At 62.4% G+C, this 100,937-nt stretch carries 95 protein-coding genes, 1 tRNA gene and 1 pseudogene (1 of these 97 only partly in view); 56 read left to right on the plus strand and 41 right to left on the minus strand.

The window, feature by feature from the left end:
- The 9 genes from ABX74_RS01535 to ABX74_RS01575 form a co-directional block, all read left to right on the plus strand.
- On the plus strand, nucleotides 1–45 hold the final stretch of the coding sequence (locus ABX74_RS01535; protein WP_020968218.1) for a hypothetical protein. Its footprint begins 369 nt before the window's first position; 45 of the gene's 414 nt are visible here — the last part of the coding sequence; the start codon falls outside the window, past its left edge; its stop codon occupies nucleotides 43–45.
- A complete protein-coding gene (locus ABX74_RS01540) occupies nucleotides 42–1,223 on the plus strand; it encodes a lipid-transfer protein (protein ID WP_047888076.1) in 1,182 nt (393 codons plus the stop codon). Before ABX74_RS01535 ends, ABX74_RS01540 begins: the two co-directional genes overlap by 4 nt.
- 32 nt (nucleotides 1,224–1,255) lie before the next feature.
- Nucleotides 1,256–2,464 carry a DegT/DnrJ/EryC1/StrS family aminotransferase gene (locus tag ABX74_RS01545; RefSeq protein ID WP_003943793.1) on the plus strand — a complete coding sequence of 403 codons (1,209 nt, stop codon included), beginning with the start codon at nucleotides 1,256–1,258 and terminating at the stop codon, nucleotides 2,462–2,464.
- A gap of 1 nt (nucleotide 2,465) precedes the next feature.
- The gene (locus ABX74_RS01550; protein WP_047888077.1) at nucleotides 2,466–3,320 is read left to right on the plus strand and encodes an SDR family NAD(P)-dependent oxidoreductase; all 855 of its coding nucleotides are present in this window, start codon (nucleotides 2,466–2,468) and stop codon (nucleotides 3,318–3,320) included.
- Complete coding sequence (locus ABX74_RS01555; protein WP_047888078.1) at nucleotides 3,317–4,447, plus strand: steroid 3-ketoacyl-CoA thiolase; 1,131 nt, start codon at nucleotides 3,317–3,319, stop codon at nucleotides 4,445–4,447. The genes ABX74_RS01550 and ABX74_RS01555 overlap by 4 nt, the downstream gene beginning before the upstream one ends.
- Nucleotides 4,448–4,474: 27 nt before the next feature.
- Entirely contained in the window at nucleotides 4,475–6,685 is a 2,211-nt protein-coding gene (locus ABX74_RS01560; protein ID WP_047888079.1) for an acyl-CoA dehydrogenase, read from the plus strand.
- A gap of 17 nt (nucleotides 6,686–6,702) precedes the next feature.
- The gene (locus ABX74_RS01565; protein ID WP_020905915.1) at nucleotides 6,703–7,908 is read left to right on the plus strand and encodes an acyl-CoA dehydrogenase family protein; all 1,206 of its coding nucleotides are present in this window, start codon (nucleotides 6,703–6,705) and stop codon (nucleotides 7,906–7,908) included.
- 1 nt (nucleotide 7,909) lies between these two features.
- Nucleotides 7,910–9,037: an acyl-CoA dehydrogenase family protein gene (locus tag ABX74_RS01570; protein WP_047888080.1), complete on the plus strand. Its 1,128-nt coding sequence runs from the start codon at nucleotides 7,910–7,912 to the stop codon at nucleotides 9,035–9,037.
- Nucleotides 9,038–9,103: 66 nt separating this feature from the next.
- Nucleotides 9,104–10,267, plus strand: a complete 1,164-nt coding sequence (locus ABX74_RS01575) for a low temperature requirement protein A (protein ID WP_020905917.1) — start codon at nucleotides 9,104–9,106, stop codon at nucleotides 10,265–10,267.
- A 6-nt stretch (nucleotides 10,268–10,273) separates the two neighbouring features.
- Here ABX74_RS01575 and ABX74_RS01580 read toward each other — a convergent pair whose 3' ends face one another.
- From ABX74_RS01580 to ABX74_RS01590, 3 genes are read right to left on the minus strand one after another with little or no spacing between them, the layout of a single operon-like run.
- Nucleotides 10,274–10,987 carry a type 1 glutamine amidotransferase gene (locus tag ABX74_RS01580; protein WP_020968224.1) on the minus strand — a complete coding sequence of 238 codons (714 nt, stop codon included), beginning with the start codon at nucleotides 10,985–10,987 and terminating at the stop codon, nucleotides 10,274–10,276.
- Complete coding sequence (locus tag ABX74_RS01585) at nucleotides 10,980–12,233, minus strand: Mur ligase family protein (protein WP_021332917.1); 1,254 nt, start codon at nucleotides 12,231–12,233, stop codon at nucleotides 10,980–10,982. Before ABX74_RS01585 ends, ABX74_RS01580 begins: the two co-directional genes overlap by 8 nt.
- Nucleotides 12,234–12,258: 25 nt before the next feature.
- Nucleotides 12,259–13,200, minus strand: coding sequence for an EamA family transporter (locus ABX74_RS01590; RefSeq protein WP_047888081.1), 942 nt, complete (start codon nucleotides 13,198–13,200; stop codon nucleotides 12,259–12,261).
- A gap of 90 nt (nucleotides 13,201–13,290) precedes the next feature.
- Between ABX74_RS01590 and ABX74_RS01595 the strand changes: the two genes are divergently transcribed.
- Nucleotides 13,291–14,184, plus strand: a complete 894-nt coding sequence (locus tag ABX74_RS01595) for a LysR family transcriptional regulator (RefSeq protein ID WP_047888082.1) — start codon at nucleotides 13,291–13,293, stop codon at nucleotides 14,182–14,184.
- A gap of 113 nt (nucleotides 14,185–14,297) precedes the next feature.
- On the opposite strand, the gene ABX74_RS01600 is transcribed toward ABX74_RS01595, so the two are convergent.
- Both ABX74_RS01600 and leuA read right to left on the minus strand, forming a co-directional pair.
- On the minus strand, nucleotides 14,298–14,675 hold the full coding sequence (locus tag ABX74_RS01600; RefSeq protein WP_020968226.1) for an SHOCT domain-containing protein: 378 nt from the start codon (nucleotides 14,673–14,675) through the stop codon (nucleotides 14,298–14,300).
- A 248-nt stretch (nucleotides 14,676–14,923) separates the two neighbouring features.
- Nucleotides 14,924–16,732, minus strand: coding sequence for a 2-isopropylmalate synthase (gene leuA, locus ABX74_RS01605; protein ID WP_019746565.1), 1,809 nt, complete (start codon nucleotides 16,730–16,732; stop codon nucleotides 14,924–14,926).
- Between the two features lie 270 nt (nucleotides 16,733–17,002).
- On the opposite strand from leuA, the gene ABX74_RS01610 reads away from it, so the two are divergent.
- The 4 genes from ABX74_RS01610 to ABX74_RS01625 are packed head-to-tail and all read left to right on the plus strand — an operon-like array spanning nucleotide 17,003 to nucleotide 20,677.
- Nucleotides 17,003–17,368 carry a hypothetical protein gene (locus tag ABX74_RS01610; RefSeq protein WP_003943492.1) on the plus strand — a complete coding sequence of 122 codons (366 nt, stop codon included), beginning with the start codon at nucleotides 17,003–17,005 and terminating at the stop codon, nucleotides 17,366–17,368.
- Nucleotides 17,368–18,321, plus strand: a complete 954-nt coding sequence (locus ABX74_RS01615; protein ID WP_047888083.1) for a hypothetical protein — start codon at nucleotides 17,368–17,370, stop codon at nucleotides 18,319–18,321. Before ABX74_RS01610 ends, ABX74_RS01615 begins: the two co-directional genes overlap by 1 nt.
- A 49-nt stretch (nucleotides 18,322–18,370) precedes the next feature.
- Nucleotides 18,371–19,636, plus strand: coding sequence for an aspartate kinase (locus ABX74_RS01620; protein ID WP_019746567.1), 1,266 nt, complete (start codon nucleotides 18,371–18,373; stop codon nucleotides 19,634–19,636).
- Between the two features lie 6 nt (nucleotides 19,637–19,642).
- Nucleotides 19,643–20,677: an aspartate-semialdehyde dehydrogenase gene (locus ABX74_RS01625; protein ID WP_047888084.1), complete on the plus strand. Its 1,035-nt coding sequence runs from the start codon at nucleotides 19,643–19,645 to the stop codon at nucleotides 20,675–20,677.
- A 62-nt stretch (nucleotides 20,678–20,739) separates the two neighbouring features.
- Here ABX74_RS01625 and ABX74_RS01630 read toward each other — a convergent pair whose 3' ends face one another.
- Both ABX74_RS01630 and ABX74_RS01635 read right to left on the minus strand, forming a co-directional pair.
- Nucleotides 20,740–21,081, minus strand: a complete 342-nt coding sequence (locus ABX74_RS01630; RefSeq protein WP_047888085.1) for an Imm51 family immunity protein — start codon at nucleotides 21,079–21,081, stop codon at nucleotides 20,740–20,742.
- Nucleotides 21,082–21,124: 43 nt separating this feature from the next.
- Entirely contained in the window at nucleotides 21,125–21,766 is a 642-nt protein-coding gene (locus ABX74_RS01635; protein ID WP_047888107.1) for a TetR/AcrR family transcriptional regulator, read from the minus strand.
- A gap of 158 nt (nucleotides 21,767–21,924) precedes the next feature.
- Here ABX74_RS01635 and ABX74_RS01640 point away from each other — a divergent pair, with 158 nt between their 5' ends.
- Both ABX74_RS01640 and ABX74_RS01645 read left to right on the plus strand, forming a co-directional pair.
- A complete protein-coding gene (locus ABX74_RS01640; RefSeq protein ID WP_047888086.1) occupies nucleotides 21,925–23,706 on the plus strand; it encodes an acyl-CoA dehydrogenase in 1,782 nt (593 codons plus the stop codon).
- Nucleotide 23,707: 1 nt separating this feature from the next.
- Entirely contained in the window at nucleotides 23,708–24,640 is a 933-nt protein-coding gene (locus tag ABX74_RS01645) for an oxygenase MpaB family protein (RefSeq protein WP_080910579.1), read from the plus strand.
- Between the two features lie 84 nt (nucleotides 24,641–24,724).
- On the opposite strand, the gene ABX74_RS01650 is transcribed toward ABX74_RS01645, so the two are convergent.
- Nucleotides 24,725–26,029: an HNH endonuclease signature motif containing protein gene (locus ABX74_RS01650; protein WP_047888087.1), complete on the minus strand. Its 1,305-nt coding sequence runs from the start codon at nucleotides 26,027–26,029 to the stop codon at nucleotides 24,725–24,727.
- A 49-nt stretch (nucleotides 26,030–26,078) separates the two neighbouring features.
- Nucleotides 26,079–26,855 carry a TetR/AcrR family transcriptional regulator gene (locus tag ABX74_RS01655; protein WP_047888088.1) on the minus strand — a complete coding sequence of 259 codons (777 nt, stop codon included), beginning with the start codon at nucleotides 26,853–26,855 and terminating at the stop codon, nucleotides 26,079–26,081.
- 65 nt (nucleotides 26,856–26,920) lie between these two features.
- On the opposite strand from ABX74_RS01655, the gene ABX74_RS01660 reads away from it, so the two are divergent.
- The 4 genes from ABX74_RS01660 to ABX74_RS01675 are packed head-to-tail and all read left to right on the plus strand — an operon-like array spanning nucleotide 26,921 to nucleotide 31,747.
- Nucleotides 26,921–27,760, plus strand: coding sequence for an alpha/beta fold hydrolase (locus ABX74_RS01660; RefSeq protein WP_020968234.1), 840 nt, complete (start codon nucleotides 26,921–26,923; stop codon nucleotides 27,758–27,760).
- A 56-nt stretch (nucleotides 27,761–27,816) separates the two neighbouring features.
- Nucleotides 27,817–29,583 carry a multicopper oxidase family protein gene (locus ABX74_RS01665; RefSeq protein WP_020905930.1) on the plus strand — a complete coding sequence of 589 codons (1,767 nt, stop codon included), beginning with the start codon at nucleotides 27,817–27,819 and terminating at the stop codon, nucleotides 29,581–29,583.
- Nucleotides 29,584–29,619: 36 nt separating this feature from the next.
- Nucleotides 29,620–30,834, plus strand: coding sequence for a CaiB/BaiF CoA transferase family protein (locus ABX74_RS01670; protein WP_019746577.1), 1,215 nt, complete (start codon nucleotides 29,620–29,622; stop codon nucleotides 30,832–30,834).
- A gap of 1 nt (nucleotide 30,835) precedes the next feature.
- Nucleotides 30,836–31,747, plus strand: a complete 912-nt coding sequence (locus ABX74_RS01675) for a hydroxymethylglutaryl-CoA lyase (protein WP_047888089.1) — start codon at nucleotides 30,836–30,838, stop codon at nucleotides 31,745–31,747.
- A 6-nt stretch (nucleotides 31,748–31,753) separates the two neighbouring features.
- Here ABX74_RS01675 and ABX74_RS01680 read toward each other — a convergent pair whose 3' ends face one another.
- The 5 genes from ABX74_RS01680 to ABX74_RS01695 all read right to left on the minus strand — a co-directional run bounded on the left by ABX74_RS01680 (nucleotide 31,754) and on the right by ABX74_RS01695 (nucleotide 35,537).
- Nucleotides 31,754–32,059 carry a hypothetical protein gene (locus ABX74_RS01680; RefSeq protein WP_019746579.1) on the minus strand — a complete coding sequence of 102 codons (306 nt, stop codon included), beginning with the start codon at nucleotides 32,057–32,059 and terminating at the stop codon, nucleotides 31,754–31,756.
- Between the two features lie 47 nt (nucleotides 32,060–32,106).
- Nucleotides 32,107–33,204 (minus strand): hypothetical protein, encoded by a 1,098-nt coding sequence (locus ABX74_RS01685; RefSeq protein WP_047888090.1) that lies wholly within the window; start codon nucleotides 33,202–33,204, stop codon nucleotides 32,107–32,109.
- Nucleotides 33,201–34,457, minus strand: a complete 1,257-nt coding sequence (locus tag ABX74_RS01690) for a sensor histidine kinase (RefSeq protein WP_223257798.1) — start codon at nucleotides 34,455–34,457, stop codon at nucleotides 33,201–33,203. Before ABX74_RS01690 ends, ABX74_RS01685 begins: the two co-directional genes overlap by 4 nt.
- Nucleotides 34,400–34,666 (minus strand): response regulator transcription factor, encoded by a 267-nt coding sequence (locus ABX74_RS29775; protein WP_020905934.1) that lies wholly within the window; start codon nucleotides 34,664–34,666, stop codon nucleotides 34,400–34,402. The genes ABX74_RS01690 and ABX74_RS29775 overlap by 58 nt, the downstream gene beginning before the upstream one ends.
- A 166-nt stretch (nucleotides 34,667–34,832) precedes the next feature.
- Entirely contained in the window at nucleotides 34,833–35,537 is a 705-nt protein-coding gene (locus ABX74_RS01695; RefSeq protein WP_047888091.1) for a LuxR C-terminal-related transcriptional regulator, read from the minus strand.
- A 183-nt stretch (nucleotides 35,538–35,720) separates the two neighbouring features.
- On the opposite strand from ABX74_RS01695, the gene ABX74_RS01700 reads away from it, so the two are divergent.
- The 8 genes from ABX74_RS01700 to ABX74_RS29780 all read left to right on the plus strand — a co-directional run bounded on the left by ABX74_RS01700 (nucleotide 35,721) and on the right by ABX74_RS29780 (nucleotide 44,346).
- The gene (locus tag ABX74_RS01700; RefSeq protein WP_020968240.1) at nucleotides 35,721–36,245 is read left to right on the plus strand and encodes a TetR/AcrR family transcriptional regulator; all 525 of its coding nucleotides are present in this window, start codon (nucleotides 35,721–35,723) and stop codon (nucleotides 36,243–36,245) included.
- Nucleotides 36,242–37,726 carry a flavin-containing monooxygenase gene (locus ABX74_RS01705; RefSeq protein WP_047888092.1) on the plus strand — a complete coding sequence of 495 codons (1,485 nt, stop codon included), beginning with the start codon at nucleotides 36,242–36,244 and terminating at the stop codon, nucleotides 37,724–37,726. The genes ABX74_RS01700 and ABX74_RS01705 overlap by 4 nt, the downstream gene beginning before the upstream one ends.
- Nucleotides 37,723–39,438 (plus strand): GMC oxidoreductase, encoded by a 1,716-nt coding sequence (locus ABX74_RS01710; RefSeq protein ID WP_047888093.1) that lies wholly within the window; start codon nucleotides 37,723–37,725, stop codon nucleotides 39,436–39,438. The genes ABX74_RS01705 and ABX74_RS01710 overlap by 4 nt, the downstream gene beginning before the upstream one ends.
- Nucleotides 39,422–40,069, plus strand: a complete 648-nt coding sequence (locus ABX74_RS01715) for a hypothetical protein (RefSeq protein WP_047888094.1) — start codon at nucleotides 39,422–39,424, stop codon at nucleotides 40,067–40,069. Before ABX74_RS01710 ends, ABX74_RS01715 begins: the two co-directional genes overlap by 17 nt.
- A 287-nt stretch (nucleotides 40,070–40,356) precedes the next feature.
- Nucleotides 40,357–40,911, plus strand: a complete 555-nt coding sequence (locus ABX74_RS01720) for a Fur family transcriptional regulator (RefSeq protein WP_019746588.1) — start codon at nucleotides 40,357–40,359, stop codon at nucleotides 40,909–40,911.
- A gap of 31 nt (nucleotides 40,912–40,942) precedes the next feature.
- Complete coding sequence (locus ABX74_RS01725) at nucleotides 40,943–42,394, plus strand: catalase (RefSeq protein ID WP_019746589.1); 1,452 nt, start codon at nucleotides 40,943–40,945, stop codon at nucleotides 42,392–42,394.
- A gap of 269 nt (nucleotides 42,395–42,663) precedes the next feature.
- Nucleotides 42,664–43,350 carry an HAD family hydrolase gene (locus ABX74_RS01730; protein WP_030535692.1) on the plus strand — a complete coding sequence of 229 codons (687 nt, stop codon included), beginning with the start codon at nucleotides 42,664–42,666 and terminating at the stop codon, nucleotides 43,348–43,350.
- Between the two features lie 6 nt (nucleotides 43,351–43,356).
- Nucleotides 43,357–44,346 carry an LLM class F420-dependent oxidoreductase gene (locus tag ABX74_RS29780; protein WP_082148441.1) on the plus strand — a complete coding sequence of 330 codons (990 nt, stop codon included), beginning with the start codon at nucleotides 43,357–43,359 and terminating at the stop codon, nucleotides 44,344–44,346.
- A gap of 10 nt (nucleotides 44,347–44,356) precedes the next feature.
- Here ABX74_RS29780 and ABX74_RS01735 read toward each other — a convergent pair.
- Together ABX74_RS01735 and ABX74_RS01740 are read right to left on the minus strand one after the other, a co-directional pair.
- Nucleotides 44,357–45,622: pseudogene (locus tag ABX74_RS01735) on the minus strand (sensor histidine kinase); the annotation flags it as partial.
- A complete protein-coding gene (locus ABX74_RS01740) occupies nucleotides 45,619–46,323 on the minus strand; it encodes a response regulator transcription factor (protein WP_003943475.1) in 705 nt (234 codons plus the stop codon). The gene ABX74_RS01740 and the pseudogene ABX74_RS01735, both read right to left, overlap by 4 nt.
- A gap of 167 nt (nucleotides 46,324–46,490) precedes the next feature.
- Here ABX74_RS01740 and ABX74_RS01745 point away from each other — a divergent pair, with 167 nt between their 5' ends.
- The 3 genes from ABX74_RS01745 (at nucleotide 46,491) to ABX74_RS01755 (ending at nucleotide 49,842) form a co-directional block, all read left to right on the plus strand.
- Complete coding sequence (locus ABX74_RS01745; RefSeq protein ID WP_047888096.1) at nucleotides 46,491–46,955, plus strand: hypothetical protein; 465 nt, start codon at nucleotides 46,491–46,493, stop codon at nucleotides 46,953–46,955.
- Nucleotides 46,956–47,175: 220 nt separating this feature from the next.
- On the plus strand, nucleotides 47,176–47,979 hold the full coding sequence (locus ABX74_RS01750; RefSeq protein WP_007732353.1) for a metal-dependent hydrolase: 804 nt from the start codon (nucleotides 47,176–47,178) through the stop codon (nucleotides 47,977–47,979).
- A 96-nt stretch (nucleotides 47,980–48,075) separates the two neighbouring features.
- Nucleotides 48,076–49,842 (plus strand): cholesterol oxidase substrate-binding domain-containing protein, encoded by a 1,767-nt coding sequence (locus ABX74_RS01755; protein ID WP_047888097.1) that lies wholly within the window; start codon nucleotides 48,076–48,078, stop codon nucleotides 49,840–49,842.
- A gap of 5 nt (nucleotides 49,843–49,847) precedes the next feature.
- On the opposite strand, the gene ABX74_RS01760 is transcribed toward ABX74_RS01755, so the two are convergent.
- Nucleotides 49,848–50,516, minus strand: coding sequence for a DUF6891 domain-containing protein (locus ABX74_RS01760; protein ID WP_047888098.1), 669 nt, complete (start codon nucleotides 50,514–50,516; stop codon nucleotides 49,848–49,850).
- A gap of 92 nt (nucleotides 50,517–50,608) precedes the next feature.
- The gene (locus tag ABX74_RS01765) at nucleotides 50,609–52,222 is read right to left on the minus strand and encodes a DHA2 family efflux MFS transporter permease subunit (protein ID WP_030535688.1); all 1,614 of its coding nucleotides are present in this window, start codon (nucleotides 52,220–52,222) and stop codon (nucleotides 50,609–50,611) included.
- Nucleotides 52,223–52,341: 119 nt separating this feature from the next.
- Between ABX74_RS01765 and ABX74_RS01770 the strand changes: the two genes are divergently transcribed.
- A complete protein-coding gene (locus tag ABX74_RS01770; RefSeq protein ID WP_020905958.1) occupies nucleotides 52,342–52,818 on the plus strand; it encodes a MarR family winged helix-turn-helix transcriptional regulator in 477 nt (158 codons plus the stop codon).
- Between the two features lie 56 nt (nucleotides 52,819–52,874).
- On the opposite strand, the gene ABX74_RS01775 is transcribed toward ABX74_RS01770, so the two are convergent.
- Nucleotides 52,875–53,906, minus strand: coding sequence for an ABC transporter substrate-binding protein (locus ABX74_RS01775; RefSeq protein ID WP_030535687.1), 1,032 nt, complete (start codon nucleotides 53,904–53,906; stop codon nucleotides 52,875–52,877).
- A gap of 189 nt (nucleotides 53,907–54,095) precedes the next feature.
- Here ABX74_RS01775 and ABX74_RS01780 point away from each other — a divergent pair, with 189 nt between their 5' ends.
- On the plus strand, nucleotides 54,096–55,652 hold the full coding sequence (locus ABX74_RS01780; RefSeq protein WP_030535686.1) for an acyl-CoA synthetase: 1,557 nt from the start codon (nucleotides 54,096–54,098) through the stop codon (nucleotides 55,650–55,652).
- 45 nt (nucleotides 55,653–55,697) lie between these two features.
- On the plus strand, nucleotides 55,698–57,290 hold the full coding sequence (locus ABX74_RS01785) for an SIR2 family protein (protein WP_133728587.1): 1,593 nt from the start codon (nucleotides 55,698–55,700) through the stop codon (nucleotides 57,288–57,290).
- A gap of 33 nt (nucleotides 57,291–57,323) precedes the next feature.
- Here the strand turns inward: ABX74_RS01785 and ABX74_RS01790 are convergent, their stop codons facing one another.
- The 3 genes from ABX74_RS01790 to ABX74_RS01800 all read right to left on the minus strand — a co-directional run bounded on the left by ABX74_RS01790 (nucleotide 57,324) and on the right by ABX74_RS01800 (nucleotide 58,818).
- On the minus strand, nucleotides 57,324–57,647 hold the full coding sequence (locus ABX74_RS01790) for a hypothetical protein (RefSeq protein WP_020968253.1): 324 nt from the start codon (nucleotides 57,645–57,647) through the stop codon (nucleotides 57,324–57,326).
- A 74-nt stretch (nucleotides 57,648–57,721) separates the two neighbouring features.
- A tRNA-Pro gene (locus tag ABX74_RS01795) sits at nucleotides 57,722–57,795 on the minus strand.
- A gap of 54 nt (nucleotides 57,796–57,849) precedes the next feature.
- Nucleotides 57,850–58,818: a metallophosphoesterase gene (locus ABX74_RS01800; RefSeq protein WP_003943461.1), complete on the minus strand. Its 969-nt coding sequence runs from the start codon at nucleotides 58,816–58,818 to the stop codon at nucleotides 57,850–57,852.
- 132 nt (nucleotides 58,819–58,950) lie between these two features.
- Between ABX74_RS01800 and ABX74_RS01805 the strand changes: the two genes are divergently transcribed.
- On the plus strand, nucleotides 58,951–59,427 hold the full coding sequence (locus ABX74_RS01805) for a GatB/YqeY domain-containing protein (RefSeq protein ID WP_003943491.1): 477 nt from the start codon (nucleotides 58,951–58,953) through the stop codon (nucleotides 59,425–59,427).
- A gap of 94 nt (nucleotides 59,428–59,521) precedes the next feature.
- On the opposite strand, the gene ABX74_RS01810 is transcribed toward ABX74_RS01805, so the two are convergent.
- Complete coding sequence (locus ABX74_RS01810) at nucleotides 59,522–61,888, minus strand: penicillin-binding protein (RefSeq protein ID WP_047888099.1); 2,367 nt, start codon at nucleotides 61,886–61,888, stop codon at nucleotides 59,522–59,524.
- A 293-nt stretch (nucleotides 61,889–62,181) separates the two neighbouring features.
- Between ABX74_RS01810 and ABX74_RS01815 the strand changes: the two genes are divergently transcribed.
- A complete protein-coding gene (locus ABX74_RS01815) occupies nucleotides 62,182–62,505 on the plus strand; it encodes a WhiB family transcriptional regulator (RefSeq protein WP_019746605.1) in 324 nt (107 codons plus the stop codon).
- Between the two features lie 19 nt (nucleotides 62,506–62,524).
- On the opposite strand, the gene ABX74_RS01820 is transcribed toward ABX74_RS01815, so the two are convergent.
- Both ABX74_RS01820 and ABX74_RS01825 read right to left on the minus strand, forming a co-directional pair.
- Nucleotides 62,525–63,703: an ArsA family ATPase gene (locus ABX74_RS01820; protein WP_029254327.1), complete on the minus strand. Its 1,179-nt coding sequence runs from the start codon at nucleotides 63,701–63,703 to the stop codon at nucleotides 62,525–62,527.
- A complete protein-coding gene (locus ABX74_RS01825; protein ID WP_019746607.1) occupies nucleotides 63,703–64,716 on the minus strand; it encodes an ArsA family ATPase in 1,014 nt (337 codons plus the stop codon). Before ABX74_RS01825 ends, ABX74_RS01820 begins: the two co-directional genes overlap by 1 nt.
- A gap of 53 nt (nucleotides 64,717–64,769) precedes the next feature.
- Here ABX74_RS01825 and ABX74_RS30285 point away from each other — a divergent pair, with 53 nt between their 5' ends.
- The 9 genes from ABX74_RS30285 (at nucleotide 64,770) to ABX74_RS01865 (ending at nucleotide 72,122) form a co-directional block, all read left to right on the plus strand.
- The gene (locus tag ABX74_RS30285) at nucleotides 64,770–64,934 is read left to right on the plus strand and encodes a hypothetical protein (protein ID WP_003943454.1); all 165 of its coding nucleotides are present in this window, start codon (nucleotides 64,770–64,772) and stop codon (nucleotides 64,932–64,934) included.
- A 5-nt stretch (nucleotides 64,935–64,939) separates the two neighbouring features.
- Complete coding sequence (locus ABX74_RS01830; RefSeq protein ID WP_003943508.1) at nucleotides 64,940–65,410, plus strand: RidA family protein; 471 nt, start codon at nucleotides 64,940–64,942, stop codon at nucleotides 65,408–65,410.
- On the plus strand, nucleotides 65,410–66,195 hold the full coding sequence (locus tag ABX74_RS01835; protein ID WP_029254328.1) for an MBL fold metallo-hydrolase: 786 nt from the start codon (nucleotides 65,410–65,412) through the stop codon (nucleotides 66,193–66,195). Before ABX74_RS01830 ends, ABX74_RS01835 begins: the two co-directional genes overlap by 1 nt.
- Nucleotides 66,196–66,321: 126 nt before the next feature.
- Complete coding sequence (locus ABX74_RS01840) at nucleotides 66,322–67,797, plus strand: 2-hydroxymuconic semialdehyde dehydrogenase (RefSeq protein WP_047888100.1); 1,476 nt, start codon at nucleotides 66,322–66,324, stop codon at nucleotides 67,795–67,797.
- A 42-nt stretch (nucleotides 67,798–67,839) separates the two neighbouring features.
- Entirely contained in the window at nucleotides 67,840–68,613 is a 774-nt protein-coding gene (locus ABX74_RS01845) for a 2-keto-4-pentenoate hydratase (RefSeq protein WP_042950503.1), read from the plus strand.
- Entirely contained in the window at nucleotides 68,610–69,062 is a 453-nt protein-coding gene (locus tag ABX74_RS01850; protein ID WP_019746612.1) for a RidA family protein, read from the plus strand. Before ABX74_RS01845 ends, ABX74_RS01850 begins: the two co-directional genes overlap by 4 nt.
- Complete coding sequence (locus ABX74_RS01855) at nucleotides 69,059–69,580, plus strand: 3-hydroxyanthranilate 3,4-dioxygenase (RefSeq protein WP_003943511.1); 522 nt, start codon at nucleotides 69,059–69,061, stop codon at nucleotides 69,578–69,580. Before ABX74_RS01850 ends, ABX74_RS01855 begins: the two co-directional genes overlap by 4 nt.
- 3 nt (nucleotides 69,581–69,583) lie before the next feature.
- Nucleotides 69,584–70,579, plus strand: coding sequence for an amidohydrolase family protein (locus ABX74_RS01860; protein ID WP_021342675.1), 996 nt, complete (start codon nucleotides 69,584–69,586; stop codon nucleotides 70,577–70,579).
- 184 nt (nucleotides 70,580–70,763) lie between these two features.
- The gene (locus tag ABX74_RS01865; protein ID WP_047888101.1) at nucleotides 70,764–72,122 is read left to right on the plus strand and encodes an MFS transporter; all 1,359 of its coding nucleotides are present in this window, start codon (nucleotides 70,764–70,766) and stop codon (nucleotides 72,120–72,122) included.
- A 61-nt stretch (nucleotides 72,123–72,183) separates the two neighbouring features.
- Here the strand turns inward: ABX74_RS01865 and ABX74_RS01870 are convergent, their stop codons facing one another.
- The 6 genes from ABX74_RS01870 to ABX74_RS01895 all read right to left on the minus strand — a co-directional run bounded on the left by ABX74_RS01870 (nucleotide 72,184) and on the right by ABX74_RS01895 (nucleotide 76,918).
- Nucleotides 72,184–73,110: a LysR substrate-binding domain-containing protein gene (locus ABX74_RS01870; RefSeq protein ID WP_019746616.1), complete on the minus strand. Its 927-nt coding sequence runs from the start codon at nucleotides 73,108–73,110 to the stop codon at nucleotides 72,184–72,186.
- Nucleotides 73,111–73,160: 50 nt separating this feature from the next.
- A complete protein-coding gene (locus ABX74_RS01875) occupies nucleotides 73,161–74,453 on the minus strand; it encodes a carboxylesterase family protein (RefSeq protein ID WP_047888102.1) in 1,293 nt (430 codons plus the stop codon).
- An 85-nt stretch (nucleotides 74,454–74,538) separates the two neighbouring features.
- Nucleotides 74,539–75,099, minus strand: a complete 561-nt coding sequence (locus ABX74_RS01880) for a TetR/AcrR family transcriptional regulator (RefSeq protein ID WP_020905969.1) — start codon at nucleotides 75,097–75,099, stop codon at nucleotides 74,539–74,541.
- 15 nt (nucleotides 75,100–75,114) lie between these two features.
- Nucleotides 75,115–75,585: a DUF1348 family protein gene (locus tag ABX74_RS01885; protein WP_019746619.1), complete on the minus strand. Its 471-nt coding sequence runs from the start codon at nucleotides 75,583–75,585 to the stop codon at nucleotides 75,115–75,117.
- A 130-nt stretch (nucleotides 75,586–75,715) separates the two neighbouring features.
- Nucleotides 75,716–76,390 carry a Crp/Fnr family transcriptional regulator gene (locus ABX74_RS01890; protein WP_003943506.1) on the minus strand — a complete coding sequence of 225 codons (675 nt, stop codon included), beginning with the start codon at nucleotides 76,388–76,390 and terminating at the stop codon, nucleotides 75,716–75,718.
- Between the two features lie 255 nt (nucleotides 76,391–76,645).
- Nucleotides 76,646–76,918, minus strand: coding sequence for a hypothetical protein (locus ABX74_RS01895; RefSeq protein ID WP_019746620.1), 273 nt, complete (start codon nucleotides 76,916–76,918; stop codon nucleotides 76,646–76,648).
- Nucleotides 76,919–76,998: 80 nt separating this feature from the next.
- Here ABX74_RS01895 and nth point away from each other — a divergent pair, with 80 nt between their 5' ends.
- From nth to ABX74_RS01915, 4 genes are read left to right on the plus strand one after another with little or no spacing between them, the layout of a single operon-like run.
- On the plus strand, nucleotides 76,999–77,784 hold the full coding sequence (nth, locus tag ABX74_RS01900; RefSeq protein WP_003943471.1) for an endonuclease III: 786 nt from the start codon (nucleotides 76,999–77,001) through the stop codon (nucleotides 77,782–77,784).
- 6 nt (nucleotides 77,785–77,790) lie between these two features.
- Complete coding sequence (locus tag ABX74_RS01905) at nucleotides 77,791–78,444, plus strand: TlpA family protein disulfide reductase (RefSeq protein WP_020905971.1); 654 nt, start codon at nucleotides 77,791–77,793, stop codon at nucleotides 78,442–78,444.
- The gene (locus ABX74_RS01910; RefSeq protein ID WP_019746622.1) at nucleotides 78,441–79,160 is read left to right on the plus strand and encodes an NUDIX hydrolase; all 720 of its coding nucleotides are present in this window, start codon (nucleotides 78,441–78,443) and stop codon (nucleotides 79,158–79,160) included. The genes ABX74_RS01905 and ABX74_RS01910 overlap by 4 nt, the downstream gene beginning before the upstream one ends.
- Nucleotides 79,157–80,347, plus strand: coding sequence for a MarP family serine protease (locus ABX74_RS01915; RefSeq protein WP_019746623.1), 1,191 nt, complete (start codon nucleotides 79,157–79,159; stop codon nucleotides 80,345–80,347). The genes ABX74_RS01910 and ABX74_RS01915 overlap by 4 nt, the downstream gene beginning before the upstream one ends.
- A gap of 3 nt (nucleotides 80,348–80,350) precedes the next feature.
- On the opposite strand, the gene ABX74_RS01920 is transcribed toward ABX74_RS01915, so the two are convergent.
- From ABX74_RS01920 to nhaA, 3 genes are read right to left on the minus strand one after another with little or no spacing between them, the layout of a single operon-like run.
- Nucleotides 80,351–81,286 carry an alpha/beta fold hydrolase gene (locus tag ABX74_RS01920; protein ID WP_019746624.1) on the minus strand — a complete coding sequence of 312 codons (936 nt, stop codon included), beginning with the start codon at nucleotides 81,284–81,286 and terminating at the stop codon, nucleotides 80,351–80,353.
- Between the two features lie 15 nt (nucleotides 81,287–81,301).
- Entirely contained in the window at nucleotides 81,302–81,811 is a 510-nt protein-coding gene (locus ABX74_RS01925) for a phage holin family protein (RefSeq protein ID WP_019746625.1), read from the minus strand.
- Nucleotides 81,808–83,142 carry a Na+/H+ antiporter NhaA gene (gene nhaA, locus ABX74_RS01930; RefSeq protein ID WP_411269020.1) on the minus strand — a complete coding sequence of 445 codons (1,335 nt, stop codon included), beginning with the start codon at nucleotides 83,140–83,142 and terminating at the stop codon, nucleotides 81,808–81,810. Before nhaA ends, ABX74_RS01925 begins: the two co-directional genes overlap by 4 nt.
- A gap of 173 nt (nucleotides 83,143–83,315) precedes the next feature.
- Here nhaA and ABX74_RS01935 point away from each other — a divergent pair, with 173 nt between their 5' ends.
- Nucleotides 83,316–84,707 (plus strand): MFS transporter, encoded by a 1,392-nt coding sequence (locus ABX74_RS01935; RefSeq protein ID WP_020968263.1) that lies wholly within the window; start codon nucleotides 83,316–83,318, stop codon nucleotides 84,705–84,707.
- 55 nt (nucleotides 84,708–84,762) lie between these two features.
- Here the strand turns inward: ABX74_RS01935 and ABX74_RS01940 are convergent, their stop codons facing one another.
- The 5 genes from ABX74_RS01940 to ABX74_RS01960 all read right to left on the minus strand — a co-directional run bounded on the left by ABX74_RS01940 (nucleotide 84,763) and on the right by ABX74_RS01960 (nucleotide 90,524).
- Nucleotides 84,763–86,448 (minus strand): purine-cytosine permease family protein, encoded by a 1,686-nt coding sequence (locus tag ABX74_RS01940; RefSeq protein ID WP_019746628.1) that lies wholly within the window; start codon nucleotides 86,446–86,448, stop codon nucleotides 84,763–84,765.
- A gap of 135 nt (nucleotides 86,449–86,583) precedes the next feature.
- Nucleotides 86,584–87,639 carry an AAA family ATPase gene (locus ABX74_RS01945; protein ID WP_047888104.1) on the minus strand — a complete coding sequence of 352 codons (1,056 nt, stop codon included), beginning with the start codon at nucleotides 87,637–87,639 and terminating at the stop codon, nucleotides 86,584–86,586.
- A gap of 10 nt (nucleotides 87,640–87,649) precedes the next feature.
- Nucleotides 87,650–88,687: an aliphatic amidase gene (locus ABX74_RS01950; RefSeq protein WP_019746630.1), complete on the minus strand. Its 1,038-nt coding sequence runs from the start codon at nucleotides 88,685–88,687 to the stop codon at nucleotides 87,650–87,652.
- A 26-nt stretch (nucleotides 88,688–88,713) separates the two neighbouring features.
- Complete coding sequence (locus ABX74_RS01955) at nucleotides 88,714–89,334, minus strand: AmiS/UreI family transporter (RefSeq protein WP_019746631.1); 621 nt, start codon at nucleotides 89,332–89,334, stop codon at nucleotides 88,714–88,716.
- Nucleotides 89,335–89,444: 110 nt separating this feature from the next.
- Nucleotides 89,445–90,524: a substrate-binding domain-containing protein gene (locus ABX74_RS01960; protein ID WP_047888105.1), complete on the minus strand. Its 1,080-nt coding sequence runs from the start codon at nucleotides 90,522–90,524 to the stop codon at nucleotides 89,445–89,447.
- Nucleotides 90,525–90,631: 107 nt separating this feature from the next.
- On the opposite strand from ABX74_RS01960, the gene ABX74_RS01965 reads away from it, so the two are divergent.
- Nucleotides 90,632–91,057 carry a MarR family transcriptional regulator gene (locus ABX74_RS01965; RefSeq protein WP_041815521.1) on the plus strand — a complete coding sequence of 142 codons (426 nt, stop codon included), beginning with the start codon at nucleotides 90,632–90,634 and terminating at the stop codon, nucleotides 91,055–91,057.
- A 37-nt stretch (nucleotides 91,058–91,094) separates the two neighbouring features.
- Here ABX74_RS01965 and acs read toward each other — a convergent pair whose 3' ends face one another.
- A complete protein-coding gene (gene acs, locus ABX74_RS01970; protein WP_029254340.1) occupies nucleotides 91,095–93,026 on the minus strand; it encodes an acetate--CoA ligase in 1,932 nt (643 codons plus the stop codon).
- 364 nt (nucleotides 93,027–93,390) lie between these two features.
- Between acs and ABX74_RS01975 the strand changes: the two genes are divergently transcribed.
- The 5 genes from ABX74_RS01975 (at nucleotide 93,391) to ABX74_RS01995 (ending at nucleotide 99,544) form a co-directional block, all read left to right on the plus strand.
- The gene (locus ABX74_RS01975) at nucleotides 93,391–95,007 is read left to right on the plus strand and encodes an ABC transporter substrate-binding protein (protein WP_020968269.1); all 1,617 of its coding nucleotides are present in this window, start codon (nucleotides 93,391–93,393) and stop codon (nucleotides 95,005–95,007) included.
- Nucleotides 95,008–95,132: 125 nt separating this feature from the next.
- The gene (locus tag ABX74_RS01980) at nucleotides 95,133–96,059 is read left to right on the plus strand and encodes an ABC transporter permease (protein ID WP_019746637.1); all 927 of its coding nucleotides are present in this window, start codon (nucleotides 95,133–95,135) and stop codon (nucleotides 96,057–96,059) included.
- Nucleotides 96,052–97,008, plus strand: coding sequence for an ABC transporter permease (locus tag ABX74_RS01985; RefSeq protein WP_003946092.1), 957 nt, complete (start codon nucleotides 96,052–96,054; stop codon nucleotides 97,006–97,008). The genes ABX74_RS01980 and ABX74_RS01985 overlap by 8 nt, the downstream gene beginning before the upstream one ends.
- Before the next feature lie 5 nt (nucleotides 97,009–97,013).
- Entirely contained in the window at nucleotides 97,014–98,738 is a 1,725-nt protein-coding gene (locus ABX74_RS01990) for a dipeptide ABC transporter ATP-binding protein (RefSeq protein WP_020968270.1), read from the plus strand.
- 56 nt (nucleotides 98,739–98,794) lie between these two features.
- The gene (locus tag ABX74_RS01995; protein ID WP_020905979.1) at nucleotides 98,795–99,544 is read left to right on the plus strand and encodes a hypothetical protein; all 750 of its coding nucleotides are present in this window, start codon (nucleotides 98,795–98,797) and stop codon (nucleotides 99,542–99,544) included.
- 390 nt (nucleotides 99,545–99,934) lie between these two features.
- On the opposite strand, the gene ABX74_RS02000 is transcribed toward ABX74_RS01995, so the two are convergent.
- Complete coding sequence (locus ABX74_RS02000) at nucleotides 99,935–100,753, minus strand: HAD-IB family hydrolase (protein ID WP_019746641.1); 819 nt, start codon at nucleotides 100,751–100,753, stop codon at nucleotides 99,935–99,937.
- Nucleotides 100,754–100,937: the final 184 nt, after the last annotated feature.

A 100,937-nucleotide genomic window follows, 5' to 3' on the forward strand; every position in this document is an offset into this window, starting at 1 on the left:
ACAGCCGACGTGACCCTCGAACCGGCGGAAAGGGTAATCGCATGACACGAGGATTTTCGAGGCAAGCCGCCATCGCCGGGATCGGCGCCACCGAGTTCTCCAAGAACTCCGGCCGCAGTGAATGGCAGTTGGCGTGCGAATCCGTGATCGCCGCGCTCGACGACGCTCACATCGAGGCAGAAGAGGTGAACGGATTTGCGCTGTTCACCATGGAGAACAATCCCGAGATTGCGGTCGCACGCGCTCTCGGGATCCCGGAACTGACGTTCTTCAGTCGTATTCCACACGGCGGCGGCGGCGCCTGCGCACCGGTTCAACAAGCCGCGCTTGCCGTCTCCAGTGGTGTCGCCGACGTCGTGGTCGTCTACCGTGCCTTCAACGAAAGATCAGGCCACCGATTCGGCGCCGGGCCACCGCCCTTTGCGTACAACGCGTCGACGGACCAGGAGTATCGGAACTGGATCAACCCGTACGGGCTTCTGACGCCGGCGCAGCAGGAAGCCTTCCTCGCCAAGCTCTACATGCACAAGTACGGGGCAACCAGCGCCGACTTCGGTCAGATCTCGGTTCTCTCACGCAAGCATGCCGCGAACAACCCGAAGGCCTGGTTCTACGAACGCCCGATCACCATCGAGGATCATCAGAACTCGCGCATGATCGCCGACCCCATCCGCCTGCTCGACTGCTGTCAGGAAAGTGACGGCGGACAGGCGCTGGTCATCGTCAGCGCGGAGCGCGCCCGCGACCTGCCGCACAAACCAGCGATCATCAGCGGTGCTGCGCAAGGTGTAGGTCCACAACAGATTTCGATGAGCAGCTACTACCGCGAAGACATCGACAGCATGCCGGAAGTCGAACTCGTGGCGCGCCAACTGTGGGACCAGGCCGGTATCGGCCCGGACGACATCGATGCCGCAATTCTCTACGACGCCTTCACCCCGATGGTTCTGCTTCAACTCGAGGAGTACGGATTCTGCGGTCGAGGCGAGGCAAAAGACTTCATCGCCGACGGCAATCTCGAGCTGGACGGTCGCCTGCCGATCAACACCCACGGCGGTCAACTCGGTGAGGGATACATCCACGGCGTCAACGGTATTGCCGAAGGTGTACGCCTGATCCGCGGCACTTCCACCAATCAACCCACCAAAACTCTGGACAACGTGCTCGTGACCGGCGGCTCTCCCGTCCCGCACAGTGCGCTCGTCCTCTCGGCAGATCGCTGAATCTGCCGCCAATTCGAGAAAGCAGGAACCAGATGAGTGAGCGGATCACCTACGCCAGGGCTACACACGGCGAGGAAGAAATACAGGCGGTTGTCGACGTCTTGCGCAGCGGGCATCAAGGATTGCGCATCGGCAAGAACGTCTTCGAGATGGAAGAACGTATCGCGGCCTTGGCAGGCAAGAAGTTCGGCGTCATGTGCAACTCGGGATCCTCGGGTTTGTACTTGGCAGTCGAGCTGCTCGGACTGCCTGCGGGAAGCGAGATCATCACGTCGCCGTTGACGTTCTCCACCGACATCGCACCGATCGTGCGTGCCGGTCTGGTGCCGGTGTTCGTGGACGTGGAACCCAACACGTTCAACGTCGACGTCACCAAGATCGAGGCAATGGTCACCGAAAAAACCGGTGCCATCCTCATGCCGAACCTCGCCGGCAACTGCCCGGACTGGGACGTCATTCGTGATATCGCAGATCGTCACGGACTCAAGGTGATCGAGGATTCGTGTGACGCGATCGGTGCCACGCTCCGCGGCACTCCCACCGGCTCCCGGGCGGACATCGTCGTCACCAGTTTCTCGATGGCACACATCATCACGTGCGCGGGAACCGGTGGAATGGTGTGCGTCGACGACGAAGCCAGCCGCGACAAGGCGCTCCTGCTTCGCCGCTGGGGTCGTCGCAGTGAGCCGAATCTGTTCGGTAGTACCAAGTCCGGCCGAGTCTTCCGTGAAGAACTCGACGGCGTCGACTACGACAACGACTTCATCTTCGAGCTCATGTCATGGAACTTCGAGCCCTCCGAACTCGGCGCAGCCTACGGCGTCGTGCAGCTCGACAAGCTGGAAGAGAACTACAAGACGCGTAAGGCAACGTTTGCGGCCTTCACGGCGGCATACGGCGCCCATCCTGAATTCTTCACGACGCCGGTAGAACTCGACGGTCTCGACACGGCGTGGCTGTGTTACCCGGTGATGATCAACGAGAACGCCCCCTTCACGCGCAGCGACCTGCAGGAAGCCATCGAGGCCGACGGTATCGACACACGAACTGTGTGGAGCGGCAACGTCACTCGTCACCCGATGATGAACAACATCGAGTTCCGTCAGCCGGCCGAAGGATTGCCGGAAGCCGACGCGGTTTTCGCCCGAGGAATGACACTCGGCATGAGTCACGGCCTGCGTGAAGACGAAGTTGCACGGATCGCAGAGAGCATCAATCGCTTCGCCTCGAAGTTCAAATAGCATGACGAGGCGCTTTGACGGCCGCCGAGCGCTTGTCACCGGTTCCAGTCGCGGAATCGGTGCGGGCGTCGCAGAGCGACTGGCAGCCGAGGGTGCCGACGTCGCCCTCGTGGCTCGGACGCTCGGCACGCATGCAACCCTGCCGGGCAGTCTCGAAGAGACTGCGGCTCGAATTGCCAAGTACGGAACCAAAGTCGAGATAGTTGTCGCAGATCTGACGGACGAGCAGCAGCGCGACACGGTGGTGCCGCTGGCGATCGAGAAGCTTGGCGGGACGATCGACATCCTGGTGAACAACGCGGCAGCGGCGATCTATCAGCCGCTGTCGGATTACCCACTGCGGCGGCGACGTTTGATGTTCGAGGCAAATGTCCATGCACCGCTCGATCTGATGCAAGCCGTGGTGCCGGGGATGGTGGCAAACGGATACGGCTGGATCGTGAACGTGTCCAGTGGCACCGTCAAACCGTGGCATGGCCCGCCGTTCACGTGGGTCGAACCGGGAACTGCCATGACCGTGTACGGCGCGTCCAAAGCAGCGCTCAACAGGATGAGCAACGGCATGGGCGTGGAACTTTACGGCCAGGGGGTTCGCGTCAACACGGTTCAACCGCGGGCAGCGGTGCTCAGTGAGGGCGCCAAAGTCCTGGTCGGTGAGACTATCCGGCCGGATCAGGTCGAATCTATGGAAGAAATGGTGGAAGCGGTCACAGCGCTGTGTGATTGCGACACCGAGTTCACCGCGCGCTCGAGCGTCAGCTTGGACCTGATCGACGAGTGGTCCCTGACCGTACGCGGTCTGGACGGCGCAGCATTACCGGAGAACCCGGCACTACGAACCGAGGAGTTGGCATGAAGCCCGTCATCGTGGACGCAGCACGAACGCCGTTCGGCAAGCGTGAGGGTTGGCTGTCCGGAGTCCACGCGGCGGAACTGTTGGGTTATGCGCAGAAAGGTGTGCTGGATCGGGTTGGCGTGGATCCTGACGCGGTCGACCAGGTCATCGGCGGCTGTGTGACGCCTCTCGGTGAGCAGTTCGGAAACATCGTGCGTACGTCCTGGATGCATGCGGGCCTTCCGTTGAAAGCGGGCTGCACCACGATCGACGCGCAGTGCGGAACTGCACAGCAGTCGGTCCAGTTGATTGCCGGCCAAATTGCGATCGGTGCAGTCGACGTGGGTGTGGCGTGCGGTGTCGAGTTGATGTCCCGAGCTCCGTTGACGTACAAGGTGGGTACCGGCCTGGGAACACCACGTCCGGAGTCGTGGTCACTCGATACCGTCGACCAGTACACCGCGGCCGATCGGATTGCTGTCAAGCGCGGTTTCAGCCGCGAAGATCTCGACGCCTTCGGGCTGCGCTCGCAGCAGCGAGCCGCAGCAGCCTGGGAGGCAGGACGCTTCGACTCGCACATCATCGATGTGGTCGCTCCGGGCTCTGACGTTCCGGTTCACCGTGATCAGGGTCTGCGCGAATCGACTCTCGAAGGGCTCGCGAAGCTGCGCACCGTTCAAGAGGACGGATTGCACACCGCTGGAACGTCTTCGCAGGTCTCGGACGGTGCGAGTGCAGCTCTGCTGATGTCCGAGGATCGAGCCAAGGCCCTCGGCGTGCGGCCGCGCGCAAAGATACTGGCGCAGTGCGTCATCGGCGGTGACACCGAGTTCATGCTCGACGGTCCCGTCGACGCGGCAAACATCGTGCTCGGACGCACTGGTCTGACGATCGACGACATCGATCTGTTCGAGGTCAACGAGGCATTTGCTTCGGTACCGATGTCGTTCGCGCAGGTTCACGGCGTCGATCCCGAATTGCTGAACGTAAACGGCGGCGCAATCGCACTGGGCCACCCGGCCGGTGCAACCGGAATCAGACTGTTGGCCAATGTCATCGACGAATTGGAGCGCCGGAACAAGTCCATCGCACTGATCGCGATCTGCGCGTCCGCCGCAACCACCTGCCTGATTCTCGAACGCATCTGACAAGAACCGAAGATTGAGGAACCTGCCATGGCACTACCCCTGCTCGAAGATCACCGTGACCTGGCGGAAGCGGTAGCCGCATTCGCGAACCGCTTCGGTGGAATCGCCGATACGCGGAGCAACGTCAAGCGGTACGCCGCCGGTGATCGGCCGGACTCGTGGGATGGGTTGGTCCGTCAGGGCCTGCACGCAGTGCACCTGCCGGAGCAGTACGGCGGTGACGGGGCGGGTCTTGCCGAACTTGCAGTGGTAGTCGAGCAATTGGGTGATGCGCTCTATCCGGGACCGTACGTTCCGACGGTCATCGCCAGTGGGATTCTCGCAACAGTTGCGGGCCCGGCTGCGGAAACAATGCTGACCGAATTGGCCACCGGTGCAACCGGAGCAGTCTGTACCGGAACGAGATTGCGCGCGGCTCGCAGCGATGCTGGGTGGACAGTGAGCGGTTCTGCCGACCCAGCTCTAGGTCTGCCTGGAGCTGATGTCGTTCTCGTGCGGGCGAACAGCGAAGACGGCGAGTTGTGGTTCCGGCTCGAACCGTCGACTTCCGCTGCGGTGGTGATCGAAGACGGGGTGGATCTGACACGGTCGATCGGAACACTGACGTTGACCGATCACCAGGTCGAGGCTGGGCTGATCGTCGACGGCCTCCAGGCGCACCGAACCGAACTGATCGTCAACACGGTGTTGGCTGCGGAGGCGAGCGGTATCGCCGGGTGGGCGCTACGGACCGCAGTCGACTATGTGAAGTCCCGGCAGCAGTTCGGCCGTCCGGTCGGAAGCTTCCAGGCAGTTCAGCACAAGGCGGCCATGATGCTGGTCCGCTCCGAGATTGCCTGTGCCGCAGCGTGGGACGCCGCTCGATCCGAAGACCACGACGAGGATCAGCAGAAACTTGTCTCGGCTCAAGCTGCGTTGGCCGCTTTGCCCGTCGGCATCGAGAACGCCCTCGAATGTGTAACTTTGCTCGGCGGAATCGGATTCACTTGGGAGCATGACGCGCATCTGTACTGGCGCCGGGCGATCAGTATCGCGGCAGTGGCGGGTTCCGAGGTGAAGTGGGCACACACATTGGGAGACCGGTCTGCCGATTCGGAACGGGATTTCTCCTTTGTCGACCCGGAAATGCTGCCGGAGTTACGAGAGCAGGTTCGGAGGGTTCTGGACGAGGTTGCGCTGCTGCCCGACGACGGAACCACCAGCGCCAGTTGGGCGCCGGCCAAGGGGAGCGCTCGACGCGCCCGATTTGCCGACGCCAAACTGGTTGCCCCGCACTATCGGGCGCCGTATGGGCTGGGAGCGGGACCGAGGGAACAGGCCGTCATCGCACATGAATTCGCGATGCGAGGTTTGGCTCAACCGTCCACGGTGATCGGGGAATGGGTGCTGCCCACGATTCTCGAACACGGCAACGCCGAGCAGCAGGACAGGTTCGTCGAGCCTTCGCTGCGTGCCGACATCATCTGGTGCCAGCTGTTCAGTGAGCCGGGCGCGGGATCAGACCTGGCCGGTCTGAGCACGAAAGCGCGCAAGGTCGACGGTGGTTGGGTCCTGTCAGGTCAGAAAGTGTGGAACTCGGGTGCGCACGAGGCAGATTGGGGAGTATGCCTGGCGCGTTCCGACGCGGACGCTCCGAAACATCTTGGGCTGTCGTACTTTCTGGTCGACATGACCTCGAAGGGCGTCGACGTACGCCCGCTGAAGCAAGCCACCGGCAAGTCGGAATTCAACGAGGTATTCCTCGACGAGGTCTTCGTCCCGGACGACTGCCTGGTGGCCGAACCTGGGCAAGGGTGGAAACTGGCTGCGACAACGCTGTCCAACGAACGCTTGAGCATGGGCAGCACGCTGCACCACGGTTCGAGTCGACTGTTCCGTCAGGTGATTGCCGACGCGAGCCACGACTGCCCCCGCGAAGATGCAGTGGAAGGCCTCGGCCGCAGTATCTCTCGTGAGTTGGCACTGTCCGCGATGAATCTGCGCGGAGTGTCGGCGCGACTGGCGGGTCAGGAACCGGGCGCCGAGATCAGCGTGTCGAAGGTGTACAACGCCCTGGCGCAGCGCGAGGGCTCGCGGGACCTGTTGCGACTGCTCGGGCCGCGCGCCGCAGTTGTCGACCCGTCGGCGAATTACGCGATAGACCACATCGGACTTCCCTCGATTCTGTTCGGCGGCGGAACCGTCGAAATTCAACTCAACGTCATCGCGCAGCGCGTACTCGGCCTGCCGCGTTCGTAGATCTTAGGAGCTTCACCATGTACTTGGATTTGTCGGAGGAGTCGAAGACTCTGCGCAAGGAATTGCGCGCATACTTCGCAGAGATCATCAACGACGAAGACCGCCGTGCTCTCGTGGATCAGACCGAAGGCGGCCCCGTCTTCGATCGCATCCTGCGCCGGATGGGTAAAGACGGTTGGCTGGGCTTGGGGTGGCCGGAGGAATTCGGCGGTCGGGGTGAGAACCCTGAAGCTCTGTATGTGTTCTACGACGAGGTGATTCGCGCGAATGCGCCGCTGTCACTGGTCACGCTGAACACCGTCGGACCCGCTCTGATCAAGCACGGGACGCAAGCTCAGAAGGACTTCTTCCTGCGTCCGATCCTGGCGGGTGAATTGATCTTTGCCATCGGCTACACCGAACCCAATGCGGGCACCGATCTCGCGGCACTCGAAACACGCGCCCGCATCGAGGGCGACGAGCTTGTCATCAACGGCAACAAGATCTTCACCAGCGCCGGTGTGTTTGCCGACTGGGTCTGGCTTGCCGTTCGCACCGATCCTGACGCGCCGACGCATCAGGGCATTTCCGTGGTCCTGGTACCGACCAATTCGCCGGGGTTCTCGGTCACCGAAATTCACACCGTGGGCGGAATCAGCACTTCGGCAACCTATTACGAAGATGTTCGGGTGCCGATCAGCAATGTCGTCGGTGAGCTCAATCAGGGGTGGAAGCTCATCACCAACCAGCTCAACCACGAACGTGTTGCCCTGGCAGCACGCGGTGGCATCGCCAACGAGCTCTTCGCCGAGGTGGTCGAGTGGGCAAAGACAGAACCCGCCGGTGACGGCCACGTCTACGACATCGGCTGGGTACGTGAGAAATTGGCGGAAGTCTACGCGCTGCTCAGCGCCGCCGACCTGATGAACCTGCGACTGGTGGCGGACGTCGCCGCCAACACCTTGGGCGGCGGGGATTCGGCCGCGGCCAAGATCTTCGGTACCGAAGCCGTCGTCAGTGCGTACGGCATGCTGCAGGAAGTGCTGGGTGCCAAGGGCTTACTGCGCCCCGGTACACCCGGAGCGGTACTGGAAGGGCGGGTCGAGAACCTGGGTCGGCGCGCCCAGAACAACACCTTCGGTGGTGGTACCAACGAAGTGATGCGTGAAATTGTCGCCGCAAAATGCCTGGGCATGGCGCTTGCTGCGCGTCGCCGGCCCGCTGCACAGAACGAAAAGAGCTGACATGGAATTCGAATTCGACGACAACTTGTCCGCCGTGCGGGATCTGAGTGAATCGATCTTCTCGGCGAAGTCCGGAGTGGACCGACTGCGGGAAGTGGAGAGCACCAGCGGTTTCGACGCCGAACTGTGGAAGCTCCTCGCCGACTCCGACGTTCTGGGAATCGCTCTGCCGGAAGAGGTCGGGGGAGCAGGACTCGGAATGCTCGGCCTGGCTGCGGTGCTCGAACAACAGGGCCGCCGGGTCGCCCAGGTGCCGCTCTGGTCGGTGATTTCCACGGCGGCGCTGCCGATTTCCGAGTTCGGCAGCACGGAGCAGAAAGCGTCGTGGCTTCCGGGACTGCTCGACGGCTCGGTAATCGTCACCGGCGCATTCGACACCGGCTACAACGCCGAGAAAGCGGTTCGCGCCGAACCGGCGCCTGACGGTTGGGTTCTGTCAGGCCACGTCGACTCCGTGCCTGCCGCGGAGTTCGCGGCCGCGCTGGTCGTTCCGGTGACGATGCCGGACGGCAGTGCCAGCGTCATGATCGTGCCCACGGACCGGGACGCGCTGGTGCGTACACCGCTTGCGGTGACGAACCGCGAGAGCAACAGCGCTGTGCAGTTCGACGGGGTTGCGGTTACTGCAGCTGACGCACTTCCCGCAGACGGCGCGGTGGTTCGAGACTGGACGTTGCGGCGTGCACGGGTGGCTCTCGCGGCCCTGGCTACCGGCGTCTGCGAGGAAGCGCTGGGGATGACGGCGAAATACACCTCCGAGCGAGTGCAATTCGGTCGTCCACTCTCGACCAACCAGGCAGTTGCCGTCCGGGCCGCCGACGCGTACCTCGACACCGAGAGCACAAGGTTGACCACGCACCGCGCTGCCTGGCTGATGGACAGCGGAGTCGAGAGCGAAGCGGAAGCAGCGGCGCTGGTCGCCAAATGGTGGGCCTCGCGCGGCGGCCTGCGTGTGGTGCACGCGACCCAGCACCTGCACGGCGGAATCGGCGCGGACGTCGACTACCCGATTCACCGCTATTTCCTGTGGGGACGGCAGATCGCCTTCACCTTGGGGAGCGCGGGGGCGATAGGCGCCGAACTCGCCGATCAGTTGGAAATCCGAGCCCAGATCGGGGCGTCGGCGTGAATATCTGAGACGACAGGTTCCAGTCACGGGCAGCGCGTCGGCAATCATCGCGCTACTCTGCCCTTCGTGAATCGCACCAGTTCGTTCATCCGGCCGTTGGTTCCGCGGGATCCGCACGAGCCGCATCGGGTGGCGACGCCGCTCGAGCTGCTCACCGACCTCTGCTTCGTCGTGGCGGTCGCTCAAGCGGCCACCGGTCTGCACCACGCGATCAGCGAAGGGCACGCGGCTTCGGGCGTCGGGCACTTCGCGATGGCATTCTTCGCGATCTGGTGGACGTGGCTGAACTTCACGTGGTTCACCTCGGCGTACGACAACGACGACGGAATCGCCCGGCTGCTGACCATCTTCCAGATCCTCGGATCGCTGGTCCTTGCAGCCGGCATCGTCCGCTTCTTCAACGACGACGCCCTGCTCATCATCGTCGGCTACGTCATCATGCGAATAGCCCTGGTCATCCAATGGCTCAGGGTGTCGCGGAACGACCCCGAACATGCGCTCACGGCTCGTCGATACGCTCTCGGAATCGTGTTGGTCCAGATCGGTTGGATCGGTTTCTACTTCGTTCCATCCGCCATTTACGTCCCGACGTTCCTGGTGTTGGTTCTGTGCGAATTCGCGGTACCGATCTGGTCGGAGAAGCCGGGCATGACGCCGTGGCACCCGCATCACATCGCGGAGCGGTACTCGTTGTTCTTCATCATCGTTCTGGGCGAGACGATCCTCTCGACAACCATCGCGATTCAGGACGCGGTCGACGGTGAGCATCCGGCAGCGCAGGTCACCTACGTCGTGATCGGCGGCATTCTGATTGTCTTCAGCCTGTGGTGGCTCTACTTCCAACGCAATGCAGGCGAAGTGATCGGCGGTGACAACGTCTCACCCTTCGTCTGGGGGTTCGGTCACTACTTCATCTTCGCCGCCGCTGCCGCCATCGGTGCGGGGTTGGCTTCGCGCGTCGACTTCTGGACTCATCACGGTGACGGCAGCGCGTTGGTGACGGGTGCTGCCGTCACCGTTCCGGTCGCGGTCATCCTTGCCGCCCTGTGGTTCATCCACATTCGACTACATGACTCCTCGGTACGCACCCTCATGCCGTTCTCGGTCGCGATCGTCGTCGTGCTCGGTGGTACCTACACCGCGGTGCCCGAACTGGTTGCGGGACTGGCCTGCGCCGCGCTGTTGGCCGTGGAACTGGTTCTGACCGAGGGGAAATCCGAAACCGTCTGAACCGGGTCAGCGAATCGCGAGCCGCTCCTTGCGGAGCTTGTCGACCTCGGGCAGATGCAGGGGTTCGAGCTCGTTGACGCCCAAGGCCCGCATGAGCAGGAGGTCCGCGAGTTCCGGATTCCGGGCCAAGGCGGGTCCGTGCATGTACGTCCCGATCACCGAACCCTGCACGACGCCTTCGAATCCGTCGCCGACGCCGTTTCCGACACCATGGGTGACACGTGCGAATCCAGAGGCTGAGGTACCCAGAGTTGTTCCGCCGCGGTGATTCTCGAAACCTGAGAGAGGCGCGGTGAGCCCGTCGATCAAGGGCTTCGTGATGACCTCGCCGATGGAACGCTTCTCCTGCGGAGAGGTCGTGACGTCGAGCATCGAGACACCGTCGACGCGTTCGCCGCTGGAGGTTTCGTACCAGTTGCCGAGCACCTGAATGGCAGCGCAGATCGCCAGAACCGGTGCGCCGCGCTCGGCGGCGCGTTGCAGGCCAGGGTATTTCGCGAGATGGCGCGTTGCGAGTCGCTGGGCGGAATCCTCGGCGCCACCCAATGTGTACACGTCGAGCGAATCGGGGACCGGATCGCTCAAGGTGATGTCCACGATTTCGGCGTCGTAGCCGCGCATCCGCAGACGCTGACGCAGGATCAGGGCATTGCCGCCGTCGCCGTAGGTGCCCATGACGTCGGGGAGAACCAGTCCGATGCGAATTGTCGAGTCAGACATTGCGAGATTCCTTCGCGATGGCGGTGTTGAGGTCACGGAAGGCTGTGTAGTTCGCCAGTACTTCCACGCGTCCGGGAGGGCAGGAAGCGATGGCGCGCAACGGATCCGGATCGAGGGTGTGCTCGACGCCTGCGTACGTGAGGCGAACGGCGAGATCGGTTCCGCGTTCGCCGGCGGCCACTACCTTGACGCCTTCGAAGTGTTCGAACTTCACGTCCCACAGCCAGGAGAGGTCCTCGCCGTCCGGCACCTGACCATTCACCGCGATGACCAGGCCGTCCACCGTGGGATCGATCATCGACAGCGCTTCCTGCCAACCGGCGGGATTCTTCGCGAGCAGCATGTGAACGGAGTGCGGTCCGACCTCGACGGTGCTGTAGCGGCCGGCGACTTCCTGGACCGTCGACGCGGCGGCAACTGCCCCGACCGGATCTGCGCCCAAAGCCGCCGCTGCCGCTACGGCCTGAGCGGCGTTACCGCGGTTGGCTTTTCCGGGGAGAGTCAACGTCATCGGAATCTTCAGGCCGTCGGGGCCGTAGAGATTGTCGTCGTCGAGCCACCATGTCGGCTCGGGCCGCGCGAAGTCGGAACCGGTACTGCGCCAGTGCTTTCCCTCCCACACGATGGGTTCACCGGTGCGCGGGCAGCTGACGGAATCGCCGGCCCAGCCGCCGCCGGCAGCAACCCACACGACGTTGGTGGCGTCGTATGCCACGGAGGTGACCAGTACGTCGTCGCAGTTGGCGACGATCACCGCGTTCGGATGCGCATTGACGCACGCGCGGAGCTTCCGCTCGATCATGTTGATCTCGCCGACCCGGTCGAGCTGATCGCGGCTGAGATTGAGCAGCACGATCACTTCCGGGTTCACGGCGTCGGCTACGTGGGGGACGTGCAGTTCGTCGACCTCGAGTGCTGCCAGCGTTGCGTCCGTACGCGCGGCCAGAGCGGCCACGATCCCGGCATCCATGTTGGCGCCGTCGGCCTGCGTGGCGACGTCACCGAGTGTCGCGAGCGCTGCGGCGGTCATACGCGTGGTCGTCGACTTGCCGTTGGTGCCCGTGACCACGACGGTGCGCTTGCCGCGTCCGAGCTGAGTCATGAGCGTCGGGTCGATCTTGAGGGCGATCAACCCGCCGATCATCGAACCCTTGCCGCGACCGGCCTTCTGCGATGCCCAAGATGCTGCTGCGGCAGCTCGCATGGCGAGCTTTCCGCGCACTGTGATCGATAGTCCAGTTCCCACGGCCCGAGTTTGGCACAGGGCATCGTCAGACGCCGAGTCGCGCCGGTGGTGAGGCTGCAGGTGTGTCCGAGAAAACAGTGTTCGCGGGCTTGCGCCTCATCTGTGCGGCACTCGCTCCGGCGATCACGATGACTGCCCCGACCAGGGACAACGGGCTCGGATCCTCGTGCAGGAACAGCCAGGATGCGCCGATTCCCACTACCGGTACCAGCAAGGAGAGCGGCGCCACCATGCCGGCGGGATAGCGGCCCATGAGCATCGTCCAGAGCCCGGATCCGGCGATGGTGCCGAGCAGAATGATGTAGGCCAGCCCGACCAGTGACGGCCAGGCGTCGGCGCTGAACGCGGTGCCGAGCGCGTGCCATCCGACGGTGGGGCCTTCGACCACCGCTGACAGGGCGAGCATCGGCAACGGCGGGATGACGCACATCCACAGCATCAAGCGCATCGGTGCGGGCTCGCCGACGGTGTTCGCCGCGGCCAAGCGGCTGCCGAGATTGCCGAACGCCCAGGACAGGCCGCCGAGGAGCGTGAGGATCACGGGCAGCAGTGCCGCGTGGTGTGAACGGTCCCAGCCGATCAACGACATACCGACTACGGCGACGGCGATCCCGGAGACCTGCCAGACGCTGAGCTTCTCGCGGAGCAGGAACGCGCCGAGGACGACGGTGAACGGCGCGGACGACTGCAGGACCAGTGATGCGAGACCCGTCGGCATCCCCGAATGCATCGCCCAGAAGAGGAAGACGAACTGGCCGAATCCGAAACCGAATCCGTAGAGCAGCAACCAACGGAGCGGTACCTGCGGACGCGGCACGAAGATGACCACCGGAATCGCGATGATCAGGAACCGCAGCGCCGCGAAGTAGAACGGCGGGAAATGATCCAGGCCGACGCGAATGGCCAGGAAGTTCAGACCCCACAAGACGATCACGGTCAGGCCGAGGAGACGGTCGCGGGGAGTCATGACGTTAATCGTGAGCCGTACGAAGCATCAGAACAAGCGAATATAGATGCACTATCCATGTAGTTTTGCTACATGGATATTCGTCACCGTATGGATGCCACGCGCTTGCGGATTCTCCGTGAGTTCGCCGACCGAGGAACCGTCGGCGCTACTGCTCTCGCTCTCTCGATGACACCGTCCGCCGTCTCGCAACAACTCAAGATCCTCGGCCGAGAGGCGGGGGTCTCGCTCCTCGAACCGGACGGGCGCACGCTGCGCCTCACCGACGCTGGTCGAGCGCTGGTGCTCCGCGCCGACGACGTGGTGGCGGCGCTCGACCGGGCAGCGGACGAGATGGCGTCGTACCGAGGCTCGCCGCGCGGCAAGGTGCGAGTCGCGTTCTTTCCCTCCGGAGCAGCTCTCCTGCTGCCCGGCGTCCTGACGGCGCTGAAGAACTCGGACGTGGACATCGACGCCCACGACGTCGACAAACCGGCGTCGGCCGTCCCTGGACTGTTGGCCGATCACGACGTGATCCTCACTCACCGTGACGAACGCGGCGCCGAGACCTCGTTTCCCCGGGTCAGCGTGCAACCGCTGATGCGTGAACCGATCGATCTGGTGCTGCGGCCTGATCATCCACTCGCCGAGCAGGATTCGGTCCGGTTGGAACAATTGGCCGACGAGAACTGGATCAGCGTGCGCGGCGGGTTTCCGGTCGACGACGTTCTGTTGTCGGTTGCGTCCGTCACCGGGGTCCAACCTCGAGTCGCTCATCGGATAAACGATTTCCGAGTTATCGAAGAGTTGGTGGCGGCGGGCCACGGTGTGGCTTTGATGCCGCGTTACGCGATCACACATCCTGAAGTGTCGAGGAAACCGGTGGCAGGCGTGCGCGCTGCACGCGTTTACGAATTGGCAACTCGATTACACATCGACCGCAGCCCGGCTATCGGAGTGGTTCTCGACGCTTTTCGCGACGTCGCCCGGGCGGTCGGTGAATGAACGGCTGTCGGTGCATGAACGGCGGATGGTGAATGAATACAAAACGGGAGCGACACGATTAGTGTCGCTCCCGTTTCGGTAGTGCAATCCTCACTGATTAGTGAGGGCCTGAATCAGGCGAGGGCCTTGGCCTTCAGCGCTGCGAATTCTTCTTCGCTGATGGTGCCGGCGTCGAGAAGCGCCTTTGCATCTGCGATGGATTCGGCCGGGGACTTTCCGGCAACCTCACGGATGTAGCTGTCCTGTGCATTCTTGACCTGCTGAGCAGCCTCCATGGAGCGCTGGGCCATTCCGTCGCTTCGGACGATCAGATAGACGAGCGAGGTGAGCAGCGGAATGAAGAACAGGAAGACGATCCAGATTGCCTTTACCCAGCCGGAAGTCTTGTGATCACGGAATAGGTCGGTGATGATCGAGAAGAGCAGGATCAGGTACGCGATGAACGCGAAGCTGATGATGATCAGCCAGAGGAAGTCCCAAAAGGAATCCATTGTCGAGCCCCATTTCACAAGTCGGATTTGTCTGAGGTGACTATCTCACGTGCCGAGGTCGGCTGCATCATCCTCGATGGGTGAATCCTGTTTGTTAACTTCGCTAAGCGACTCTTTCGGGACCTATGTCATGCCGAAGCGAAAACGCGGACCGAAGAACTTCTGTGCCGTGAAAACAACCCTGGTCTCACCCGAAAATCGGGTGAGACCAGGGTTTGTTGAAGAGCCGGGTTCGTATTGCGTGAGTGTCAGCTCGCGCGGTTCACTGCCGAAACCACGGCGCGCAGCGACGCCGTCGTGATCGACGTGGCGATACCCACACCCCAGACGACGGTGCTCTGACCGTCCGGGCCAGTCACTGCGCACTCGACGTAGGCCGCGGCTTGGGCGTCGTCGCCGGCGGACATTGCGTGCTCGGAGTAGTCGAGGACACGAACGTCGAAGTTGATGCTTCCCAGCGCGTCGACGAAGGCAGCGAGCGGGCCGTTACCGGTTCCCGAGATCTCCTGCTCCTTGCCGTTCACCTTGACGATGGCGGTGATGGCGTCGGTGCCGCCGTCCTCCTCGGAGGCGGTGACCTTCTGCTTCATGCGCTCGAGCGGGGTGACGGGGGCGAGGTACTCCTCGTGGAAGACGTCCCACATTTCCTTCGGCGAGACCTCGCCGCCTTCGCCGTCGGTGATCTTCTGGACCGACTGCGAGAACTCGACCTGCAGACGACGCGGCAGCACCAGACCGTGATCGGCCTTCATGATGTACGCGACGCCGCCCTTGCCGGACTGCGAGTTCACGCGGATGACGGCCTCGTAGCTGCGGCCGACGTCCTTGGGGTCGATCGGCAGGTAGGGGACCTGCCAGAGAATGTCGTCGACGTCCGAGTCCTGGTTGTCGGCGTCGACCTTCATGGCGTCGAGGCCCTTGTTGATCGCGTCCTGGTGGCTGCCGGAGAACGCGGTGTAGACCAGGTCGCCGCCGTACGGATGACGCTCGTGGACGGGCAGTTGGTTGCAGTACTCGACCGTGCGACGGATCTCGTCGATGTTCGAGAAATCGATCTGCGGGTCGACGCCGCGCGTGAACATGTTCAGCGCGAGGGTGACCAGGCAGACGTTGCCGGTGCGCTCACCGTTACCGAACAGGCAGCCTTCGATGCGGTCTGCGCCGGCCTGGTAGCCCAGCTCGGCTGCAGCGACGCCGGTGCCGCGGTCGTTGTGGGGGTGCAGCGACAGGATGACCGAATCGCGGCGGGCCAGGTTGCGGTGCATCCACTCGATGGAGTCGGCGTACACGTTGGGTGTCGCCATCTCGACGGTGGCGGGCAGGTTCAGGATGACCGGGTTGGCAGGCGTCGCACCCAGGGTTTCGGTGACGGCGTCACATACTTCCTTGGCGTACTCGAGTTCGGTGCCGGTGTAGGACTCGGGCGAGTATTCCCAGCGCCAGTTCGTGTCCGGGTACTTCTTCGACTCGGCCAGGACCAGTTCGGCGGCGTCGGTGGCGATCTTCTTGATCGTGTCCTTGTCGGCGCGGAACACGACGCGGCGCTGCAGAATCGAGGTGGAGTTGTAGAAGTGCACGATCGCGTTCTCGGCACCTTCGCACGCCTCGAATGTGCGCTTGATCAGTTCGGGACGCGACTGCGTCAGCACCTGGATGGTGACATCGGATGGGATCGCGCCGTCCTCGATGATCTCGCGAACGAAGTCGAAGTCGGTCTGGCTCGCGGACGGGAATCCGACCTCGATCTCCTTGTAGCCCATACGGACCAGGAGATCGAACATGCGACGCTTGCGCGCCGGGCTCATCGGATCGATCAGCGCCTGGTTGCCGTCGCGCAGGTCAACGGCACACCACTGGGGTGCTCGGTCGATGATCTTGTCCGGCCAGGTGCGGTCGGGCAGCGTGACCGTCTCGACCTCTTCGGCGAACGGGCGGTAGCGGAACGTCGGCATCGACGAGTTCTTCTGCGTGTTCCACGCAGGCTGGTCGGAAGGTGCCGGCTTCGTGGGCGGGGTAATGGTGCGAGTGCCGGTGGTGAATGCGTCAGCGGGGGACATTGGTGTGATCTCCAGGATTGTGGACCTGGCCTGATGACCTGTTGGTCAAGACCATGAGTCCGGAAGGCTTGGTCGACCGGCGCACAAAAACCCCGCGGCGGGAGGCCAGTCTGGATCAGACCCCGTCGCGGCAACCAAGAAGGAGTGCGCGCTGCATGCAGAGCACTCTACTCCTGGATTTCGCGAGAAATCGGTGGGGTTCGCCCTCATGTCCAATTTGTCGCCGAATTGTGCTGCCGTTTCGGCCTCGAAAATGGTGGACTGTCGTCCATGGATCCCCGAATCGCCGTGGCGAGCACGTACCTCGACGCGCTCCGTAGTCACGATGGCAGTTCCGTACCGCTGGCTCCGGACGCGGTACGTCACGAGGTCGGGTTGAAGACCGGATTTTCGGGGAATCATTTGCGGCGCAGCCTTTCCGGAGGTCCTCAGTATCGCGTGATCCGCGACATTCGTGAGGTGGAGTGGACGGTCGACGGGGACGACCTGACGGCTGACTACCTCCTTGACGCCGGGTTGTTCGGGCGCAACCTGATGACCGTTCGGGTTACCGAGACCTTCCGGATACCCGCTGACGATCACCGCATTCACCACATCACCGCGAAGATTCGACCGGCGCGCGCCAAGCACACGTGATGCGCTCGATCCGCTGGATCGTCTGTTCACTGCTGATCGTTCTCGCTGGTCTCGGTTTTGCCGGCTCGGTGCTCGCGCTGTTCGTCCACACCCAGGTGAACGACACCGACAGCTATGTCGAGTCCGTTGCCCCGCTGGCTGCCGACCCCGCTGTCCAATCGGCGGTCGTTGATCGGCTGACCGAGGAATTGACGCAGCGGTTGGACGGGTTTCCACAGGTGGTGACGAGACAGGCCGAGAGACTTGTTCGTGAGGCCGCTCAGTCGTTGGTCTCGAGCGACCAGTTTGCGACGCTCTGGACCGCGGCCAACCGTCGAGCGCACGCGCAACTTGCCGCGATGGTGACCGGCCGAGCCGCCGACGGCATAGTTCGGGCCGACGACAGCGGAACGGTCACCGTCTCCCTCGCACCGGTCATGACAGAACTGAGGACGAACCTCCGCGATCGCGGATTCACCGTGATCGATCGCCTCCCGGCGCTCGATCCGCAGTTCGAGATCCTGCAATCCAACGAGTTGGTGCGGGCTCAGGATTTCTCGAACATGCTCGACCGAGCAGCGACCTGGCTGCCGTGGGCGTCGGTGGCCTGCGCGATTGCGGCCGTCGCAGTTGCACCGGGGCGAATGCGCGCGCTGTCCCTGGTCGGGCTGGCGACGGCGGTGGCGATGATCGCCCTGCTGGTGGCGCTGGCCGTCGTGCGTCGGGTCTATTTACAGAATTCAGACATACCGTCGTCCGAGGCGGCTGTGGCGGTGTACGACGCGCTGGCAGTTTCCCTGGTCAGCAGTATCCGCGTGCTTCTCGCCTGCGGAGTTGCCGTCGCGGTGGTCGGTTACGTTGCCGGTGGTTCGCGTTCTGCGACGTTGATGCGAGCGCGGATCTCGCAACTGATCCCGCGCGGATCTGAGGCGAACAGCAGTACGCATCGGGAAGTCCCAGGACCACCTCGGTAAGCTCGACCTCTGGTATCTGTAAACAATTTCGACCTGGAGGTAGAAACGCGTGGCTCTCGTCGTCCAGAAGTACGGCGGATCCTCGGTGGCAACCGCCGAGCGCATCCGACGAGTCGCTGAACGGATCGTCGAGACCAAGAAGGCCGGCAATGATGTCGTCGTCGTGGTGTCAGCGATGGGCGATACCACCGATGAGCTGCTCGACCTGGCTCAGCAGGTGTGCCCTTCCCCGCCGGCCCGTGAAATGGACATGCTGCTGACCTCGGGTGAGCGCATCTCCAACTCCTTGGTAGCGATGGCAATTCACTCCCTCGGCGCCGAAGCTCGTTCGTTCTCGGGCTCACAAGCCGGAGTCATCACGACCGGCAGCCACGGAAACGCCAAGATCATCGACGTCACGCCGGGCCGTGTTCGCACCGCCCTCGACGAAGGCTCGATCGTTCTGGTCGCCGGATTCCAAGGCGTGAGCCAGGACAGCAAGGACATCACGACGCTCGGACGCGGTGGCTCCGACACCACTGCCGTGGCGTTGGCAGCTGCACTCAACGCTGACGTCTGCGAGATCTACACCGACGTCGACGGCGTCTTCTCCGCCGATCCTCGCATCGTCCCTGACGCTCACCGCCTCGAGACGGTTTCCTTCGAGGAAATGCTCGAACTCGCAGCGTGTGGTGCCAAGGTGCTCATGCTCCGGTGCGTCGAGTACGCCCGTCGTTACAACGTGCCTGTGCACGTCCGTTCGTCATACACCACCAAGCCCGGAACAATCGTGTCCGGATCGATGGAGGACATTCCTGTGGAAGAGGCCCTGATCACCGGAGTCGCGCACGATCGCGGCGAAGCCAAGATCACCGTTGTCGGATTGCCGGACACACCGGGACATGCTGCCAAGGTGTTCCGCGCTGTCTCCGATGCCGAGATCAACATCGACATGGTGCTGCAGAACATCTCCAAGGTGGAGACCAACAAGACGGACATCACCTTCACGCTGCCGACCGCCGACGGCCCTCGCGCCGTCGAGATCCTGACCAAGCGACAGGAAGACATCGGCTTCACGCAGATCTTGTTCGACGACCACATCGGCAAGGTTTCCCTGGTCGGCGCCGGAATGCGGAGCCACCCGGGCGTCACGGCCACGTTCTGTGAGGCACTGGCCAAGGCCGACATCAACATCGATCTCATCTCGACCTCCGAGATCCGCATCTCCGTGCTGGTCAAGGACACCGAACTCGACGACGCCGTGCGCGTTATCCACGCCGCTTTCGGTCTCGGCGGCGACGAAGAAGCCGTAGTACACGCAGGAACAGGACGGTAATTTCTGATGACAACAATCGCTGTTGTCGGTGCGACCGGTCAGGTCGGCATCGTCATGCGCACTCTGCTCGAAGAACGTAACTTCCCCGCGGACAAGGTGCGGTTCTTTGCATCGGCACGCTCCGCCGGTAAGAAGCTGACGTTCCGCGGCGAAGAGATCGTTGTCGAGGATGCCGAAGCAACGTCCGACGAGGATCTGAAGGGCATCGACATCGCCCTCTTCTCCGCCGGTGCGACGCTGTCTCGTGCGCAGGCTCCGCGCTTTGCCGCGGCCGGTGCGACGGTTGTCGACAACTCTTCCGCATGGCGCAAGGATCCCGAGGTTCCCCTCGTGGTCAGCGAGGTCAACCCGCAGGACACGAAGAACCTGGTCAAGGGCATCATCGCGAACCCTAACTGCACCACCATGGCAGCGATGCCGGTGCTCAAGGTTCTGCACGACGAAGCCGGTCTGCAGCGTCTGATCGTCTCCAGCTACCAGGCCGTGTCCGGTAGCGGCATCGCCGGCGTCGAGGAACTCCTCGGCCAGGTGCGCGCCGTTGTCGGTGACGCCGAGAAGCTGGTTCACGACGGCAGCGCCGTCGAGTTCCCGGCCCCGAACAACTACGTCGCCCCCATCGCGTTCAACGTCCTGCCGCTGGCAGGTTCGCTGGTCGATGACGGCAGCGGCGAGACCGACGAGGATCAGAAGCTCCGCAACGAGAGCCGCAAGATCCTCGGGCTTCCCGATCTGTTGGTTTCGGGCACCTGCGTGCGCGTACCCGTCGTGACCGGACACTCGCTCGCGATCAACGCAGAGTTCGCGAGCCCGCTCTCGGTCGCTCGTGCGAAGGAAATCCTCGCCGACGCTCCCGGAGTGGAGTTGGTCGAGGTTCCGACGCCGCTGGCCGCTGCCGGTGGCAACGCGTCGCTGGTCGGTCGTATCCGTCAGGATCCGGGTGTCCCGGAGGGACGCGGACTCGCGCTCTTCGTTTCGGGTGACAACCTCCGTAAGGGCGCCGCTCTCAACACGATTCAGATTGCCGAGCTGTTGGTCGGCTAGATCTTTTGTTCGGTACCGGCCCCGCACCTAGGTGTGGGGCCGGTGTCGTTTCAGCAGGAGCTCTAGTCGAGTTCGGAAATGGCGACCAGGCCGCCGAGGTACTCGGCATCCGAATACGCTTTGGCGAGAAGCACTCCGAGTTCACCAAGAGCTTCGTTGTCGCTGCCGTACGCGACAAACATGCCCGCTTCGGGATCGGTGCCGAAGCGGCCCTCCAGATGCGGTGCATCGCGGCCTACCGCTGCGTTGGCGACCGACGCCCAGTCGTAGCCGGAGCCTTCGAAACCCTCTACCTGCTCGAATACCGCTGCTACCTTGCCGAAATGCTGGTCGGTGAGCATCAGTGACCAGTTGCCCGGAGACGTTTCGAAAAGCTGTAGCGGTTCGATCGATGGTGATGTCATGCGTGTATTGAAGCAGATCCGACCGACAGGTTTCAGTCGGCAGCTAACGTCCGACCGATTGGGCGAGGGCCACGGCAAAACTGGAAAGTCTTTCTCGGGTATAGGTTTCGGGGTCGCTGACGGCCAGTCGTCCGAGCATTTCGGCAAACGACATCATGGTGTGTGCGAGGAGAACCGGATCAAGGCCTTCGAGCTTCGGTTCGAGGGCAATCCCGGCACGGGCCAGTTCTTCGGCGCGGGCGAAGACAGCTCCGCGAGAGAGCTTCAGCAAGCCGTGATACTCGCTGGGGGCGTTCTCGACAGACGTCAGAATCAGGCGCCAGCGCGTCGGGTTCTCCAGTACGGCGTCGACGAAGGCGCCAACGGTTCCGGTGTATGACGCCGCTGGGCCGAGTTCGCTCAGATCCGTCGGCATGGTTTCGAGGACCTGAGTGATGGCTCGCTCGTGCTCGCGGCGCAGGAGTGCGGCGACGAGATCGGTCCTGGTATCGAAAATCGTGTAGAGGACGGGCTTGCCGACGCCGGCTTCGGCAGCGACGGATTCCATGCTGAGGTTGTGCAGGCCTACGCGGCCGGTGACCTCGAATGCTGCGTCGAGCAGCTGTTCGCGTCGTTGCTCGGGCGCCATGCGAGGGGCGTATTTGCGTCGCGGTGTATCCGTTGCGTCAGCTTGTGACCTGGCCATCGTGTGCCTCACCTCCGCTCCCACCCTAATCTGCCTGCCAATTTTCGTGAATCATACGCAACCGTTGTATTCGTCGTCATCAATTGTTACGGTGGCGTTGTATTCGAAGAGGCGGTCAGTGAGGCGCCTCTGCCGAGATCTCTAGGAGAACAACCGCGATGACAGCGTCGACCTCTTTAGTGCCGAATGATCTGTTGCTCCATCCCTCCACTTACGATCGGCCGGAATTCGACGCGACCACGCGGAGACTGCTGGGCGCGACCGTCGACTGGTTCGAGGCGCGTGGAAAGAATCGACTTCTGGCCGACTATCACGACAAGACTTTTTACTCCGACTTCCTCGACTTCGCGGCAAAGGAAGGCCTGTTCGCGACTTTCCTGACCCCCGCCCGCGACAGCGGCGGTGACTCCGACAAGCGCTGGGATACCAGCCGTATCGCCGCGCTGTCCGAGATCCTCGGTTTCTACGGACTCAACTACTGGTACCCGTGGCAGGTGACCATTCTCGGCCTGGGGCCGGTGTGGCAGAGCGACAACGAGACTGCAAGGGCGCGAGCAGCTTCCGCTTTGGCTTCCGGAGGCGTTGCGGCATTCGGATTGTCCGAGAAAGAACATGGCGCCGACGTCTACTCCACCGACATGGTCTTGACGCCGAACGGCAGCGGCGGGTACCTGGCCAGCGGTTCGAAGTACTACATCGGAAATGGCAACTGCGCCAACACGGTCTCTGTCTTCGGTCGTGTCGACGGAGTGGAGGGCGCCGATCAGTACGTCTTCTTCTACGCCGACTCGGACCATCCGGCATTCACCGTGGTGAAGAACATCGTTCCGGCGCAGATGTACGTAGCGGAGTTCTCACTCGCCGACTATCCCGTTGCGGCAGAGGATATCCTGCATACCGGCGAGGAAGCATTCAGTGCCGCACTCAACACCGTGAACATCGGAAAATTCAACCTGTGCTTCGGCGGAATCGGTATGTCGACTCATGCCTTGTACGAGACGATTACCCACGCGCACAATCGAATCCTGTTCGGCAATCCCGTCACGGCGTTCCCACACGTACGACGTGAATTCGTCGACGCGTACGCGCGCCTGCTGGCGATGAGGCTCTTCTCGGATCGTGCGGTGGACTACTTCCGCACCGCATCGCCCGAGGACCGCCGCTACCTCTTGTTCAATCCTGTCACCAAGATGAAGGTGACAACCGAGGCACAGAAGGTGATCGGACTGCTCTCCGACATCGCTGCGGCAAAGGGCTTCGAGAAGGACAGCTACCTCGCGGTGGCCAAGATGGATGTCGACGGGCTGCCCAAGCTCGAGGGGACCGTCGCCGTCAATCTCGCCCTGATCGCCAAGTTCATGCCGGCGTACCTCTTTGCCCCCGAGTCATTTCCGGCGATTCCGACGCGTAACGACGCAGCCGACGACGAGTTCCTGTTCCGTCAGGGCCCGGCACGGGGGTTGTCCAAGGTTCGATTCGACGACTGGCGAGCGGTGTACGCGAAGTTTGCGGATGTTCCCAACGTCGCACTGTTCGTGGAGCAGGCCGAAGCTCTCGTGACCCTCCTTGCCGAAGCTGCACCGGATGCGGCGCAGCAGGTCGACTTGGACTTCGGCCTGGCGATCACCGAACTCTTCACCCTCGTCGTCTACGGCCAGTTGATCCTCGAACAAGCCGAGATCTTGGGATTGGACGAGGGGCAGCGGAGCGATGGGGTGCTGGATCAGATCTTCGACGTCCTGGTCCGCGACTTCAGTGCTGCAGCGGTGGAGTTGTACGGAAAACCCAGCGCCAGTGAAGATCAGCAGCGGTTGGCTCTCGCATCTATTCGGCGCCCCACATTCGCGGCCGAGCGATTCGAGTACGTCTGGCAGCAAGTAGTCGCCTTGTCTGGTGCCTACGAAATGAACTCTGCAGGGTCAACGAACGGGGAGGAATGAAATGTCTGAACTGACGATGAATCGACCGCGTGAGGATTACGGCTTCTTCGGCCCAGGATCACCCAGTTGGAAGATCTGGGCGGCTCCGACAGCATTGATCGGTTTCCAGCGGTCAGTGGTGCTCGAGCACTTCGACCCCTTCCTTGCTGCCGCGGTGGCAGATATGAGCGGGATCTACAGCGATCCCGCCGGGCGACTCGACCGAACCTTGGCGTACTTCCTGACCGTCGCCACTGCCGACGGGCGGACGGCACTGGCGTTGTCCGACCATCTCATGACGGTTCACGCTCAGGCCACGGGTATCGAACCGATCACCGGAACTCGTTACAGTGCAAACAATCCGGCGTCACAACTGTGGATCCACGTGACCGGTTGGCATTCGGTGCTCAAGTGCTACGAGATGTACGGGCCGGGCCCACTCTCCGCCGTCGAAGAGCAGCGGTACTGGGAAGAATGTGTGATCGCTGCCGAACTGCAGACGTGTAAGGCGTCCGACGTTCCGCGCTCGCGAGACGAGGTACGGGAGTACTTCGCTGAAGTCAGGCCCAGATTGTGTACCTCCGAACGTGCCAACCGCGCGATGCACTACTTGCTGAGAACACCAAGAGCACAGGGGAAGACGAAGTTCGCGGCGTTCAGCCGATTGGTCGCGCCGGCCACTATCGCAACATTGCCGGGCTGGATGCGAACCATGGGCGGCTTCGATCAACCCGCTTTGTTGGACAGGGCAATTGCGCCCGCGGTGCGAACTGCGGTCCGGGTCGGCAGTTCACCGAAGAACATGACCACTGCTCTGAAGGTCATCGCGCCGATGACTGGCAAGGTGTTGGAGCACCACCTGCGTGACGAGCAACCCCTCGACCCGAGAGTTGTCACCCCGGCGGAGATTCGGGAGCGATTCCCACGCACCACCAAAGTTCCGCAGGCGGTCTGACGGAAGTCACGGCTTTCGGCACCGCATCGAGATCTGCTCGATGCGGTGCTGGCACGTGTTCTGTTGTGCCTGAGGAGTACTACCTCAGGTTTTGAAGGTGGTGTTCGCCGGTCGCGGGTGCTGTTGCGGGTCGATCGAGGGTGGTGGGATGAACCACGGTTTGTTGTCGACCCCGATGCGGATCATCCACTTCCCGACGAACCCGGCTTTGCGGTGCATCAATCGATGATGCGAACGGCACAGCAGGACAAGGTTGCTCATCACCGTCGGGCCACCGTTAGCCCAGTGCCGGATATGGTGCGCATCCGTCCAGGCCGGTACACATGTGCAGCCGGGGAATGCGCACCCCTTGTCCCGGGCGATCAACGCCACTCGCTGCTCCGCGGTGACCAACCTCTTTCCGGGTCTCGCATCCAACGGAGCCCCGTGACCGTCGAGCAGAACAGTCGAGAGGAAACAATCACACCCGAGGAGCCTGGTCTGCGACACGGACAGTGGTCCGAGCCACGGCATGTGCCCGACATCAAGATCCGACACAGCCACTCCAACACCATCGGGCGAGGATGCGGCGGCGCAGTCCCGATGCTCAGCCAGATCACGGGCGTTGATGTGCACGTTCACGTGCGGGCGTTGGCCGCCGTCGGTGCCGGTTTTGGCGCAGTCCAGATACCGGCGGATCAGTTCGGTGAACCCGTCCGCAGTCCGCTTCGCCGCCGACCTTGAGTCCGGGGTTCCATCGGGTGCCGGGGTGGGCATCGTCAGATTCGACAACGCCGATAGCAGCATTTCACCAGTGAGTGCATCGAAATCGCTGCGCACCACCACCCGACCATTCAACGTCGACGCGATCCGCAATTCATTCCGATCCACATCCTCGGCGGGCGGAATCTCATCCGATTCGAACACTCGCTCCAAGGTCGCGATCACGTTTCGCACCTTCGTCGTTGTCGCCTCCACGCCCGACGCGGCAGCCAACAACAAGTCGATACAGCGAGGGAGCGCTTCCTCCGGCATCCCCTTCGGTGGTGACTCGCAGAACGCCACGATCAACACGGCATGCTCGAACGAGCAGTCCCCGACATCGAACCGGGCCGCCACCGCCGGAAACGGCCGCAGCGCCGCACCCAGGGCGGCGATCTTCTTCCCGTCCCGAACCTGCAGCATCGTGTTTGCCGCCAACCAGCAACCCACCCCGCGGCTCGCAATCACCTGATCATCAGGACGCATCGAGAGTTCGTCCACCACCGCCACCCGAACAGCCTCGAGACGCAGAATCTCCGCACTCGCCGACACCGCAGCCGCACGCAACTCAGAAGCAGACAACCGCCACAGGCGTCCGCGCAACCCCACCGCAGAACCAGACACCACATCCGACAACAGAACACTCATTGAATCCCCCGATCCCCTACACCTAAGAATACTCGAACATGCGTTCGAGTCAAGAGTGTTTTCGAATCCTCGATTCGATCCCGTCAAGGAGGATCTGTAGGCCCTGAGTAAATGACTCTTCGGTTTCTCGTTCGAGATAGAAGTCGCCGCCCGGTACCGGTGGGGCCTCCCGACCCAACTGCATCGTGTGGGGGAAGTCGTCCGCGAAATCCGGTGCAGCATCGGCCAGTGCAGCAGAAGACTCTGCCCACCAATGAGATTCGGAATCTCCGATGGTCGAGGCGCTCCGGATCTCAGCTAGGGTCCGCGCGGACCCCCGGATGAAATGGAAAATCATGCTCACCGATCTGCGGATGGTCGGAGCGTCGAGACCCGTGGAGTAGAGAATGGACAGGAGTGATTCGAGTCCTGCCTGCTCGTGCGGACCCAGGACGGGGCGCGCCAACGAGACATCCAATGTCCACGGATGGCGTGTATGTAGGGCGAAGAGTGCGGCGGCCCAGTCGGACAGTGCCATGCGCCAGTCGCCGGTGTCTGCGATCGGCGGTAGCTCGGCATGCACCCGGTCGTACATCAGGTCCAGTAGTTCGTCCTTTCCCGGTATGTAGGTGTACAGAGACATCGCAGTGCGGCCGAGGTGGTCGCCGATCATGCGCATCGACAACGGTGTCGTGGGGTTGGCGTCGGCGACTTCGATCGCGGCGTCAACGACTGAGTCCGTGGACAGCGCGGGCTTCGGTCCTCGGCGGCCGGAAGGCGTCTCGGGTTGACGCCACAGAAGTGAAATCGTGCGTGCGATATCGCGTCGGCCTGCCTGTTTATTCATCTTGTCGCTTTCGTGGAGTCGCGCTATTCTTAATTACTTTACAGTGTAAAGATTTGGGAGTGGGCATGGTTGAGGCAAGACTTCACGACGGGACAACTATCGATGTCGAGGTTCTCGGACATGGCCCCGCCGTGCTGATGCCCGTGAATCCGATTTCGGCTACCGGCATCAAGGCTGACGAACTGCGCGCCTGGGGCGTTGACCCCTCGCTCGGTCGAACGTTCATGGAAGGGTTGGCGTCGAACTTCACTGTGGTTGCCTTCGACTACGAAGGGCACCGGATGGCGTCGCCCGCTCCGGACACGCTCACTCCCGACAACATCACGTCCGACATTCTGGCTGTGGCGAATTCGGCTGGGATCGACCAGTTCGCCTACTACGGATACTCCTGGCTGGCTCTGTGTGGATTGCAGTTGGCGCTGCGCACCGATCGTCTGACCGCACTGGTCATGGGTGGTTTCCCGCCGGTGGATGGGCCGTACAAGGCGATGCTCCAGGTTACCGAAGCTACACACCGCATGACGAGTGAACCGCCCCAGCGCACATCACAACCCACGGCATCATCAGACGAGTTCGATTGGAACTCCATCGACATTGCGTTGACCGGAGCGCAGACCCGGCAGTTCGTGACGCTGTACCGCGCACTTGGTGAATTCGACGATCGAACAATTCAAGGGCGCATCCTTTGTCCGCGAATGTGTTTCGTCGGTTCGCAAGACGTCATCGAATACGGTGACCGATGGGGTGGGGTACGGGTCGCGCCGGCCGATCTCGACCTCGACGCCGCTCGGTCAGCAGGGTGGGATATCGAGGTACTAGACGGTCTGGATCACACGCAGGCAATGCAACCGGCTCATGTTCTACCCATTCTCAAACCTTGGTTGGAGAAGGTGGTCGGTGTTTGACCGTGCGAGCACACGGGTAACCCGCTCCGGATGCCGTCAGCGTGAGGGGGCCGTGAGTGGACGAGTCACACAAGATCCGTCGACGATCGTTTGTTCAAGGGCTTGGCTTGCTGGCCGGCCTGAGTGCATTGTCCGCTGGATCAGCGACAGCTCGGCCCCCTGACATCGATCCGCTACGCCCATTCCAACTTCCGTCACCCCGGCTGGAACCGTTTCGGGAGACCCTTCCTGTCCTGCCGGGCATTTCGGGTGGCAACCTGGAGCTTCGCGCGGCTTCGTCGATGCACCGTTTCCATCCGGACCTACCGTCGTCGCCGTCGCTGGGTTACGGCGGAATGGATTATCTGGGCCCCACCATCGAAGCTCACGTCGATCAGCTCGTCACAGTCCGATATGCCAATGACATTTCTGCGTATCCGCTTGCCGCGGATGTCGATCCGGGTCTGCACGGCGTCAGCGACCTCGACCGCACACAGGTCCCCACCTCGCTTCACCTGCACGGAGGAGTTACTGCACCACAGTTCGACGGACATCCGGAGTTGATCCAGCGTCCGGGCGAAGGTTTGGTCCACGAATACACGAATGGTCGTGCCGCCGGCAATCTCTGGTACCACGATCACGCCATGGGAATGACGCGCCTCAACGTCTACGCCGGATTGGTCGGGATGTATTTTCTCCGTGACGACGTTGACACGGGCGCCGCCGGGAATTCTCTCGGCCTGCCGACCGGTGAGTTCGAACTCCCGATGATTCTGCAGGACAAGGTATTCACTTCCGACGGTCAGCAGAGTGTCCGTTCCACGTGGCTCACTCCGCAAGGTTCATGGGATCCGGCGACCCCCGGTGACGTTGGCGTGGTGAACGGCGTCGTGTGGCCGAAAGTGGAGGTTGCCCGCGGCCTGTATCGATTGCGACTGCTCAACGCCGCAACCTATTCGGTGTGGAATCTGCATTTCGCAAATCGTATGCGGTTCTGGGTGATCGGGTCCGAAGGCGGTTTACTGGCCGCTCCGGCGCCGACGGATCACGTCCGGTTGAGTCCGGGTGAACGCGCTGATCTGCTGGTCGACTTCAGTATGCTCGAGCCGGGCACAACGGTGGAATTGCGCAACGACGAACCGGTACCCCTTGCGGTGGCTCAACGCGGCACGCAGGTGATGCCGGTGTTCTGTCGGTTCGACGTGGGCAGCGCAAAGGGATTCACCGGCTCGATCCCGCAGCAGCTGAATTCCGTTGCCGCCGAACCGGCGTCCCCGGATGTGGTGCGAAATCTCACGATCATGCAGCTGTCGCGTCCCTCGGACTACCCGTCGATCACTATGTCGCTCAACAATTTGAGGTTCACCGATTCGGATATCGAACTGCCACGTCAGGGAGCCGTCGAGCAATGGAATCTGATCAACATCACCACGGAACCACATCCGATTCATCTGCACCTGGTGGCGTTCCGCGTTGTGGGACGCCAGAGCCTCGACACTGCAGCACTGATGCAGCGGTATCCGGTGCCTGACTTGGGGGTCCGGTGGACGCCGTCGGCGGAGGAATTCGTGACCTCCTCGCTGCGGCCTCCCGAAGTGTGGGAAACGGGGGAGAAGGACACGGTCATCGTGGATGCCAACTCGATCACCCGCGTGATCGTGCGCTTTCCGACGGCCGACGAGTTGGGCTTCGATCCGGATGCAACTTTCGCGAGAGGTTCCATGGCAGATCACTCGGCGCACGGAGAAGCTGGCATGGGGGACTTGCAGGGGTACGTCTGGCACTGCCACATGCTCGATCACGAAGACCACGACATGATGTTGCGATACCGGGTGGTGACGTAGCCTTCAAAGGGAGAAAAGTTCCCAGAGGAGGCAGCTGTGTCGGAAGGTGCGCCCACCGGGCCCCTGGACGGATATCGGGTGATTGAACTCGGAACCTTGATCGCCGGGCCCTTCGCCGGGAAATTGCTCGGCGACATGGGAGCCGACGTGATCAAGATCGAATCACCGGACCGTCCAGACCCGCTTCGTACCTGGGGTCAGGCAGAGCAGGACGGTCATCGATTCTTCTGGACGGTTCACGCCCGCAACAAGCGGTGTGTGACGTTGGACCTTCGCGTCGACGCGGGCCGCGACCTGTTTCTGAATCTGATCGAACATGCCGACGTGGTGGTCGAGAACTTCCGGCCGGGCACCCTCGAGAAGTGGGGTCTGGGATTCGACGTGCTGAGCGCGCGCAATCCGAAGTTGGTGTTGGCCAGGGTATCCGGCTACGGGCAGAGCGGACCGCAAGCCAAGAGTGCCGGCTACGCCTCGGTTGCCGAAGCAGTCAGCGGATTTCGGCATCTGAACGGTTATCCAGGGCAGGCACCCCCGCGTATTGCCCTTTCACTCGGAGATTCTCTCGGTGGGATGTTCGCCGTTCAGGGAGTGCTGGCGGCGTTGCTCTCGCGAGAGCGGACCGGCCGTGGTCAGGTGGTCGACGTTGCCCTCACGGAATCCTGTCTGGCGGTGCAGGAATCCACGATCCCGGATTACGATCGGGGCGGGATCATCCGGCAGCCCTCGGGAACGAGGTTGGAGGGTATCGCGCCGTCCAACATCTACCAGACCTCTGAAGGAAACTGGGTGGTGATCGCGGCCAATCAGGACACGCTCTTCGTGCGTCTGTGCACCATCATGGGTCGACCGGAACTAGCGCAAGACGACCGATTCTCCAATCATGTTGCGCGTGGCAAACATCAGGACGAGCTCGACGAATTGATCAGCGCCTGGGTTGCGCTCCAAGATCCCACCAGTCTGGTGGAACGCCTCACGGAAGTGGGAGTTGTTGCCGGGCCGATCAATACGGTTGAAGATGTGGTCAAGGATCCGCAGCTGATCGAACGGGGGATGCTCGTCGACCACTACGACGAGCGGATCGGGGAAAACGTCCTCGGCCTGGGCGTCGTGCCTACATTCAGTGAGACACCCGGATCCGTTCGCAACGCGGGAGCAGCGTCGCCGGGGTACGACAACGCTTCGGTCTGGGGTGGGCTCCTCGGACTCTCGGGCGACGAGCAGACAGAACTGAAGAAGAAGGGCGTGATCTGACGTGTCGGTACCTGAAGCAGGTGTTCCCGCGGTCAGCATTCGTGAAGTCGGGCCACGGGATGGGTTGCAGATCGAAGACCCGGTCTCGCTGGCGGAGAAACTTCGTCTTGTCGAAGCTCTGGCTGCGACAGGTGTTTCGCGCATCGAGGCGACGTCGTTCGTGTCACCGCGTGCGGTGCCGGCACTGGCCGACGCGGAGTTGTTGGCCGCAGAGTTGCACCAGTGGCCAGGCATCGAGTTCTCGGCATTGGTCGCCGGAATCGGTGGAGCGAAACGGGCCGTTGCTGCAGGAATGAAAACCGTCGAATATGTGGTGTCGGCATCGAATAGCCACAGCGAGGCCAATACTCGGTCGACGACGGAGCAAGCGACCGAACGTATCGGAGAGGTCGTCCGGATCGTCCACGAGGCTGGTGGACGGGTGGAGGTCATCGTGGCCACAGCCTGGGACTGTCCGTTCGACGGTCCAACCGATCCGGACCGTGTTCTGCGGATTGCGGAGCAGGCCAAAGAGTTCGGCGCTGATCAGTTCTCGATCGGGGATACCATCGGCACTGCCACACCGGGACGCGTCGGACGGTTGATCGACGCTGTCGGCGAAAGAGTGGGTGACTTCGGCTTGGGTGTGCACTTCCACAACACGCGTGGCGCTGGTCTTGCCAGTGCGTTGGCGGCTGTGCAGCACGGAGTTCGAAACCTGGATGCGTCCACCGGTGGCCTGGGCGGTTGCCCGTTTGCTCCTGGTGCCAGTGGCAATATCGCGACTGAGGAACTGGTCTACATGCTCGAAGACATGGGCATTGCGACAGGTATCGACCTGGATGCGAGCATTCGTGCCGCTGCCGTTGCAGAGGAGATAGTGGGCCATACGGTTCCCAGTAATCTTCTCCGCGCCGGCGATCGGAAGCGATAGGGACCTTTACTCTTCTCGGTTGGGTGATGCCAGCTGCAGTTTGACCAGCTGCTCGTGTGCCGCCGGCGGCCAACCGATGCGCTGTTTCTCCAGATACCATGCACCGGCGGCACATGCGATCGCGAGGACGATCCAGATCGCTACGCTTCCGATCTGAGAGCCCAGGTCGCTCGATGAGGATACTTCGCCCGTGCTGTAGTCGTATTCCGTTGTCGTGGTGATTCCCTCGACTGCGAAGGTCCACAGAATCGGAAGGGCACACAGTGCGGCAAGGGCGCGTGCAACATGTGCTGGACGCAGTTCGAAGATCATTCATTTCTCCTGGTGATCGACGCGGTGAATCTCACTCTCCTCGAAAGCTATTCGGGATCGACGGCGCTGTCTGTAGTCGGATCGACGGACATGGACGAGGCGCCGAGTTCCCTCTGATCTCCCTGCCGTAACAGCTGCATTCCGTTGTGATCGAACTCGATTCGTCGAACGTCTTCAGTGTCGACCAGCATCGTGGCCATTGCGGTGCGCCGAGGTGGAAGGATCCGAATGGTCACTTTGCCTCGCGTGATCGCGGTGAGTTCCCGGACGATGCTCGCGTGGATTCGGTCGCGCACGGCGGGGTCAGCACCATCCATTCCGTGGTCGTCGAGCAGGACTACCTCGACGCCGCGGTTTCGGGTGGCATGCACAGCATCGATGACATCTGTCTGTTGTAAGCCAGGCGCCCTCAGCGAATCTCGGAGTTGCGCCTCGAGGAGTTCGCATTCTTGCCGCTCGGCGGTTGTCAGCGGAATCCCGGAAGCGACCCGTTCGAGGAGTGGGCGCGCAAGTAGATCGAGCCTGTCGAGTTGCGCGTCGCGTTCCTCGAGAATCGCAGCGCTAGCGGATGCGGAGGCAATTCGTTGGGTGGACTGCTCCCGAAGTTCGTAGATAACCCTGGCTTGAGGACGGATGGTGTACGCGAAGAAGGTCGACATCAGAACAGGGCCCGCGTTGATGACCGTCAACGACACTCCGTACATGGCCCCCTGGCCGGTAGTGGAGGACCAGATGGCGGTCACCAACACCATGAGCCCAAGCCCGAGCCACGCGAGTGCTGTACGCCCACGAACGCACATGAAGGTGAAAACGGCCGTAGACATCCCGAACATCCACAATTGAGTCATGTCGTTGACGGGCACTGGAACCACTGACAACACAAGGCCACTCGTGACGGCGCCAGTCAGAGACACCAGAACGCTCTGCCCCAGCGGCATCGGGTCGCCTCGGCTCAGAACGAGTGTAAAAGCCGCAGTTGAGCACACGATAATTGCCAAGACCATCGGCCAGACTGCGCGGACGTCGGAGGAGGTGTACGCGACCGAGATCACGCAGGTGAGCGCGAAGCATGCAGCCATGAATCGAGCAGCACGGCTGTGCATACCGAGGAGATCGCGGACATCTCGTCCGTCCGGTCTGGTCATGTCATCACCGCTGCGGGCAAGCTCAGGGTCAGAGTCACCGAAGTGCCGCGGCCGGGTGACGATCGAATGGTTGCCGATCCGCCGTCGAGTTGGCGCATTCTGCCGCGGATGCTGACAGTGATTCCGAGGCGATGCGTCTCGACGGAGCTCGGATCGAAGCCGACGCCGTCGTCCGCGACGACTACTTCGAGGTGGGTGGTGGTTGCCGTGACCGTGACCGAACGCCGTGCACTGCTTCCGGCGTGCTTGACGCTGTTGCGCAGCGCCTCGGCCATCGCACCGGCCATCGCACGAATCGAGTCGGGCGCGTATCCGCTCGGATCGGACCCGACTGAGAGGGCGGTCTCGAACGTGATGTTTTCGTCTACTTCCGAAGCGGCTGAACGCAACTGAGCGAGGATTCCGTCGAAGTCGAAACTCGTCTCGTGATCGGTTCCGGAGCGGAGTTCGTCAAGCCTCTCGACAGTCCTTCGTGCCTGAGCGATGACCGAGGGATCGGCATCGTTTCTCGAAGCAGCGAGCAGGGTGGACATCACGGTGTCGTGGATGAGTGCGTCGAATCTCTCGCGTTCGACGGACTTGGCCTCGGCCGCTGCGGCGCCTGCCGCAGCGGCATGAGTGGTGGCAATAGTTGCATCCAGCACGCGACCGGTGCGCAAGGCCATGACGGCCGCTGCGACGAATACCGCGCAAAATGTCCAGGCGAAGGCGAGGTCGGGAACAAGCAGGTGCGTCGTGGGACTCGTCCGGATTATGTGATTGGTCAACTGTGCGAGTGTTGCCGCCACGAAAAGGTGCACGACGGCAGCGGCCGGTCGCCAAGCCGCAGCTGCCGCAAGGCTGGCGACGCCGGGGAAATTGGAAATCCACAAGGTGAAATCCGTGACGTGCTCACCATTCCAGGCCGGCCACCACAGGAGGATGACCACGACGTAGAGGAGCGCATTTGCACTCGCGGCTCGTTTCACCCACCGGGTGTCTGCGTGAAACGTCGATGCTCCCAATACCAGTCCACTACCGAAAGTTGCGACCACTGCCAGCGGGGTCCACCAAGACGCGGACATCGCAGTGGCTTCGGCAATGGCAGGGGCGAGCAATATCAGATAACAGACATAGCCTGCGCCGATGAAACGGCCGAAGAGCCTGAGAATTTCGTCCGAAGCAGTGGCTGTTTTGTCGAAAGCAACTTTGTCGATCAGAGTTCGTCGATCGTCACTATCTGATCTTGTATCGCTCGCACGAGTAGTTCGCATTTCGTCGGTGCGTTCCTTCCAACGTCGGCATACTTCTCGCGAATCCGGGACAGGTGGGTTCCCACCGTTCCCACGCTTATGTAGAGGTTTTGAGCGACGCGTGATTTCGAATCACTCAGTAGCCATTCCCTGAGAACCTCGACTTCGCGCTCCGAAAGGTGCGGTCCGACAGGGTCTTGTGTCATGCAGTTTTCCACAGTGACGGTCATGAGTTTCGTCTTTCTTTCGTCTAGCGGAATGACAGACTCCCCGACAGCGCCGTCTTCTTACCAGGTGAATGTAAGTCGAAGTTGGCCATTTTTCCCAGACATCAATTCCTCTGCCCATATTTCCAGGGGCAGCCTCAGCGAAATCAATCGTTACCGAACTTTTTCATTACTGAAGGTCATTGTTAGTCAAGGTCAGATTTCTACCGAGATTCCTGCGTTCCGGAATCGGTAACACCCCGTCCTCGACCGCGCGTTTGTACAGATCTGTCTTTGTGGGGGCCGGCCGTCCGGCAGCCGCATATTTCTGCCTGATGCGTTGGAGGTAATCGTTGACCGTCTGCGGCGCCAAACCGGTGAGTCGCGCAACGCGATCTGCCTTCTCTCCGGATGCGTAAAGTTCGAGGACCTCGAGTTGTCGAGGGCTCAGACCCACCTCGTCGAGACCTGGATCCCCGTCGATTGCGGCAGCCCACTCTGTCGTCACCACCTGCCTTCCCGACGCGGCGGCGCGTATTGCATCAATCACGACGGCAGTCGGTTCGGACTTGCGCACGACGCCCAGCACACCGGCACGGGCAGCCGAGCGAACGAGGAACGGGTTTTCCGCCCCGGTGAAGATCAATGTCTCGAGCCCCGCGGCCCGCAGTTCCTCGACGTTGCTCTTGGGCGATGAACCGTCGGCCAGTCGGAGGTCGAGAATTGCCAGATCCAAGCTGACGTGCTGAGCGAGCATCTCGGACACAGTGGTCGCGATGCACACCAACTCGATATCCGGCTCGTCCTTCAGCATCACGGACAAGCCGATAGCCACCGACTCGTGGTCTTCCACCAGTCCGACACGGCGGTGTGGAAATGCAGTTTGCTCTGGCATAGCGATTGTTTCCCTCCGCTCGATGCGAGGACGTTATCAGGCAGAGCTGACTGATCGGTATGTTACGTATCAAGATTTGAAGTCAGCCTGGACTGTTTTACGTTTCGGCTCTACAGTTGTCTGGTGACCGAGACCACTTCCGATGCGAAAGTAAGCCGTACGCAGGCCGAACGAACTGCCGCGATGCGTGGGCGCCTGCTCGACGCCGCCGTCGAATCGCTTGTCGAACTGGGCTACGCCCGGACCAGCACCCAGGAGATCGCCCGTCGCGCAGGCGTCTCGCGAGGTACGCAACTGCATCATTTTCCGACCAAGGAATCGCTGGTCGTTGCCGCCGTCGAGTATCTGGTCGACAAGCGACTGGAAGAAATCCTCACCGCTGAAGTGGATCGCGGCCGAGGTCTCGAGGTCCTGGCGGACGCGTTCTCCGGGCCGCTGTTCTACGCTGCGCTCGAATTGTGGGTCGCGGCGCGAACCGATCCTGTTCTGCATGCGGCGACGGTGCCCCTCGAACGCAAGGTCAGTGAGGCACTCGAGTTCGGTAGCGCCGAGTTGTTCGGCGATCGATTCGATTCCGAGTCGGTCGAACTCACCATCGAACTCGTCCGCGGTCTTGCAGTCTCAGCCCTTTTCCGTACACCCGAAGCCGACGACGCGCTCAGAGCGCGACTGTTGCCGGCCTGGCAATCCCGAGTGGAGAAGAAGTGAAGCTTCCCGAACATGTCGAAACGCTGATCGTCGGTGCCGGATTCGCCGGTATGGGCTTGGCAGCCAGAATGCTTCGCGACAATCGCGCGGCGGACGTCGTGTTGATCGAGCGCGGAGCTGATATCGGCGGCACTTGGCGCGACAACACCTACCCAGGTTGTGCCTGTGACGTGCCGACGGCGCTGTACTCGTATTCTTTTGCGCCGAGCGCCGATTGGAGTCATACCTTCGCTCGTCAGCCCGAGATCTACGACTATCTGAAGAAGGTGGCGGCAGACACCGGCATCGTGGATCGCGTAGTCCTGAACTGCGAACTCGAAGCTGCTGTGTGGGACGAGGATGCGGCGCTGTGGCGTGTCCGGACATCCCTGGGGTCGTTGACAGCCAAAGCGCTGGTCGCTGCGACCGGGGCGTTGTCGACACCCAAGATCCCGGATTTTCCCGGTCTCGACCAATTCTCCGGTACCACTTTCCATTCGGCGACGTGGAACCACGAACACGAACTGCGTGGTGAGCGCGTAGCCGTGATCGGAACGGGAGCGTCGGCGGTTCAGTTCGTTCCCGAAATTGCCGACCCTGCTGCCCATGTCACCGTGTTCCAGAGAACTCCGGCCTGGGTGATTCCGCGAATGGATCGCACCCTGCCTGCGGCGCAGAAGGCCGTCTACTCGCGGATTCCCGCTACGCAGAAAGTTGTTCGCGGAGCGGTTTACGGTTTTCGCGAGTTGCTCGGTGCCGCGATGTCACATGCGACGTGGGTCCTGCCGGCCTTCGAGGCGGCCGCGCGCCTCCATCTGCGCAGACAGGTGAAAGATCCGGAGTTGCGCCGGAAACTGACTCCCGATTTCACGATCGGTTGCAAGCGCATGCTTCTGTCCAACGACTGGTTGCGCACCCTCGACCGCGCGGACGTGAGCCTGGTCGACAGCGGGCTCGTCTCGGTCACCGAGGGCGGGGTGGTCGACGGGCACGGAGTCGAGCACAAGGTCGACACCATCATCTTCGCCACGGGGTTCACGCCGACGGAACCGCCTGTGGCGCATCTGATCACCGGAAAACGTGGCGAAACGCTGGCCGCGCATTGGAACGGTAGCCCCAATGCCTACAAGGGCACTGCGGTCAGCGGGTTCCCGAATCTGTTCCTCATGTACGGTCCGAACACCAACCTCGGACACAGTTCGATCGTGTACATGCTCGAGTCCCAGGCCGAGTACGTCAACGACGCGTTGAACACCATGAAACGTGAGCGACTGGACGCTCTTGATGTCAACGAGTCGGTACAGGTGCACTACAACAAGGGAATTCAGCACGAGTTGCAGCACACGGTGTGGAACAAGGGCGGATGCTCGAGTTGGTACATCGATCCGGAGGGGCGCAACTCGGTGCAGTGGCCGACGTTCACATTCAAATTCCGTTCGCTGCTGGAGCATTTCGATCGTGAGAACTACTCCGCTCGCAAGATCGAAAGCGTCCAGGCATGACCACGACGCACTACGACGTGGTGGTAATCGGATCGGGATTCGGTGGCAGTGTCGCCGCTCTTCGCCTGACGGAGAGGGGCTACCGTGTCGGGGTGCTCGAAGCCGGTCGACGGTTTGCCGACGACGAGTTGCCCGAAACCAGTTGGCGGATGCGAAAGTACCTGTGGGCGCCGTGGATCGGATGTTATGGGGTTCAGCGTATCCACCTTCTTCCGGACGTACTCGTGATGGCGGGAGCCGGCGTCGGGGGCGGATCGTTGAACTACGCCAACACGTTGTATCAGCCACCCAAGCGGTTCTTCGAAGACCGTCAGTGGGCGCACATCACGGACTGGCACGACGAACTGGCGCCGTACTACGACCAGGCCAAACGGATGTTGGGTGTTCGCACCAATCCGTCCTTCACTCCGGCCGATGCGGTGATGAAAGACGTAGCCGAAGAGATGGGCGTGGGGGAGACCTTCACGTCCACCCCCGTCGGTGTTTTCTTCGGGGAGGCAGGAGTTTCCGTGCCGGACCCGTTCTTCGGCGGAAAAGGGCCCGAACGCACCGGCTGCACCGAATGCGGGGGATGCATGACCGGGTGCCGAGTCGGGGCGAAGAACACGCTGGTCAAGAACTACCTCCATCTCGCCGAGCAAGCGGGCGCCAGGGTTCATCCGCTCACGACCGTCACCGACCTTCAGCCGAGCGCAAGCGGTGGTTATCACCTGCTCGCGAGGCGAACGGACGGCGTCCGTCGGCGAGAAGTTCGGTTCACCGCCGATCAGGTGGTGGTAGCCGCCGGAACCTATGGAACGGCGAGACTGCTGCTCGGGATGAAGGAATCCGGTGCCCTGCCTGACCTGTCGGACACTCTCGGCACCGTAGTACGTACCAATTCCGAAGCCGTACTGGCCGCAACGTCGAAGTCGCGTCGACGGAACTTCACGCAGGGCGTAGCGATCACATCGTCCTTTCATCCGGATGATCACACGCACATCGAGCCGGTGCGATACGGCAAGGGCAGCAATGCAATAGGACTTCTGCAGACCGTCCTGAGTGACGGCGGCGGGCGAACTCCCCGGGTGCTGAAGACTCTGGCGGTCGCGGCACGGCACCCAGGTGCGTTCTTCCGGTCCTTGTCGGTACGGAACTGGTCCGAGCGAACCGTCATCGCGCTGGTGATGCAGACCGACGACAACTCCCTCGAGCTTTCCAAGAACACCAAACGATTCGGGCGTTCCCTCACCAGTAGGCCGGGACCGGGTGATCCACCTCCCCAGTGGATTCCGCAGGGCCATACAGCTATTCGCAAGGTCGCCGAGAAGATCGACGGCGACCCGGGCGGTTCCATCGCCGAGATCGTGAATATCCCGATGACGGCGCACTTTCTGGGTGGCTGCGCAATCGGTGACAGCGCGGCGAGTGGCGTCGTGGATCCGTATCTCCGTGCTTACGGACATGCCGGCCTGCACGTCATGGACGGTTCGGTGGTGAGCGCGAATCTCGGCGTGAATCCTTCCCTGACCATCACTGCGCAGGCGGAACGAGCGTGCGCGATGTGGCCGAACAAAGGTGCCGCAGACGCCCGCCCGAAGACCGGCGAACCATACGTACGTATCGATCCGACGTTGCCGTCCAACCCGGTGGTGCCGACGCATGCACCAGGTGCTTTGCGGCTTCCCCTGACCGTTCGAGCTGAGAAGGTGTCCGATGTGGAGCGTGCCTGAATCGACAAGTGACCGCGTCGACTGGCCGGTGAGCGATCCGCCGCCGTGGCCTGCTTCCGTTCGCGCAACACTGTGGTGGCACCGCAGTACGCCGGCGGCGCGGGAACTCGGGCCCGACGATCGAACGATTCCGGTGACGGTGGCCATGATGGTGGACTACCTCGATTCGCCGGTCGGCCCGTATCGCGAGATCCTCGCCAGTCCGGTCTTGCATGCGCCAGGGAAACGGATCGGGCCTATGCCGCGGATGGCGGTCCCTTTCATCGCGGTGGATTCGGAACCGTCGGTGCACGGCGGGCGAGTCCACTGGCAACTACCCAAGGTCCTGGCCGAGTTCGACGGAGACGTGCAGCAGAAATTCACTGCAACCGGCGACGGATGGCGGGTGCGTTCGGACACGCGGATGCTCGGGCCGCGTCTGCCGATTGCCGGGGCGTTGGGATTTGCGCAGCCAGAATCCGGTGGAGGTCTGGCGATCGCGTCGGCCAGGCTGACGGGGTCGTTCCGATATGCGCGCGTGAGCGTCGAGGCAGAGGGGCCGACACTGCCGAACTGGTTGGCATCGGGCACTCATCACGGCGCCGTGATTCTGGGCGGAAAAATGACTACGGGAGCAGCCAGGCACCGATAGCAGGGGGTTGACCTGCGAAAGAACGAGCAAGGCCGCCCGTCAGTGATTGGGCGGCCTTGCTCGTGTTGTGTAAAAAGTTAGGTGTCGACGTCCCACAGGCGCCTCTCGGCGGGTGGTCGCTCGCAGCGACAAAAGGGGTGGGGCCCGGGGCTTGTTCGGACGCCGACAGGGTGTTCAACGGTGGTCGCCCCGCATTTGTTCCCGTCCCGGGTATGTGACGCCGGTCTCGATTCAACTTAGGCAATCCTTTTCTTGACTAATTCCAGAAAAGCGGCATACTGGGAAACATGCGAGACGGAGAGCATGACTTCGACCCCCGAGCGCAACTTCGCGCCGTCGGGTTGAGGATCACTGCTCCGCGCCTCGCCGTGCTGGATGCGGTTACAGCCCAACCGCATTCAGACGCCGATTCTGTTGCAGCACTCGTGCGGCAGCAGCTCGGATCGGTATCCACACAGGCCGTTTACGACGTGCTCAAGGCATGCGTGAACGCAGGATTGCTGCGACGCATCGAGCCGGCGGGTTCACCCGCACGGTTCGAGACGAGAACTGGTGACAACCACCATCACCTCGTCTGTCGCGGCTGCGGCAAGGTCGTCGACGTCGATTGTGTTGTCGGCCAAGCTCCCTGCCTCGAACCTTCCGATAATCACGGCTTCGAAATCGACGAAGCCGAGGTCGTGTTCTGGGGCCGTTGCGAAGATTGCCTGAAGAATTCTGCCGAATCCGACACCGCGTCGGACACGGTCTCGCAGAATCGAATTGATGCGTCCAGAACCTCCGAGCCGGCCCCTTCGCATGCAGCCCATGCGTTCGGCTCGGATGCAGCCCCGCTCCTCTGACGCCCAGCCCACAACGCTAGGAGGCTTCGCCATGACCAAGCCCACCACCAACAATTTCGGTATCGCGGTCGCAAGTGATGACGAATCGCTGACCGCGGGTATTCAGGGGCCGGTGCTCCTTCACGACCACTACCTGATCGAGAAGCTCGCGCAGTTCAACCGCGAGCGTGTCCCGGAGCGCATCGTCCACGCCAAGGGCGGCGGCGCTTTCGGTGAACTCGTCATCACACACGACGTCAGCAAGTACACGAAGGCCGCGTTCCTGCAGCCGGGTAAGAAGACCGAGTCGCTCGTCCGCTTCTCCACCGTCGCCGGTGAGCAGGGCAGCCCGGACACCTGGCGCGATCCGCGCGGTTTTGCGATGAAGTTCTACACCGAAGAGGGAAACTACGACCTCGTCGGCAACAACACCCCGGTGTTCTTCATCAAGGACGCCATCAAGTTCCCCGACTTCATCCGTTCGCAGAAGCGACTGCCAGGCTCCGGTCTTCGTGACCACGACATGCAGTGGGACTTCTGGACTCTGCGTCCCGAAACGGCTCACCAGGTGACCTGGTTGATGGGTGACCGCGGTATCCCGAAGACCTGGCGCAACATGGACGGCTTCGGATCGCACACCTATCAGTGGGTCAACGCTGCGGGCGAACGCTTCTGGGTGAAGTACCACTTCAAGACCGATCAGGGCATCGAGTTCCTGACGCAGGCCGAAGCAGACAGCCTCGCCGGTAGCGATCCCGACTACCACCGCGCGGATCTGTACAACGCCATCGAGGCCGGTAATTTCCCGAGCTGGACCCTCAAGGTTCAGATCATGCCGGTCGACGAGGCCGAAGGCTACCGCTTCAACCCGTTCGACCTCACCAAGGTCTGGTCCCAGAAGGACTACCCGCTGATCGAGGTCGGCAAGTGGACGCTGAACCGTAACCCGGAGAACTTCTTCGCGCAGATCGAGCAGGCATCCTTCGAGCCGTCGAACGTGGTGCCCGGCATCGGATTCAGCCCGGACAAGATGCTTCTGGGTCGCGTCTTCTCCTACGCCGACGCACATCGTTACCGCATCGGCACCAACTACGCCGACCTGCCGGTCAACGCGCCGAAGAACGAGGTGAACTCCTACTCCAAGGAGGGCGCCATGCGTTACAGCTTCAATTCCCCGTCGACGCCGGTGTACGCACCCAACTCGTACGGCGGACCTCACGCCGATCCGTCTGTTGCCGGTGACGAAGGCCTGTGGTCGTTCGACGGCAAGGCAGTGCGCGCCGGATACATCGAGCACGCCGAGGACGGCGACTTCACGCAGGCCGGAACGCTGGTCCGTGAAGTTCTCGACGACGCAGCTCGTGAGCGCCTGGTGAGCAACATCGTCGGCCACGCCCTTGCCGGCGTCAGCGAAGAAGTTCTACTGCGTGTCTTCGAGTACTGGAAGAACGTCGACGCAGATTTGGGCAAGCGCGTCGAAGAAGGTGTACGCGCAGGTCAGTGACCCGCTGACATGAGCATCGCCTAGGTTTACCGAATGCGGACCGCTGCAAGGGAAATCACTTCCCGGCAGCGGTCCGTTTTTGTCTGCCCAACTACAGCAGTGCGAACCAGTAGACGAAGCATGCCAGAAGGAACACAACCACTGACTCCATGACGACACCCCTGTTCGACGTGCACTTCTGCTGTCCGCACTCTCCATGATCCGCTTCTCGAGCGGAGAATGCTCGGGGCACAAGTTTCGCGAACCGAGGTGTTGGGCAGTCAATTCCCATGGCAACAGGTGCAGTTCTCTTCGACATCGACGGAACGCTCGTCGATTCCAACTATCTGCATGTAGAAGCGTGGTCGCGAGCCTTCTTCGAGGTGGGTCGCCCGGTTGACGCGTGGCGGGTGCACCGCTGCATCGGCATGGACGGAGACCAACTACTGGAGACGTTGCTCGGCGAAGACATCGACGGGTGCGGGCCTCGGGCCAAGGAACTTCACACCAAGTACTACCGGCAGTCGGCTGACCGTCTCCGAGTACTGCCGGGAGCGCGAGAGTTGATCCGCCGAGTTCACTCGCTCGGACTGCACGTCGTGCTCGCTACCTCGGCGCCCGACGACGAACTGGAGTTGTTGCGCCAGACGCTCGACATCGACGAAATGATCTACGCCGCGACCTCTTCGGAATCCGTCGACGAGGCCAAGCCTGATCCGGACCTGATCGAAATCGCGCTCGCGAAGGCAGGTGTCGACGCGGGCGATGCGGTCATGGTCGGAGACGCCGTCTGGGACATGAAGGCGGCGACATCGGCAGGCGTTGTCGCTGTGGGAGTGCGCAGCGGCGGCATGTCGACCGACGAACTCGACGGCGCGGGTGCGGCGGAGGTGTACGACGACGCCCGCGACCTTCTCGACCACCTCGACGGCAGTGTGATTTCCGAACTCGTTTCAGGCCAAGATACCGGGAGTTGATCAGTGATGGCACGATACGGCTATACCTTGATGACCGAACAGGCCGGCCCGAAAGAACTGGTCCGCCATGCAGTTCGGGCCGAAGAAGTCGGCTTCGACTTCGAAGTGATGAGTGATCATTACTCGCCGTGGCTGACCGAGCAGGGGCATGCGCCTTACGCCTGGTCGGTGCTGGGAGCAGTTGCCCATGCCACCGAGCGAGTCGGGTTGATGACGTATGTGACTTGTCCGACCGTCAGGTACCACCCTGCCGTGGTCGCGCAGAAAGCCGCGACGATCCAGATCCTCGCGGACGGGCGCTTCACACTGGGATTGGGAAGTGGCGAGAGCCTGAACGAGCATGTGGTCGGTGAGGGGTGGCCGTCCGTCGACACCCGGCACGACATGCTGCAGGAAGCAGTGAGCATTATTCGTGCACTGCTTGCCGGAGATCTGGTGAGCTGGAAGGGGGAGTACTTCGACGTTCAGTCCGCGCGGATCTGGGATCTCCCGGAGAACCCGGTTCCCCTGGCGCTGGCCATGTCCGGCGACAAGTCCGTCGAGCGTTTCGGTCCGATGGCCGATGACCTGATTGCCGTGCAACCGGATTCGGATCTGGTGCACCAGTGGAAGCATGTTCACGGCCGGGCGTACGGGTTGGCGCCAGCAGGCCGGACCATCGGTCAGATTCCGATCTCGTGGGATCCTGATCGCGACACGGCCATCGCTCGCGCTCATCAGCAGTTCCGGTGGTTCGGTGGAGGGTGGTCTGTGAACTCCGAACTACCCACACCGGCGAGTTTCGCAGGTGCGACTCAGTTCGTGCGCAAAGAGGATGTGGCGGAAAGTATTCCGTGTGGTCCTGATATCGATGTCATCGTGGAGGCAGTCAAGGCGTACACCGATGCCGGGTTCTCCGATGTGGCGCTGGTACAGATCGGTGGAGATACCCAAGACCGATTCTTCGACGAGGCAGCCAAGCCACTGCTCGAGGCTCTGCATGTCGAATTGGGTTGATCGAGAAAATCAATCGAGTTCCGCCGAGGGGGCTCGCGTCGAGTCGCGCGCTACCGCCGTGCAGTCGCGCCTGCTGCGCGACGAGGGCCAACCCCAAACCGCTTCCGGCGTCGCCGGCGCCGGTACCACGAACAAATCGTTCGAACATCGCTTCGCGTTCCGACGGCGCGATCACGGTGCCGTTGTCGTCGACGTATACCGTCGCCGAACCGGTGGCAGCCCCTGATCGGACGGTGATCTCGACTTCGTCGGCATTGCCGTGCCGAACGGAGTTGGTGACGGCGTTGGTCAACACCAGACGGATGCCCGCGGGAAAGGCCTGAACCGAAAGTTCTTCCGGTGCTTTCAAACGAACGTCGACCTGAGGGTGCAGACGGCCGGCGTCAGCGACGGCGCGATCGGCAACCTCCACGAGATCGACGTCGGCACAATCCTCCGGATCGGCCACTTCACCCAGGGCGAGCGTCTCGAGATCGGTCAGGGTGCGCTCGATCTGGCGCTGCGCCTCCAACAACTCGCTGGACAGTTCGCGGCGTTGGCTTTCCGTGAGATCCAGTGTTGCGAGAACTTCGAGATCGGTACGCATCGACGTGAGAGGTGTGCGTAGTTCGTGGGCGGAGACGCGAGCGAAATCGCGTGCCGACTCCAACGCCTCTTCGGTGCGGCTTCTATCGGTTTCGATGCGACTGAGCATGCTGTGGATTGCCTCCGACAGTTCTTCGGCTTCGCGCGTTCCACGAACCGACGGTGCCCGGCGCGAGAGTCCTTCGACGTCGAGGTTGTTGCCGATCGAACTGGTGGTCTCGGTCAATTGCTGTAGAGGCCGGACGGCTCGGCCTGTGAGGAACCAGCCGAGTCCGGCCGCGGCAAGGATGGCGACCACTGCCGCAGCAGCCACTTGGAACTGCTGCTCACGGATTGCCTGGGTCAGTGGATCTTCGGGGATGCTGACGGCCAGTGCGGCGCCGCTGTCGCCGGGCACGAGAACATCCCGACTGCGAACATCGGTGGTAGCCAAGGCGCTGACGGTCGTGGCGTTGAATCCAGGGCTGACCACGAATGGTTCTGTTGTTGCAGTTGGTGTTTCGATGAACAGGGGGCTCGGCGCACTCGCTGCGACGCCCAGGGTGACGGAATCGAGAGTGCGTTCGAGTTGTTCGGATCCGTTGACGCGCAAGAAGACCGCGAACGCAATTCCGATCGCGGCAATCACGATTCCGGCGGCCAGGCCCGAGGCGATGGCTACCCGGGTCTGAAGTGACAGCGGCCGCTTCATCGTTCGGCCCTCAGGACGAAGCCCACTCCGCGCACCGTGTGGATCACGCGGGGCGCGCCGTCGACTTCGAGTTTCTTGCGTAGGTAGGTGACGAAGACGTCGACGACATTGGTGTCGGCAGCGAAGTCGTAACCCCAGACGAGTCGCAGGAGTTGTGCGCGACTGAGTACGACACCGGCATGCTCGGCGAGTACCGACAACAGGTCGAATTCTCTTTTGGTGAGTTCGATTCGCCTACCGTCGATGTGCGCTCGATGGCCACGGAGATCGACCGTCAGCGGTCCCACCGTGATCGGATGGTCGACCGACGGAGTGGCTCGCGTCGTGCGTCGTAGCAATGCGCGCAGTCTGGCGACGAGCTCGGCCAATTCGAAGGGCTTGGTGAGGTAGTCGTCGGCGCCCGCCTCCAGCCCCGCGATGCGGTCACCCACGGAACTTCGGGCGCTGAGTACGCAGATCGGAACCTCGTTGCCGATCGCGCGCAGGGCGGTTACCACCCCGACGCCGTCGAGGCCGGGCATGTTGACGTCGAGAACGAGTGCGGCCGGGCATTGCTTGTTCACCGATGACAAGGCCGATCGTCCGTCGACGGCAGTTGCCGTGTCGAAGCCCGACAATCGGAGTCCACGTTCGAGCGAATTCAGAACCTTCGCGTCGTCGTCAACGATCAGGATGCGCTCGCGTGTACTCACTCCAGCCATGGTGCCATCGGATTGCGACCTGGGGCCTCGCTCGGAGCGAGGCCCGCCGCATTCTCATCAACTCCTAAGAAACCGACAACAGATCTGCAGTGTCGGCTTCATAACCTCGGGTTTCTCGGATGCGACCGCGCCGAGAATTCGAGAACGTTCGATCAAGGAGAACAACGATGACGCGATTGAAAGTGAACGGCAAGCGGGCCAGCCGGACCGGTGTGGTGGTGGCGTCGGTGGCGGTCCTCGGTATGGCCGTGGCGCCGGGAATCGCCTGGGCTTCCAACCCGATTTCCGACGGGTCGCCGGTGGCGGTGCGATCGATCGCGACCGCTCCGTCAGAGGCGGGTGTGGCTCCGGAAGTAGCGTGTGGTGCCGCGACGCCGATTTCCGACGAGGAACTGCAGAAGCTCATCGACGAGGGCAAGGTTGTGCGCGCCGAGGAGGCGGGTACAGCCGCAATCACGATCGAAGTCCCTGGCGACGCCGCGACATTCATTGCGCGTGAAGGGGTGCCGGCGTTGCCGACCGTCGAATGGGCTCCGGCGATCGAGGGTGTTCCGGCAGAGGTGCTCAACATGGCAGGCGCCGCTCCGCTGGAGGAAGGCGTTGCCCTGTCATGCGCGGTTGCTGCGGGCTGACGAGCGAAAAAAGCTCCGCATGAACCGCTTTGACCTGGAACGGTACGGCCGTACTCAACCGGGTCCGGAGGTTGGTCAACCCTGTCGGTAGCACTTGCTACGTTCGGGGCGGTCTCGGCGAGCATGCCGGGGCCGTCGCCGACGGCGTCATGTGTGTGGTGTCTTGCAGAGGGTCCGGTACGGCCTGATGCGGGGCGCGTTTCGAAAGGTGTTGTGTTTCATGGTCATGGGCCCCACCCACGCGATGTCCGGTGCTGCTGTGGGGTTGGTGGTTGCAGAGTTGTTGCCTCTCGATTGGGGAGGGCCCACATCCACCGCTGAAACCTTGACCTTTGCCGGTGTGTGCGCGGGAGCCGCCTTGCTTCCCGACCTCGATACCGGTCAGTCGACGGTTTCCCGATCATTCGGTCCTCTCAGCAAAGCGCTGGCCAAAGGTATCGACGCAATTTCGGTGACCTTCTACCGCATCACCAAAGGCAAGAAGGACGGCAAGCGTCGTGGTGGGCATCGGACGCTCACGCACACCGCGCTGTTTGCCGCCGGTCTTGGGGCCGGGGTCTCGGCGCTGGTTGTTCAGTTCGGGAAGCCCGCCATCATCATCACGCTGTTCTTCTGCCTCGGGCTGGCGATCCGAGGATTGGCGGGTGAATTGGCCAAGGAGAAGGGGTGGCTCGCCGTCTCCGCCGTTGCGTTGGTGCTCTCGGCCCTCACCTGGCAGTGGTATCCGAGTGAGGCCGGATCCACCGGGCTAGGTGTTGCAGTGGCACTGGGCTGCGCCACACACTGTCTCGGCGATGCGATCACCAAGGAAGGGGTGCCGTTTCTCGCGCCCCTGATTCCGCTCGGCGGCAAGCGGTGGTGGGAACAACGGCTGCCGTCATTTCTGTCCATCCGCGCAGGTGGGAACCTCGAGAAGATTCTGATCGGGCCGGCGCTGACGGTCCTGACTGCCTGGTTGATCATCAGTGCTTTCGACGGCGCCCCGGAAGCGATCTACGCCGTCTTCGCTCCGATGGTGCAGTGAGCATCTAAATCTTTTATTACGGAACCACTGGCATCGTAATCATATTTGTTCTACGTTCGTCCCTGACATGAACCGAGTCGGCTGACGGAGTGAGCAGTGGTGCATCAAGCAGCGCGCAAGGCGGAGCACAGCTCGAGAGAAGACGGTGTGAGCCGGCGCGGATTTCTCGCAGCGAGTGTCGGCGCAGCTGCTCTCGCGGGTATTTCCTGGGCACCGGCGGGAGCTGTTCCCTGGGGCTCGGCATCGACCATCGCGCCACCGCCCGGATTTCCGTCGGACATTCCGTTGTCACAGCAGGCATACGCGAACTGGTCGCGAGAAATCATGCTCGAGAGTGTGTGGACGGCGACGGCACGTCATAGCGACGACGTCGTCGCCCTCGCCAACTGGGCGTTCGACAACGGGTACACAGTGCGTGCGAAGGGAACGATGCACGGGTGGAGTCCGTTGACGGTGGTGCCCGGCGCGCCTTCGGATCGAGTTCTGCTGGTCGATACGATGGCGAACTTGAATTCGGTTGTGGTGCAGCACGGCACGCCCGCAACAGTCACGGCGGGCGCCGGCGCCAGTATCGAAGCGATTCTGACAGCGCTCGAGCGTGAGGGGCTCGGGTGGGCCAACTCTCCGGCGATCGGTGAGCTGTCCATCGCCGGGGCACTGGCGATCGGCGCTCACGGGGCAACGTATCCGGCGGTGGGGGAGACGATTACCCCTGGCCAGTCGTACGGGTCGCTGAGCAACCTGATCACCGAGATCACGGTGGTGGCGTGGGACGAAGGCAGCAATCGCTACGGGCTGAAGACTTTTCACCGATCAGATGACGAGATCACGGCTTTCCTGACTCACCTGGGCCGAACCTTCGTCACCTCCGTGACGCTGCAAGCCGGGGAGAATTATCGGCTGCGGTGCCAGAGTTTCACCGACATTCCGTGGCAAGAACTCTTTGCTGCTCCCGGTTCGCCAGGGCGTACCTACGAGAGTTTTGTCGAGAAATCCGGACGGGTGGAGGCGATCTGGTTCCCGTTCACGCAAACACCGTGGCTCAAGGTCTGGACGCCGACCCCGGTCAAACCACCGGAGTCCCGAGAGGTGAGCGGGCCGTACAACTACTTCTTCTCCGACGCGATTCCCGAAGAAGTCACCACCCCGTTGGGGATGGTGGCGCAGGGCCTTCAAGCTGCGACACCGCTGTTCGGCGCCTCTCAGTTCGGAGCTGTAGCAGCAGGATTGGCGCTGACCGACACCGACGATCTGTGGGGCTGGTCAAAAGATGTTCTGTTCTACCTGCGGCACACGACGTTGCGCGTAGTAGCGGGCGGCGGCGCGGTGATCACCAAGCGGTCCAACATCGGCCGAGTCGTCCACGAGATGACGAGTTGGTTGAACGAGCGAATGACGCACTACGCGTCGCTGGGGCAGTATCCCGTCAACATGCCGTTCGAAGTGCGTCTCTGTGGTGTCGATGACAGTGGCGAAGTCCTTGTCGACAGCGCCGGCGTGCCGGATCTGTCAGCGGTGCGGCCCCGGGCGGATCGTCAGGACTGGGATACGGCGATCTGGATGAACGTGGTCTCGATTCCCGGCACCGCGGGATTGCCCGCGTTCCTTCGCGAGATGGAACGGTGGATGGTCGCGAACTACTCCGGCGATTACGCGACTTTCCGTCCGGAGTGGTCCAAGGGATGGGCATTCACCGATCAAGCTGCGTACCAGGACGACGAATTCCTCACCAGCACAGTGCCTGCCACCTTCCGTGCCGGTGGCGACGGGAACTGGGACTTCGCTCTCGCCACTCTGGACGAACACGACCCGCACCGCGTCTTCAGCAATACGTTCATCGACCGCGTATTGCCACCCAGCTGAATCTCTTACTGCGGTAGTGGTTTGCGCCAGCGCACGTCGGAGATGCGGATGCGCTGATTGTTGTCACCGTTCCAGTCGACGCTCAGTCCCTGGGCTCGGAGTGCGTCGGCTACCTGGCGCCCAACGGTCTGATCGGTGTGCGCGATCATCTGTGCCTTGGCGGTTTCGTTGCCGCCGAACGCGGCGGAGACCAGCGCGGGATCGAGATCGTGGGCTGGACGAAAAGCACTGTAGGACAGGTAAAGATCGGACGGCTCGTCGCCGAGACGCTCCGCATCTTGCATGTGGAAGAACGTGTACGCCCACTGAGCAAAGGGATACCCGTTCTCGTCCGGTTCGGACGGCGTGCGTTCGTCGTCGATTTCGGTAGTGCCGCACTGCATGCAGCAGGTGAAGTTCATGCGGGCCACGATGCCGTTGCGCTCGAGTTCTGCGAAGGCGGCGGATACGCGCTCGAAGTCGCCGGGACCCGTCCACTGGGTCTGCTCCCCGAGCCTTCGGTCCCAGACCTCACGCACTACTGCGTCGATCTGTCTGCCGAGTTCATCGTTCTCGAAACCGCCCTCGACACAGTCTCGGGCGGCTTCGCAGATTTCATCGAACGTCGCGAACCCGGGGACTACCAATTCGCGTGCTTGCTCACGGACGGCCACGATGTCGGCCGCGCTGAGCACCGTTGCAGGCTGACGTGACCGTGCTGACCGTGACGGTGCTGACCGTGACCAGGGCAATCGCATACCGGCACCGTACTGCACCGATCCGGCCGTCAGGCGTCGGCTGCTGCCTTTGTTTCCTCCTCGGTCGACGGGGCAGGCTTGTTCGGGATGAGCGCGGTGGCGATCAGGCCGACCACGACAAATCCGGCCGCAAGGTATCCGCCGAGTGTGATCCCGTGAGTCATTGCAGACTGTGCAGCGTCGGCGACGAAAGCGGTGCTCGGTGACCCGGCCAGCGAGTCGATGGCGGCGCCCGCGCTGTCGGTGACAGCACGCGTCAACTGATCAGCCTGAGCTTGGTCGACACCGGACTCGGTGAGGTCGTTGTTCAGCGTGGAATTGAGAGTGCTGAAGAAGACGGTGGTGAGGACAGCGATGCCCAGTGCGGATCCGAGTTGGCGGAACGCACTCTGAATGCCGGAGCCTTGACCGGCGCTCTGCTCGGGAATCTCCTCGAGCACGACGTTGGTCACCTGCGCAGTCGCAAAACCGACACCGATGCCGTAGAAGAAGAGCACTGCGGCGATAGTCCACCAGGGGCTGTCTGTCGCAGCGATGAATCCGAGACCGGCGAGACCGAGCGCTTCGAGGGCCAAACCGATACGGACCAAGCCCAACGGCGAGACCTTCGACGCCATTCCGAAGCTCGCACCACTGGCGACGAAGCTGCCGATGGCAATGGGAACCAGCGCGAGCCCTGCCTGGAGTGCGCTGTACCCGAGCGTGAACTGAAGCCAGAGGGGAAGCACCGCAACGATTCCGAACTCACCGAGCCCGATGATCAGCGTCGCGATGTTGCCGTTGCGGAACGACGAGATGGAGAACAGCCGTACGTCCATCAGCGCCCGCGACGGATCGTCGCTGCGGGTGAGCATGGTTTGACGGTAGGCGAACGCACCGAGCGACAGAACGGCGAGAACCAACGCCACCAGAACCGGCGACGGTCCGCTGGACCACGACAGGCCGAACAGATCGAAGGGTTCCTTCGTCGTCAGCCACCCATACGTACGTCCCTCGACGAGGCCGAAGGCGAGCAGGCCCAGGCCGGCGATGGACAGTGCCGCTCCGGTGGTGTCGATGCGGCCAGCGGTGCGGGGTGAGGGCGCGATGAACAGCACTGCGCCGATCAGAATGAGCGCAGCAAGCGGAATATTGATGCCGAATGCCCAACGCCATGAGGCATGTTCGGCAAGCCAGCCGCCGAGTAGTGGGCCGAGGGCGGAGGCTGCACCGATGGTGGAACCCCAGACTGCGAAGGCCTGGCCGCGGGCTTTGCCGGTGAACATCGCGTTCAGAAGTGACAGTGAGGTGGGCAGGATCATGGCCGCGCCGGCGCCCTGCAGGAATCGCGCCAGGATGAGCAGGCCGCCATTCGGTGCCAGTCCGGCCAGTAGGCTCGTTGCGCCGAACACGACGACACCGGCGATGAAGATGCGACGGGCGCCGACCAGGTCCGCAACTCTGCCGACCAATAGCAGGAGCGCCGCGAACACGATTGCGTAGGACTCTTGGATCCATTGAGCCTGAACGGAGTTGATCCCGAGATCTTCGATGATCGAGGGAACTATGACGTTGACGATAGTGGTGTCGACGACGATCAGTGCCACGCCGAGTGCGATGGCGATCAGGCCCAACCACTTGCGAGTGGTGGGTGAGATGTTCACGAATAAACCTCCATTGTGAAGTAACTTCACAGTGAAGGTATATTTGAGGCGGTAAGTTGTCAACGTGCGCGCTGGGCTCGACCGGCCGCCGTCTGGCACAGGAAAGGTGGGATCACGGGGTGGAAGCACCGCGCGACATCTCCGTGGAGCGGGAGCGGCTGATGGACGAATTCCGCGCGTACGGTGGGACGTTCACCGAATTCAGTCATCGATTTGCGTCGTGGCTCGGCCTGCATTCCACCGACGCGACTGCCTTGATGGAAATCACAGCTGCCGAGGAGAAGGGGGCGCCGCTCTCGCCCGCCCGCCTCGGAGAGCGGATCTCGCTGACGTCGGGCGCAACCACCGCGTTGCTCAACCGCCTGGAGAAGGCGGGACATATCGTCCGGACCCGTGAGAATGCAGACCGTCGCGTGGTCACGCTGCACAGCAGTGCGCATGTGCAGGACCTCGCGGACGAGTTCTTCGGTCCACTTGCCGTGCGACTCGACGCCATGATGGAGAAATACCCGCCCGAACTGCTCAGTCGATTCGAGGAATTTCTCGTCGACCTGCACTCGACGATGAACGAACACCTCGAGCAGGACAACCGCTGAACAAAAAAGCCGCCCGACTCCGGAGAGTCGGGCGGCTTTTTCTGTGTCGGTGACGGCTACTTGCCGAGCTTGGCCTGCAGGTCGTCGAGAACCAGGCCTGCGCCTGTCGGGCCGAGGCCCAGGAACCAGGTCTCGTCACTCACCTCGGTGGCGCGGCCTTCCTTGACTGCGTCCATGCTTGCCCACAGCGGACCGGCGACAACGGTGGTCTGACCGGTGTCTGCGGGATTTCCGTAGCTGGAGTAGAAGATTCGGTCACCCTCTGCCTCGGTGATCGTTTCCGGGCTGACCTCGACGGCCAACTCGTTGATGTTCTGGATCGCCGGGCGTGGCAGGCCGACGTCCTTCAAGATGACGCCGATGAACGACAGGTTGCCGTACAGGCGCAGCTTCCCGGACATGAAGCGAACCAGCGAGATCGTCGGCGAACCGTCGATCGACTCACGGACCTGATCCGCGTGCGTCTGGTAGTCGTTGAGAACCTGCTCGGCCTTGGTCTCCTCGCCGAGTGCGTCACCGGCAAGGAGGAAGTTCTCCTTCCACGGGAAGCCGGGGCGGATGCTGAAGACCGTCGGCGCGATTGCCGCGAGCTGCGGGTAAAGCTTGTCCTGGCGCAACTTGCTGCCGAGGATCAGATCTGGCTGCAGTGCGGTGATCGCCTCGAGGTTGAGGTTGTTGGTCGTGCCGACATCGGGGACGCCGACCAATTTGTCAGCCAGGTACGACGGCTGACCGGCGGCACTTTCCGGGCTGGCGATGCCGACCGGGGTGATCCCGAGCGAGAGGACCTCGTCGAGTTCGCCACTGTCGAGGACGACGACGCGGGTCGGCTTGGCCTCGAGGGTGGTCTCGCCCAGAGCATGGGTGATGGTGCGTGGGAACTCGCCGGGCGCAGCATCGCTGCCGAGCTTCGCGGTTTCCGTGTCGGCGGTGCTGAACAGCTTGCCGCCGGTTGCGACATCGGTGTTGCCGTTTGCGTTGCCGCCGGCGTCGGAAGAACCGCAGGCCGTAGCGGCAAAAACAGTCGCCAGGGCAAGCATGGCGACCCGGACCGACGTGCGGCTCCGGAGAGTGGTGCGTGAATGCATTAGGCTACCCTACCTTCCGGCTATCGGGCTTGGTCAGAGAGGTATCCGCACCGTTGATGCCAGGTGAGCAGCGCGTCAGGTCTCGCTCAGCGGGACCGCTACGCAATTCGGACTACAGGGTGCGACCAACGTGTTAGCTTCGCGAAAGACCTGTACTGGTAAGCGAAGACGCGTGTAGTGAGGATTTCGATGACCCTGAACATTGCCGATCTGTTCGAGGCCGTTGCCGATGCGATCCCCGATCGGGTTCCCTTGATTCTGGAAGACGCGCGGTTGAACTACGCCGAACTCGAACTGCGATCGAACCGACTCGCACATCATCTGCAGTCCGTCGGCGTCGAGCCGGGGCAGCACGTCGGTATTCACATGCGTAACTGCGTCGAGTACGTCGAAGCGCTCCTGGCTTGCTTGAAGATCAGAGCAGTGCCGATCAACGTCAACTTCCGCTATACCGATGCAGAACTCCTGTACATCTACACCAACTCTCAAATGGTGGCATTACTCGTCGAAGAGGAATTCGCGCCGACGGCATTGGCCGTGGTTCCGCAGTGTCCGGAGATCTCCCACGTGCTGATCGTCGGCGACGACTATGAGAACGCCCTTGCCGCGCAGACTGATACTCGCGACTTCGGCCCGCGAAGCAACGACGACCATTTCATCATCTACACCGGCGGTACAACCGGAATGCCCAAGGGCGTGGTGTGGCGGCACGAGGACTTCTTCTTCGCCGCGCTGTCCGGAGCGAACCTCAGCGGGCCGCCGCGTCGGAGTCTCGAAGAGGTTGTGGATGCGGCGGTGGCGAACATCAATCCGACTGTGCTGCTACTCATCCCGCCGCTCATGCATGGAGCCGCGATCTATTCACTGCTCACGGCTTTCCTCATGGGAGCGCCCCGAGTGTTGACCCGCAGCTTCGATCCGATGGAAGTGCTGCGACTGGTCGAGGCCGAGAAGATCACCGGAATCACCGTCGTCGGCGATGCGATTGCTCGGCCGATCGCCGACGCCATCGCTGCAAGCGAAGGGCGCTACGACCTTTCGACTCTCAAACTGATCGGGTCGGGTGGCGCATTGTTCTCCCCGAACCTGAAGGCAGAACTGACAACCCGATTACCGGGACTGGTGATCAAGGATGCCTTCGGTGCTTCGGAATCCGGCAACGACGGCGTCGTCGAATTCGGTGAGGACGGTTCAAAGCGAATTCGATCCAACCCCAACATGATTCTTGTCGACGACGAATTTCGTCGCATCGAACCAGGCTCGGGCACAACCGGTTTCATCGCCAGGGCCGGCCATGTCCCCGTGGCCTACTTCGACGACCCCGCCAAGACTGCTGCAACTTTTCCTGTCGTCGACGGGGTGCGTCTGGCGGTACTCGGGGACATGGGCACGATGGAAGCCGACGGAACCATCGTGCTGCTCGGGCGCGGTTCGATGTGCATCAACTCCGGCGGCGAGAAGGTCTACCCCGAAGAAGTGGAGCAGGCGCTCAAAACTCACCCGGCAGTTTTCGACGCTTTGGTAGCGGGCGCGCCCGACGCACGATTCGGTGAGAAGGTCGCCGCTGTCGTGCAGGTTCGGCCGGGGTTCGAAGATGTTGCGACGGAATCATTGTCGGAGCACTGCCGCACCCACGTGGCTGGGTACAAGATCCCCCGGTCGATCGTGCTGGTACCCAGCATCCTCCGCTCACCCAGTGGGAAGGCCGACTACCGTTGGGCTCGCGAAACCGTAGCGGGAGTGTGAGCTGTATTGTCCCGGAACCTGTATTGGCACTAGTGGGGAGTATGTGTGACTGGGAATGACGCAGGTGCTGGTCATGTTTTTGTCGTCCGTGGACGTCTCGAATCAGTGGACTGGGATGCGGCGGTCGTGTCGACGAGCGGCAACTTCGTGCCTCGTGAGCACTGGTGGCCGGTGCTCGGCCTCACGAGTCCAGTGGAAAGCGCACCGGCAGGGGGCAACAGGGTGCGCTCATTTCCGAAGGAAGGGCGGCCGGTATGGCTGCTGAACGTCGCTTCGCGGGGATCGGTGCACCGGCTGGTGGACGGCGTTCGCGAGGTCCTCGACACGATTGCATCTGCTGATATCGAGCCTGGAGGTCGTCGAGTAAAACCACTCATTGCATTGCCGACCTTTGGGGTGGGACTGGGTGGGCAGGGGATGGTTCGTGGCCTTGTTATCAAGGCGTTGATCGAGGCCGCAGTGGAATGTGCTGACAAATACGACTTCGACATCGCATTTGTAGTTGCCAATGCTGCCGATTATGCCGCGTATCAATCGATTCGGCGGGGGCATCTGTTGAGTGCTGGCATCCCTCCGCAGGTCCAGCAATTGGCAGACAGGCTCCAAGCTGGTGAAGCCTCCTTGTTGTTGGGTGCGGGAGTAAGCATTCCCGCCGGATTGCCGTCGTGGGACAGTCTGCTTGAGGCAATTCGGCAGAAGGAACTTCCGGGTGTGAGCAGCGCGGAATTCGCTGAGCTCAATGTCCTCGACCGTGCGCAACTTCTGTCGAAGGAGTTGAAAACGGAGGACGACGGATCGAACGAACTCGGCGAACGCGTTGTTCAGCTGACTGGTCTCGATATCAAACCAACGCTGTCGCATTGTCTTCTGGCGTCTCTGCGAGTCACAAAAGTGGTTACGACCAACTACGATGCGTTGTACGAAAGCGCATTTGAATCAGCGCACGGCGAAAACTCGGTCGCTGTACTTCCGAGAGAAGAAGCCCGCGCGGGAGTTCCGTGGGTACTGAAATTGCACGGCGATGTGGCTGACGCGGCCAGCATCGTCTTGAGTCGCCGAGACTTCGTCAGATACGACGCAGAACGACGTCCGTTGGGCTCGATCGTTCAGTCGCTCATGGCAACCGGACATCTCATAGTTGTCGGAGCATCGATGACCGATGACAATGTGCTCCGGCTTGCACATGAAGTATTGGCGCTCGATGCACGGAACAAGCGCCCACGAACTTTGGGCACCGTAATCACACTGCAGCGGGACGAGATTCGAACTGCCTTGTGGAAGAACGACTTCGACTACGTTGCCGTTTCGGATTCCCTGGATCAGCAAGTGGCTGCACGTGACCTCGAGATATTCCTGGACAAGCTCGCGATCTTGACGAGCGTCGACGCTCCATACTTGTTGGATACAAGATACAAGGGGTTGCTCGAAGGAGGAGAAATCGATTTGGCAGAAAATTTGCGGGCGGCCGCCGAAGTCATCAGATCCTTGCCGCACGAGCACCGAGAGCGATGGAGCAGCCTGGAAGCAGTGTTCGACGAACTGGGCGCCACTCCGCGGCCGCCATCTACAGAGGAGGATCAGCGGGTTTCCCGATCGCGGTCTCAACGACGTCGAATTCGGCTGTCACAGCTGCGCTGAATTCGGCTGTCACAGCTGCGCTCAATTCGGCTGTCACAGCCAGGGCTCGATCGGCTTCTTCACCCACATGATCTTCTCGTCCGGATGCTCACGCCGAGCTTCGGGACGGTCAGGGTTAGCGGCTGCCCACACGGCTTTCTCGTCGAGCAGTCCGGCCGCGATGGTCCAGGTCTCCCGCGTGCTCGGCGGATTGGCGCCGGCCGCACGTGCGAGTTTGCGCAGTCGATCGTCGGGCATCTCTAGCAACTCTGTGCTACTGATATCGCGATCCCAGGCGAACTTGGCCAGGCCGACGGCTTTCTCGCGTCGGCTACGGCTCGCCATGTCGTTGTGCGCAAAGTCTGGTTGGGATGCCACGGCTTCACCTTATCGTCAACGCAATCGAGGCCCTCCCGCGTGAGCGGAAGGGCCTCGATTGCTGTTCTTCACTGTCGGGGTGGCGGGATTTGAACCCACGACCTCTTCGTCCCGAACGAAGCGCGCTACCAAGCTGCGCCACACCCCGTGTCGAACCTCGGTTAGCTTACATTACCGAGTCGACTGACATTAAATCCGCAGGTCAGTTGCGTAGAACCGACGCTGGAGACTCTGCGGAACTGTGTGCGGAGACGTGCTCCGGTTCGCGCCTGGTGGCCGGAACCAGAGTCAACAGAGTTGCCTCGGGGCGGCAGCAGAAGCGCGCCGGCGCCCACGGCGAAGTGCCGATGCCCGCGGAGACGTGCAGCTGGGTGTGCGCGCCCCACTTCGACGGCCCCTTGACCCGGGATCGATCGATCTGGCAGTTGGTGACCAACGCGCCGTAGAACGGAAGGCACAGCTGACCACCGTGCGTGTGGCCGGCGAGCACAAGGTCGTAACCGTCGTCGGCGAACCGATCGAGAACTCGAGGTTCGGGCGAGTGCGTCAGACCAAGCTTGAGCTGGGCGACGGGATTGGGTGTTCCGGCGACGGTGTCGTAGCGATCACGCTTCAGGTGCGGATCGTCGACGCCGGCGGCCGCGATGCGAATACCGGCCACTTCGAGTTCGCGGCGCACGTGGGTCATGTCCAGCCATCCACGTTCGGTGAACGCGGCCCGCAGATCGCCCCAGGGGAGGGGATCCCCGGTGATGCGCTTGTCCTTGTTGAAGATGTAGCTCAGTGGGTTCTTCGGTTTCGGAGCGAAGTAGTCGTTGCTGCCGAAGACGAACAGACCCGGCCGAGCCAACAGATCACCGAGCGCCTGGACCACTGCCGGGACGCTGCGCTGATGCGACAAGTTGTCGCCGGTGTTGACCACGAGGTCGGGGTCGAGGCCTTCGAGCTCACGCAACCAATTCTGTTTCAACCGTTGGTTCGGCATCATGTGCAGGTCGCTGAGATGGAGGACCCGCAGCGACGACGAACCGGGCGCCAGGACTGGCATCGTCACCTCACGCAGTGCAAATGCATTGCGTTCGATGCCGGATGCGTACCCGATCCCTAGTGCAGCGGCGCCCGCGGCACCAAGTGCGGTGCGGGTCAGATTGGTGCGGAACTGGGAAGACACCTCTCAAGGATACGGGTGTGGCGTTCTTCTGCGTCGCTCTCGCCGCCATTTGCAGCTATTCCACAGAGAATTGTGTCCGGGCGGAGGTAACTATCGGCACGCTCGAAACGCCGAGCGCGTAACGTTTCCACCATGTCCGACACGACACCATCGCTCAAAGCCACCCTCCGAACCGACATGGTTGCATCCATGAAGGCGAAGGATCCGCTACGTACAGCCACCCTTCGGATGCTCATGGCAGCCATCCAGACCGAAGAGGTGGCCGGTAAGGAAGCACGAGTCCTCACCGACGAAGAAATCATCAAAGTCCTTGCAAAGGAATCGAAGAAGCGCGGCGAATCGGCCGAGATCTACACCGAGAACGGCCGCGGTGAGCTTGCCGCGAAAGAGCGCGCCGAAGCTCAGATCATCGACGAGTACCTGCCGACGCCGTTGACCGACGCCGAGCTTGTCGACGTCGTCGACACCGCCCTCGCTCAGGTGTCCGAGGAGCTCGGTGAGCGTCCGGGGATGCGTCAGATGGGCCAGGTCATCAAGGCCGCCAGCGCGCTGGCCAAGGGCAAGGCCGATGGCGCCCGTATCTCTGCAGCAGTGAAGTCCCGCCTGTAGAAGCGCGCCACCAGAATCGAAAACGGCCGCGATCTCCGAGTCACTCGGAGATCGCGGCCGTTCTTGTTTTCAGAGCCGTCAGTTTTCAGGGCCGTCAGTTCGGCGGGGTCCCCGCGGGCGGTGCGGGTTCACCTCCGGGCGGAGTCGCATCCGGGGGAGTCGCGCCCGGACCCGGTGCCGGGGCTGCGGGGGATGCGGGAGCTGCCGGAGCCCTCACGGAACCGTCACTGATGTAGATCGTGACGGTCGAACCCGGGATCGCGGACCCGGACGGCGAAACTCCGGTGACCGTTCCCGCGCGTGCTCCGGACGCCGTCGTCACGGAATTGACCGTGAAGCCGGACGCCTGCAACCTCGACGTCGCCGCCGACTGGCTCAGGCCGACAACCTCGGGAACCTGGCCGTTCTGCGATCCCCGTGCGTACTTCTCGTCGATCGGAGGCAGTGAGGTGGGCCCGAAGTTGTTGGCGACCGGGTTCATTGCCGCGAACCAGGATCTCGCCGGTTCGGTACCGCCGTACAGGTTGCCGCTGTAGCAGGGGCGCAGCGGGCTCGAGCAGATCTCTCCCGGCGTCGGGGAGTCGCCGAAGATGTAGACGGCAGCAGCGAGGTTGTTGGTGAAGCCGAGGAACGCCGAGGACTTGTGGGTCTCGGTGGTACCCGTCTTGCCCGACATCGGCAGGCTCCATCCGGCGCTGCTTGCAGCTCCGGCAGACGTACCGGCGCCGACGTCGTCACGGCTCATGGCGTTGGCGAGTGTGTCTGCCAAGCCGGGCTCGACAACCTGCTCACAGCCCTGCTCGGTGACGGCCACAGGCTTGCCGTAGCGGTCGAAGACCGAATCGATGGGACTCGGCGGGCACCACTTGCCGTGCGAGGCGAGAGTGGCCGCGACGTTGGAGAGTTCGAGCGGGTTGATCCAGGTGGGGCCCAGGGTGAACGAACCGAGGTTCTGTTCCTTCTGGAAGTCGGCCATGCTGCGCTCGTCGAAGCCCGAGGTGTTGGGATCAGCGTACGAGCGCATGCCGAGACGGACGGCCATGTCGACGGTCGGCGTGACGCCGGTTGCCTCGATGAGCTTGACGAAAGCGGTGTTGGGGGACTGTGCCAGCGCGTCGGTCACGGACAGCGTCGGCGGGTAGTTGCCGGCGTTCTCCACGCAGTAAGTCGACACCGGGCAACCGGCCGCACCACCGCTACCCATGCCCTTGGCTTCGAATCGCTTGGGCACGTCGAGCGTCGCGTTGATACCGAGGCCCTTCTCCATCGCCGCAGCCGTCGTGAAGATCTTGAAGACGGAACCCGCACCGTCACCCGCAAGGGAGTACGGCTGTGCCTGGACGGTTTCGTCGGCGTCGGCATTGAGACCGTACGTGCGACTGCTGGCCATCGCGATGACCTTGTGTGAATCCTGGCCCGGCCTGATCACGTTCATCACGTTCGCGATGCCGTCGAGGTTGGCGCTCGCGTTCGCGTTCAGTCCGGCCTTGGTGGACGCCTGGACCTGCGGATCGAGAGTGGTCTTGATGAGGTAACCACCCTCGTTGATCTGGTCGCGCGTGATTCCGGCGTCCGAGAGGTACTTCAGTGCGTAGTCACAGAAGAATCCGCGATCGCCTGCAGCGATGCAGCCGCGCGGCAAGTTGTTGGGGGTTTCCAGGACGCCGAGGGGCTCTTCCTTGGCGGCGCGGAACTCGTCGGCACGATCCGGAATGTTCGTGATCATGGTGTCGAGCACGGTGTTACGACGCTCGGTCACGCCCTCGACGTTCGTGTACGGGTTCAGTGCGGAGCTGGACTGAACCATGCCGGCAAGCATCGCCGACTGGGGAACGGTCAGATCTGCGGCATCGACGCCGAAGTAGGTCTGAGCCGCGTCCTGGATGCCGAAGGATCCGTTGCCGAACGGTACGAGGTTGAGGTACCGGGTGAGGATCTCGTCTTTCGTGAGTTCCTTGTCCAGCGTCAGGGCCATCCGGATCTCGCGGATCTTTCGGGCCGGGGTGGTCTCGATGGCAGCGCGGCGCTCGGCATCCGTCTTGGCCACGACCAACAGTTGGTAGTTCTTCACATACTGCTGATCGAGTGTCGACGCGCCCTGCTGCACTTCACCGGTCGTCGTGTTGGTGAGGAAGGCACGCAGCGTTCCCTGCCAGTCGACGCCCTTGTGGTCGGGGAACCGGCGGTCCTCGATGGAGACGATCGCCAACTTCATGTTGTTGGAGATCTTCTCGCTCGGGACTTCGAAGCGTCGTTGGTCGTAGAGCCAGGCAATGGGATTGCCTGCCGCATCGACCATGGTGGACACCGCGGGGACCGTGCCTTCGACCAGTTCGGCCGAGACGTTGTCGACGGTATCGGCGGCGCGGTTGGACGCGAATCCGAATCCGCCCGCCACTGGGAACATCACCCCTGCGACCAGGACACCCGCCAATGCGGAGCTTCCGGCGAGCTTCGCCACTGTTTTTGCAATCGACACGATCTACAGAGTACGTGTGCCCACCCATTGGAACCGGTTTCAGTGTTTTGGGGGTGTTCAAAACCTTCTGAACACGCGCTTTGTACTGCCGTACCAAAAAATGCTCCCGAGCGTCTTGCGTTAGGGCCGTTCTTTACCTAAATTGTGATCAGTGTGATCGACGTAACACTCGATCACGAATGTGTCTCAGCTTTCACCGTGCTACCGCGGGGACGGCTGAGATGGTGCGCTGCTCGCCCTATGGCGACGGTCAGACTTTGTAGAGGGGACCCAGAATGTACACAGCCACCCCGAGTAGCCGTTTGGACATCGAGCAGGCCGAGGCACGAATTGCCTGGGTAACTAAGGCACGATGCCGCGAGGTCGACCCCGACCAACTTTTTGTTCGTGGCGCCGCGCAGCGCAAGGCGGCCACCATCTGCCGTCACTGCCCGGTCCTCATGCAGTGCGGAGCAGATGCTCTCGACAATCGTGTCGAGTTCGGTGTGTGGGGCGGAATGACCGAGCGTCAGCGCCGCGCACTGCTCAAGCAGCACCCCGACGTCGACTCCTGGTCCGAGTTCTTCGAAGACCAGCGCCAGCATCACTCAGCAGTCTGATCCAGGTCGATCGGGGGGATCAGCCCTTACGAGTGAGCTGATCTCCCACCGCGCGCAGCGCCTCGAGGTCCGAGACCTCGAACGGTAGCGACGGAACACCGATCAGCGGCACCCTCGGGTGAGCTGCGGTGAATCGACTCAGTAAGGCGATCTCCCGCTTCGCGATCACTGCCCGATGGGCATGGATGCGGAGAACGGCTGCGGTGAGGGCTTCGGCCTCGGTCGCACTTTCCTTCGCTTCCAGTTTGTCGGCGGCGGTCACCGCATGATCGGCAGGCAGAGCCGTCAATGTCGGGTGCGTGCGGTTGAGAACCAGACCGGCCAACGGCATCGAGTCGCCCGCAAGGCGATCGACGAAGAACGCCGCCTCGCGCAGAGCGTCGGGTTCGGCCGCTGCGATCACCAGGAAATGAGTCCCCGGCTGACGTAGCAACTCGTAGGTCTTCGTTGCGCGTTCACGGAAACCGCCGAACATCGAGTCGAGCGACTGCACGAATGCCGATGCATCCGAAAGCATTTGGCTTCCCACGATGGTGGAGACACCCTTCAGTGCCAATCCCATCGCGCCGGCGACGAGCCTGGTCAGGCCACGGCCGGGTGCGGAGAGCAGCCGGATCATCCGTCCGTCGAGGAATGTGCCGAGCCTCTGCGGGGCGTCGAGGAAGTCGAGCGCATTGCGCGACGGCGGGGTATCGACGATCACCAGATCCCACGCGTCGTTCGACGCCAGCTGCCCCAACTTCTCCATCGCCATGTACTCCTGCGTTCCGGAGAACGATGTGGCAACGGTTTGATAGAAGGGATTCGCCAGGATCTGCTCGGCCTTCTCAGGGCTCGAATGCTCGATGACCATCTCGTCGAAAGTCCGACGCATGTTCAGCATCATTGCGTGCAGTTCGCCCGTGGCCTCGGGACCCAGCTTCACCGGCTGCGGAGTGTTGTCGAGTTCGGCCACACCCAGGGCCTGTGCGAGGCGGCGGGCCGGATCGATGGTGAGGACGACTACGCGTCGGCCCTCTTCGGCTGCACGCAACGCCAGGGACGCGGCCGTCGTGGTCTTGCCGACGCCACCTGCGCCGCAACAAACCACGATCCGGGCCGTCGGGTCCTTGATGATCGCCGAAATATCGAGGGCAGGAGCTGCGCGTCGGCCGGTCCTGGAACTGCCGACCGTCACGTTCTCGGTGGTCTCGGTCATCACACGCCCTGTTCCGTGAGGTATTCGGCAAGCTCGTACAGCCCACCGAGATCGACGCCGTCGGCGAGTGCGGGAAGTTGCACCCGAGCCCCGTCGATCTCGCGGAGCTTCTCGGCGCTGGATTCTTGAGCTTCGAGCACCGAGGCATGCTCGATCGTCTCGGTGAGCAGGCCTGCGAAGTCGTCGTCGGACAGATCGATGCCGACGTCCGAGAGTGTCGACCGGATCGAAGCCGCGTCGATATCGCCGGCAGCGGCACCGGAGAGTTGGTCTTCGGGCAAGAACCTCGGGCTGGCGCGGTTGACGATGATGGCACCGAGGTTGAGGTCGTCGCGCGCCAGTTCTGCGGCGGCGTCGGCAGTTTCCTGAACCGGCAGCGCTTCGAGAAGTGCAACAAGATGTACGACGGTCTCCGGCGAGTGCAGCAGCCGAACGACGCCTTCACTCTGGGAGTGCACCGGGCCACCCTTGGCGAGATCGGCCATCGCCTTGGTGACGTCGAGGAAGCTGCCGATTCGTCCGGTCGGGGGAGCGTCGACGACAACGGCGTCGTACACGCGTTTGCCGGTTCGATCGGTGCGGATGACGCACTCCTTGATCTTGCCGGTGAGCAGAACGTCGCGAAGGCCGGGAGCGATGGTGGTGGCGAATTCGATGGCGCCGAACTTACGCATTGCCCGGCCGGCGAAGCCGAGGTTGTAGAACATTTCGAGGTATTCGAGGAACGCGGTCTCGATGTCGACGGCCAGAGCCATCACTTCACCGCCACCTTCGGCGGCCGCGACTTTGGTCTCCTGCGGTGGAAGCGGCGGTACGTCGAAGAGCTGCGCGATTCCCTGGCGGCCCTCGACCTCCACGAGGAGAACGCGCTTGCCGCCCTCGGCCAACGCGAGCGCCAACGCGGCGGCAACCGTGGACTTACCGGTTCCGCCTTTACCCGACACAAAGTGCAGGCGGGCCTTCGTCGCAGACTCGGGCCAGGTCCTGCTCAGCTCATCTTGGGATGCAACCACACCGCGAGCCTATAAGTCTGGGGCCGAAGATGTACGCGGGATAGGCTCACCGCATGAGCGAAATAACTTCCTGGGAATACACCGTGACTCCGTTGCTGGTCCACAATCCGAAGGCAATTCTCGACAACTGGGGTGTCGACGGCTGGGAACTCGTGGCAGTCCTGCCGAGCGCGTCGGGCGAGCAGCACGTCGCGTACATGAAGCGTCCGAAGGGCTGAATCACATGGCAGAGGCAACACAGACCTGGTCGGAGCGTCTCGCCGAACTGGGCATCGCACTTCCCGCCGTCGCGGCACCCGTTGCTGCGTACGTTCCCGCGGTTCGCAGCGGCAACCACGTGTACACGTCGGGTCAGCTCCCGTTCGTCGACGGAAAACTGGCGCTGACCGGCAAGCTCGGTGCGGGCGTGTCGGATGAGGACGCCAAGGCTGCGGCTCGCACCTGCGCGCTCAACGCTCTCGCTGCCATCGACGCCCTGGTCGGCATCGACAACGTCGTTCGCGTTGTCAAGGTTGTCGGCTTCGTGGCATCCGCCGAAGGATTCACCGGTCAGCCCGGCGTGATCAACGGCGCGTCCGAATTCCTCGGTGAGGTGCTCGGCGACGCCGGTATCCACGCTCGTTCGGCAGTCGGCGTGGCAGAGCTTCCCCTCGGCTCTCCGGTCGAGGTGGAACTGATCGTCGAAGTTCGCTGATGTCGACGGTCCATCCCGCCTACGCGCAGCTTCGCCGCGTCACCGACATCGCTTCGGTCTTGCTCGAGAACAATCCGGGCATGATGACGCTGGACGGTACGAACACCTGGATTCTGCATGCTCCCGGCAGCGTCGAGTGTGTAGTCGTCGATCCGGGCGACAACGACGAGGAACACCTGCAACGTGTCGCTGGTATCGGTCCGGTTGCGCTGACCTTGATCACGCACCGGCACTACGACCACACCGGCGGGGTGGACCGTTTCCATGAATTGACCTCGGCTCCAGTGCGTTCCGTCGACCCCACTTTTCTGCGCGGGGGTGCTTCGGCGCTTGTCGACGGTGAAGTGATCGAGGTGGCGGGTCTGAAGCTGCGGATCCTCGCGACTCCGGGACACACCGCTGACTCGGTGTCGATAGTCATCGAGAACGATGCGAGCGTGCTGACGGGCGACACCATTCTCGGCCGCGGCACCGCAGTTCTGGACGACTCCGACGGCGATCTGGGGGATTACCTCACATCACTGCGGTCGTTGGCCGCACTCGGCGAAGGACTGACGGTTCTTCCCGGGCACGGTCCGGACCTGCCCGATCTGCAGGCGATTTCGCAGCAGTACCTTGCTCACCGCGAGGAGCGTCTAGCCCAGGTGCGGGACGCTCTGACGACGTTGGGGGAGTCGGCATCGGTGCGCGATGTTGTCGAGCACGTCTACTCCGACGTCGACCCGAAGCTGTGGCCGGTGGCGGAGAAATCCGTCAACGTGCAGTTGGCGTATCTGCGCCGCTGAGGCGCTCGGCGCCGACTTAAAGAGTTGAGTTGTCTAGCCGAACTGCCGCCATCTATGCCGATCGAGGTATAGCTGGCGGCAGTTTTTGCATTTGTTTGATATGGGTCACGGGCCAATAGTTAGTCCATGACCTCACAATGCGACGGATGGATCCGCAATTACGTGGACGGCTCCTATGTCGAACCCGACGAGTCGTCGAGCTTCGATCAGGTCGACCCAGCAACGGGCCGTGTTCTCGCCCGGGTCCACGAGGCCGACAAGGCCCTGGTCGATCGGGCCGTGACCTCTGCCAGACGCGCTCTGGACAACGGTTGGGCCGATACGCCGGTCCGCGAGCGGACGGCCCTGCTGCGACGCGCCGCCGACCGGATCGAGGAGCGATTCGAAGAGTTCGTCGCCGCAGAAATGGCGGACACCGGCAAGCCGATCACACAGGCACGCGAACTCGACGTCGCGCGCGCCCTGACGAACTTCCGCACTTTCGCCGACATCGTCGCCGCGGCCGGACAGGAATCGTTTGTCACGGATCTCGCGGGTGGCAAGCAGGCGTTGAACTACGCGATCCGCAAGCCGCTCGGCGTCGTCGCTGTCATCGTTCCCTGGAACCTGCCGCTGCTTCTCCTGACCTGGAAGGTAGCGCCCGCGCTCGCGTGCGGAAACTCCGTGGTGGTCAAGCCCTCCGAGGAAACCCCAGCGACCGCGTCGTTGCTTGCCGAGGTACTCGAAGAAGTCGGCCTGCCTGCCGGTGTCTACAACGTCGTCCACGGGTTCGGTGCGAACTCCGCCGGCGAGTTCCTCACCACGCACCCCGGCATCGACGGTGTCACCTTCACCGGATCTTCGGCAACCGGTTCGCATGTCATGAAAACCGTTGCGCCGCGAGTCCGTCCGGTCTCGTTCGAACTCGGTGGCAAGAACGCCGCGATCGTCTTCGACGACGTCGACATCGACGAAGCGTTGACGGGTCTGACCAAGTCGGTGTTCACCAACACCGGCCAGGTCTGCCTGTGCACCGAACGGGTGTACGTGCACCGCAGCATTTTCGACGACATCGCCGGTGGACTCGTCGAGCGGGCAGCAGGATTGCGTCTGGGCGACCCGACGCTCGATGCAACGACGACCGGACCGCTCATTTCGCAGGCGCACCGGAAGAAGGTTCTCGACTACTTCGAGATCGCCGAGCAGGAAGGCGCGAAAGTGCTGACCGGCGGCGGTATTCCGGACCTCGGACAGGAACTGTCGGGCGGATCGTGGATCGAACCCACCCTGTGGACTGGCTTGACCAACAAGGATCGCGTCGTGCGCGAGGAGATCTTCGGACCCGTCGCAGCACTCATTCCGTTCGACACCGAGGCAGAAGCGATCGCCCTGGCAAACGACACCGAGTACGGCTTGGCGGCCTCCGTGTGGACCAACGACCTGCGCCGTGGACACCGCGTCGCGCAGAGGATGAACGTCGGAATCTCCTGGGTCAACACGTGGTTCACCCGTGAACTGCGATCTCCCTTCGGCGGTATGGGCCTGTCCGGTATCGGACGTGAGGGTGGCGAGTCCTCGCTGCACTTCTACACCGAACCGACGAATGTATGTGTGCAACTGTGAACATCGAAACCGCAAAAGTTTTCCAGAAATGAGCGAGGCGTGATGACAGCCCCCGAAGACACCGTATCCGCGCTCGCGCGTCGCCTCGACGACGCTGCGCAGACTCGCACCGACACCCCGAGCCTCGCCGACGAATACACCATCGACATCGACGAGGCCTACCGGATCCAGAACGAACTCCTCGAACGACGAACCAGCCGTGGCGAATCGATTGTGGGTATCAAGCTCGGCTTCACAAGCCAGGCGAAGATGGCGCAGATGGGTGTCTCCGAAGTGATCGTCGGTCAGTTGACCGACGCGATGTGCGTGAGCAACGGCGGCGAAGTCGACCTGAGGACGTTCATTCATCCCAAGATCGAACCCGAAGTGGCATACCGTCTGTCGAAGGACGTCGACCTCGACGATCCGAACGTCGACATCGAAACCTGCGTCGATGCACTGGCTCCCGCAATGGAGATCATCGACTCGCGCTATCGCGACTTCCGCTTCACCTACACCGACGTCGTCGCTGACAACACCAGCGCTGCCGGGTATGTGATCGGGCGGTGGCTGCCGCTACAGAACGTCGAAGACCGTTCCGTACGTATGGAGGTCGGCGGCGAGACGGTAGTCGGTTCCACGTCGGCCATTCTCGGCGATCCGGCGCGCGCTTTGCATGCACTGCTCGACATCGCCCGCCGACGCCGAATTCCGTTGCGCGCCGGTCAGGTAATTCTGGCCGGTGCCGCCACAGCAGCTGTGCGACTCGACGAGGGCGTCGCACAGTGCACGATCGACGGACTCGGAACCGTCACGGTGAAAGGTGTGAAGCGATGAGTGGGGCGCAGGTCATCGAGAAGCTGGCGAAGCCGCGCGGAAAGTTCCCCCACGTCAAGGTGGTCGGCGATTTCGTCTATGTCTCCGGGACCAGTTCGCGTCGACCCGACAACACGTTTGTCGGCGTCGAGGTCGACGAGATGGGGACGACGGCGCTCGACATTCGGGCGCAGACGCGTGCCGTCATCGAAAACATCGCGGCAATCCTCGCCGAAGTGGGTGGAGAACTCAGTGATCTAGTTCAGGTCACCTCCTACCTGGTGTCCATGAACGACTTCGGTGGATACAACGAGGTGTACGCCGAACTGTTCGACGAAAACGGTCCGACGAGAACGACTGTGGCTGTTCACCAACTGCCCCACCCGCATCTGCTCATCGAAATTTCCGGCGTGGCGTACGTGCCCGCCTCCAAGCGCTCAGCGTCCGAAGATACGGAGAATGCATCATGACCACGATTCCTCCCGTCATCGACTTCAAGAAGTGGATCGACGACAACCGCCACCTGCTGCAGCCGCCTGTCAACAATCAGACGATGGCGCTCGGAGACGACTTCATCGTGCAGGTCGTCGGCGGACCGAACCAGCGGACCGACTACCACCTCGATCCGTACGAGGAGTGGTTCTACCAGCTCGAAGGCGACATCCACGTCAACGTCATGACCGAGGACGGTCCTCAGCGTGTCGACATTCGTGAGGGCGAAACCTGGTTGCTGCCGGGAGACATTCCGCATTCGCCGCAGCGTCCCACTGCGGGCTCCATCGGCCTGGTCATCGAACGCGTCCGCAAGGAAGGCACGCTCGAGAAGTTCCAGTGGTACTGCCTCGAATGCGATCACAAGATTCACGAGGTCGAACTTCAGGTGCGCGACATCGTGGCCGACCTTCCGCCGGTGTTCGTCAAGTTCTACGAGAGCGAAGAAGCCCGCACGTGTGACAAGTGCGGCACGCTCCATCCCGGCAAGGGCTGAGTGATGAGCAACCTGATCGACATCCACACCCACTACGTGCCCAACGGGTGGCCGGACCTGACCGACGACGCGGGGCCGCAAGCGCCGTGGCTGAAGGTCGAGTCGGAGACCGAAGCCATGATCATGATGGGCACCAAGGAGTTCCGCCGCATCCAGTCCGATGCCTGGGACGCCGAGGTGCGGCTTCGGGACATGGATGCCGACGGCGTGCACACGCAGGTCGTCTCGCCGACGCCGGCATTCTTCAATTACGGCCGAAGCGGCGAGCAGGCAAGTCGCATCGCACGGATCTTCAACGACCTCGCGCTCGAGATCGTGGAGCCGGCGAAGGATCGGTTGATTCCGTTCTGCCAGGTGCCTCTGCAAGACACCGACGCAGCGTGCCGTGAGCTCGAGCGGTGCATCGCGAACGGGCACCGCGGTGTCGAGATCGGCAATCATGTGGGCGATCTGGACCTCGACAGCGAGGGCGTGGTGACGTTTCTCCAGCACTGTGCGTCGCTTGACGTGCCGGTGTTCGTGCACCCGTGGGACATGGCCAACTCTCCGCGCCTCGATCGCTGGATGGCGCAGTGGCTCACCGCGATGCCGGCCGAAACGCATCTGTCGATACTCGCGCTGATTCTCGGTGGGGTGTTCGACAAGATCGACGATCGTCTCAAGATCGGATTTGCGCACGGTGGTGGATCTTTCGCGTTCTGGTTGGGCCGGATGGAAAACGCCTGGCACGGCCGCAACGACATCATCGGTACGTCGGAGTTCCCGCCTTCGCATTACCTGGGTAGGTTCTACGTGGATTCCGTCGTCTTCGACGAGCGCGCACTGCGACTGCTGGTGGACACGGTGGGGGTGGACCGTGTGATGGTGGGTAGTGATTACCCGTACCCCTTGGGGGAGCGTCCGGTCGGTGAGGTGGTTCGCAAGAGTGAGTTCTTGGACGATACTGCGCGCCAACTGATTTCGCGGGGGAATGCCGAACGCTTCCTGGGTCTCGTCTGAGACCCCGGCTATACCCTTTCCGGTATGGCGGACGGTGAATTCGGCATTTGTGAGTCATGTCTCGAGCGAGCACAATTCCAAACACAACGATCGACGACGCTCGTGATGCCGACAATCCCGAAGACGGGGTCGGTGACTACAGATTTCATCGTCCGCCTGCCCCATCCAATCGATAGGTTCCGCGATGTCAGACAAGATATCCAACAGCACAACGAGTGACGGAAAGCCGTTGCCGGAGAAAGCTGCCCGTAGCCGAGTTGCCATGGCAACTCTGGCCGGCACAACTCTCGAATGGTACGACTTCTTCCTCTACGGCACAGCCGCCGCGCTGATCTTCAACAAACAATTCTTTCCGAGCCTTAGCCCCACGGCCGGCACGCTGGCTGCCTTCAGCACCTTCGCCGTCGGATTCATCGCGCGGCCGGTAGGTGGGCTCGTGTTCGGGCACTTCGGTGACCGGATCGGGCGCAAGGCCACACTCGTGGTCTCCCTGGTGATGATGGGCGTCGGGTCCACACTCATCGGCCTCATCCCGAACTACGACTCCATCGGATTCTGGGCGCCTGTCCTCCTGGTGGCCATGCGCGTTGTTCAGGGCATCGGTCTGGGCGGTGAAGGCGCCGGCGCGACACTCATGTCGATGGAGCACGCGCCGGCAGGGCAGAAGAATCGTTATGCAGGTTTCCCGCAGATGGGCACACCCGCCGGACTGGTTCTCGCCAACGGCATCTTCCTGACGACCAACGCCGTGATGTCGGACTCGGCATTCGCTTCGTGGGGTTGGCGAATCCCGTTCCTGCTCAGCTTCGTTCTGGTGGCGATCGGTCTGGTGATTCGCCTGCGCGTCACCGAGTCGCCGTCATTCGCCGGGATCATGGAGAAGGGCGAAATAGTCCGCTTCCCGCTGCGCGAGTCGCTCAAGGTCGGCTTCCCCCGGTTGTCTCTCACGCTTGCCGCGTGCTTGGCGAACTCCGCCGTGGCGTACGCCTTCATGGTGTTCACCCTGTCGTACGGAACTCAACATCTGGGCTACGACAAGCAATTCCTGGTGCTCAGCGTGACCGCGGCAGCAGTCCTGTGGTTCCTTTCCATCCCGTTCTGGACCAAGATCGCTGACAAGTACGGTCGTCGACACATGTTCATCGGCGGATCAGCCGCAATCCTGTTGTGGTGCATCGTGTTCTTCCCGCTACTGAACACCGAGAACAAAGTGATCGCTGTCATCGCGTTCCTGGGTATGGGTCTGATCGTGCCGGTCACCCACTGCGTTCAGGGCAGCATCATCGCCGATACCTTCCCGGCCAAGGTCCGCTACTCCGGTTCGTCTCTGATCCTTCAGAGTGGTGCGATTCTCGGCGGTGGACTGGCGCCGATGATCGCCACCGCACTGCTGGACGCCACCGGGTCTTCGGTAGGCGTCACCTGGTACCTCGCCTCGATATGCACAATCAGCCTGGTCGGCGCCATCGCACTGTTCAAGATTGTCCCCGATTCGTCGCGGGGCTTGGAGCACGAGGAGATTCGCGTCTCCGAAAACGCCTGAGTACTGGATTGATCCGACATCGGCCCGTTCCCCCCTCGCGGGGAACGGGCCGATCGGCGTTTCACGGTCGCATGAGCTCAGCTGCAAAGGACTCCAGCGTCGCGATCAGGGCCTGTGCGGACGGGCTCGACGTGCGAGTCGCCGAGGAAGTGATGCCGACGCTGTGCCCGATCGGATCGAGTGTGATGGACAGGGTGGTCAAGCGCGCGTCGTCGCGGGGGATGAGGCTCGGTAGGACCGCGATCATGTCGGTCTCGACCAGCAGCTGGCGCACGGTGAGGAAAGAGGTTGCCTCGACGCGGTTTTCGGGCAACGGCAGGCTGTTGCGGGCGAAGAACTCCTCGAGCTCGCGGCGGAGCACTGTCTCGACCCCGGGAAGGATCCAGGGGAAGCCGCGTAGTTCTTCGAGTTGGACGTCCTCGCGGTGAGCGAGCGGGTGATCCACGCGGGTGACGAGTTCGACGGACTCCGCGTAGAGGTTCCGTCTTATCGCGGTGTCATCGGTAGGTGAGGTGAGCCGGCCGACGATCAGATCGATTCGGCCCGCTTCCAGATCGGTGAGCAACTGTTCGGGCGTACCTTCGCGCACGATGACGGTGAGCAGCGGGTGGTGAACCTTCAGGCGCGCGATAGCGCCGGGAAGCAGCACGTTGGATCCGGCGAGATGTGTTCCCACGATGACGGTTCCGCGATTGGCGTCGGCAAGTTCGACGACGTGCCGCCCGGCTTCGGTCAGCTGCGCGATCACGGCCCGCGCATGAGTTGTGAAGGCCTCGCCGAAAATGGTCGGGGTGATTCCGCGTGGGCCGCGGTCGAAGAGCGAGACACCGAGAATGGACTCGATGTCGTGCAGACTGCGGGTCGCGACGGGTTGTGTGATGTGAAGTGCGGCAGCGGCGCCGACCACGCTGCCCTGACGGCTCAATGCGTCGACGAGCAGGAGATGGCGGAGTTTTAGTCGCCCGTCGAGGAGCTTGGGCATGTCCATGGAGCAATCCTAGACGGGATTGCCGCGAGTGGGTAGGCGCCCGAAGTTGCTCAGAAGAAGGTGATTCCGATCGGTTGGGCCGAGGTGTACTTCTCCCAGGTTTCGCTGCTGTCCGGACTTCCCGTGTGCGCAAACGACGTCCAGTGCCGGCGTATCCGACGGCCCAGTGCGTCGATGTTCTGCCAGTCGCTGCTGCCCAGCATCGGTGAGCTCTTCCAGGACTGGTCGGTTCCCAACACGAAGGGTAGTTCGATGCAGTGAGTGGCTCCGAAGACGTCGTCCGTCGGTGCCCAGTCGAAGCGATACGTGTACACCGACGCGCCGGCCGCTGTGAAGGCGTCGGCCAGCTCCATCGCAGGTTCGGCAAACATGTTCTGTGTCAGTGCCTTTTCGGCGACGCGTTCGGGATCGGGTACTCCCGCTACGTCGCGCACGAAAGCGGATCCCTCGTCGCGGGTGTATCCCACGATGACGTCCGGCGCTGTTTCGAAAGTTCGGATCACCGGATCCAGTTCGGAAATCGGTGCGAAGGGCGGTTGCACGACATTGGGGGACCGCCAGCTGAACTCGATTGCGGTGCTGCGGAATGCGTCGAGAATGCGGGAGAGTGGCGCGGTCCGAGGATCTCCGTCGAGCAGTCGGGCAAATGTTTCACCGTTCTCGATCGCGGCAGCCTGCGTGAAGTTGAGGTCCGGCCGTGGAGTGCTCTGCAGAATTGCTCGATGGAACAGAGTTCGAGAGTTGTTACTGCTCAACAGATTCACAATCGAATGAGCGCCGGCCGACTGCCCGAACACGGTGACCGAGTCTGGGTCGCCGCCGAATGCCTCGATGTTCTCGCGCACCCACTCGAGCGCTGCGATCTGATCGTGGACCCCGAGATTGCCTTCGCTGACGCCGTCGAGGAGGAGGTATCCGAGCACGCCGACGCGGTAGTTGACCGACACCACGACGACGTCGCCCTCGGCTGACAAAGCGCCGCCGTCGTACCAGGGGAGGGAGCCGCCGCCACTGGAGTAACCGCCACCGTGAAGCCAGACCATCACCGGGCGATGACCGGTCAGCGACGGGGTTGTGACGGTGACGGTGAAGCTGTCCTCGCTCTGCTCCGGTTCGGGGAGCGGTGGCCCCATGATGCGCTCGAGCCGTGAAGGTGGTTGGGGGAAGACCGTTCCAAGCGCTGTGGCGTCGAAAACGTCGGAGAACGGTCCCGCCGGCCGCGGCTTCTCGAAGCGCGCTGCGCGGGCGTAGGGGATCGCACCGAAGTAGTAGGAACCGTCACGCTTTAGGCCGCGGATCTTCCCCGAAGCTGTGGATGCGATCACCGTCTCGGACGAGGGCATGGGTTCCTTTCCTCTTGTGCATACCTTTTCGAGCATGCCAGGTGCATGCCGCGGCACAAATGCCTTTGTGGTCGTGCGGTATGCGTTACGGCGTGAGTGCCTGTACCAGTCGATCTTCGAGTCGCGTCGTCACTCGGCTGTATACGGCACCGTCGTCCAGGGCTCGGGACATCACTATTGCGCCTTGGATTCCGGCCACGGCTTCTTCGGCGAGTCCGGTGGAATCTTCGGCGCCGACGAGTGCCGCCTCGAGCGCCGCGGTCCATTCGTCGAAGTAGGTTCGCACTTTGGCCCCGAAGCGGTTTCGCTCTTCACCGAGTGCAAATGCGCCGAACAAGCAAATGCGTTGCCCTGACCGAAAGTAGTCGGCGACGGTAGCGAACATGCTCTCGATGCGCTGCTGCGGTGGAACCGACTCTGCTCGAAGCGGTTCGAAGACTTCGGTGCGAAACCATCCGTCGACCTCGTCGAGTACGGCCTCGGCCATCTCTTCCTTCCCTCGCGGAAAGAAGTTGTAGAGACTGCCTTTGCCCAAACCGGTGTGTTCGGTGATGACGGCCAGGCTTGCTCCGTCGAACCCGTAGGTTCGAAACACGTTCGCGAGAGCGGGGATCGTGTCCGAGCGTTCAGCTACCTGTCTGGCCATGGATTCATCCTTTCATCACAGACCCAACTCGCTCAGGCCCGGATGATCGTGCGGGCGTGGTCCGGTCGAATCCCAGAAGAACTTTCGCTCGGACTCCGCGATGGGGACGTCGTTGATGCTGGCATGACGGTGATGCATGAGGCCGTCCGCGTCGAATTCCCAGTTCTCGTTGCCGTAGGAGCGGAACCACTGCCCGTCGTGATCGTGCCACTCGTACGCGAATCGCACGGCGATGCGGTCGTCGCCGTGTGCCCACAACTCTTTGATCAACCGGTAGTCCAGCTCGCGGGTCCACTTCTCGGTCAGAAGTTCGACGATTTCGGATCGGCCGGTGACGAACGTCGACCGATTGCGCCACCAACTGTCCGGCGTGTAGGCCAGCGACACCTTGTGCGGATCGCGTGAGTTCCATCCGTCCTCGGCGAGGCGGACCTTCTGGACGGCGGTTTCGTGGGTGAAGGGCGGAATCGGTGCTCGGACGGTCATTGCGTGGCCTCTCGATCGGACGTGTACCTATCGGTACACACTTTACCGATAGGTACAACAAGAGTCCAGGGAATGACTTCGGCCGCCCCCACCGAAGTGGGAGCGGCCGAAAGAGTCGAGAAGGAAGAAACTAGCGGGCGCGACGAGCCAGACGCTCGGAATCCGAGATCAGAACGCTCTTGCCTTCGAGGCGCAGCCATCCGCGGTGTGCGAAATCGGCGAGCGCCTTGTTGACGGTCTCGCGGGAAGCGCCGACGAGCTGGGCGATCTCTTCCTGCGTGAGGTCGTGAGTGACGCGCAGGGCGCCACCTTCCTGAGTGCCGAAGCGCTGCGCGAGCTGCAGGAGCGCCTTGGCCACACGGCCGGGAACGTCCGTGAAGATCAGGTCGGCCAGGGTGTTGTTGGTACGACGCAGTCGGCGGGCGAGAACGCGCAGCAGCTGCTCGGCGATCTCGGGGCGCTGCTGGATCCATGCCTTGAGAGCGTCGCGGTCCATGCTCACGGCGCGAACCTCGGTGACGGTCGTAGCCGTCGAGGTGCGGGGGCCGGGGTCGAAGATGGACAGTTCGCCGAACATGTCGGACGGGCCCATGATCGTCAGTAGGTTCTCGCGACCGTCGGGTGAGCGTCGACCGATCTTCACCTTGCCGGACACGATGATGTACAGGCGGTCACCGGGTTCACCTTCGTTGAAGATGACATGTCCACGGGGGAAGTCGACGGGCTGCAGCTGCTTTGTCAGCGCCGCTACCGCTGAGGGCTCGACTCCTTGGAAGATGCCGGCTCTTGCCAGGACGTCGTCCACGTGCGCTCCTTGTTGGGATTTGTTCGTTTGTGGTGTCATTTTTGCGCTAACTATCTTTGTACCCGCGCTGCGCACAAACCGTCGTACACAGGCTCAGCCCTCATGAGTGAGACACTGTGTCCAATGCAATCTGTGTTCAATGCAACAGGTACGGCATCGAAGTCTACGTCCCGATAGCTCGCGACGAGTGATTGATGCCACGTAAGAGCCGAAAATTCTTCCGGAATCCGCTGCGGTGACTACTTTGTATGGCCGTCAACTTGCCCGTTGTGTCCGGATTTCGCCCAGGCTGGCGCTCTCGGGAGCCTCCGACTGGCGGCCCTTCCGCTTCCGGTGGAAGCGAGCGAACGCATGGGGAAACCCATCGCTTGCCAGGCGGGCGACGTCGTCGTGACTTGCCTGATCGAGGAAGTCTTCTACTTCGTGCTCTTGAACCGAGAGCCGACGCAATCGCCCTTCGACTCGTTCCATCGCCAGGGCAAAGAGCATCAGCAGTAGCGGAAAGAGAATTACTGCGAGTCCTTGCATAGGGGGAAGTAAACACGTCGAAGGTCTCAGAATCGACACGACGGAGTCTCCACTCATGTCGTATCCGTACAGTTGTCTGAGTGCAGACCACCCCGACAGGCAGTTCAGAGCAGCGGAAGAAACCGCGTTCGGGGGGTGCGCGGAAGGAAGAATCACACCTCGGATTGGTACGCCGGGCGCGTCGGATGAATCGCGAGCTCGCTGTGGCTTTCCCGCACGTGTATTGCGAACTCGACTTCACGACTCCGTTGGAACTGGCAGTGGCGACAATCCTGTCGGCGCAATGCACTGACGTCCGCGTCAACATGGTCACGCCGGCGCTCTTCGCCCGCTATCCCGACGCGAAGGCATACGCGGAAGCCGATCGGACCGAACTAGAGGAGTACATCCGCTCCACCGGCTTCTACCGGAACAAGACGACGTCGTTGATCGGCCTCGGTCAGGCGCTACTCGAACGCCACGACGGTCAGGTCCCGAACAAGCTCGAAGATCTGGTGAAACTCCCAGGCATCGGACGCAAGACCGCGAACGTCGTGCTGGGCAATGCCTTCGACATCCCGGGAATCACCGTCGACACCCACTTCGGTCGGCTCGTGCGCCGGTGGAAGTGGACCGAGGAAGAAGATGCCGTCAAGGTGGAACACGCCGTCGGGGCACTGATCGAACGTAAGGAATGGACACTGCTCTCGCACCGCGTGATCTTTCACGGCCGCCGGGTCTGCCACGCGCGCAAGCCCGCGTGCGGGGTGTGCGTTCTGGCCAAGGACTGCCCGTCGTACGGACTCGGCCCGACCGACAAAACCGAGGCCGCGGCCCTGGTGAAAGGCCCCGAGACCGACCATCTGCTCGCCCTGGCAGGGTTGTGATCGCCGATGACAAGTGCTGGAAGATGGTCTCTCGCTGCGCTCGTGGTCGTCGCGGCTCTCGTCGTGGCGATCTGGCCGCGCGGGGGAGACGACACGACGCCCACGTCCACGGGTCCGTCGTCGTCCGCGTATCAGCCGCCGACGTTCACTCCGTCGTCGGAATCGCTCGATCAACTCCGTAGCCAGGCCTCACTGGCTCCCTGTCCGACTCCGACGGGCGAAGCTCCGGCCGGCTCGGCTCTGGCCGGAATCACCCTCGACTGCGTGTCAGACGGTCGGCCCGTCGACCTTGCCGCAGCGGTCGGCGGAAAACCGACTCTGCTCAACTTGTGGGCGTACTGGTGCGCGCCATGCGCCGAAGAGCTTCCGTACCTTCAGGAATTCGCGGAGCGCGCCGAGGGCAGCATCAACGTTTTGACGGTGCATTCGGATCCGAATCAGGAGAACGCTTTGACGCGACTCATCGACTACTCGGTGCGTTTACCCGGCGTCCAGGACGGTGACGGCAAGGTACGGATCGCAGTGGGCGCACCGCCGGTGCTGCCGGTGTCGGTGCTCGTGCGCGCGGATGGAACAGTCGCCAAGGTCTTGCCTCAACCTTTCCGCAGTGCGGACGAAATCGCCGCCGCTGCGGCGCAATATCTGGGAGTCGTCGTATGAGCACACCGGTTCCCGAGTGGTTGCGCGCTGTTGCCAGCACCGAGCCCACCGATCCACACCGGATCAACCCCGTCCTCGAGCGTCGCGCGCCGCGCGGGACCGTGACGCGTCCGGCCGCGGTGCTCGTGCTCTTCGGCGGACCGCGTGAGGCAGACCCTCTCGCCGTCGGCGGCTTGCCGGAGGGCGCAGACGTGTTGCTGACCCAACGGGCGTCGACGATGCGTCAGCACAGCGGACAGGTCGCATTCCCGGGCGGCGCCGCCGATCCGGGCGACGACGGCCCCATCGGCACCGCGTTGCGTGAAGCGCAGGAGGAAACCGGGCTTGATCCGAGCGGAGTTCAGCCGCTCACCGTGCTGCCGGAGATCTTCATCCCGCCGTCGGGTTTCGACGTGACGCCGGTGCTCGGCTACTGGGAGCAGCCGACGACGGTGGGGATTCAGGACGAGGGCGAGGTCGGACGGGTGGCCAGGGTGCCGCTGCGCACGTTGCTCGACCCCGACAACCGGTTTCAGGTTCGCCATCCCCTCGGATACCAGGGCCCGGCGTTCCGCGCCGACGGCATGCTGGTCTGGGGGTTCACAGCAGGAATCCTCGCGGCGCTGTTCACGGTGTCGGGCTGGGAGATTCCGTGGAACTACGAGGACGTGAGAGACCTGGACACAGCGCTGTCCGAGTTCGGTGAAGGTGTCGAGGATTCGGCGGTGCCGCGATGACAGGTTCTCGTTGGGTGGACATCGCCATCGTTCTGGTCGCCCTCATCGCGGCCACGTCCGGATGGCGTCAGGGTGCGGTGGCGTCGGCGTTGGCGTTTGTCGGCGTGATCCTCGGTGCCGTCGCCGGAATTCTGTTGGCGCCACACCTGCTCGTGCACGTCACCGAAGGCAAGCTGCGCATCCTCGCGGGCATCTCGCTGATCGTGGTGTTGGTCATCATCGGCGAAGTCGCCGGCATGGTGCTCGGACGCGCGGCGCGCAGCGGAATGCACAGTCCGACGGCGCGATCCGTCGACAGCGTCATCGGTGCGGGTCTACAGGCGGTGGCCGTCGTGGTCGCGGCGTGGTTGCTCGCGATTCCGCTCACTTCTTCGTCGCAGCCGAATATTGCCGCCGCTGTTCGTGGTTCGGATGTTCTCGCCAGCGTGGACGAACTGGCGCCGCAGTGGCTGCGCCGCATCCCGACGGAGTTTTCGGCGTTGCTCGACACCTCCGGCCTGCCGGACGTCATCGGCCCGTTCGGGCGTACGCCCATCACCGAGGTCGAAGCACCCGACGCGAGCGTTCTGGCCAGTCCGTTGGCGGCGCAGTTGCGTCCGAGTGTTCTACGCATCAACGGCGTCGCACCGAGTTGCCAGCGCGCGCTCGAGGGATCCGGATTCATCGTCGCTCCCGAACGCGTCATGACCAACGCACACGTGGTTGCCGGAACCGAGAGCATCACGGTGGACACCATGGAGGGCGCGCTGCCCGCGCAGGTGGTTCTCTTCGACTCCGCCGTCGACATCGCGATTCTGGCGGTTCCCGGACTGGACGCACCGGTGCTGCCGTTTGCTCCGGAGCAGGCTCAGACCGGCGACAACGCGTTGGTGCTCGGTTACCCCGGCGGCGGTCCGTACACGGCCAGCGCAGCCCGCGTTCGTGAGGTCCTGAACCTGAACGGACCGGACATCTACAAGGCCGGAACCACTCAACGTGAGGTCTACACCGTCCGCGGATCCATCAGGCAGGGCAACTCTGGTGGGCCGATGGTCGACGATCAGGGGCGCGTCCTCGGCGTCGTGTTCGGTGCTGCCGTCGACGACAGCGACACCGGATTCGTCCTCACCGCCCAGGAAGTATCGCGCCAGTTGAACGCGGCTGCCTCGGCGTCGACCCCGGTGCCGACAGGCGCCTGCATTCTGTAGCGGTCACTTCTCCGTAAGGAGGAAGTCCTCGAGTTCGCGGTTGACGCGCTCGGGGGCTTCCTGGTGCGCGTAGTGACCAACTCCGGCAATGGTGCGTAGTTTCTCGCCGGGAGCCCAATGCTTGTCGCGCCGCACGGTACGGGTGAGCACGTACGGGTCGAGTTCGCCGTGAATCTGGACGATCGGAATGCGAAGAACCTGATCCATCAAACGCATGAAGCGACGACCCTCGGGCCGGAGCTGGCTGCGGAAGGCCCAGCGCTGGTACTCCAGCGTGGAATGCGCGACGCCCGGGATCCGGATCGCGGCCCGCATCTTGGTCATCACGTCCGCGAACTCGGGTTGCTGCGGCCAGGTGGGGCCGGACCGCGAGCGAACCAGACGCTCCACCTCGGCGCCGTTGTCGGCCGTCAACCGACGTTCCGGGCGTAGCGGTACCTGATAGGCCAGGAATGAGGGCAAAAGCGCGCGGCGCTGATATGGGTCGCGCACGACTGCTTTCTTGAGTGCCATCGGGTGTGGTGACGAGATCAACGCGATCGACCGCACCAGGCGTGGATGCAGGAGCGCGGTCGCCCAGCACACCAACCCGCCGTCGGCATGACCGATCAGCGTGGCCTTGCCGTAACCCATCGCACGAATGAGACCGGCTACGTCACCGGCGAGCGTCCAACCGTCGTAGCCGCGAGGGGGTTTGTCGGAATCGCCGTACCCACGAAGATCCATGGCGACGACGCGGAATCCCTGCTCCGACAGTGCCGTCAACTGATGGCGCCAGGACCACCAGAAATCGGCGAATCCGTGCAACAGGACCACCAACGGAGCATCCGGCTCCGCGTCGCCTACCTCGACGACGTGAAACCGGATGCCGTTGGCGTGAATGTCCCGGTGAATCCAGGGGCCGTCGAACCTGACGGTGGATGGATCTGGGGCTGCCACTTTCGATCAGACTCGCTACCGGCGCGCGTTGAAATCGACAGACGGCTTTGCGTCGTCATGGCTGCCGGGAAGGACGTTCTTGGCCTGCTTGAGCGATTCGATCGTCTTCTCCGGAGCCCTCAGCTTGCGCACACGCAGATAACCGAGCAGCGCCAGAATCGCGGTGGTCACCACCATGATCAGGAAGACGATGAGGAACGCCAGCCAGCGCGGCACCCAGGTATCGAGCATCTCGGCCAGGAAGAAAAAGAAGAAGAACGAGCTGAACAGCAGAACCGTGAAGGCCAGGATGAAGAAGACACTGCCCTGCAGACCCTTCTTGACCTCGCCCGTGACCTCGGCCTTGGCAAGTTCAACCTCGGCGCGCACGAGGGTGGAGACCTGTGCGGTCGCGTCCTTGACGAGGGCCCCGATGGTGGCCTCACCCGGCGTGCGGGCGTCCACATCGGTGAGAGGGATGGACGAGACCGTGTTCGGTACTCCATCTCCGGTGAAGCGCTGGCTCTCTCCGTTGGTCAAGCTCACTTGTCGACCTCTCCAGGTAGTTCTCTCGCGTCCGTGGCAATGGCGGTGGAAGCGTCGTCTCGAGCCGCATGAACTCGTCCACGTCGCCACAGCAGCGCTGATCCGATCAGCGATGCCACCAACGATGTCACGAGAACTGCGGCCTTCGCTATCTCGGCCTCGCTGCCATCGCCGACCCCGTCCAATGCGAGGTCTGCTACAAGCAGGCTAACGGTGAACCCGATGCCACCGAGAACTGAGAGGGCAAACATGTCTCTCAATTCCAGTGTCTTGGGCTTGGTGGCTATGCCCAATTTGATCGCGAGCAGGGAAATTCCGAAGATTCCGACGGTCTTTCCGACCAGAAGGCCGACGACAACCGATTGCCCGACGGGGTCGGTGAAAATGTCGCCGAGTACCGCGGCGTTGATCGGAACACCGGAGGCGAACAGTGCGAAGACGGGGACGCAGAAGCCTGCGGAGTACGGCTGAATGCGGTGCTCGAGGCGGCTGCCCGGCGCGTACTCCTCGTCCGGATCGCGCCTGACACGGGTGAGTAGGCCGAGCGCGACGCCCGCGAGTGTGGCGTGTATCCCCGCTTCGTGCATCGCGTACCAGGTCAGTAGTGCCAGCGGGACGTAGAGGAACGGCGTCGTGATGCGCTTGTGCTGGGCGTAGGCGTAGACAGCGAGGGCTGCGGCCGCGGTCAGCAGCCACAACATCGCGAGGGAGCCGGTGAACAGTACGGCGATGAGGATGATGGCGAGCAGATCGTCGACGACGGCCAGGCTGAGCAGGAAGACTCGGGCGCTTGCGGGGATCTTCGATCCGGTGAGAGCGAGCACGCCGAGGGCAAAAGCGATGTCCGTCGCGACGGGAATGGCCCAGCCCTTGTCCATACCTGGAGTGCCGAAGCCGATGGACGCCGCGATGATCGCGGGGACCAGGACGCCGCCGCACGCCGCGATGATCGGGAGCATCGCGGCTTTGCGGTCCGCGAGCTCGCCGACCACCAGTTCGCGTTTGAGTTCGAGGCCGGCGACGAAGAAGAAGACGGCAAGCAGTCCGTCTTGCGCCCAGGTGCCAAGGCTGAGGTCCAGATGGAGTGCAGACGGGCCGATCTGGAAGTCGCGCAGTGCGATGTAGCTCTCACCGAAAGGTGAGTTCACCCAGATCAGAGCGATGGCAGCGGCGATGAGCAGTATCGATCCGCCCACCGTTTCGGTGCGGAGATAGCGGGACAGTTCGGAACGCAAAGTGGAGATCACGCGTGGGGACGACCTTTGTTCGTGCACCCGAGTTCGGATGCAACAGACATGAACGTGATCGACGTTGTAAAGCATCGAATGCACGTGCCGACCAGACTTCCCGGCTCACCTTTACGGGATTTTATCGCGGATTGCTCGCTGAGCCGAATTAGCGAACCGAATTTGCGCCGGAAAACCCCGCGGGTGTTCAATTCCTACTGATTGGGACACCATCCCACCAATTGGACAATTTTCGTATAACGGCGCAGGAGCATGTTTTGAGCACGTCAGTCAGTGAGAACCCACCCAAGCCGGAGGGCGGCGACGCAGATACCGTCGCCGGAGTGCCGCGCAGCCGAATCGTGGTTGCCAGCATGGTGGGTACGTCCATCGAGTTCTACGACTTCTACATCTATGCAACAGCGGCAGTATCGGTGTTCCCGCACCTGTTCTTCCCGAAGGGCAACGACACCACCGCGCTTCTCGCGTCGTTGGCGACGTTCGGACTCGCGTTTGTCGCCCGTCCCCTCGGCTCGATTCTCTTCGGACACTTCGGTGACCGCGTCGGACGCAAGGCAACTCTGGTCGGCTCGCTGCTGACGATGGGCATCGCGACCTTCCTCATCGGACTGCTGCCCACTTATCACCAGATCGGTCTACTGGCCCCGGCGCTGTTGGCGCTCATGCGTTTCTGCCAGGGCCTCGGACTCGGCGGCGAATGGTCTGGCGCGGCTCTGCTCGCGACCGAGACGGCCAAGGAAGGCAAGCGGGCCTGGGCGGCGATGTGGCCGCAGCTCGGTGCACCCATCGGCTTCTTCATGGCCAACGGACTGTTCCTGATCATCACGCTGTTCATGAACCACGACAATTCCAGCCCGGACCTCGAAGGTGCCTTCCTGAGCTGGGGATGGCGAATTCCGTTCCTGCTCAGCGCAATCATGGTGATGATCGGCCTGTACGTCAGGCTCAAGCTCGAAGAGACCCCGGTGTTCGCGCGTGCAGTCGAGCGCGGCGAGAAGGTCAAGACCCCGGTCGCCGAGGTATTCAAGACCAGCTGGCGTCAGCTCATCATCGGTACGTTCGTGATGCTCGCGACGTACACGCTCTTCTACATCATGACCACCTGGGTACTCAGCCACGGAACCGGCAAGACGGCGGCCGACGGCGGAACTGGCGCCGGCTTCAAGTACACCGATTTCCTTGTCCTGCAGCTCATCGCAGTCGTGTTCTTCGCTGCCGCCGTGCCGGTCTCGGGTTGGCTTGCGGACCGTTACGGGCGTCGTATCACACTGCTGATCATCACCGGCCTGATCATGGTGTTCGGCTTGACCTTCGGCGTGTTCCTCGAACCGGACGGAATGAACGACGGTCGTATGTTGGCGTTCCTCATCGTGGGCATGCTGCTCATGGGCCTGACCTTCGGACCGATGAGTGCCGTTCTCCCGGAACTCTTCCCGACCAACGTCCGCTACACGGGCTCGGGAATCGCGTACAACACCGCCAGCATTCTGGGCGCTGCGGTGGCGCCGTTCATCGCCGTCTACCTCGCGAAGAACTACGGCGTCGGCTGGGTCGGCATCTACCTCCTCGTAGCTGCGACGCTGACTTTTGTTGCGCTGCTGGTCATGCGCGAGACAAAGGGTGAGTCGCTAGACGATGTAGGGGCATGACCCTGCTGTGCGCCTTTATTAACCCCCGGCGGTTAATAAAGGCGCACAGCAGTTGTCAGGGAAGCTGAGCAGGCAGGACGTGCTCACCGGTCTTGTCGGTGCTCAAGGCCAACGAACTGATGTACTGCTTCTCGCCGTTCGGACCGGGAACGTTCGACGCGAGCATGTCGGGTCGCTCGAACTCGATGCCGCTGACGCAGCACAGAAGCGTTTCGCCGGAGGGGTTCCCGTACTCGTCGAACATCGGCAGGTCGATGCCGTCGTCGGTGCGCCGCAGGTAGTACTTGCCCTTGGTGGCGACGGCGAGGACCGGCGGCATCACCAGTGCGATGACGATCGCGACGATCGGGGAGAACGGCTTGATCGCCGAACCGAAAGCACCGAAGAACACCAGGATCGAAATACCCGCGGCCAGCAGCATCGACACGAAGCCGACGGGGTTGACGTCGTAGAGCATTCCGCGTCGGAACTCGGGGACCTTCGGGGAGAGCTTCAACCAGTACTTGTTGATCGCGATGTCGGAGGCGACGACCACGACCCAGGCGATACCGCAGTTGGCGTAGAAGCCCAGGATCGTGTTGAGGAAGTCGAACATGTTGGCTTCCATCAAGATCAGTGCGATCGCCAGGTTGACCAGAACGAAGATCATGCGTCCCGGGTAGGTCTTGGTGACGCGAGTGTACGAGTTGGTCCAGGCCAGTGAGCCGGAGTACGCGTTGGTGACGTTGATCTTGATCTGGCTGATGACCACGAGGATCACGGCAAGGGTCATGGCCAGCCAGTGCGGCATCATGTCCTGGTAGATCTCGAGAAACTGGTGCACGGGCTGGTTGGCGATCGAAGATCCGTCGACGACGTTCGCGATGATGTACACGGCGAGGAACAGTCCGACGATCTGCTTGAACGCGCCGAAGATGACCCAGCCGGGCCCCGCGAGAATTACTGCAGCCCACCAACGACGGGTGTTCTCCGGCGTCTTGGGCGGCATGAAGCGTAGGTAGTCGATCTGCTCGGCGATCTGTGCGATCAGCGACAGGCAGACACCCGCGGCCAGCATCACCGATCCGAAGTTGACGCCCTTGCCGTTTGCGCCGTCCTCACCGCCGAAGGCGAAGAACGCGCTCACCGAATCTGGGTGCTTGAACAGCAGATACAGGAACGGCAGCACCATCATGACGAGCCACAGAGGCGTCGTCCACACTTGGAGCTTTGCCAGAGCCTTCATTCCGTAGATGACCAGTGGAATGACCATCAGGGTCGAGACCGCGTATCCGATCGAGAGTGGGATCCCGAGCCCCAGTTTCAAACCCTGGGCCATGATGGAACCTTCGAGCGCGAAGAAGATGAAGGTGAACGTCGCAAAGATGACGTTGGTGACCACCGAGCCGTAGTAGCCGAAACCACTTCCGCGCGTGATCAAATCGAGGTCGATGTTGTATCGCGCGGCGTAGTAGGCGAGTGGGAAGCCGGTGGCCATGATGACGACGGCAAACACGGCGATGCCCAGCAATGCGTTACCGGTGCCGTACGAGATGCCGATGTTGGCGCCGATCGAGAAGTCTGCGAGATACGCGATTCCGCCGAGCGCGGAGGTCGCGACGACGCCGGTTCCCCATTTGCGGTAGCTGCGTGGCGCAAATCGGAGGGTGTAGTCCTCCAGAGTCTCCTTCAGTGCGGCGTTCTCACCGAGATCTGCCCTGTCCGGTGCGCCGGCGGACACCTGCTCGTTCACTGCTGTCATGACGTCACTTCCCCTGGGTGCCTGTGCATGTGCACTTTGTGGTGCAGGCACCCAACCTAGGGAGGTGGCGTTACGCGGACATGTTTGAAATGTGTCGCCCACGTTGCGGATTCGATCCGCAACGTGAGCGAGCACTCATGGGACTTTCTTTACCTGTATCTGATCACCAACTGCCCGCGCCTGCAAGGCGAGTGGCTGCGTCCCGACTGGTCGTAGGTCGAGAACGGCGGCGGCCACCGGGTCGGCCAAGACGTTTCGGATGGTCCGGCGCAGGCCACGTGCTCCGTACACCGGATCGAATCCGCGCCGTTGCAACAGAGCGACGGCGCTGTCGTCCACGTCGACGTCGACGCCTCTCCTGGCCAACCGAGTCGTGATCAGTTCGATCTCGAGCCGGGTCACTTGTTCCGCGGTCTGTTCGTCGAACTCGTCGAGGATCACGGTTTCGTCGATGCGGTTGAAGAACTCGGGGTCGAAGAACTTCTCGAGAGCGCGCTGCACCAAGTGGTGGCTATGGCGTGGTCGATCGATCCGGACACGATCGGCGAGCTGCCGCACCCGGGACCGTCGACGTTCCGCCACCGCAGCAGAACCGAGATTCGAGGTCAGGAACACGTAGCTGTTGCGGAACGAGATCTTCTGCTGACCGTTCGCCAACCGGAGTTCGCCGTTGTCGAGGACCTGCAGGAGCGCACGTAGAACGGTGGGGTCGGCCTTCTCCACTTCGTCGAACAGGACGATTCCGGGGGTGTACGGATCGCCCTCGACGGTGTTCTTGTCGAACAGTGTGAAGGACTCCTTGCTGCCGGCGTACCCAGGCGGAGCCCCGGAGAACGACGCCGCATAATGCTCTTGAGCAAGAGCATTCATGTCGATGCGGCACAGATCGTCGGGCCCGGACCGTAGTTCCGCGGCCACGCGCCGCACCAACTCCGTCTTGCCGACGCCGGTGGGGCCGACCAGAAGGATGTTGGCGAGCGGACGCGTCGGATCCGTGGCACCGACATGCGCGATCGAAATCGCCCGAACCACTGCGTCGACGGCGGCCTGTTGTCCGACGATCTTGGAACTGAGGGCTTTCGAGAGATTGCGAGCGCCGAAGGCTCCGACCGGTACGGGTTCGGATTGTTCCTCGGCCAGTGGTGGTGCTGCACTGTTCCGGTCATGGAGCATGTCGGTGATATACGGCACAGCGAGATCCTTAAACTTCGATTGTCTTCTCGACCGGCAGGTTTCCGACGCGGCAGTCCGCTACGCCCACTGTGTCTCGGGTGATGGCCTCGACGCGTTCCTGAGCCTTCTGGGCATCGGTGACCCACAGCTTGTAGAACTCGAACGGGCAGTCCGCGACGCCCTTGTCTCCGTCACCTGCTGCGTGCACGCCGGAGTATCCGCGGTGAAGGAGCTTGAAGATGTGGTTCTGGGACTGATCGTTCTCGCGTGCGTCGCGAATGGCGGACACGGACAGCTGCGCGTACTGGATTCCGTATTCCTCCTCGCCGGTCTCACCTAGCGTCCGGCCGTCGAATCCGATGATCGCGGAGTGTCCGAAGTAGGAGTAGACGCCGTCGAATCCGGCTGCATTGGCAACTGCCACATAACAATTGTTGGCCCAGGCCATTGCCTTGGACATCATCACCTGCTGGTCCTTGGCGGGGTACATGTAGCCCTGGCAGCGGACGATGAGTTCTGCACCCTTCATCGCGCAGTCACGCCAGATCTCCGGGTAGTTGCCGTCGTCGCAGATGATGAGTGAGATCTTCAGGCCCTTGGGACCCTCGGATACGTACGTGGTGTCGCCGGGGTACCAACCTTCGATGGGGCACCAGGGCAGGATCTTTCGGTACTTCTGAACGATTTCGCCCTTGTTGTCGATGAGAATCAACGTGTTGTACGGCGGCTTGTTCGGGTGGTCTTCGTGCTGTTCACCGGTGATGGAGAAGATTCCCCAGGTATCGGCCTCGCGGCAAGCTGCGGAAAAGATTGCGGTCTCGTCACCGGGGATGGTTGCCGCTGTCGCATACATCTCCTCTTCGTTGTACATGATTCCCTGCGTGGAGTATTCGGGGAATACCACCAGATCCATTCCGGGGAGTCCGGTCTTCATGCCGATCATCATGTCGGCGATCTTGCGCGCGTTCTCGAGCACTCCGGCGCGATCGTGCAGGCGGGGCATCTTGTAGTTGACTACTGCTACGCCGACCGTGTCGTTGCTCGAGGAGATGTCACCGTGTCGCATTGTCTTTCACTCCTTGGTTGTGTGGATCAGTTGAAGACTGGATGAGTCTGGGGTACTGCGGCTTTGGGTGCGGCGAGGATCTTGGCCAGACCGAGGAGAACTAGAAGCGCTCCGGCCCAGCCGGCGGCTACCGCGGGTGTGGTGTGGAAGTTGTCGGTCAGGATCAGAAAGGCAGGAACAGTGCAGGTGGGCTGGCTCAGCAGGACTGCTGCCCAGCCGGTGAAGCGGCTGAGGTTCTCGCGGCCGAGGCCGAGCACCAGGAAGAACAGCGTCCACAGTGCTGCCCATGCGAGCCAGATGACCCCGAAGACGGGGTCGTTGCTCACCGTGAACGAGAGGAAGGAGTACACGAGCGCGGCGCACGCGACGAACAGTGAGAACCACCCGATTCCTTCCGGTTCGAAGCCGGCGAGATTGCTGATTCCCACGTAGAGGTAGGTGAATCCGAACAGGTAGAGGCCTGAGGCCGCCAGGACGGCGCTCGAATCTCCCTGTGCCTGAATCAACAAAACGGTGGGGACGACGCATTGAAGTGCGCCGACGAAGAGATTGAGGACCGAGGCGGATCGAACGGGAACTGTGCCGAGCAGCATCAGTCCGTTGACGAAGAGGACGGCTCCCACGTAAAGCAAACCAACACTGCCCATCGGGCACCTCCGGTTACTTTCGGGACGGGTTACTTTCAAATGAAATGATTCCAAATGAAACTAAGTGATGCGCGCCACAGAAGTCAAGAGGTGGATCTCAGGGGAAGGTTTCAGAGGGTGGCGATGATCGAGAAGTCGAGTCCGTCGGCGACGGCCAGCTGAATCTTCTGTCGTGCAACGCGATCGCGAAACTCGACGGTTCCGCGAGGTCCGTCGTATGCGGCGCCTTCGACGACGGCGTCCAGGGCGTGCGGGTGGGTGCTGTCGGCGCGTCGAACCAGGGCCGAAAGGGTATGTATCCCTTCGTAACACGACTCGGCAGCGTTGTTCAGTGCCGGAGCGTGCGCGCCGTGCAGTGCGATGTAGCGCCCGAGCAGGTCCATGGAGTTACCGTCGACCATCGAGCGGAAGTACGCTGCCGACGCAAACAGGTTCCGGGTTGCGCGGGGGCCGCTTGCGAGCAGCATGTTTTCTTCCATCAACGGGCTGAACCGGATCATCGACTCGTCGAGGCCTCGGCGGGCGAAGGTTCGGTTGAAGTCGACGGCGTCCTGCCCGACGAGGAGCATGATCACGCCGTCGCAGCCGGAGTTCGAGACGGTCTCGACCAACTGCTTCATGTTGCCGCGCCCCAGATCGACAAACGAACCGCCGACCAGGGTGAGGTCGAGTTCGGTGGCGAATTGCCTCACGGCCCCGAGCGAGCTGTGAGGCCAGATGTAGTCGTCGCCGACGACGAACCACTTGCGCGCTCCGACGTTGTCGCGCAGCCACTTCAGTGCCGGCGCGATCTGCTGTCGTGGTGTTTCGCCCGAACAGTAGATTCCTGGTCGGACCTCGCCGCCCTCGTAGAGCGAGGTGTACGAGTACGGAATACGGCCTGCGACCACCGGCGCGAGTGCGTGCCGGACCGAGGAGATGTGCCAACCGCTGACGGCGTCGATGTCGCCTGCGTCGAGTAGCTGTTGCACGCGGGCTGCGACGACGCCCGGCGCAGCGCCGCCGTCGATCACTTCGATCTGGACTTCGCGTCCCAGTACGCCGCCGGAGTTGTTGAGATCGCGGGCGGCCAATTCGCTGATCGCCTCACACGACGGACCGAACAGTCCGGCCGGTCCTTGGAGAGGAAGCACCATACCCAGGCGCCACACGGCGCTGCGCGCGCGTTCGAGCGCGCCGGTAGCGCTCATGCGTCGCCGCCGGAATCGGAAGTCAGCGGCCTGGCCTGGGTTACTATCATTTCATTTGAAAGTATTGCCCGAGAAGTGTGAAGTACGCAACAGCGGGGGAGCGATCAGTGGGAAAAAGTGACTCCGGAATTCTTGATGCTTCGCTGACGACCGCGCTGGTCCGAGCGGCTCGAATGGCCGCGGCAGCGGCGGAGAAGACGCTGGCGGCTGAGAATCTCACTCTCGATCACTGGATGACGCTCGAAGCCCTGGCGTCGACCGAGGGGCTGACGATGGCTGAGCTGCGCGATCGAACGGGAACACCGGCTCCGACGCTGACGCGAGTTGCGGACAAGTTGGTCTCGCTTGCGCTGATCTATCGCGAAGTCGGTGAGGACGATCGCCGGAAGGTGCGCGTGTTTCTCTCCTCGCGTGGAAAGTCTCTGCACAAGCGGGTTGCCGCAGACATTCGTGTGGCCGAGGAGTCTTGGCTGACGTCGAAAGAGGAAGTGAAGTTGCGAGAGGGGCTCCGCCCCTGTGCGCCTTTCCGGTAGTGGGGACTACCAGAAAGGCGCACGGGGGCCGAAGGCCTTACTTGCCGCGGATTGCGTCGAATACCTTGGGATCGACCAGGGTTGAGGTGTCTCCGAGGTCGCGGCCTTCGGCGACGTCGCGCAGGAGGCGGCGCATGATCTTGCCGGATCGGGTTTTCGGCAGTTCCGGCACGATCGTGATCTGACGCGGCTTGGCGATGGGGCTGATGTCGGTGGAGACCTGCGCCTTGAGCTCGGCGATCAGAACCTCACCGGTGTTCTCGACGCCTTCGCGCAGGATGACGAACGCGACGATGCCCTGTCCGGTGGTCTCGTCCGCGGCACCGACGACGGCAGCTTCGGCGACTCCGTGATGGTTGACCAGTGCTGACTCCACCTCGGAGGTGGAGATGCGGTGACCGGAGACGTTCATGACGTCGTCGACGCGGCCGAGGACCCAGAGGGCGCCGTCGTCGTCGTACTTGGCGCCGTCACCGGCGAAGTACCAGCCTTCTTCGGCGTAGCGGGACCAGTAGGTGTCGCGGTAGCGGTCCATGTCGCCCCAGATGCCGCGGAGCATCGCCGGCCACGGCTCGTCGAGGACGAGGTAACCGTTGCCGCCAGGGCCGAGGGGCTTGGCGTCGTCGTCGACGATCTTCGCGGAAATGCCCGGCAGTGGTGCCATCGCGGATCCGGGCTTGGTGGCGGTGATACCGGGCAGCGGGGAAATCATGATCGCGCCGGTCTCGGTCTGCCACCAGGTGTCGACGATGGGAGCCTTGTTGCCGCCGATGACGTCGCGGAACCAGCGCCACGCTTCGGGGTTGATGGGCTCGCCCACAGATCCGAGCAAACGGATCGAAGACAAGTCGTGGGCGTCGGGAATTTCCCGGCCCCACTTCATGAACGTCCGCACGAGGGTGGGTGCGGTGTAGTAGATGGAGACGCCGTACTTCTCGATGATGTCGAAGTGGCGGTGCTCGTTCGGGGAGTTGGGGGTGCCTTCGTAGACGACCTGGGTGACACCGTTGGAGAGGGGTCCATAGACGATGTAGGAGTGTCCGGTGACCCAGCCGATGTCGGCGGTGCACCAGTAGACGTCTTGTCCCGCTTTGTGATCGAAGACGTTGTGGTGGGTGTACGACGCCTGGGTGAGGTAGCCGCCGGAGGTGTGGATGATGCCCTTGGGCTTACCGGTGGTGCCGGAGGTGTAGAGGATGAACAGGGGATGTTCGGCGTCGAAGGCCTGCGCTTCGTGCTCAGGTGAGGCCTGCGCGACGGTCTCGTGCCACCACAGGTCGCGGCCGTCGGTCCACTCGACGTCGATGCCGGTCCGGTTGACCACCAACACGTTCTGGACGGAGTCGGCGCCGGCGACGGATTCGTCGACCGCTGTTTTGATGGGTGCTGCGGCGCCGCGTCGCCACTGGCCGTCGACGGTGACGACGAGCTTGGCTTGGGCGTCGTCGATGCGCGAGCGTAGGGCAGTGGCGGAGAATCCGGCGAAGACGACCGAGTGCGTCAGGCCGAGGCGGGCGCAGGCGAGCATGGTGACGATCGCTTCGGGGATCATCGGCATGTAGATCGCGACGCGGTCACCGGCGACGAGGCCGAGGTCGGTGAAAGTGTTTGCGGCGCGGCTGACTTCGGCGAGGAGGTCGTTGTAGGTCAGGTCGCGGGAGTCGCCGGGTTCGCCTTCGAAGTGAATGGCGACGCGGTCGCCGTTGCCGGCGAGGACGTGGCGGTCGACGCAGTTGTAGGCGACGTTGAGCTTGCCGCCGACGAACCACTTGGCGACGGGGGCGTCGGTCCAGTCGAGGACGTCGGTCCATTTCTCGTGCCAGTGAAGGCGCTCAGCCTGATTCGCCCAGAAAGCGAGGCGGTCGGTATCTGCGGCAGCCTGCAACTCCGGTCCCGCGTTGGCGGCCGCAGCGAACTCTGCGCTCGGCGGATATGCCTGGGGGACGTCTGTTTCGGCTGCGCTTGTCATGGCTGACGGCCTTCTTTCCACATTGATCGACACTTTTCTGACTCCGTGTGAGGGTAGTCACAAGCTCGCTCAAACGCACCGTTGCATCACGTTGCAACCCGTTGTCCTGCGACGATCGGTCGAATCGATGCGACGGGTGGTCACTTCCGCCGACGAATGAATGTGCCCGAATTCAATTACCCCCAATTTTCCAACAATGGGTGCGGTGCGCGCTTCGGGTTCGATGTGTCTATTGTCAAACCATTATTCGACCGCAACTCGAAGTCACGTTCACTTTCAGTTGTAGGCGACACGACGCCGGCAGTTACGGCTGTCGGCAGGCCGCGAGCATGCTCGGGGTCACTTAGATGTGGAAGGAATTCCTTTGCGTATCTCACGCATAGCGACCGGCGCGGTCGCGCTCGGAATGACGGCAGTGCTGATCACGGCATGTTCGTCCGGCGATTCGTCGGGCGGATCGTCCAGTGGCGTCGTCAACGCCTGGGCGGGCGAGCCTCAGAACCCGTTGATCCCCACGAACACGAGTGAGAACATGGGCGGCCGCGTCCTCGACTCGCTGTTCTCCGGTCTCGTTTCGTACACCGCAGACGGCGGTACGGAGAACGAGGTTGCCGAGTCCATCGAGAGCACCGACGGTCAGAACTTCACCGTCAAGCTCAAGGACGGTTGGACCTTCACGGACGGCACCCCCGTCACCGCGAAGTCGTTCGTCGACGCGTGGAACTACGGAGCCCTCTCCACCAACGCTCAGCTTCAGGCATCGTTCTTCGATCCGATCAAGGGCTACGACGAAGTTGCCGCCGAGGTTCCGACGGCACAGACCATGTCGGGTCTGAAGGTTGTGGACGACTCCACCTTCACCATCGAACTCAAGCAGCCCGAGTCGGCGTTCCCCGATCGCCTCGGCTTCACGGCGTACTACCCGCTGCCCGAGGTCGCGTTCAAGGACATGACCGCCTTCGGTGAGAACCCGATCGGCAACGGCCCGTACAAGCTCGACGGAACCGGCGCGTGGCAGCACAACGTCCGCATCGACACCGTCGTGAACCCGGACTACAACGGCAACCGTAAGCCGAAGAACGCCGGCGTCGACTTCATCATGTACAACAGCCTCGACACGGCGTACACCGATCTCCTGGCCAACAACGTCGACGTTCTCGACCAGGTTCCGCCGAGCGCCGTCACGACCTTCGAGTCGGACCTGCCCGGACGCACCGTCAACCAGCCGTCGGCAACCATCGAGACGTTCACGATCCCGGGTCGCCTGCCGCACTTCAGCGGCGAAGAGGGCATGCTCCGCCGTCAGGCGATCTCGATGGCGATCAACCGCGATCAGATCACCCAGCAGATCTTCAACAAGACCAGGACGCCTGCACTCGACTTCACCAGCCCCGCGATCAAGGGCTGGAACGACTCGCTGACCGGTAACAGCAACGTGAAGTTCGATCCCGAGGCGGCCAAGGCTGCTTGGGCCAAGGCCGACGCCATCGCACCGTGGTCCGGCAGCTTCGAGATCGCCTACAACTCCGACGGCGGACACCAGGAATGGGTCGATGCCACGGCGAACAGCATCCGCAACACCCTCGGTATCGACGCGAAGGGCAAGCAGTACGCCACCTTCGCTCAGATCCGCACCGAAGCCACCGACCGCACCATCCAGAGCTCTTTCCGCTCCGGTTGGCAGGGCGACTACCCGCAGCAGTACGGCTTCCTGGCGCAGAACTACCAGACCGGCGGCAGCTCCAACGACGGTGATTACTCCAACCCCGAGTTCGACCGCCTCCTGCGCGAATCGGCCGGCCAGACCGATCAGGCGAAGGCTCAGGAACTGCTCGATCAGGCCCAGGAAGTCCTGCTCAAGGACCTGCCCGCAGTTCCGACGTGGTACCGCAACGCTGCCAGTGGATGGTCGGAGAACGTTTCCAACGTGACCATCAGCTGGAACGGTGTTCCGGTCTACGAAGACATCGAAAAGAACTGACGCGTAGAACGATCCGCATCTGAAACGTGAGTTCGGGGCGGCAGGCGCCCTGCCTGCCGCCCCGAACTCGTGTTCACACCGGACTGTCCGCTGACGTACACGATCATCGACAAGGAGGTGATCCGATGCTCTGGTACATCGGTCGCCGAGTGCTTCAAATGATCCCGGTTTTTCTCGGGGCCACTCTTCTGATCTACGCCATGGTCTTCCTGCTTCCCGGTGATCCGATTGCCGCGTTGGCGGGCGACAAGGCGCTCAGTCCGGCTGTGGCAGCACAGCTTCGGGAGCGCTACCACCTCGATCTCCCCTTCTATCAGCAGTACCTGCTGTACCTGAAGGGCATCTTCACGCTGGACTTCGGCACGTCGTTCTCCGGACGACCTGTCAGTGAAGTTCTGGCACAGGCATTTCCGATCACGATGAAACTTGCCTTCATGGCACTGATCGTCGAGACGGTCTTCGGTGTCGGCTTCGGCCTCATCGCGGGCCTGCGTAAGGGCGGATTCTTCGACAGCACCGTCCTGCTGTTCAGCCTCGTTCTCATCGCCATCCCGATCTTCGTGATCGGCTTCCTGGCTCAGTTCTTCATCGGCGTCAAATGGGGCATCGTCCCGCCGACGGTCGGTGGCAACACCAGCTTCACCAATCTCCTGCTCCCTGCCCTGGTTCTTGGTTCGGTCTCGTTCGCGTACGTACTGCGACTGACCCGAACGTCCGTGGCGGAGAATCTGACTGCCGATTACGTCCGCACCGCTACCGCCAAGGGACTTTCCCGTGGACGAGTGGTTCGCGTGCACGTGTTGCGCAACTCGCTGATCCCCGTGGTCACGTTCCTGGGTGCCGACCTCGCGACGTTGATGGGCGGCGCCATCGTCACCGAGGGCATCTTCAACATCAACGGCGTCGGTGGCACGATCTACCAGGCCGTGACCAGAGGTGAAGCGCCGACGGTGGTTTCGTTCGTCACCATCCTGATCGTGATCTACCTGATCGCGAATCTGCTCGTCGACCTCTTGTACGCCGCGCTCGATCCGAGGATCCGCTATGTCTGAGACCGTGAAGACCGGACGCGCAGTCCGGCAAAGTCATTTCGTGGCGCCGCCCGAAGTTGCGGCACCGGGGGAGACGGACGCCGTCAAACTCGATCAGGCGCCGACGAGCATGTGGACCGACGCGTGGCGCGACCTACGCAAGCGTCCCCTGTTCATCATCTCGACGATCATCATCCTCGCGGTCATCGTCATCGCAGCGTTTCCGGGCTTGTTCACAAGCACCGATCCGCGGTTCTGCGACCTCACCTACAGCATGCAGGGACCGACCTCAGGGCACTGGTTCGGTTTCGACCGCCAGGGCTGTGACGTGTACTCGCGCACCATCTACGGTGCTCGCGCATCCGTACTCGTGGGCGTCGGTGTCACGGCGTCGGTGCTGGTGATCGGCGTGATCTTCGGTGCGCTGTCCGGTTTCTACGGCGGATGGACCGATTCGATCCTCTCCCGTGTCGCCGACATCTTCTTCGGCATCCCGCTGATCCTGGCTGCCATCGTCCTGATGCAGCTGTTCACCGATCGCACCATCTGGACCGTCGTCGGCGTGCTGGCGCTCTTCGGCTGGCCGCAGATGGCAAGAATCGCTCGAGGCGCGGTGATCTCGGCGAAGAACAACGATTACGTCATGGCCTCGGAAGCGTTGGGTGTCTCGAAGCTCAAGACACTGATCCGCCACGTCATCCCGAACTCGTTGGCGCCCATCATCGTGGTCGCCACCATCTCGCTCGGTACGTACATCGTTGCCGAGGCGACGCTGTCCTTCCTCGGTATCGGTCTTCCGTCCACCGAGGTTTCGTGGGGCGGCGACATCAGCAACGCTCAGGTAACGCTGCGTCAGGGTTCGACCATTCTGTTCTACCCGGCAACGGCTTTGGCGATCACCGTTCTCGGATTCATCATGATGGGTGACGCTCTGCGCGACGCCCTCGATCCCAAGTCGCGGAAGCGGTGAGCACGATGACCACCAAGGAAACTCTCACCTCGGAGGAAACTCCGTTGCTCGAGATTCGTGATCTCGAGGTGTCTTTCCAGTCCAATTCCGGTCCGGTTCCGGCAGTTCGAGGCGTCAGCCTGACCGTCTACCCGGGTCAGACGGTCGCGATCGTCGGCGAATCGGGTTCGGGTAAGTCCACCACCGCCCACTCGATCATTAATCTGCTTCCCGGCACCGGCAAGGTGACGGCAGGCGAGATCATCTTCGACGGCAAGGACATCTCGAAGGTCTCGGAGAAGGACTTCGTCCACATCCGGGGAAGCCAGATCGGTTTGGTTCCGCAGGACCCGATGTCGAATCTGAATCCCGTGTGGAAAGTGGGCTTCCAGATCGAGGAAGCACTGGCCGCCAACGGGATCGCCAAGGGCAAGGCAGCCAAGGTTCGGGCCGCCGAACTGCTCGAGGAGGCAGGACTCGCGGAGGCCGAGAGCCGGTTGGGGCAGTACCCGCACGAGTTCTCGGGCGGTATGCGTCAGCGCGCACTCATCGCAATCGGGTTGTCCGCTCGTCCGAAGCTCCTGATCGCGGACGAGCCGACGTCGGCGCTCGACGTCACGGTCCAGCGTCAGATCCTCGACCACCTCGACGGTCTGACAACGGAACTCGGCACCGCCGTTCTGCTCATCACTCACGATCTGGGCTTGGCCGCCGAGCGCGCCGAGCATCTGATCGTGATGAGCAAGGGTCGTATCGTCGAATCCGGTCCGGCACTGGAGATTCTGAAGCGCCCGCAGCATCCGTACACGCAGAAGCTGGTCGCTGCTGCGCCGTCGTTGGCGTCGAAGCGGCTCAGCTCGTCAGTGGCACGCGCCGAGATTCGCGAACAGGCGGAAGAGGTCGCCGAAGCGGTGAAGGCCGAGGAAAGTGCGGCAGAGTCCTTCGGCAAGGCGACCGACGACGTTCTTGTCGTCGATCATCTGACCAAGGTGTTCAAGCTGCGCAAGGGTTTCCGCAAGACCACCGACTTCACAGCCGTGAACGACGTGTCCTTCAAGGTCCGCCGCGGAACCACGACTGCAATCGTCGGCGAATCGGGTTCCGGTAAGTCGACGGTCGCGCAGATGGTTCTCGGTTTGCTCGAGCCCACTGCAGGCAACGTGGTCTTCGACGGTCAGGACGTGTCCAAACTCGGTGCGAAGGAAACCTTTGCGTTCCGTCGTCGAGTGCAGCCGATCTTCCAGAACCCTTACGGCACGCTCGACCCGATGTACTCGATCTACCGCACGATCGAAGAGCCGCTGCGTACCCACAAGGTCGGGACCAAAGCAGAACGGGAGGCTCGCGTCCGCGAACTTCTCGACAAGGTCGGTCTGCCTCAGTCGGTCATGCGACGGTTCCCGAACGAGCTCTCCGGCGGACAGCGTCAGCGCGTCGCAATTGCGCGAGCGTTGGCACTTCAGCCGGAGGTCGTGATCTGCGACGAGGCGGTCTCCGCTCTTGACGTGCTCGTGCAGGATCAGATCTTGACCCTGCTCAACGACCTGCAAGCAGAGTTCGGGTTGACGTACCTCTTCATCACGCACGACCTGGCCGTGGTTCGCCAGATCGCGGACAACGTGTTGGTGATGTCGCGTGGCTCGATCGTCGAATCGGCACCGATCGACGACGTGTTCGGCAATCCGCAACAGGACTACACCCGCAAGTTGCTCGACGCGATTCCCGGCGGGTCCATCACGCTGGGAAGCTGACGCAACAGGTAGGTAGGCAAGTCCGCAGAGGGGCTGCAAGGGTACCGTCGTTGATCGTGACGGACCCCTTGCAGCCCCTCGTCGATCTTCCAGGCGTACGCGCCGCCGCCGATCATGCGCGCGACGCTCTGGGTGAGGTTCATCGGCACAAGACCAACCGTCGCGGTTGGCCCACCACTGCCGCCGAAGCCGCGGTTCGCGCTGCGCGAGCTTCCGCATCGCTGGCCGGTGGCACCACCGAATTGCCGGCCGAGGGCATGGCCGGTGATCCGATTCTCGCGGGTGCTCTGCGCGTGGCTCAGGCTCTGGACGGCGACAGTCTTCCCCTCATGGAGTCGACGTGGAAGCGCGCCCCGCTGCAGGCTTTGGCCCGGCTGCACCTGCTGGCCGCGGCAGACCTCGTCGAGGACGCGGATCAACTGGGGCGGCCACGGTCGGATCGCGGAGTGGGGGAGCGGTTGGACGCTCTCGCGCAACTCGTTACCGGCGGAACCAGTGCACCGGCGCCGGTTCTGGCGGCCGTCGTGCACGGAGAACTCTTGGCGCTGAGCCCGTTCGGCACCGCTGACGGCATTGTTGCACGTGCGGCTTCGCGTCTGGTTGCGGTCTCGTCCGGGTTGGATCCGCACAATCTGGGAGTCCCCGAGGTAAGTTGGCTTCGGCGGCCGCAGGCGTACACGGACGGCGCGGCTGGATTCGCTTCGGGAAATCCGGCGGGTGTCGGCAGTTGGGTGATCTTGTGCTGTGGAGCTCTCGAAGCCGGTGCGCGAGAAGCGACTTCGATCGCCGACGCGGCGACTGGATAGTCTGCAACAGGGCGAGGCCGGCACATAACGAACGGGCGGCGCTGCCGATAAATCGACTTCGCCGCCCGTCAGCACGGACTACTCGTTACCAAGCGTGCTCGGTGGGTTGTGTGGGTGGCCTCGGCGAGGGATCGCACTTTCTGAGGTCGTCCCCGCAACCGGTGCGGGGTCCTCGCTCAAATTGAACGAATCTCGCAGGCCCACAACGCTTCTGCCCTTATAGTGGCTTGTGCTCCGCGTGGGTGCCCTAGTGCCCGTGCTAGGAATTTCGGTTGGGGAAACGGTCCTTCTCTTCCGAGCCGTTCCTGGCCTTCCGTTCTTCCGTAACTCCTTTGTACCCTGTGTCCGGGCTCACAGCAAGTACCAATTTTTGTTTGTGGGCATTGGATTTCAGCGTTTCCGACGCAGTAGCCCGAAGGTCATGGCGCCGGCCACCAGAGCTGCGATTCCCACCGCTGCAGTTGTGGCCACCGTCGTCGTGGACTGGGCCGACAATCGCGCGCGAAGCGAGACCGGGTTCGAGAAAGTCAGTATGGGCCAACCGTTTACGGCCGCTTCCTTGCGTAATGCACGATCGGGGTTGACTGCGGTGGGATGTCCGACCGCCTCGAGCATGGGCAAATCGGTCACCGAGTCGGAGTAGGCGTAACTGGCGGCGAGGTCGTAGCCGTATTCCGCGGCGAGTTTTTCCATCGCCTCGACCTTGCCCGGACCGTAGCAGTAGAAGTCGACCTCGCCGGTGTAGTGGCCGTCTTCTTCCCTCATCGACGTCGCCACGGAATGGGTGGCGCCGAGGGCGCGGGCGATCGGCGCGACGATTTCCTCGCCCGACGCCGACACCACGATGACGTCGTGTCCACGCAGCTTGTGATCGGCGATCAGATCGGCCGCCTCGGCAAAGACGAGTGGGTCGACGATGTCGTGCAGAGTCTCCGCGACGATGGCCTTCACCTGTTCCACGTCCCAGCCCGCGCACATCGCCGTCAGGTGCTCGCGCATGCGCTCCATCTGATCGTGATCGGCGCCGGACAGAAGAAACAGGAATTGCGCATAGCTGCTCTTGAGAACCGAGCGTCGATTGATCAGACCCTGGGCGAAGAATGGCTTGCTGAACGCCAGGGTGCTCGACTTCGCGATGATCGTTTTGTCCAAATCGAAGAAAGCGGCTGTCCGCCCGGTATTCAGTCCGTTCGCAGGCTTGTCGGTCACAGGAATGAGGATAGTCCGACAGGCGGTTCGTGTGCTCCTCGGCAAGCGTCCTCTTTCGGCGAAAAACAGCAGTTCAGTGCAGCTCAGGCTTGCATTTCTCGCCAATGGCGGGTGTAAGATCGTTGCTGTTCGATTCGTTCGAACTAGTTCAGCCCGACCCCCCGGGGCTGAACTAGACCGCCGT

The organism is Rhodococcus sp. ARP2 (assembly GCF_001029585.1).
GTDB classification, from domain to species: domain Bacteria; phylum Actinomycetota; class Actinomycetes; order Mycobacteriales; family Mycobacteriaceae; genus Rhodococcus_F; species Rhodococcus_F erythropolis.

Excerpts from the sequence above, each read along its gene's own strand:
- ABX74_RS01750 (WP_007732353.1), top strand. The coding sequence starts at position 47,176 with ATGGTCATGGGCCCCACCCACGCGATGTCCGGTGCTGCTGTGGGGTTG.
- ABX74_RS01990 (WP_020968270.1), top strand. The coding sequence starts at position 97,014 with ATGACCACCAAGGAAACTCTCACCTCGGAGGAAACTCCGTTGCTCGAG.
- ABX74_RS01940 (WP_019746628.1), bottom strand. The coding sequence starts at position 86,448 with ATGACAGCAGTGAACGAGCAGGTGTCCGCCGGCGCACCGGACAGGGCA.
- ABX74_RS01625 (WP_047888084.1), top strand. The coding sequence starts at position 19,643 with ATGACAACAATCGCTGTTGTCGGTGCGACCGGTCAGGTCGGCATCGTC.
- ABX74_RS01915 (WP_019746623.1), top strand. The coding sequence starts at position 79,157 with ATGACAGGTTCTCGTTGGGTGGACATCGCCATCGTTCTGGTCGCCCTC.
- ABX74_RS01545 (WP_003943793.1), top strand. The coding sequence starts at position 1,256 with ATGAGTGAGCGGATCACCTACGCCAGGGCTACACACGGCGAGGAAGAA.
- ABX74_RS01690 (WP_223257798.1), bottom strand. The coding sequence starts at position 34,457 with ATGCGAACTACTCGTGCGAGCGATACAAGATCAGATAGTGACGATCGA.
- ABX74_RS01815 (WP_019746605.1), top strand. The coding sequence starts at position 62,182 with ATGTACACAGCCACCCCGAGTAGCCGTTTGGACATCGAGCAGGCCGAG.
- ABX74_RS01780 (WP_030535686.1), top strand. The coding sequence starts at position 54,096 with ATGACCCTGAACATTGCCGATCTGTTCGAGGCCGTTGCCGATGCGATC.
- ABX74_RS01685 (WP_047888090.1), bottom strand. The coding sequence starts at position 33,204 with ATGACCAGACCGGACGGACGAGATGTCCGCGATCTCCTCGGTATGCAC.
- ABX74_RS01655 (WP_047888088.1), bottom strand. The coding sequence starts at position 26,855 with ATGAATAAACAGGCAGGCCGACGCGATATCGCACGCACGATTTCACTT.
- ABX74_RS01660 (WP_020968234.1), top strand. The coding sequence starts at position 26,921 with ATGGTTGAGGCAAGACTTCACGACGGGACAACTATCGATGTCGAGGTT.
- ABX74_RS01630 (WP_047888085.1), bottom strand. The coding sequence starts at position 21,081 with ATGACATCACCATCGATCGAACCGCTACAGCTTTTCGAAACGTCTCCG.
- ABX74_RS01835 (WP_029254328.1), top strand. The coding sequence starts at position 65,410 with ATGTCGACGGTCCATCCCGCCTACGCGCAGCTTCGCCGCGTCACCGAC.
- ABX74_RS01580 (WP_020968224.1), bottom strand. The coding sequence starts at position 10,987 with ATGTCTGACTCGACAATTCGCATCGGACTGGTTCTCCCCGACGTCATG.
- ABX74_RS01745 (WP_047888096.1), top strand. The coding sequence starts at position 46,491 with ATGACGCGATTGAAAGTGAACGGCAAGCGGGCCAGCCGGACCGGTGTG.
- ABX74_RS01570 (WP_047888080.1), top strand. The coding sequence starts at position 7,910 with ATGGAATTCGAATTCGACGACAACTTGTCCGCCGTGCGGGATCTGAGT.
- ABX74_RS01730 (WP_030535692.1), top strand. The coding sequence starts at position 42,664 with ATGGCAACAGGTGCAGTTCTCTTCGACATCGACGGAACGCTCGTCGAT.
- ABX74_RS01615 (WP_047888083.1), top strand. The coding sequence starts at position 17,368 with ATGCGCTCGATCCGCTGGATCGTCTGTTCACTGCTGATCGTTCTCGCT.
- ABX74_RS01555 (WP_047888078.1), top strand. The coding sequence starts at position 3,317 with ATGAAGCCCGTCATCGTGGACGCAGCACGAACGCCGTTCGGCAAGCGT.
- ABX74_RS01870 (WP_019746616.1), bottom strand. The coding sequence starts at position 73,110 with ATGGACATGCCCAAGCTCCTCGACGGGCGACTAAAACTCCGCCATCTC.
- leuA (WP_019746565.1), bottom strand. The coding sequence starts at position 16,732 with ATGTCCCCCGCTGACGCATTCACCACCGGCACTCGCACCATTACCCCG.
- ABX74_RS01720 (WP_019746588.1), top strand. The coding sequence starts at position 40,357 with ATGCGAGACGGAGAGCATGACTTCGACCCCCGAGCGCAACTTCGCGCC.
- ABX74_RS01595 (WP_047888082.1), top strand. The coding sequence starts at position 13,291 with ATGGATGCCACGCGCTTGCGGATTCTCCGTGAGTTCGCCGACCGAGGA.
- ABX74_RS01640 (WP_047888086.1), top strand. The coding sequence starts at position 21,925 with ATGACAGCGTCGACCTCTTTAGTGCCGAATGATCTGTTGCTCCATCCC.
- ABX74_RS01610 (WP_003943492.1), top strand. The coding sequence starts at position 17,003 with ATGGATCCCCGAATCGCCGTGGCGAGCACGTACCTCGACGCGCTCCGT.
- ABX74_RS01875 (WP_047888102.1), bottom strand. The coding sequence starts at position 74,453 with ATGCCCTCGTCCGAGACGGTGATCGCATCCACAGCTTCGGGGAAGATC.
- ABX74_RS01600 (WP_020968226.1), bottom strand. The coding sequence starts at position 14,675 with ATGGATTCCTTTTGGGACTTCCTCTGGCTGATCATCATCAGCTTCGCG.
- ABX74_RS01590 (WP_047888081.1), bottom strand. The coding sequence starts at position 13,200 with ATGACTCCCCGCGACCGTCTCCTCGGCCTGACCGTGATCGTCTTGTGG.
- ABX74_RS01830 (WP_003943508.1), top strand. The coding sequence starts at position 64,940 with ATGGCAGAGGCAACACAGACCTGGTCGGAGCGTCTCGCCGAACTGGGC.
- ABX74_RS01910 (WP_019746622.1), top strand. The coding sequence starts at position 78,441 with ATGAGCACACCGGTTCCCGAGTGGTTGCGCGCTGTTGCCAGCACCGAG.
- ABX74_RS01850 (WP_019746612.1), top strand. The coding sequence starts at position 68,610 with ATGAGTGGGGCGCAGGTCATCGAGAAGCTGGCGAAGCCGCGCGGAAAG.
- ABX74_RS01985 (WP_003946092.1), top strand. The coding sequence starts at position 96,052 with ATGTCTGAGACCGTGAAGACCGGACGCGCAGTCCGGCAAAGTCATTTC.
- ABX74_RS01650 (WP_047888087.1), bottom strand. The coding sequence starts at position 26,029 with ATGAGTGTTCTGTTGTCGGATGTGGTGTCTGGTTCTGCGGTGGGGTTG.
- ABX74_RS01880 (WP_020905969.1), bottom strand. The coding sequence starts at position 75,099 with ATGGCCAGACAGGTAGCTGAACGCTCGGACACGATCCCCGCTCTCGCG.
- ABX74_RS01905 (WP_020905971.1), top strand. The coding sequence starts at position 77,791 with ATGACAAGTGCTGGAAGATGGTCTCTCGCTGCGCTCGTGGTCGTCGCG.
- ABX74_RS01820 (WP_029254327.1), bottom strand. The coding sequence starts at position 63,703 with ATGACCGAGACCACCGAGAACGTGACGGTCGGCAGTTCCAGGACCGGC.
- ABX74_RS01645 (WP_080910579.1), top strand. The coding sequence starts at position 23,708 with ATGTCTGAACTGACGATGAATCGACCGCGTGAGGATTACGGCTTCTTC.
- ABX74_RS01710 (WP_047888093.1), top strand. The coding sequence starts at position 37,723 with ATGACCACGACGCACTACGACGTGGTGGTAATCGGATCGGGATTCGGT.
- ABX74_RS01855 (WP_003943511.1), top strand. The coding sequence starts at position 69,059 with ATGACCACGATTCCTCCCGTCATCGACTTCAAGAAGTGGATCGACGAC.
- ABX74_RS01740 (WP_003943475.1), bottom strand. The coding sequence starts at position 46,323 with ATGGCTGGAGTGAGTACACGCGAGCGCATCCTGATCGTTGACGACGAC.
- ABX74_RS01980 (WP_019746637.1), top strand. The coding sequence starts at position 95,133 with ATGCTCTGGTACATCGGTCGCCGAGTGCTTCAAATGATCCCGGTTTTT.
- ABX74_RS01775 (WP_030535687.1), bottom strand. The coding sequence starts at position 53,906 with ATGCATTCACGCACCACTCTCCGGAGCCGCACGTCGGTCCGGGTCGCC.
- ABX74_RS01865 (WP_047888101.1), top strand. The coding sequence starts at position 70,764 with ATGTCAGACAAGATATCCAACAGCACAACGAGTGACGGAAAGCCGTTG.
- ABX74_RS30285 (WP_003943454.1), top strand. The coding sequence starts at position 64,770 with ATGAGCGAAATAACTTCCTGGGAATACACCGTGACTCCGTTGCTGGTC.
- acs (WP_029254340.1), bottom strand. The coding sequence starts at position 93,026 with ATGACAAGCGCAGCCGAAACAGACGTCCCCCAGGCATATCCGCCGAGC.
- ABX74_RS01560 (WP_047888079.1), top strand. The coding sequence starts at position 4,475 with ATGGCACTACCCCTGCTCGAAGATCACCGTGACCTGGCGGAAGCGGTA.
- ABX74_RS01960 (WP_047888105.1), bottom strand. The coding sequence starts at position 90,524 with ATGAGCGCTACCGGCGCGCTCGAACGCGCGCGCAGCGCCGTGTGGCGC.
- ABX74_RS01700 (WP_020968240.1), top strand. The coding sequence starts at position 35,721 with ATGCGTGGGCGCCTGCTCGACGCCGCCGTCGAATCGCTTGTCGAACTG.
- ABX74_RS01725 (WP_019746589.1), top strand. The coding sequence starts at position 40,943 with ATGACCAAGCCCACCACCAACAATTTCGGTATCGCGGTCGCAAGTGAT.
- ABX74_RS01860 (WP_021342675.1), top strand. The coding sequence starts at position 69,584 with ATGAGCAACCTGATCGACATCCACACCCACTACGTGCCCAACGGGTGG.
- ABX74_RS01715 (WP_047888094.1), top strand. The coding sequence starts at position 39,422 with ATGTGGAGCGTGCCTGAATCGACAAGTGACCGCGTCGACTGGCCGGTG.
- ABX74_RS01565 (WP_020905915.1), top strand. The coding sequence starts at position 6,703 with ATGTACTTGGATTTGTCGGAGGAGTCGAAGACTCTGCGCAAGGAATTG.
- ABX74_RS01895 (WP_019746620.1), bottom strand. The coding sequence starts at position 76,918 with ATGCAAGGACTCGCAGTAATTCTCTTTCCGCTACTGCTGATGCTCTTT.
- ABX74_RS01885 (WP_019746619.1), bottom strand. The coding sequence starts at position 75,585 with ATGACCGTCCGAGCACCGATTCCGCCCTTCACCCACGAAACCGCCGTC.
- ABX74_RS01805 (WP_003943491.1), top strand. The coding sequence starts at position 58,951 with ATGTCCGACACGACACCATCGCTCAAAGCCACCCTCCGAACCGACATG.
- ABX74_RS01550 (WP_047888077.1), top strand. The coding sequence starts at position 2,466 with ATGACGAGGCGCTTTGACGGCCGCCGAGCGCTTGTCACCGGTTCCAGT.
- ABX74_RS29775 (WP_020905934.1), bottom strand. The coding sequence starts at position 34,666 with ATGACCGTCACTGTGGAAAACTGCATGACACAAGACCCTGTCGGACCG.
- ABX74_RS01635 (WP_047888107.1), bottom strand. The coding sequence starts at position 21,766 with ATGGCCAGGTCACAAGCTGACGCAACGGATACACCGCGACGCAAATAC.
- ABX74_RS01695 (WP_047888091.1), bottom strand. The coding sequence starts at position 35,537 with ATGCCAGAGCAAACTGCATTTCCACACCGCCGTGTCGGACTGGTGGAA.
- ABX74_RS01680 (WP_019746579.1), bottom strand. The coding sequence starts at position 32,059 with ATGATCTTCGAACTGCGTCCAGCACATGTTGCACGCGCCCTTGCCGCA.
- ABX74_RS01540 (WP_047888076.1), top strand. The coding sequence starts at position 42 with ATGACACGAGGATTTTCGAGGCAAGCCGCCATCGCCGGGATCGGCGCC.
- ABX74_RS01955 (WP_019746631.1), bottom strand. The coding sequence starts at position 89,334 with ATGGGCAGTGTTGGTTTGCTTTACGTGGGAGCCGTCCTCTTCGTCAAC.
- ABX74_RS01845 (WP_042950503.1), top strand. The coding sequence starts at position 67,840 with ATGACAGCCCCCGAAGACACCGTATCCGCGCTCGCGCGTCGCCTCGAC.
- ABX74_RS29780 (WP_082148441.1), top strand. The coding sequence starts at position 43,357 with ATGGCACGATACGGCTATACCTTGATGACCGAACAGGCCGGCCCGAAA.
- ABX74_RS01840 (WP_047888100.1), top strand. The coding sequence starts at position 66,322 with ATGACCTCACAATGCGACGGATGGATCCGCAATTACGTGGACGGCTCC.
- ABX74_RS01950 (WP_019746630.1), bottom strand. The coding sequence starts at position 88,687 with ATGCGACACGGTGACATCTCCTCGAGCAACGACACGGTCGGCGTAGCA.